This window comes from Streptomyces sp. NPDC051563 (assembly GCF_044454225.1).
Classification (GTDB): Bacteria; Actinomycetota; Actinomycetes; order Streptomycetales; family Streptomycetaceae; genus Streptomyces.
Map to the genome: position 1 here is coordinate 1 of NZ_JBITDL010000008.1, position 114962 is coordinate 114962.

95 protein-coding genes and 6 pseudogenes are annotated in these 114962 nt (G+C 71.2%); 50 read left to right on the forward strand and 51 right to left on the reverse strand.

The genetic code is table 11. The annotated features are described in order from the left end of the window. Window positions 1–360, forward strand: a 360-nt coding sequence (locus ACIA8F_RS11520; RefSeq protein ID WP_399378088.1) for an acyl-CoA thioesterase, incomplete at its 5' end; no start/stop codon positions are given. 478 nt (window positions 361–838) lie between these two features. Here the strand turns inward: ACIA8F_RS11520 and ACIA8F_RS11525 are convergent. Beyond that, window positions 839–2182: a hypothetical protein gene (locus ACIA8F_RS11525; RefSeq protein WP_399378089.1), complete on the reverse strand. Its 1344-nt coding sequence runs from the start codon at window positions 2180–2182 to the stop codon at window positions 839–841. Window positions 2183–2302: 120 nt separating this feature from the next. Between ACIA8F_RS11525 and ACIA8F_RS11530 the strand changes: the two genes are divergently transcribed. The 6 genes from ACIA8F_RS11530 (at window position 2303) to ACIA8F_RS11555 (ending at window position 9813) form a co-directional block, all read left to right on the forward strand. After that, window positions 2303–2689, forward strand: a complete 387-nt coding sequence (locus ACIA8F_RS11530) for a hypothetical protein (protein ID WP_399378090.1) — start codon at window positions 2303–2305, stop codon at window positions 2687–2689. Between the two features lie 339 nt (window positions 2690–3028). After that, on the forward strand, window positions 3029–4282 hold the full coding sequence (gene fxlM, locus ACIA8F_RS11535) for a methyltransferase, FxLD system (protein WP_399378091.1): 1254 nt from the start codon (window positions 3029–3031) through the stop codon (window positions 4280–4282). Between the two features lie 2 nt (window positions 4283–4284). Continuing rightward, on the forward strand, window positions 4285–4461 hold the full coding sequence (locus ACIA8F_RS11540) for an FxLD family lanthipeptide (protein WP_399378092.1): 177 nt from the start codon (window positions 4285–4287) through the stop codon (window positions 4459–4461). Between the two features lie 185 nt (window positions 4462–4646). After that, a complete protein-coding gene (locus ACIA8F_RS11545; protein ID WP_399378093.1) occupies window positions 4647–7577 on the forward strand; it encodes a lantibiotic dehydratase in 2931 nt (976 codons plus the stop codon). After that, window positions 7574–8752 (forward strand): lanthionine synthetase C family protein, encoded by a 1179-nt coding sequence (locus tag ACIA8F_RS11550; RefSeq protein WP_399378094.1) that lies wholly within the window; start codon window positions 7574–7576, stop codon window positions 8750–8752. Before ACIA8F_RS11545 ends, ACIA8F_RS11550 begins: the two co-directional genes overlap by 4 nt. A gap of 83 nt (window positions 8753–8835) precedes the next feature. Next, window positions 8836–9813, forward strand: a complete 978-nt coding sequence (locus ACIA8F_RS11555; RefSeq protein ID WP_399378095.1) for a thiopeptide-type bacteriocin biosynthesis protein — start codon at window positions 8836–8838, stop codon at window positions 9811–9813. Between the two features lie 100 nt (window positions 9814–9913). Here the strand turns inward: ACIA8F_RS11555 and ACIA8F_RS11560 are convergent. Next, window positions 9914–10213: pseudogene (locus tag ACIA8F_RS11560) on the reverse strand (transposase); the annotation flags it as partial. Between the two features lie 419 nt (window positions 10214–10632). On the opposite strand from ACIA8F_RS11560, the gene ACIA8F_RS11565 reads away from it, so the two are divergent. Then, window positions 10633–11895, forward strand: coding sequence for an IS110 family transposase (locus tag ACIA8F_RS11565; protein WP_399378096.1), 1263 nt, complete (start codon window positions 10633–10635; stop codon window positions 11893–11895). 20 nt (window positions 11896–11915) lie between these two features. On the opposite strand, the pseudogene ACIA8F_RS11570 reads toward ACIA8F_RS11565, so the two are convergent. Continuing rightward, a pseudogene (locus tag ACIA8F_RS11570) lies at window positions 11916–12619 on the reverse strand (transposase); the annotation flags it as partial. A 133-nt stretch (window positions 12620–12752) separates the two neighbouring features. Further along, window positions 12753–13523, reverse strand: a pseudogene (locus ACIA8F_RS11575) (transposase). A 421-nt stretch (window positions 13524–13944) separates the two neighbouring features. Between ACIA8F_RS11575 and ACIA8F_RS11580 the strand changes: the two are divergent. Then, window positions 13945–14100 (forward strand): helix-turn-helix domain-containing protein, encoded by a 156-nt coding sequence (locus ACIA8F_RS11580; protein ID WP_399378097.1) that lies wholly within the window; start codon window positions 13945–13947, stop codon window positions 14098–14100. A 49-nt stretch (window positions 14101–14149) separates the two neighbouring features. Next, window positions 14150–15433, forward strand: a complete 1284-nt coding sequence (locus ACIA8F_RS11585; RefSeq protein ID WP_399378098.1) for a tyrosine-type recombinase/integrase — start codon at window positions 14150–14152, stop codon at window positions 15431–15433. A gap of 83 nt (window positions 15434–15516) precedes the next feature. On the opposite strand, the gene ACIA8F_RS11590 is transcribed toward ACIA8F_RS11585, so the two are convergent. The 3 genes from ACIA8F_RS11590 to ACIA8F_RS11600 all read right to left on the reverse strand — a co-directional run bounded on the left by ACIA8F_RS11590 (window position 15517) and on the right by ACIA8F_RS11600 (window position 18517). Beyond that, on the reverse strand, window positions 15517–17178 hold the full coding sequence (locus ACIA8F_RS11590) for a hypothetical protein (protein ID WP_399378099.1): 1662 nt from the start codon (window positions 17176–17178) through the stop codon (window positions 15517–15519). A 486-nt stretch (window positions 17179–17664) separates the two neighbouring features. Then, window positions 17665–17811 (reverse strand): hypothetical protein, encoded by a 147-nt coding sequence (locus tag ACIA8F_RS11595; protein WP_399378296.1) that lies wholly within the window; start codon window positions 17809–17811, stop codon window positions 17665–17667. A gap of 274 nt (window positions 17812–18085) precedes the next feature. Next, complete coding sequence (locus tag ACIA8F_RS11600) at window positions 18086–18517, reverse strand: NUDIX hydrolase (protein ID WP_399378100.1); 432 nt, start codon at window positions 18515–18517, stop codon at window positions 18086–18088. Window positions 18518–19136: 619 nt separating this feature from the next. Between ACIA8F_RS11600 and ACIA8F_RS11605 the strand changes: the two genes are divergently transcribed. From ACIA8F_RS11605 to ACIA8F_RS11625, 5 genes and pseudogenes are all read left to right on the forward strand, one after another. After that, window positions 19137–20033 carry an endonuclease/exonuclease/phosphatase family protein gene (locus ACIA8F_RS11605; RefSeq protein ID WP_399378286.1) on the forward strand — a complete coding sequence of 299 codons (897 nt, stop codon included), beginning with the start codon at window positions 19137–19139 and terminating at the stop codon, window positions 20031–20033. Window positions 20034–20077: 44 nt separating this feature from the next. Continuing rightward, window positions 20078–20875: a two-component system response regulator CseB gene (cseB, locus tag ACIA8F_RS11610; protein WP_399378101.1), complete on the forward strand. Its 798-nt coding sequence runs from the start codon at window positions 20078–20080 to the stop codon at window positions 20873–20875. 15 nt (window positions 20876–20890) lie between these two features. Beyond that, complete coding sequence (locus tag ACIA8F_RS11615; RefSeq protein ID WP_399378102.1) at window positions 20891–22141, forward strand: sensor histidine kinase; 1251 nt, start codon at window positions 20891–20893, stop codon at window positions 22139–22141. 123 nt (window positions 22142–22264) lie between these two features. After that, window positions 22265–23236, forward strand: coding sequence for a D-alanyl-D-alanine carboxypeptidase family protein (locus ACIA8F_RS11620; protein WP_399378103.1), 972 nt, complete (start codon window positions 22265–22267; stop codon window positions 23234–23236). A 254-nt stretch (window positions 23237–23490) separates the two neighbouring features. After that, window positions 23491–23778 (forward strand): annotated as a pseudogene (locus ACIA8F_RS11625) (GNAT family N-acetyltransferase); the annotation flags it as partial. Here the strand turns inward: ACIA8F_RS11625 and ACIA8F_RS11630 are convergent. The 6 genes and pseudogenes from ACIA8F_RS11630 to ACIA8F_RS11655 form a co-directional block, all read right to left on the reverse strand. Next, a complete protein-coding gene (locus ACIA8F_RS11630) occupies window positions 23742–24674 on the reverse strand; it encodes a 5'-nucleotidase (protein ID WP_399378104.1) in 933 nt (310 codons plus the stop codon). The pseudogene ACIA8F_RS11625 and the gene ACIA8F_RS11630 overlap by 37 nt on opposite strands. Before the next feature lie 157 nt (window positions 24675–24831). Next, a pseudogene (locus ACIA8F_RS11635) lies at window positions 24832–25610 on the reverse strand (MATE family efflux transporter); the annotation flags it as partial. A 111-nt stretch (window positions 25611–25721) separates the two neighbouring features. After that, the gene (locus ACIA8F_RS11640) at window positions 25722–25862 is read right to left on the reverse strand and encodes a hypothetical protein (RefSeq protein ID WP_399378297.1); all 141 of its coding nucleotides are present in this window, start codon (window positions 25860–25862) and stop codon (window positions 25722–25724) included. After that, window positions 25802–26200, reverse strand: coding sequence for a BlaI/MecI/CopY family transcriptional regulator (locus ACIA8F_RS11645; RefSeq protein ID WP_399378105.1), 399 nt, complete (start codon window positions 26198–26200; stop codon window positions 25802–25804). Before ACIA8F_RS11645 ends, ACIA8F_RS11640 begins: the two co-directional genes overlap by 61 nt. Further along, a complete protein-coding gene (locus ACIA8F_RS11650; RefSeq protein ID WP_399378106.1) occupies window positions 26113–27108 on the reverse strand; it encodes a M56 family metallopeptidase in 996 nt (331 codons plus the stop codon). Before ACIA8F_RS11650 ends, ACIA8F_RS11645 begins: the two co-directional genes overlap by 88 nt. Next, on the reverse strand, window positions 27105–27482 hold the full coding sequence (locus ACIA8F_RS11655) for a BlaI/MecI/CopY family transcriptional regulator (protein ID WP_399378107.1): 378 nt from the start codon (window positions 27480–27482) through the stop codon (window positions 27105–27107). Before ACIA8F_RS11655 ends, ACIA8F_RS11650 begins: the two co-directional genes overlap by 4 nt. Window positions 27483–27604: 122 nt before the next feature. Between ACIA8F_RS11655 and ACIA8F_RS11660 the strand changes: the two genes are divergently transcribed. From ACIA8F_RS11660 to ACIA8F_RS11675, 4 genes and pseudogenes are all read left to right on the forward strand, one after another. Beyond that, complete coding sequence (locus ACIA8F_RS11660) at window positions 27605–28288, forward strand: DedA family protein (protein WP_399378108.1); 684 nt, start codon at window positions 27605–27607, stop codon at window positions 28286–28288. Continuing rightward, window positions 28285–28893, forward strand: coding sequence for a phosphatase PAP2 family protein (locus tag ACIA8F_RS11665; RefSeq protein ID WP_399378109.1), 609 nt, complete (start codon window positions 28285–28287; stop codon window positions 28891–28893). Before ACIA8F_RS11660 ends, ACIA8F_RS11665 begins: the two co-directional genes overlap by 4 nt. Then, the gene (locus ACIA8F_RS11670) at window positions 28890–29564 is read left to right on the forward strand and encodes a phosphatase PAP2 family protein (protein ID WP_399378111.1); all 675 of its coding nucleotides are present in this window, start codon (window positions 28890–28892) and stop codon (window positions 29562–29564) included. Before ACIA8F_RS11665 ends, ACIA8F_RS11670 begins: the two co-directional genes overlap by 4 nt. Window positions 29565–29658: 94 nt before the next feature. After that, a pseudogene (locus tag ACIA8F_RS11675) lies at window positions 29659–29883 on the forward strand (peptidase M75); the annotation flags it as partial. A 34-nt stretch (window positions 29884–29917) separates the two neighbouring features. Here the strand turns inward: ACIA8F_RS11675 and ACIA8F_RS11680 are convergent. Next, the gene (locus ACIA8F_RS11680; RefSeq protein WP_399378112.1) at window positions 29918–30718 is read right to left on the reverse strand and encodes an alpha/beta fold hydrolase; all 801 of its coding nucleotides are present in this window, start codon (window positions 30716–30718) and stop codon (window positions 29918–29920) included. 164 nt (window positions 30719–30882) lie between these two features. On the opposite strand from ACIA8F_RS11680, the gene ACIA8F_RS11685 reads away from it, so the two are divergent. Then, entirely contained in the window at window positions 30883–31581 is a 699-nt protein-coding gene (locus tag ACIA8F_RS11685; protein WP_399378113.1) for a GntR family transcriptional regulator, read from the forward strand. Between the two features lie 53 nt (window positions 31582–31634). Here the strand turns inward: ACIA8F_RS11685 and ACIA8F_RS11690 are convergent, their stop codons facing one another. The 3 genes from ACIA8F_RS11690 to ACIA8F_RS11700 form a co-directional block, all read right to left on the reverse strand. Next, window positions 31635–33146 carry a leucyl aminopeptidase family protein gene (locus tag ACIA8F_RS11690; RefSeq protein ID WP_399378114.1) on the reverse strand — a complete coding sequence of 504 codons (1512 nt, stop codon included), beginning with the start codon at window positions 33144–33146 and terminating at the stop codon, window positions 31635–31637. Window positions 33147–33158: 12 nt separating this feature from the next. Then, window positions 33159–34466 (reverse strand): alpha-hydroxy-acid oxidizing protein, encoded by a 1308-nt coding sequence (locus tag ACIA8F_RS11695; protein ID WP_399378115.1) that lies wholly within the window; start codon window positions 34464–34466, stop codon window positions 33159–33161. An 86-nt stretch (window positions 34467–34552) separates the two neighbouring features. Beyond that, window positions 34553–35896, reverse strand: coding sequence for a serine hydrolase domain-containing protein (locus tag ACIA8F_RS11700; protein WP_399378116.1), 1344 nt, complete (start codon window positions 35894–35896; stop codon window positions 34553–34555). Window positions 35897–36174: 278 nt separating this feature from the next. Here ACIA8F_RS11700 and ACIA8F_RS11705 point away from each other — a divergent pair, with 278 nt between their 5' ends. Beyond that, a complete protein-coding gene (locus ACIA8F_RS11705; RefSeq protein WP_399378117.1) occupies window positions 36175–37680 on the forward strand; it encodes a cryptochrome/photolyase family protein in 1506 nt (501 codons plus the stop codon). Window positions 37681–37727: 47 nt separating this feature from the next. Here ACIA8F_RS11705 and ACIA8F_RS11710 read toward each other — a convergent pair whose 3' ends face one another. The 7 genes from ACIA8F_RS11710 to ACIA8F_RS11740 all read right to left on the reverse strand — a co-directional run bounded on the left by ACIA8F_RS11710 (window position 37728) and on the right by ACIA8F_RS11740 (window position 47236). After that, window positions 37728–38339, reverse strand: coding sequence for a UBP-type zinc finger domain-containing protein (locus tag ACIA8F_RS11710; protein WP_399378118.1), 612 nt, complete (start codon window positions 38337–38339; stop codon window positions 37728–37730). Further along, on the reverse strand, window positions 38294–39280 hold the full coding sequence (locus tag ACIA8F_RS11715; protein ID WP_399378119.1) for an ABC transporter substrate-binding protein: 987 nt from the start codon (window positions 39278–39280) through the stop codon (window positions 38294–38296). The genes ACIA8F_RS11710 and ACIA8F_RS11715 overlap by 46 nt, the downstream gene beginning before the upstream one ends. A gap of 1 nt (window position 39281) precedes the next feature. Continuing rightward, window positions 39282–41342, reverse strand: a complete 2061-nt coding sequence (locus tag ACIA8F_RS11720) for an ABC transporter permease subunit (protein ID WP_399378120.1) — start codon at window positions 41340–41342, stop codon at window positions 39282–39284. A 52-nt stretch (window positions 41343–41394) separates the two neighbouring features. Then, on the reverse strand, window positions 41395–42483 hold the full coding sequence (locus tag ACIA8F_RS11725; protein WP_399378121.1) for a glycine betaine/L-proline ABC transporter ATP-binding protein: 1089 nt from the start codon (window positions 42481–42483) through the stop codon (window positions 41395–41397). Further along, the gene (locus ACIA8F_RS11730; RefSeq protein WP_399378122.1) at window positions 42480–44069 is read right to left on the reverse strand and encodes a GMC family oxidoreductase; all 1590 of its coding nucleotides are present in this window, start codon (window positions 44067–44069) and stop codon (window positions 42480–42482) included. The genes ACIA8F_RS11725 and ACIA8F_RS11730 overlap by 4 nt, the downstream gene beginning before the upstream one ends. Window positions 44070–44084: 15 nt before the next feature. After that, the gene (locus tag ACIA8F_RS11735) at window positions 44085–45569 is read right to left on the reverse strand and encodes an aldehyde dehydrogenase family protein (protein ID WP_399378123.1); all 1485 of its coding nucleotides are present in this window, start codon (window positions 45567–45569) and stop codon (window positions 44085–44087) included. A 95-nt stretch (window positions 45570–45664) separates the two neighbouring features. Beyond that, the gene (locus tag ACIA8F_RS11740) at window positions 45665–47236 is read right to left on the reverse strand and encodes an MFS transporter (RefSeq protein ID WP_399378124.1); all 1572 of its coding nucleotides are present in this window, start codon (window positions 47234–47236) and stop codon (window positions 45665–45667) included. A gap of 102 nt (window positions 47237–47338) precedes the next feature. Here ACIA8F_RS11740 and ACIA8F_RS11745 point away from each other — a divergent pair, with 102 nt between their 5' ends. After that, the gene (locus tag ACIA8F_RS11745; protein ID WP_399378125.1) at window positions 47339–48208 is read left to right on the forward strand and encodes a helix-turn-helix transcriptional regulator; all 870 of its coding nucleotides are present in this window, start codon (window positions 47339–47341) and stop codon (window positions 48206–48208) included. Here the strand turns inward: ACIA8F_RS11745 and ACIA8F_RS11750 are convergent. The 4 genes from ACIA8F_RS11750 to ACIA8F_RS11765 form a co-directional block, all read right to left on the reverse strand. After that, window positions 48172–49275 carry an alpha/beta hydrolase gene (locus ACIA8F_RS11750; RefSeq protein ID WP_399378126.1) on the reverse strand — a complete coding sequence of 368 codons (1104 nt, stop codon included), beginning with the start codon at window positions 49273–49275 and terminating at the stop codon, window positions 48172–48174. The genes ACIA8F_RS11745 and ACIA8F_RS11750 overlap by 37 nt on opposite strands. A 61-nt stretch (window positions 49276–49336) precedes the next feature. Next, window positions 49337–50521, reverse strand: a complete 1185-nt coding sequence (locus ACIA8F_RS11755; RefSeq protein ID WP_399378127.1) for a serine hydrolase domain-containing protein — start codon at window positions 50519–50521, stop codon at window positions 49337–49339. 106 nt (window positions 50522–50627) lie between these two features. After that, on the reverse strand, window positions 50628–51098 hold the full coding sequence (locus ACIA8F_RS11760; protein ID WP_399378128.1) for an RICIN domain-containing protein: 471 nt from the start codon (window positions 51096–51098) through the stop codon (window positions 50628–50630). A gap of 143 nt (window positions 51099–51241) precedes the next feature. Beyond that, on the reverse strand, window positions 51242–52843 hold the full coding sequence (locus tag ACIA8F_RS11765; protein WP_399378129.1) for a hypothetical protein: 1602 nt from the start codon (window positions 52841–52843) through the stop codon (window positions 51242–51244). Between the two features lie 358 nt (window positions 52844–53201). On the opposite strand from ACIA8F_RS11765, the gene ACIA8F_RS11770 reads away from it, so the two are divergent. The 6 genes from ACIA8F_RS11770 (at window position 53202) to ACIA8F_RS11795 (ending at window position 62043) form a co-directional block, all read left to right on the forward strand. Then, window positions 53202–54188, forward strand: coding sequence for an alpha/beta hydrolase (locus ACIA8F_RS11770; RefSeq protein WP_399378130.1), 987 nt, complete (start codon window positions 53202–53204; stop codon window positions 54186–54188). A gap of 38 nt (window positions 54189–54226) precedes the next feature. Then, window positions 54227–55768: a peptidoglycan DD-metalloendopeptidase family protein gene (locus ACIA8F_RS11775; protein WP_399378287.1), complete on the forward strand. Its 1542-nt coding sequence runs from the start codon at window positions 54227–54229 to the stop codon at window positions 55766–55768. Window positions 55769–55779: 11 nt separating this feature from the next. Further along, window positions 55780–57252 carry a hypothetical protein gene (locus tag ACIA8F_RS11780; RefSeq protein ID WP_399378132.1) on the forward strand — a complete coding sequence of 491 codons (1473 nt, stop codon included), beginning with the start codon at window positions 55780–55782 and terminating at the stop codon, window positions 57250–57252. Between the two features lie 43 nt (window positions 57253–57295). Beyond that, a complete protein-coding gene (locus ACIA8F_RS11785) occupies window positions 57296–59323 on the forward strand; it encodes a family 43 glycosylhydrolase (RefSeq protein WP_399378133.1) in 2028 nt (675 codons plus the stop codon). A gap of 474 nt (window positions 59324–59797) precedes the next feature. Further along, entirely contained in the window at window positions 59798–60607 is an 810-nt protein-coding gene (locus ACIA8F_RS11790) for a serine/threonine protein kinase (protein ID WP_399378134.1), read from the forward strand. Beyond that, the gene (locus tag ACIA8F_RS11795) at window positions 60604–62043 is read left to right on the forward strand and encodes a serine/threonine-protein kinase (RefSeq protein ID WP_399378135.1); all 1440 of its coding nucleotides are present in this window, start codon (window positions 60604–60606) and stop codon (window positions 62041–62043) included. Before ACIA8F_RS11790 ends, ACIA8F_RS11795 begins: the two co-directional genes overlap by 4 nt. Here the strand turns inward: ACIA8F_RS11795 and ACIA8F_RS11800 are convergent. Further along, the gene (locus ACIA8F_RS11800; protein ID WP_399378136.1) at window positions 62010–62348 is read right to left on the reverse strand and encodes a hypothetical protein; all 339 of its coding nucleotides are present in this window, start codon (window positions 62346–62348) and stop codon (window positions 62010–62012) included. The two genes, ACIA8F_RS11795 and ACIA8F_RS11800, sit on opposite strands and share 34 nt — an antisense overlap. Before the next feature lie 564 nt (window positions 62349–62912). Between ACIA8F_RS11800 and ACIA8F_RS11805 the strand changes: the two genes are divergently transcribed. The 3 genes from ACIA8F_RS11805 to ACIA8F_RS11815 all read left to right on the forward strand — a co-directional run bounded on the left by ACIA8F_RS11805 (window position 62913) and on the right by ACIA8F_RS11815 (window position 68336). Then, the gene (locus ACIA8F_RS11805) at window positions 62913–63950 is read left to right on the forward strand and encodes a lyase (RefSeq protein WP_399378137.1); all 1038 of its coding nucleotides are present in this window, start codon (window positions 62913–62915) and stop codon (window positions 63948–63950) included. A 14-nt stretch (window positions 63951–63964) separates the two neighbouring features. After that, window positions 63965–65368, forward strand: coding sequence for a cytochrome P450 (locus ACIA8F_RS11810; protein WP_399378138.1), 1404 nt, complete (start codon window positions 63965–63967; stop codon window positions 65366–65368). A 70-nt stretch (window positions 65369–65438) separates the two neighbouring features. Next, window positions 65439–68336: an ATP-binding protein gene (locus ACIA8F_RS11815; protein ID WP_399378139.1), complete on the forward strand. Its 2898-nt coding sequence runs from the start codon at window positions 65439–65441 to the stop codon at window positions 68334–68336. Window positions 68337–68398: 62 nt separating this feature from the next. Here ACIA8F_RS11815 and ACIA8F_RS11820 read toward each other — a convergent pair whose 3' ends face one another. Beyond that, the gene (locus ACIA8F_RS11820) at window positions 68399–68896 is read right to left on the reverse strand and encodes a nucleoside 2-deoxyribosyltransferase domain-containing protein (RefSeq protein WP_399378140.1); all 498 of its coding nucleotides are present in this window, start codon (window positions 68894–68896) and stop codon (window positions 68399–68401) included. A gap of 296 nt (window positions 68897–69192) precedes the next feature. Between ACIA8F_RS11820 and ACIA8F_RS11825 the strand changes: the two genes are divergently transcribed. Further along, a complete protein-coding gene (locus ACIA8F_RS11825) occupies window positions 69193–70734 on the forward strand; it encodes an adenosine deaminase (protein ID WP_399378141.1) in 1542 nt (513 codons plus the stop codon). 28 nt (window positions 70735–70762) lie between these two features. Here the strand turns inward: ACIA8F_RS11825 and ACIA8F_RS11830 are convergent, their stop codons facing one another. The 3 genes from ACIA8F_RS11830 to ACIA8F_RS11840 all read right to left on the reverse strand — a co-directional run bounded on the left by ACIA8F_RS11830 (window position 70763) and on the right by ACIA8F_RS11840 (window position 74857). After that, window positions 70763–71950, reverse strand: a complete 1188-nt coding sequence (locus tag ACIA8F_RS11830) for a homoserine O-acetyltransferase (protein ID WP_399378288.1) — start codon at window positions 71948–71950, stop codon at window positions 70763–70765. After that, window positions 71947–73308, reverse strand: coding sequence for a bifunctional o-acetylhomoserine/o-acetylserine sulfhydrylase (locus ACIA8F_RS11835; RefSeq protein WP_399378142.1), 1362 nt, complete (start codon window positions 73306–73308; stop codon window positions 71947–71949). The genes ACIA8F_RS11830 and ACIA8F_RS11835 overlap by 4 nt, the downstream gene beginning before the upstream one ends. A gap of 529 nt (window positions 73309–73837) precedes the next feature. Then, window positions 73838–74857, reverse strand: coding sequence for a LacI family DNA-binding transcriptional regulator (locus ACIA8F_RS11840; RefSeq protein WP_399378143.1), 1020 nt, complete (start codon window positions 74855–74857; stop codon window positions 73838–73840). Between the two features lie 151 nt (window positions 74858–75008). Between ACIA8F_RS11840 and rhaI the strand changes: the two genes are divergently transcribed. The 6 genes from rhaI to ACIA8F_RS11870 all read left to right on the forward strand — a co-directional run bounded on the left by rhaI (window position 75009) and on the right by ACIA8F_RS11870 (window position 84304). Next, window positions 75009–76175 (forward strand): L-rhamnose isomerase, encoded by a 1167-nt coding sequence (gene rhaI, locus ACIA8F_RS11845; RefSeq protein WP_399378144.1) that lies wholly within the window; start codon window positions 75009–75011, stop codon window positions 76173–76175. A gap of 86 nt (window positions 76176–76261) precedes the next feature. After that, window positions 76262–78301 carry a bifunctional aldolase/short-chain dehydrogenase gene (locus ACIA8F_RS11850; RefSeq protein ID WP_399378145.1) on the forward strand — a complete coding sequence of 680 codons (2040 nt, stop codon included), beginning with the start codon at window positions 76262–76264 and terminating at the stop codon, window positions 78299–78301. A gap of 7 nt (window positions 78302–78308) precedes the next feature. Continuing rightward, window positions 78309–79781 carry a rhamnulokinase family protein gene (locus ACIA8F_RS11855; RefSeq protein WP_399378146.1) on the forward strand — a complete coding sequence of 491 codons (1473 nt, stop codon included), beginning with the start codon at window positions 78309–78311 and terminating at the stop codon, window positions 79779–79781. Between the two features lie 397 nt (window positions 79782–80178). Next, complete coding sequence (locus tag ACIA8F_RS11860) at window positions 80179–83406, forward strand: discoidin domain-containing protein (RefSeq protein WP_399378147.1); 3228 nt, start codon at window positions 80179–80181, stop codon at window positions 83404–83406. Then, on the forward strand, window positions 83403–83729 hold the full coding sequence (locus ACIA8F_RS11865; RefSeq protein WP_399378148.1) for an L-rhamnose mutarotase: 327 nt from the start codon (window positions 83403–83405) through the stop codon (window positions 83727–83729). The genes ACIA8F_RS11860 and ACIA8F_RS11865 overlap by 4 nt, the downstream gene beginning before the upstream one ends. 101 nt (window positions 83730–83830) lie before the next feature. Next, entirely contained in the window at window positions 83831–84304 is a 474-nt protein-coding gene (locus ACIA8F_RS11870; RefSeq protein WP_399378149.1) for an ATP-binding protein, read from the forward strand. Between the two features lie 36 nt (window positions 84305–84340). On the opposite strand, the gene ACIA8F_RS11875 is transcribed toward ACIA8F_RS11870, so the two are convergent. The 5 genes from ACIA8F_RS11875 to ACIA8F_RS11895 all read right to left on the reverse strand — a co-directional run bounded on the left by ACIA8F_RS11875 (window position 84341) and on the right by ACIA8F_RS11895 (window position 88594). Further along, window positions 84341–85570 carry a PP2C family protein-serine/threonine phosphatase gene (locus ACIA8F_RS11875; RefSeq protein WP_399378150.1) on the reverse strand — a complete coding sequence of 410 codons (1230 nt, stop codon included), beginning with the start codon at window positions 85568–85570 and terminating at the stop codon, window positions 84341–84343. Window positions 85571–85935: 365 nt separating this feature from the next. Beyond that, window positions 85936–86250, reverse strand: coding sequence for an SCO5918 family protein (locus ACIA8F_RS11880; RefSeq protein ID WP_399378151.1), 315 nt, complete (start codon window positions 86248–86250; stop codon window positions 85936–85938). A gap of 67 nt (window positions 86251–86317) precedes the next feature. Beyond that, window positions 86318–86500 (reverse strand): hypothetical protein, encoded by a 183-nt coding sequence (locus ACIA8F_RS11885; RefSeq protein WP_399378152.1) that lies wholly within the window; start codon window positions 86498–86500, stop codon window positions 86318–86320. Window positions 86501–86547: 47 nt separating this feature from the next. Continuing rightward, window positions 86548–88068 carry a DEAD/DEAH box helicase gene (locus ACIA8F_RS11890; RefSeq protein WP_399378153.1) on the reverse strand — a complete coding sequence of 507 codons (1521 nt, stop codon included), beginning with the start codon at window positions 88066–88068 and terminating at the stop codon, window positions 86548–86550. Window positions 88069–88390: 322 nt separating this feature from the next. Further along, window positions 88391–88594 carry a cold-shock protein gene (locus ACIA8F_RS11895; protein WP_112446604.1) on the reverse strand — a complete coding sequence of 68 codons (204 nt, stop codon included), beginning with the start codon at window positions 88592–88594 and terminating at the stop codon, window positions 88391–88393. A gap of 588 nt (window positions 88595–89182) precedes the next feature. Here ACIA8F_RS11895 and proP point away from each other — a divergent pair. Both proP and ACIA8F_RS11905 read left to right on the forward strand, forming a co-directional pair. After that, window positions 89183–90700, forward strand: coding sequence for a glycine betaine/L-proline transporter ProP (proP, locus tag ACIA8F_RS11900; RefSeq protein WP_399378289.1), 1518 nt, complete (start codon window positions 89183–89185; stop codon window positions 90698–90700). Between the two features lie 124 nt (window positions 90701–90824). Further along, window positions 90825–92042 (forward strand): aromatic acid exporter family protein, encoded by a 1218-nt coding sequence (locus ACIA8F_RS11905; RefSeq protein ID WP_399378154.1) that lies wholly within the window; start codon window positions 90825–90827, stop codon window positions 92040–92042. An 87-nt stretch (window positions 92043–92129) separates the two neighbouring features. Here ACIA8F_RS11905 and ACIA8F_RS11910 read toward each other — a convergent pair whose 3' ends face one another. Next, a complete protein-coding gene (locus ACIA8F_RS11910) occupies window positions 92130–93584 on the reverse strand; it encodes a catalase (RefSeq protein WP_399378155.1) in 1455 nt (484 codons plus the stop codon). Window positions 93585–93877: 293 nt separating this feature from the next. Between ACIA8F_RS11910 and ACIA8F_RS11915 the strand changes: the two genes are divergently transcribed. Beyond that, window positions 93878–94687: a polysaccharide deacetylase family protein gene (locus ACIA8F_RS11915; RefSeq protein ID WP_399378156.1), complete on the forward strand. Its 810-nt coding sequence runs from the start codon at window positions 93878–93880 to the stop codon at window positions 94685–94687. Window positions 94688–94729: 42 nt separating this feature from the next. Here ACIA8F_RS11915 and ACIA8F_RS11920 read toward each other — a convergent pair whose 3' ends face one another. Further along, complete coding sequence (locus ACIA8F_RS11920; protein WP_399378157.1) at window positions 94730–95842, reverse strand: AI-2E family transporter; 1113 nt, start codon at window positions 95840–95842, stop codon at window positions 94730–94732. Window positions 95843–95989: 147 nt separating this feature from the next. Next, a complete protein-coding gene (locus ACIA8F_RS11925) occupies window positions 95990–97132 on the reverse strand; it encodes a PucR family transcriptional regulator (RefSeq protein WP_399378158.1) in 1143 nt (380 codons plus the stop codon). Window positions 97133–97263: 131 nt separating this feature from the next. Between ACIA8F_RS11925 and ACIA8F_RS11930 the strand changes: the two genes are divergently transcribed. The 3 genes from ACIA8F_RS11930 to ACIA8F_RS11940 all read left to right on the forward strand — a co-directional run bounded on the left by ACIA8F_RS11930 (window position 97264) and on the right by ACIA8F_RS11940 (window position 100755). Then, complete coding sequence (locus ACIA8F_RS11930) at window positions 97264–98274, forward strand: ferredoxin reductase (protein ID WP_399378290.1); 1011 nt, start codon at window positions 97264–97266, stop codon at window positions 98272–98274. 7 nt (window positions 98275–98281) lie between these two features. After that, entirely contained in the window at window positions 98282–99400 is a 1119-nt protein-coding gene (locus tag ACIA8F_RS11935) for a fatty acid desaturase family protein (RefSeq protein WP_399378159.1), read from the forward strand. Window positions 99401–99516: 116 nt separating this feature from the next. Then, window positions 99517–100755 carry a D-alanyl-D-alanine carboxypeptidase family protein gene (locus tag ACIA8F_RS11940; protein WP_399378160.1) on the forward strand — a complete coding sequence of 413 codons (1239 nt, stop codon included), beginning with the start codon at window positions 99517–99519 and terminating at the stop codon, window positions 100753–100755. 13 nt (window positions 100756–100768) lie between these two features. On the opposite strand, the gene ACIA8F_RS11945 is transcribed toward ACIA8F_RS11940, so the two are convergent. Further along, window positions 100769–101650 carry an SDR family oxidoreductase gene (locus ACIA8F_RS11945; protein ID WP_399378161.1) on the reverse strand — a complete coding sequence of 294 codons (882 nt, stop codon included), beginning with the start codon at window positions 101648–101650 and terminating at the stop codon, window positions 100769–100771. A gap of 82 nt (window positions 101651–101732) precedes the next feature. Here ACIA8F_RS11945 and ACIA8F_RS11950 point away from each other — a divergent pair, with 82 nt between their 5' ends. Next, entirely contained in the window at window positions 101733–102320 is a 588-nt protein-coding gene (locus tag ACIA8F_RS11950) for a TetR/AcrR family transcriptional regulator (RefSeq protein WP_399378162.1), read from the forward strand. Between the two features lie 123 nt (window positions 102321–102443). On the opposite strand, the gene ACIA8F_RS11955 is transcribed toward ACIA8F_RS11950, so the two are convergent. Further along, window positions 102444–103055: a hypothetical protein gene (locus ACIA8F_RS11955; RefSeq protein WP_399378163.1), complete on the reverse strand. Its 612-nt coding sequence runs from the start codon at window positions 103053–103055 to the stop codon at window positions 102444–102446. 87 nt (window positions 103056–103142) lie between these two features. Then, a complete protein-coding gene (locus ACIA8F_RS11960) occupies window positions 103143–105197 on the reverse strand; it encodes an RICIN domain-containing protein (RefSeq protein WP_399378164.1) in 2055 nt (684 codons plus the stop codon). A gap of 478 nt (window positions 105198–105675) precedes the next feature. Here ACIA8F_RS11960 and pgm point away from each other — a divergent pair, with 478 nt between their 5' ends. Genes pgm through ACIA8F_RS11975 form a run of 3 tightly spaced genes read left to right on the forward strand, consistent with a single transcriptional unit; the run spans window position 105676 to window position 109035 of the window. Continuing rightward, on the forward strand, window positions 105676–107316 hold the full coding sequence (gene pgm / locus ACIA8F_RS11965) for a phosphoglucomutase (alpha-D-glucose-1,6-bisphosphate-dependent) (RefSeq protein ID WP_399378165.1): 1641 nt from the start codon (window positions 105676–105678) through the stop codon (window positions 107314–107316). Between the two features lies 1 nt (window position 107317). Next, entirely contained in the window at window positions 107318–107881 is a 564-nt protein-coding gene (locus ACIA8F_RS11970; protein WP_399378166.1) for a hypothetical protein, read from the forward strand. A 26-nt stretch (window positions 107882–107907) separates the two neighbouring features. Next, entirely contained in the window at window positions 107908–109035 is a 1128-nt protein-coding gene (locus tag ACIA8F_RS11975) for a hypothetical protein (RefSeq protein WP_399378167.1), read from the forward strand. A gap of 34 nt (window positions 109036–109069) precedes the next feature. On the opposite strand, the gene ACIA8F_RS11980 is transcribed toward ACIA8F_RS11975, so the two are convergent. The 3 genes from ACIA8F_RS11980 to rpmG are packed head-to-tail and all read right to left on the reverse strand — an operon-like array spanning window position 109070 to window position 110680. Beyond that, window positions 109070–110212, reverse strand: a complete 1143-nt coding sequence (locus ACIA8F_RS11980) for a CobW family GTP-binding protein (protein ID WP_399378168.1) — start codon at window positions 110210–110212, stop codon at window positions 109070–109072. Beyond that, entirely contained in the window at window positions 110209–110457 is a 249-nt protein-coding gene (locus ACIA8F_RS11985; RefSeq protein ID WP_399378169.1) for a type B 50S ribosomal protein L31, read from the reverse strand. The genes ACIA8F_RS11980 and ACIA8F_RS11985 overlap by 4 nt, the downstream gene beginning before the upstream one ends. Window positions 110458–110515: 58 nt before the next feature. Beyond that, complete coding sequence (rpmG, locus tag ACIA8F_RS11990) at window positions 110516–110680, reverse strand: 50S ribosomal protein L33 (RefSeq protein WP_385670584.1); 165 nt, start codon at window positions 110678–110680, stop codon at window positions 110516–110518. Between the two features lie 68 nt (window positions 110681–110748). On the opposite strand from rpmG, the gene rpmB reads away from it, so the two are divergent. Together rpmB and rpsN are read left to right on the forward strand one after the other, a co-directional pair. Then, entirely contained in the window at window positions 110749–110985 is a 237-nt protein-coding gene (gene rpmB / locus ACIA8F_RS11995) for a 50S ribosomal protein L28 (RefSeq protein WP_399378170.1), read from the forward strand. Next, window positions 110985–111290 carry a 30S ribosomal protein S14 gene (rpsN, locus tag ACIA8F_RS12000; RefSeq protein ID WP_399378171.1) on the forward strand — a complete coding sequence of 102 codons (306 nt, stop codon included), beginning with the start codon at window positions 110985–110987 and terminating at the stop codon, window positions 111288–111290. The genes rpmB and rpsN overlap by 1 nt, the downstream gene beginning before the upstream one ends. A gap of 60 nt (window positions 111291–111350) precedes the next feature. On the opposite strand, the gene ACIA8F_RS12005 is transcribed toward rpsN, so the two are convergent. The 4 genes from ACIA8F_RS12005 to ACIA8F_RS12020 form a co-directional block, all read right to left on the reverse strand. Further along, entirely contained in the window at window positions 111351–112073 is a 723-nt protein-coding gene (locus ACIA8F_RS12005) for an alpha/beta fold hydrolase (protein WP_399378291.1), read from the reverse strand. A gap of 5 nt (window positions 112074–112078) precedes the next feature. Next, window positions 112079–113368: a class I SAM-dependent methyltransferase gene (locus ACIA8F_RS12010; protein ID WP_399378172.1), complete on the reverse strand. Its 1290-nt coding sequence runs from the start codon at window positions 113366–113368 to the stop codon at window positions 112079–112081. Then, on the reverse strand, window positions 113365–113523 hold the full coding sequence (locus tag ACIA8F_RS12015; protein ID WP_399378173.1) for a hypothetical protein: 159 nt from the start codon (window positions 113521–113523) through the stop codon (window positions 113365–113367). The genes ACIA8F_RS12010 and ACIA8F_RS12015 overlap by 4 nt, the downstream gene beginning before the upstream one ends. Before the next feature lie 193 nt (window positions 113524–113716). Continuing rightward, on the reverse strand, window positions 113717–114961 hold the full coding sequence (locus ACIA8F_RS12020) for an NAD(P)/FAD-dependent oxidoreductase (protein ID WP_399378174.1): 1245 nt from the start codon (window positions 114959–114961) through the stop codon (window positions 113717–113719). Window position 114962: the final 1 nt, after the last annotated feature.

Genomic DNA, 114962 nt, shown 5'->3' on the forward strand with positions numbered 1-114962 from the left:
TCCAGGCCTTCGACATCGCCTTCGACGGACGCCTCACCAACAACCGAATCTGAGCCTACAAACCAACCCAGTTACACCGAAAACTTTACAGACCCCCTGAGCAAGAACTTCTTCCTCTCGGAGCAGTGGATGAAGTTCTCCAAGCCGCTTGTCTACAGCAAGGAGCTGGTGGAGATTGAGGTGTGGGTGACAAGCTTGAAGGGCGTCTCCTTCGAACTCGCCTATGAGATTAAGGACAGTGGAGGCGTGTACGTGTCAGCAACCTCCAAGATGGCTGGCTTCGACTCAGTTGCCGGACGCGTTCGTCGCTTTGATGACGACGAACGAGCTGTCCTTGGCAGCTTCCTGGACGGGTCGTAGGGCTGGGTTGAGATACAGGACGCTGCGGCGGCCACGGCCCCACGACACGGTTCTTCGCGCCGCCGAGCGCGACCACGAGCGCTGCGCATTGGAAGCTGCCGTCGGCATTTCCAGCGCCGAGTGCGGGGCCATCGCGCGAGGGAGGGCCGCCAGCAGCACCGCTGCGCACATACCGGTGACGGCCTGGAATGCGACCAGGAGTTGGACGGCCGCCGGTCGCTCCGCAACGACAATCAGCCAGCCCGCGGTAGGTGATCTCCGCCGGCGGAGGCGGTGTGCCGGTCGGTCTGCTGTCCGCTTGGGACTGAGCGGGGGTGGCAAGTCGCCCACCAGTGGGTCAGGGAATGCTCGCCGTTGACGGGGGTCTCGGAATAGCCCTCTGGTCATGTCGGCCATCCGTTCCATCAGGCGACGCAGGATGCCTCTCGGCGTGGCGTTGACTGGGGCCTCCCACGGGAGGCCCCATGCTTGCTTCCGGCTACCCCTTCATGGCGCCCACCAGGGCCGCTCGCTCGGTCAGCGTGCGGACAGCCTGGATCTTTGCGTGGGGTTTCAACCTACGTCGCATCGTGTCGAAGTGCTCGTCTCCCCTCGACGAGGAGAGATGCTCGTACTCGTCCAGGAACCTGTTCCAAGAGTCGCACGCAGCCTCCACGTGTCCGTAGGAGTGCTGGCGTTGCGCGAGGACTGCATAGGAGTGGAGGCGGCCTTGCCGCTGTCCTGACGGCTGAATGCGGATGGATTCCTTCAGTGCACGGATGGATCCGGAAAGGTCACCCGTTTCGTTGAGTACGTGCGCTTCGTGAAAGAGGAGGGCGGTCCGGTCATACCCGCCGACGGAGTCTTTGCCGTCGTCAGCCCTCGCCAGAGCATCGCCGGCTTCCTTCAGTCGGTTGAAGGCCTGCCGCTGGTCTCCGACCATTGCGGCCCCGTGGGCCTGTTGGCCTCTCAGGAAGGCTGTCAGGCGCGGTCCGGCAACCGGTGCTGCCTCGGCTGCCGAGTCGGCCAGCTCCAGCGCTCGCCGTCCGTAGCCGAGGTTCGAGGCCTGCAGCGACATCCCGCGGAGCGTCCGGCAGTACGTGACGTGGTCTTCCGCCTCACCGGCCAGTTTGAGGGCGGACACGTAGTACTGCTGGCCCAGGCTATGGGCCCGTTCGTACATGGCCATCCAGCCGGTGAGATAGGTCAGGTCGGAGGCAGCCGCGAGCATGTCGCGTCGCACCTCGTCGGAGGCTTGCGCCTTCAGCCATGGGCCGACTGAGTTCACCAGGAAGGCCGCAGCCATCGGGCGGGCATGCCCCGCGCCCAGCTCATCGAGGATGTCAGCTATCCGGTCGGTCATCGTTCGCACGATGGCAACCTGGCCGGTTCCGATCCTCGTAGTGGCTTTGCCCGGCAGTACCGGAGCAGGCTCAGCAGCCACGGCCAGGTCAGGGAACAGGGGAACGATCAACGCAGCGGAGAAGATTCCGGCGGCGAGAATGCCGCGCCGGGACGGGTCCATATCGGCCTTTCCGAGGTCTACGAGTTCCCCCACAGTGTCCTGGGCTGTCGCAGACCGCGGTGGCGTGAGACCAGCCTCGGAGAAGGTGACAGGGCGGCACAGTTTCCGGGCGAAGGCCTCGATGATCAACGCTCTGACCTGTGAACGAGGCTGATGGCCAGCGATCCACTGGGAGACAGCCGGCTGGCCGTAGGTGAGGCTCAACCCGGCCTCGGCGCCAAGCCGGTTGATGATGCTTGCGAACTGAGACCGGGACCAATTCGCCTGGTCAAGGAGCGAGGGCAAGCCCGCGTTGGGCGTGCGTGAGCGTTCCGCCATGTGCAACTCCCGACATTGCATGGCTTGCATACTCTGCTGACCTCTCCACGGTACTCGCGGAGCGTGCTGGTGCGGTTACCTCTTCACAGACCCGAGCAGGCTGTGACGAGGGAGGCCCAGGTGACCACGGTTGCCCCCGATCAGAATGAACAGACCGACATCGAGCATGACTTGTGCTCCGACGACCTTCCGGTTGATCTGGAGACGATCCGCCAGACCATCACCCTGGCGAAGGCCCTCGGGCTGCTCGCGCCCCGGGCGGAGATCGACGAACTCGCCCTGCACATGCGGGCCCACTTGGCGCTGCTCCTAGCCGAGGACATCGGCGATGAGTCCCAGCTCCGTGAGTTCTACCGGCGCGGGTACCGGCTTCTGGAGAGCGCCCGCCGGGTGACCGGGGCGACAGCGAACTTCGTGGCGTGGGAACACCTGCAGCGGGTTACGTCGACCACCGAGAGCTGTGCCCGCCTGTGGGAGATTCGCCATCAGCACCCGGGCGCCGCATGAGCGCGGTTGAGGATCGGCCGAAACTGCCCGCGGGAGAGCCGCGGTGATCCGCAGCGCGGCCGGACCGACCGAGCACCGCCAGGCAGGGTTCCGGCCGATCTCCTGGGGCCGTTGGCCCCGCGGTGCATACCTCGGCCGTGTGGACGGTGTCCCGACCAGAGGGACCACACACCGTTCCACGGCGCCTGGCTGTTCTCCGCGTACGACGCCCCGGCCGGCACCCCCATAGGGGCGGTCAGCTCGGGGGTCCGCAGGGTCAAGCACGACTAGAAGCATCACCTCATCCGGAGCGCGAAGTTCGTCCGGATGCGCCAGGACTGAACGACAGGGAGCCAGCACGTGACCGAGACCGTCGAAGAATCCACCACGTCCGCCGAAGAGCTGCGTACCGCGATGACGGACCAGCTCGTCAGGGCGGGCACGATCCGCAGCAAGGAGGTCGAGGCCGCGTTTCTGGCCGTTGCCCGTCACGACTTCGCTCCGGACGCGCCCCTCGTTGAGGCGTACGCCGCGCACGAGGCCGTGCGCACGAAGAGGGACGAGTACGGCATCGCCATCAGCTCCGTCTCGGCCCCCGACATCCAGGCGATGATGCTGGAGCAGGCACAGGCTCAGGTGGGGATGAGGGTCGGTGAGGTCGGCTCGGGGGGATACAACGCGGCCCTGCTGGCAGAGATCGTTGGTCCGGAAGGATCGGTCGTCACCATCGACATCGACTCCTACGTCACCGACCGGGCGCGCACCCTGCTGGATGCGACCGGCTACGGCCGGGTGGAGGTGTTCCTCGCCGACGCAGAGCACGGCCTGCCCGACCACGGGACGGTGGACCGGCTGATGGTCACCGTCGGCGCCTGGGACATCCCCCCTGCGTGGACCGATCAGCTTGCAGAGGACGGGCGGTTGATCGTGCCGCTGCGGATGCGCGGCCTGACCCGCTCGGTCGCCTTCGACCGTGACGGCGACCGGCTCGTCTCCCGGTCAGCGGAGGTGTGCGGGTTCGTCACCATGCAGGGCGAGGGAGAGCACGCGGAGCGGCTGTTGCTGATTCGGGGCAAGGAGATCGCCCTCCGTTTCGATGACGGCTGGCCGGCCGACCCTGAAGCCCTGAACGGGGTGTTCGACACCGAGCGAGTGGAGAAGTGGGCGGGGGTCAGCGTCGCGCGTACCGAGCCGTTCACCGGCCTGCAGATGTGGCTGGCGACCGCCCTGGACGGCTTCTGTCTGATGGCCGTGGACGCCGAACTGGACACCGGCCTCGTCGGTCCGCAGAACAAGCAGTCCAACCTCGCACTCCTCGACGGCGACTCCTTTTCCTACCTGGTCATCCGCCGGGACGGGGACCGGGCCGAGTTCGGTGTGCACGGCTACGGCCCGCACGCCGAGGAGGTGGCCGAGGCCCTTGCGGAGCAGATCCGGACGTGGGACCGCGACCACCGGCGGGACGAGCCGGTGATCTACGCCTACCCGATCAGCACCCCCGAGACCGACCTGCCCGCCGGGCGGGTTATCACCAAGCGGCACCGCCGCATCATCATCTCCTGGCCCCACGAGGGTCAGGCCGACCACCGCACCACCGACGACAAGGAGAACTGATCATGACCCACCAGATCGAACAGGCCACCACCAACCTCGGCGACTTCAGCCTCGACCTGCGCGTGGTCGAGTCCGCCGCCCCGATCGCGAACCTCCTGCGTGCCACCGACGACGGCTGCGGGTCTTCCTGCGGTGGTTCCAACACCGCGTGCACCTCCTTCACCGGCGACCCCTCCTGACCGGGACCGTCGCGAGGGGGCCGAGCCTTCACCGCCGGCCGCGGTGAACCACGGCACCTGATCTATCCCGCCGCCGGGCACACGGTCGTGTGCCCGGCGGCGCCACGACCACACCAGGACGGCGAAGGGGGCATGGGGCTATGGCGGGTCGAGGACGGCTGTACCGGGCTACGGAGGTTGTGCTGGTGCGGGCCACCACCCACCCCGGGCACGGGGTTCCGGCGGTGGACGTGGACCTGTCCGGGCCAGGTGGAGTCCAGCGGGGCCGGGCTTGGCTGGCGGCTGTCCGCGCCCACGAGCAGGGCCGCCAGGCGTTGGAGGAGGCGAGCCCGGTCCTAGCCACGCAGACCACCGCTGTTCTGGCTTCCCCCGACCCGGACGGGCGGGAAGTACGACGGCTGGTGCACTCCACGGCTGCCTACTTGCTGCGCTGGCGCGGCCGGGCGACCCCGTTCGGGCGCTTCGCTGGGATCGCTCCCGTTCGCATCGGCCCCGACCCGCGGGCGGACTGGGGAGAGGAGCATCGGGTGGTGCTGCGGCCGGATGCTGACTGGCTCGGTGCCGTGGCCGACCAGCTTGCAGCCCGACCGGGGGTGCTGGAGGGGCTGTTCGTGGCGGTGAACCCGGCCGCCGCCGTCCGGGGAGGGCGCATCGTTGCCCCAGGCCGGGCACCCGCCGAGGGCCTGGCACCACTGGAGGTGTCCGTGGCGGCCACCGGGCCCATCCGGACCGCGCTGGACGCCGCCCGCGTCCCGGCCGTTTTCGCGGACGTCGCCAATGCCGTCGCCGCCGCCTTCCCTCATGCCGACACGACCACGGTCCATGCGCTCCTCTCGCAATTGGTGGACAGCGGTGTCCTGCTGTCCTCCTTGGACGCGGTGGCCACCGACCCCGAACCCATCGCCGTCCTGCGGGCGGCGTCTGGCGGCCCAACCGTCTACAGCGGACCGCTTCCGGCGCCCACGGAGGAGGTCACCGGAAGCATCCCGCCAGCGTGGCCGGACACTGTCCTCACTGCCCAGATCACGATCCCCGCCGACGTGCTGTCCGAGGCGGAGAAGGCCGCCTCCACCTTGCTGCGGCTCTCCCCGTACCCGTTCGGCGCCCCGGCCTGGCGCGACTACCACCAGCGGTTCCGGCAGACGTACGGTCACGGTGCGGCGGTGCCATTGGCTGACCTGGTCGCCGACTCCGGGCTCGGGTTGCCGTCCGGCTACCTCGGCGCCGCCTGCCCATCGCCGGCACGGACGCTGTCCGCCCGCGACGAGACGTTCCTCGCTCTCGCCCAGCAGGCCGCCCTCGACCGGGCCCGCGAAGTCGTCCTCACCGAGGAACTGCTCGCATCGCTCGGCTTGGTCGAGGCCGCCGATCTGATGCCGCCGCCGTGTGTGGAGCTGGCCTTCCACCTCCAGGCCGACAGCGCCGAGGATGTGCGGCGGGGGCGGTTCGAGGTGTGGGCGACGTCCGCCGCCCGCCCGTCCTCATCCATGGCCGGACGCTTCACCGACCTACTGCCGGAGGACGACCGCGACGCGTGGATGGCCGCGCTGGCAGGTCCGAGCGGACCGCTGCCTGCGCAGCTGCTGTTCCCGGCACGTAGGCGCCGTAGCGGCAATGTGGTCCGCACCCCGGTCGCGACCGGCCACACCATCGCCCTCGACTGGCCCGACCCCGGCGGTATCCCACTCGCCGACCTCGCCGTCACCTGCGACGCTCGGCACCTGTACCTGATCCGGTCCTCCACCGGCCAGGTGGTGGAGCCGCGCGTGCTTCACGCACTGGAGCCGACCGTACTGACGCCGCCCCTGGCCCGGTTCATCGCCGAACTCGCCGGGGCCAGGCGCACCGCATGGCGACTGCCCGACTGGGGTGCCGCCTCCCGCCTTCCCTACCTGCCCCGGCTGCGGCACGGCCGCGCGGTCCTGGCCCCGGCACGGTGGCTCCTGGATGCCGCCGCTCTGCCTGGCCCGGCCGCCGCATCCGCTGCCTGGGAGGATGCGCTCGACCAGTGGCGGACTCGCCGCGACGTCCCGTCCTCCGTGGTTCTCGTCGAAGCCGAGATGCGTCTGCCCCTCGACCTTGACGTGCCCCTGCACCGGGATCTGTTGCGCGCCCGACTGGCTGGGACGGGGGAGTTGACGTTGCGGGAATCACCTGAGCCGGCAAGCAGGCCCACCGCACGTTCCGCAGGCGGATTCATGGGCCGTGCCCACGAATTCCTGACCGTCCTGCACGCCTCTGAACCAGCCCCGATACCGCGGCGCTGGTCCACCGTTGCGGCCGCGGCCCCAGAACAGCCTGGTCTATCCCGCGCGCTGTGCGTCCGCCTGCACGGGCACCCGGGGAGGCAAGACGAGATCCTCACCGAGCACCTGCCCCGGCTACTGGCCGGCTGGAATCCGGTGCCCCGCTGGTGGTTCACCCGACATCACGACAGCAGCCACCCCGAACTCGACCGCCCCCTGACCTTCACCATGCAGGTCGACGAGCTCGGGTTCGGACCGACAGCCGCCCGCCTCGGCGACTGGGCTGACGGACTACGCTGCCAGGGCCTGGCCTCCCGGCTCGATCTGGTCGCCCACCAGAGCCAGGACGGCCGGTACGGGTATGGGCCCGCTCGCGCGGCCGCCGAGAAGGTGTTCGCGGCCGACAGTGCCGCTGCCGTCGCCCAGATCACGTACGCCGCCCACACCGGCATCCCCGCCGAGGCGCTCACCGCCGCATCCCTTACCGACCTCGCCACCGCCTACGCCCCCACGCTGGGCGAAGGCTGGGCCTGGCTGTCAGACAACCTGCCGCGCGAGTCCGGGCCCGTGGACGCCACCCTGGTTCGGCAGTCACTCGCGCTGGCCGACCCCGACGCGTTCCGCCACGAAGCCGCCGCCCGCCCGCTGGTGGTCGCGTGGACTGCCCGCGCCGACGCCCTGGCCACCTACCGCCGGGTTCTGGCCGATCAGCGCGAAGACCCCCTGGCCGTCCTCCGGTCGCTCCTCCACCTCCACCACGTTCGCGCCCTCGGCGGCGGGCCCGGCCCTGAGTCCCTCACCATCCGCCTCGCCCGCACCGCCGCCCTCGCTCGCACCCATCGCACCGACCGTCGCAGGGGTCGCTCGTGAACGCCACCGTCCTCGCGGCCCGGTACGGCCGCCGCCTACAGACCCCCGACCCGGCCGCAGACCCGGTGCTGGGTCAGTCCCTCAGCCAGGGACCGGCCGGGATCGCGCTGTGGCACGTGGAGAACGCACGGTGCGGGGCCGGGTCGTGGGAACCGGTCAAGGCGTGGCTGGCGGCAGCGACCCGCACCGACGTGACGGCTGCCGACTCCGCCTGCCTCTCCTACGGGGCGCCGGCGCTCGCGTTCGTCATGCACGCCGCCGGGGCCGACGGCACCGCCCGCGACCGTCTCGACGCCGCGACCGCCACCCTGGCCCACCGCCGTGTGGCCGCCGCCTGGGCCCGTATCCGGTCCGGCGCCCTCCCGGCCATGGCCGAGTACGACCTCCTGCACGGCCTGACCGGAATCGGCGTCCACCTCCTCCACCACACCCCCGGTGATGACGCGCTTGCCGCCGTCCTCGGTTACCTCGTCGCGCTCACCTGCCCTGTAACCGTGCACGGCGAACAGATGCCGGGCTGGTGGTGCATCCATGACCCGGCCCGCCGCTACACGCCGGGCGGGCACGCGAACTTCGGGATGGCCCACGGCATCACCGGTCCTCTCGCCCTCCTTGCCCAAGCGACACTCCGAGGAATCTCCGTGGACGGCCAGACGGACGCCATCGCCACTTTGACGGCCTGGTTCGACCGGTGGCGTCAGGAGGGTGAGGGCGGCCCGTGGTGGCCGGAGACGATCACACGCACCGAAATGGCTACCGGCCGCCCGCACAGCACAGGCCCCGGGCGCCCATCGTGGTGCTACGGCATCCCGGGAATCTCGCGGGCCCTTCAACTCGCCGCCCTGGCCACCGCCGACACCGTCCGCCAGGAGGCGGCCGAGAATGCGCTGGCCGCATGCCTCGCCGACGCTCGCCAGATCGGCCGGATCACCGACACGGGCCTGTGCCACGGCACCGCTGGACTGTTCCAGACCGTCTGGAGGACCGCCCAGTACGCCCGCACGCCCGACCTGTCCGTCGCCGTCGATGAGCTCGCCACCGTCCTCGAGGGTCAGGCGGCCGAGCCCGACCCCGGGCTCCTCGAAGGCGCCGCCGGACAGGCCCTCGCCCTGGCCACGGCCGCCCGCGGCCGACCGCCCGCTTCCGGCTGGGACGCCTACCTCCTCATCAACTGACCCCGGCCGCAGCAAGTGAGGACAGCATTCGCGTCGCCGGCCACGTGTGTCTCGTCACCCTTCGCGGAGAGGAACCACCCCAGATGACCACCCCTCACGTCCCTCAGCAGACCGAACAAGCCGTTCTGGCAGTGCTGCGCGGGCAGTCCATCGCCGCAGCCGCCGCCCACGCCGGGATCGACGCCGAAGAACTCCACGACGCAGCCGCCCTCTACCGGGCAGCCGGACAAGCCGCTCTCGCCGAGCAGGCCTCCCGACGCGACTGGCACCAGTCCCGAATCGAGTTCGCGGACTTCGACCGGGCCGAGGACGTCGCCGCCAACCACCTCGTCCCCCACCTGCGTCTCCTGGAGGACTCCGGGCTCCTCGCCGCCTGGTGGTTCATCCGCAAGGCGCCCTGCTGGCGGCTGAGGCTCCTACCCGCCGCCGATACTGATCCCGGCCACCTCCACGCGGCCCTGTCCGAGGTCCTCGGAACCCTCGTTCACTCCGCCGAAGTCGTGCGCTGGTGGCCGACCGTGTACGAGCCGGAGGTTGCGGCCTTCGGTGGACTCGAAGGCATCGACATCGCCCACAAGCTCTTCCACGCCGACTCCCGCCACTTTCTCGACCGCACCCGGCGTGTATCGGGCCTGGGGCGGCGTGAGACGTCGCTTCTCCTGGTCACGGCCCTCCTGCGGGCGGCTGGGCTCGACTGGTACGAACAGGGCGACGTGTGGGACCGGGTCTCCCGTCTACGCACTCTGCCCGTCGACGTCACCTCCGACAACCTGGCCCAGACCTCTGCAGGGATACACCGCCTCCTGGCCCTCGCCACCCGACCGTTGACGGCCGCTGGAGGGTCGATGGAGGCCATCACCCCGTGGCTCGTCGCCTTCGAAGAGGCAGGGAAGGGCATCGGTCATGCTGCACAGATCGGCATCCTCCAGCGTGGCCCCCGCAACGTCCTGGCCCACCATGTGATCTTCCACTGGAACCGACACGGCCTGTCCGCCCGCACTCAGGCAGTCCTCGCCCACGCTGCCCGCGCCGCGATCCTGGCTCCCACCGCGAACACCTGACCAGCGGCAGGTGCGGAACAGTCACCTCGATACCTCAGCAGGCCAGGCTGACCCACGGCGTCGTGGCAGGTATGCGACTAGGGCGCGTATTTGGTCGTGATCAAGGGCCGGTCCGGGTGAGGTCCTTGATCCAGATCATTGAGGCGCGCAGGTGGAGGCCGGCGAGGTAGCTCTCGGGCGTTTTGTCGTATCGAGTGGCGATGCCTCGCCAGGCCTTCAGCTTGTTGATCAGGCGCTCGACGGTGTTCCGCTCCTTGTAGAGGTCGGCGTCGTGGGTGACCGGCCGACCACCTCTGCGGCCTTTGTTCTTCCGGTTGGATGCCTGATCCTTCTTCTCCGGGATGACTGCCTTGATACGGCGTTTACGCAGGTAGGCGCGGTTGCCGCGGGACGAGTAGGCCTAATGGGAGGCGAAGGCCAGCGGGTGTTGGCCCTCGTGGACGCGAGTCGAGCCTTTGAGTATGCCCGGGCCTCGAGCCCTGTTGACAAGACGAGGCCGGCTCGCGCCCAACACTCCGGGCAGGAGTGCTCGGAACCAGGTGCGGTTCGTTCGGCATGAGCCTCGAAGAGGTCCTGTTTCTGCGGGGCAGCCCGCTGACGGTTCTCGGGCGCTTGGCTGTTCGTAGTCCGAGCCGGTTGCGCGGATCACCTCTCAGCTCTGCCTTGAGCTTTCAGCTCTGACACGGACCGAGGGCCGCGTGACTCGTTGGGGTTGCGAACGGCTGGTGGGATGACGTGCCTTGAGCACTTCCATTAGGGAGCACGCGCACCCTGCACAGGCTCTGACCTGGGAAGAGACTCGTCACGAAGGAGGGCCGGATGACAATCACCGGGTTACCGACGCCAGTGTTCTGTGGGGTCGACTGGGCCGAAGATCACCACGACATCGCGGTGGTCGATGCGGGTGGGCAGCAGCTCGCAAAGATGCGGATCGGCGACGATGCCACGGGGTTTGCCCAGCTCATGGCTCTGCTAGCCGAGCACGGTGACAGCGAGGGCAGCCCGATTCCGGTGGCGATCGAGACGTCACGCGGACTGCTTGTCTCGTGTCTGCGTGCCACCGGCCGGCCCGTCTTCTCGATCAATCCGTTGGCGGTCGCCCGCTACCGGGATCGACATTCCGTCGCTCGCAAGAAGTCGGACGCCGTCGACGCCGCGGCCCTGGCCAACATCCTGCGAACCGACATGGCCGCCCACCGGTCACTTCCGGCGGACTCCGAGCTCGTCCAAGCCATCGCCGTGCTCGCCCGGGCCCAGCAGGACGCCGTCTGGGCCCGCGGCCAGGCCAACAACAAGCTTCGCTCCCAGCTCAGAGAGTTCTATCCGGCGATCCTCAACGCCTTCGCCCAGCACAAGCAGGGACTGTGCGCAAGGGAAGCCCGCAGCATCCTGGCCGCAGCACCAACCCCTACATCGGCTGCGAAGCTGACTCGGCGACGCCTGCAATCGCTGCTCAAGCAGGCCGGCCGCGTCCGCGGCATCCAGGCCGAAGCCGAAAGGCTCCACGAGGTCTTCAAGCGCGACTACCTCCACCAGCTCCCGCAGGTCGAAGCGGCTCTCGGCCATCAGACTTCCGCTCTGCTCAGGCAGCTGAACACCGCCTGCGACAACGCCGCCCAGCTCGAAGAAGCCGTCACCCGGGCCTTCGAAGAACATCCGGACGCAGCGGTCATCCGCAGCTTTCCGGGTCTCGCCGCACTGACCGGCGCCCGGGTCCTGGCGGAGATCGGCGACGACCGCACCCGCTTCGCCACCGCCGGATCCCTCAAGGCCTACGCCGGTAGCGCCCCCGTCACCAGAGCCAGCGGCAAGAGCTGCAAAGTCATGAACCGGAAGGTCAAGAACCAGAGACTCGCCGCAGTCGGCTACGTCTGGGCCTTCAACTCTCTGACCAGGTCGCCAGGCGCCAGAGCCCACTACGACCGCCGAAGAGCAGCCGGCGACCGCCACGTCGCAGCACAGCGGAACCTCTTCAATCGGTTCATGGGCATGTTGTTCCACTGTCTTCAGAACGGTCAGGGCTACGACGAAGCAGTCGCGTTCCCGCTGGCCTCAGCCGGACTCAGAGCGACGGCGGCTTGACGCTTATCCGCGTGGGATGTCTTGTCTCCGGCGACCGCGCCGGGCCTGGTGCGGGGACGGCCGACGGGCCCGCGGACCCGTACCTTCTTGAGCACGGGGATGAACTGCGGGCTGTCCGCGGCCTGCCCTGCGGTCAGGATCAGGGCCAGGGGCCGAGACCTGCGGTCGGCAGCCAGGTGGATCTTGCTGGTCTGTCCGCCTCGTGAGCGCCCGAGCAAAGCAGCTTTCAAACGGAGCTTGCGCCGTCGCCGGACGCGCCGCCGTTCGGCCCGGCCGGGATCAGCGACGTCGCCGTGTCCGTCTTGTTCCGCCGCGCCGCCCCCTTTTGGCGGGCCGCCTCCGCCTCGACGGCAGCCTTTTCCAGAGCGTCCAAAACGTCCTCCTCCATGCGTATCCCGGCCGCGTCGTGATGGGCACGGACAGTCGTGGAGTCCACGCTGACCAGCGACATATCCACCCGGCCCCGCCCGGCCGCCTCGGCTATCACCCCCTCCAGCAGCGCATCGAAAACCCCGGCGTCCCGCCACTGCCTGAACCTGTTGTGCACGGTGGACCAGGCGCCGAACCGCTCCGGCATCTCCCGCCACTGCCCTCCCGAGCGGAACTTCCAGATCACGCCCTCGAACTGCTGCCGCAGCCGCTCGGGATACGGGCCGTACTCACCGACCGGCAGATACGGCTCGACGAACCCCCACTCGTCGTCCGTCAGTTGCACACGCGTCATATGTATCGGCCTACCGGATCTGCCCTCACAGCGAGGCCAGATTCGGCAAACCGATCACGACTCAATACAGGCCCTAAAGGGTGTCGCCGAAGGTCCGTCTCAGGCAGGTCGGAGTGGTGGTTGACCTGCTGTTTCATCCCGCCAGGGCGAGGTTGTGCATGGTGGCGACGGCCTGGACTGCGTGGTGGAGGCCGTCTCCCTTCTGGCGGCAGTCGCGGAGGATCTTTCAGCTCTTCATGCGGGCGAAGGTGTGTTCGACGCGGGCGCGGACGCCTCGGTGTTCGGCGTTGTCCTCTTCCTGGCTTCGCAGGAGCGGGCGTCCGGCTCGTCTACGGCGCGGGACGATCAGTTCGGTGCCCAGGTAGGCGCCGTCCGCGATGACCGTCGTCCCAGCCGCCGCGGCTGGCAGGTCCGACTCGCGACAGACACGGGCGTCGGCCTTGTTGCCCGGCGCCGGGCGGGAAGACGCGATGACCAGGCGGCTGTCCGCGTCGATGATTACCTGCACGTTCGCGGAGAAGCGGTAGTTGCGGGACGACGCCGCGTCGGTGCTGCCGCGGACGGGGATCAAGGTTGCGTCCACGATCCAGAACCGGTCCACGTCGGCGACCGGCCGCGGGGCCGGCTCCAGCGCCAGCAGCGGCCGCAGGAGCTGGATGACTCGGCAGACGGTGGCCGAAGAGACCCCGAACAACGGGCCGAGCTGCCGCATCGTGAGGTTCGTCCGGTAGTACACAGCCCCCAGCAGCACCCGGTCCGCCAGTGGCAGCCACCACGGGCGGCCGCCACCGGGCCCGTTCCCGCCCCGCTCCCGCACCACCTTCACCAGCTTCACGAACCAGTCCATCCGCGAGCCCGTGAAGGTCTCCACCCACACCGGCTTAGCCCGCAACACCCCACCCATACAGGGAAAATGCCCAACACTGGACCCTCTGCAACACCCTTTAGAGCCACCGGCCAGGAATTTTCGACTCCTTGAGGGATGGCGTGGTATCGGATCGGCCCAGGCAGTGGTAATTCACCTTCCTGGAGCGACCGGTTGTGTGTAGTTCGCTCATGGCGGACATGCTGGCTGGCTAGACCTGTGGCGAGCTCGATGCAATCCATGTGAATGTACTGACCTGCCGAAAAGAGGGCGAGGTTGGGTCTTCGTCTCGATGTCGCACACGTTAGGAGGTTGGGGTGTCGGGTTGTGTTTGTATCAGGTGATCCGAGACTTCGGAAATCCCGGATAGGCCGGATAATTGGGTTCTGTCTGCACCAGCTATGGGTGTGTCGAACTGGGGAAGGGACGTTTCTTGGCGCGCGGAGGGAGCTACGTGTTGATGACACCAGCTGAGGTAGCTGACTGGTTGAAGGTCAGTGAGGTGACGGTTAAGAACAAGTACAGGGCGTGGGGTCTGAGGCCGCAGAAGGTAGGGCGCCTCCTGCGTTTTCGTGAGCGTGATGTCGTGGACTACCTCGACCGGCGGTACGGATAGATGATGGCTCTCCACTTGATGTGGACTTAAGTAAGGCGGGCTAGCTAGTTTGGCTGCGGTTTTTCAGAAGTGCAAGGAGCAGGTACGGGATAAGAACTATCCCTGTGAGGGTGTCCGCTGCGGCCACCCCTGGACCGTCAGATATAGAGAGCCCGGTGGTCGTAGCGGTCGCCAGCGTCAGGAATCCTTTGAGAAGAAGGGAGTGGCAGAAGCGTTCGCGGCGAAGATTGAACGGGAAAAGGATCTTGGCACCTATATAGAGCCGCTCGGATTCATGACGCCGCTCGTCGAGGTATACCGGGAGTTCATCGCCTCAGGCGAGCGTGTCAATGGCACCCGCTATCAGTACGAGACCAGCCTTCGTCTACACGTCAGGCCCTACTTCCAGGGCAAGCCGATCGGAGCGGTCAAGCCGAAGGACCTCACTGCCTGGCTCCGATGGATGGTCGAGGATCGGGGCTACGAACTGAGTACGGCGGTGAACCGCTACGAGACCCTCAGTGGGGTGTTCAGCTTCGCCGTCGCCAACGACTACATCGTCAAGAACCCCTGTCGTCATGTCCAAGCCGGCCGCAGGAGGGCGAAGCGGAGGATCAAGAAGACGATCCACCTGCCTACGCTGGAAGAGATCACGGCCATCGCCGCGCACCTGCCCGGGCCGTACCATCTCCTGGTGTGGTTGATGGCTGGGTGTGGCCTACGTATAGGCGAGGCCAGTGCGGTGTGCCTGCAGCAGATCGACTTCGACGCCGGAGTCCTATACGTCGACAGGCAGATAACGCAGGACGGAGAGAACGAGAAGCCAAAGACCCGCCGGCAGAAGGCTGCCACGAAGGGGCGGGGGCGAGCTCACTGCATCCGTCACTTGAAATGGCGTGACCAGGATGAAGGGCGCGCCGTCCCGATCCCGACAAGCATCGTGGTGAAGATCCGGCAGCACGTCGAGCACCATGGGACCTTTCGGGTCGCGACCGGCCTGAACCGGATCGAGGGTGACTACCTGTTCTCGAACGTGGGTGGCACCAACATCCTCATGTACTCGCTCGTGGACCGGCTCTGGCGGTCGGCTAAGGCTGCTGCCGGCATCACCAGGAAGATCACTCCCCACTGGCTCCGGCACTTCTTCGCTTCGGCTGGACTGTCCAAGGGTGTCCCGGTGACCGACATGGCCGAATGGCTCGGACACCGAGATCCCAAGATCACGTACCAGACCTACGCTCACGTGATGCCGGACGCTCCGCAGCGCTTGCGCACGGTCATGGACTCGGTGTTCGCCCTCGAATCGGAGCTGACCCTCCCCCTGTCGTTCGAGGCACTCGCCGAAGCCGCCTAATAGCGACGGGTGTCCCAGACCCGATTCGCCTGCCTGAACACTCGAGGAAATCGACTGCGTGCTCCTACCCCCTGTTGGGTTCTTCAGTGCTGCGTTTCGGGACTGGGTAGGTCGGTTCCCAGGTAGCGTTGGGCGGGTCGGGTCCTGTCGACCTTGAGCCGTACGGTTGCGTGGCCCTCACTTGCAAGCGCCTGCCGGGCTTCGCGTACGTTGAGGACCCTCTCGATCGTCATCAGCTCGATGCCCGGCCCCAGGTCGATCTGGTGCTCCCCAAACGTGACGACCATGGCCTGGTACTTCGCGGCGAAGGCAAGATTTCCCCTGGACACCTGGTCAAGGGATTCGGGTCGATCGACACCGAGGGAGACGACGGTGTTGGGCATGTCGACCTTCTCTCCGCGTAGCAGGGAGATTGCATTCCGTGCGTCGTGCGCGTCCTTCAAGTTGTAGTCCGGCGGAGTAGCGAAGAACTGGCCTGTCATCCGTTGCAGGGTGGCCAGGTAGTCGAAGGCGTCAGCCCAGGTCTCTGCTTCGTCCGTGTCCCAGCTGTCGGGCATGGCGGAGTGGGTGATGGGGGCTGTCAGTTGAGTGACGGTGGGGCCGTGGATCGTCAGCTCCATCGACTGCCCCGGATTGGCGCGACTGATGAAGCGGAGGACTGGCACCATCTCCTGGGGCAGGGAGATTTCCGGCGGTGCGAAGGAGAGAGTCTGGCTCCATGCCTCTCTGCGCCGGTCATAGCGCATCTGTATCCGGATGAAGCCCGTGATGTCCTGCCCGAAGAGGCTGCCTCCGTCGACGCCGGCCATGCGCCGAGTGAATTCCACTGGTAGAGACGCCGTGAGGACCCCTGCCGGCGTCCGGATCGTCAGCTGTCCTCGCATCGCCGGGCTTAATGTCTCCCGGTGCGCGGCGATCTTCAGTGATGCGAGAGGGAAGGAGCCGCTGATGCCCAGCTCGGATGGTGCGTCGACGGTGAGTTCTTCCAGGTTGGCTGCGGCCAACTCGACCTCGCCGCCGAAGCGTATGGCTTCTTCGAACTGCTGCCGCCGCTGTTCATCCTGTGGTTCGTTGCGCCGGAACGAAACTCTGCCTGTGAAGCGGATCGGCCTCTGACCCTGGGCGGCGTCCGACTTGGGCAGGAGGTGGATGGCCGTCTCGCCGTCTGGCCCCAGAACTGTGCGGATGGCGTAGGCGGGGGAGATTTCCTGCGCTCTCAGCTGGAGGGCCCGATAGCGTGCGGCGAGATCAGGAATTCCGCGCAGGAGTGTGTCGCGTTCCGCGCGCGCTTCGGCAATCCGGTCGAGGATGTAGTCACCAGACTCCTGCAGGGCGTACCGGATCAGGTCCTGGTGGGCAGCGAACTGCTGATTGAGCCAGTTCAGCCCCCGCCAGTCACGCACGAAGGGGAACTCCTCGCGGAGGCCGTCGAACCAGGCGAGCTCACCGGGGTTCGGACTGATCGGAACGAGTAGGTCCCAGTGGTCGGGCTGGTGTCGTGCCGTGGAGATCAGCGATCGCACGACCTGCTGTCTGCGGCCCGACGTCATCCGCCCCGTGAACGACTTCGCCTCGTAGTTGATGAGTTCGCCGGTCTCGGCGTACTCGAGGAGGTCTCGGCCGCCGTCTCCGCCTGATCCGTCGACTTCCTGCGCTCGTGGGCGCAGCCTCAATAGCAGCATGGTCACCAGAGCCTCCGATGCCTTCGGATTCTCCGCCAGCTTTTCCCACGGCACGCCTACCATCCACCCACGGTACGGGCACGGGCACTGGCGCTATAGACCTTCGCCCGAACGCAGGTTACCGGCCAGGCGGTATGAGGTCCCGGCCCGGCTGGTTACGCCTGTCCGGGGTTGCTTCCTCGGTCTCGAAGGTGCGGAATCCGCGGCGGTGGTAGTTGGACAGGGCATTCGGATTGTCGGCCGATGAGGTGTGCAGCCATACCCGGCGTAGGTCCGGTCACAGTTCCCAACCCTGCTCGACCGCGAGCGTCAGTCGTCGCTTCGCGGGCGGTGACGAGCCGGCCCGGTCTGATGCCGGCCCTGGGCATGGCCCGCCGCCCGGACCTGGAGGCCGTAGGTGGAGGCGCCCCTGGGAACCTCAGGCCCACGCGGGGACGTTACAGAACGTGACGGAGGCGGGTTCGTCAGGTTCCTCGCCCGGGCATCAGTGCGGTGCCGGAGGAAAGATGGAATGGAGGACTCTGAATCCCGTGCTGGTTCGGTACTGACTCATACGTCCTGTGCGAGGGAAACCTGCAGGTGGTAGCTCTGACCGGATGAGTGGTCGTACCACTCGATGGTGGTCCCGATGAGGCTCGCGGCGACGATCCGCCGGATTTCGGATGGCGCCTTCGGGGCGGCTGCGGTGGAGGCCATGTGAACCACTTCCAGGGGTCTGCGCGGACGTCGGGTGTGGGCACAACGTAGAAGTCCGCAGGTCGGCGGCATATGTGGCGTGCCATCACAATCAACCCCACCTGAGTGTGCAGCGACACCATACGAACCGAACCGATCCCCTCGGCCTCCTCCGGAAGTTCATTGGCTGCGAAGGACGGGGGTGGTCGCCGCTGCGCCTGCGGCTCCTGCAATCGTGCCTTCGGGCCTGACAGGAGAGCGTGATCCGTGCATGGAGTGTGCCTGGTTGACGTGGTCAAGATCGAAGGGCAGCATCCAGGTGTTGCCGGACCGGCGCGAAGAGTCCGTACGGGATGTACTGCGGGATCTCCGACAGGGTCACCCACGCAACCTCAGCGATTTCGTCAGGGTCCGCCACGTGCGCGGCCCCGCCGGCCACCTTGCAGGCTGTGTAGGACACGTGCCGACCGGTGAGGGGATGGATCCGCTCGCCCAGTCGAACAATGGGGACCACGTCCAGGCCGGCTTCCTCCTTCGTCTCGCGGACGGCGGCTTCGTCGCATGACTCGCCCGGTTCGACTTTGCCCGCCGGGAATTGCCACAAGAGTCGACCCTCTGCAACTCGTCGTCGTACGAGCAGTACTCGACCCTCATGAACCACAACGGCCCCGGCAACCCGAGGCTGAGGTGGAGCATTGCCATGGAGTGACGTCTCTCGATCACTCACGGCAGCCGCCGTCGCCAGGGGCGGGAGGCTGTGAGAGTCGGCCGGCGTATCCGATCCGTTTGGTGGGCAGCAAGGGGTGCGGAACGGAGCAGGAGGGGCAAAGAGCCTTCGGGAGGGTCGCCATGTCACCACGATGGCCCCGTTGGTCCCGGCGCGGCAGGGAGCGCACGAGCGCGTACCGTGGCACGTGTGTGAGCAGCTTCCTGCCGCCTATCTTGATGATTGAGGCCGCGCCCCGATGATCCCAGGCTGAGGGCGCCGGTGCCCGGCCTGCCGGGACCCATGCTGGCTGTGGTGACAGTTCGGCAGGTCCGCCGGGTGTCGCGATATGACGCCCGAGCCGGTATTCGAGCGCGATGTTGAAGCCGGCGCGGATGTGCCGATACCTACCTGAAACACGGCCGTGCGGTGCTCGAAGCGGGGCCCTGATCGGCTGGAAGCGTCCCGGCGCGAATCTGTGGCGGTACCCGATCCCCGGTGTACGTGATGCCGGGAGGCCGTTGTCGTGCTGAGCACTTCGAACCGTACCGGGCCCACCGTCGAGGTGGGGTCCGACGCCGGGCCACAGGGCGCCGAAGGGGCTCGTGGGCACCGTAGCGCCAGGGGCCGACGAGGGTGGCTGGTGGCCGCTGCCGCGCTGTGCGGGGCCCTGGTCATGGCGCTGCATGCCCACGTCCCGAACGGGTTCGGGAACCTGGGCAGTTTGTTCCAGACGTTCCTGCCCTGGGCCGGGCTGAGCGTCCCCGCGCTGCTGGCGCTGGCGGCGGTGAGACGTTCACGGCTCGCGGCGGTCGCCGTACTGGCGCCCGCGGTCGTCTGGGTCTCTCTCTTCGGCGTAATGCTCACCGACAAGCGCGCCGCGGGAGGGGACCTCACCGTGGTCAGCCACAACGTCGACGAGGAGAACCCCGACCCCCCGCGCACCGCGCGGGCCCTCGCCGGGTCGGGCGCGGACGTGCTCGCGCTGCAGGAGCTGTCCACGAAGGCGACGCCCGTGTACGAGCGCGAGCTGGCCGGCCGCTACCCGTACCACTCGGTGCACCTGGGCGTCGGGCTGTGGAGCAAGTACCCGCTGCACGGCGTGGAGCCGGTCCCGATCATGCCCTGGACGCGCGCCGTACGGGCCACGGTCGACACCCCGAGCGGGCCCGTCGCCGTGTTCGCCGCCCACCTCGCCTCGGTACGGGTGACCCCGAGCGCCGGTTTCACCACCGCGCGCCGCAACGAGTCGGCCGGGAAGCTGGCCGAGGCCGTACGGGCCGAGGTGCTGCCCCGGGTCGTCGTGATGGGCGACTTCAACGGGACGGCCGAGGACTCGGCACTGGGCCCGGTGACCGCACCGCTCCGCTCGGCGCAGGGGGAGGCTGGGGCCGGCTTCGGATTCACCTGGCCCGCCTCGTTCCCGATCGTCCGTATCGACCAGATCCTGGTGAAGGGGGTGAGCCCGGTCTCCTCGTGGACCCTGCCGGCCACCGGTAGCGACCACCTGCCCGTCGCTGCCTCCGTCCGGCTGTGACCGGGGCCGCACGGTCCACGCACTGACTACGATGGCCGGAATGTATGTCCATGTATGAGCAAGTAGGTGGCGTGTTGGAAACCCGGGTCCCAGTCCCCGTCCCAGTCCCCGTCCCCGTCAACGTACTCGTCGTCGAGGACGACGCCACCATCCGCCGCGCCGTCCAGCTGTCCCTGGAGCGCTACGGCTACCAGGTCGCGGTGGCCGCGGACGGACTCGGCGGCCTGGAGGCGTTCCGGGCCGGCGGGCACGATCTGCTGATCCTGGATGTGATGCTGCCGGAACTGGACGGCATCGGGCTGTGCCGCCGGATCCGCGAGGAGAGCCTGGTCCCGGTCCTGATGATGTCCGCGCGCGGTGACGCCCTCGACGTGGTCGCCGGGCTGGAAGCGGGCGCCGACGACTACGTCGTCAAACCCGTCGACACCTCCGTCCTCGTCGCCCGCATCCGTACGCTGCTGCGCCGTGCGACCTTCCGGCCGGCCGAGCCCGAGGCGGGTTCGGCGGAGTCGCAGGCCCCCTCCGCCGACGCCCCATCTCCCGCGAAGGCCGCCCGGGTACTGGCCTTCGGCGACCTGACCGTTGACACGCTCGGCCTGGAGGTGCGCCGGGGCGGGCGGGCCGTCCCGCTGACCCCCACCGAGCTGCGCCTGCTGTTGGAGTTCGCCGCGGCTCCCGGCGCCGTGCTGGACCGCCGCAGGCTGCTGCGCGACGTCTGGGACTACGGCTGGGAGGGCGACACCCGGGTCGTGGACCTGTGCGTTCTGCGGCTGCGCAAGAAGATCGGCGCCGACCGGATCGAGACCGTCCGCGGCTTCGGCTACAAGCTCGTCCGCACCTGAGGGGCCGGTCGGCACATGGCATTCCTCAACCCGCGCGCCCTGCGCTGGAAGATCGCCGCCCTGACCGCGGCCGCCTGCTGCGCCGTGGCCGCGGTGATCGGCGTACTCGTCCACCAGGCGATGGCCGAACGCGGCGAGCGCACCGGCAACGACCGCATCGCAGCCCGGATGGCCGCCGCGGAACGCGAGTACACCCGCACGGGCACGGCGCCGCTCGACGTCGAGGTCCTGACACCGGGGCAACTCGCCGAGCCGCTCGCGAAGGCGCTGGCCGCCAAGGACAAGAACGGGCTGTACGCGACCTGGTACGACCGCAAACCCCCCAACTGGTACTGGCTGTGGGCAGCCATGCCCGTCGAGGGTGATCGGGTGCTGGTCGCACGGACGGACATGAGCGCCGAGGTGCGCGGTCTCCAGCTCCTGGACCGCAGCATCGTCAAGGCAGTGCTGGCCGCCCTCCTGGTCGTCGTGCCGCTCGCCGCCCTGGCCACCGAGCCGATGAACCGCAGGCTGCGCCGTGGCTCCCGTACCGCCCGGGCCATCGCCGCCGGCGACCTCGACGCCCGGATCGGCCCCGGCGGCCGGGCCCGGGACGAGATCACCGAGATGTCGGCCGCCATGGACGAGATGGCCGCGGCCCTGCAGCTGAAACTTGAGGGCGAGCGGCGTTTCACGGCGGACGTCGCGCACGAACTGCGCACCCCGCTGATGGGCCTCTCCACCGCCGCCGGGCTCCTTCCGGAGGACGACGAGGCGGCCGGACTCGTACGCGACCGGGCCCGGGCCCTGAACGGGCTGGTCGAGGACCTCCTGGAGATCTCCCGGCTCGACGCCGGGGCCGAACAGGCCCGGACCGACGCGGTGCCGCTGGGCGAGCTGGTCGCCGATGTCGTCCGCCGGACGCAGACGCCGACCGTCGTCACGGTCGGGGCCGCCCCCGTCGTCGAGACCGACCCGCGCAGGGTGGAACGGATCGTGGTCAACCTCGTGACCAACGCGCACCGCCACGGAGCGGCCCCCGTCGAGGTCACCGTCACGGGCGCACGGATGGCCGTAAGGGACCACGGCCCGGGGTTTCCCGCCGAGCTGCTCGACGAGGGCCCGCAGCGTTTTCGTACGGGATCGGCCGAGCGGGGTCGCGGGCACGGTCTCGGGCTCACCATCGCGCTCGGGCAAGCCGGCGTCCTCGGGGCCCGCCTGACGTTCGCGAACGCCCCGGACGGGGGCGCGGTCGCCACCCTCGACCTGGCTCCCGGACCGGACTGAGACAGAACCGCAACAGGACCTCATGGCGACGGAAGCAGGGGCGCACCGGTCCGGAAGCACGACTCCTCGAAGGTGAACTCGGGTGCGGGAACCGCACTCGTTTCCTTCTGGAGGTGCCCCCCCATGTCCGCCACCCGCCGCCGCTCCGGCTTGCGCAGGTCGCTCACCCTCTCGCTGTCCGCCGCCGTCCTGGTGACCGGTGCGGGCACCTGGTACGCCTTCGACGGCGACGAACACCCCAGCCCGGAGGCTGCCTTCGGCACCTCCCTGGCCAGGTCGATGGACCTGCCGTGGCCGATGGAAGGCCAGGCGAGCGCCGAGGTCGAGGGAATCGGCGGCCTCGGCACCAAGGGCGAGCAGACGCCGGTACCGATCGCCAGCGTTACCAAGGTCATGACCGCCTACGTGATCCTGGCCGGCCACCCGATGCCCGGCGACGCCCCCGGCGCACAAGTGATCGCCGATCAGCGGGCGGCCGACGAGTCCTACTCCTCGACCGAGTCGACCGCCCCCGTTGTGGCGGGGCGCGCATACACGCAGCGCCAGCTCCTGGAACTCATGATGCTGCCCTCCGGCAACAACGTCGCCAGGCTTCTGGCCCGCTGGGACGCGGGCGGCCAGGAAGAGTTCGCCCAGAAGATGAACAAGGCCGCCGCGGCACTCGGCATGGACCGCACCACCTACACCGGGGCGTCCGGCATCGAGTCCAGCACGACGAGCACGGCGGCCGATCAGCTGAAGCTGGCCCGCGCAGTCATGAAGAACGAGGCCTTCCGTCAGATCGTGGCCACGCCCACGGTCACGGCCCCCGGTGTCGGCGTGCAGATACACAACAGCAACAAGCTCCTCGGGCAGGACGGGGTCATCGGCTTGAAGACCGGCTCCTCCACCCCGGCCGGCGGCAACCTCATGTGGGCCGCCACCCAGGAGGTGGCGGGCGTCCCCCGCCTCATCCTCGGAGTCGTCCTCCACCAGCGGGCCGACACCAACCCCACCGCCGGCATGGCCGCAGCCTTCGACTCCAGCCGCGCCCTGATCACCGCCATCCGCGCAGCCCTCCCGCAGGCCCTCGCCGCACAGACCCCGCAGACCTGACCTACCACTCGATGGTGGTCCCGACCCAAGTGTGCCGCACCACCCACACGGCCCGAACCGATCCCCCTCGCCCCCACCGGGAGTCTGCGGTGTAGGGCGGTTGCGTGCCGGAGGCCCGCTGCTTCGGGATACCGGCACCTTCGTATTCGGGTGCCCGCGTGGAAGATATTCGGTGTTCTGCGCGCCCCGTGAGGACACAAGATGGTGCGCATGACTTTGGCCACGCCTGTACTGCACACCGATCGCCTGCGACTACGGAAGCCGCGCACGCCGTGCTGGAGTGGGCATTCGACACGCTGGACCTGAACCGAGTTCAGGCCGAGGCCGATACGCGCAACGTGGCATCTGCCCGGGTCCTGGAGAAGATCGGCTTCGTGCGTGAAGGGACGTTGCGGGAGGACTGCGTGGTGAACGGCGAGGTCTCCGACTCGTGGGTGTTCGGTTTGCTCAGGCGAGAGTGGCGGCCGACGGCCTTGACGAAAGGAACCCTTGGCGTGACGTCCTCTCAGGAGGAAGCATTGGCGACTCCGAAGGGCACGTGAACGCTGGGTGTGGCTGGTGCCGTTCCGTTCAGGTGGGCGATCTGGTCGTCGAAGAAGAGATGCGGATCGAGCGCGCGCATGACGGCGGCCTTGTCGATGCCGCCCAGGAAGAAGGCGTCGTTGACCCGAAGTCCCCACTGCTTGAGACTCCGCACGGCACGTTCATGGGAAGGGGCGTCCCGGGCGGTGACCAGGGAGACTCGCAGGCGGGGCCGGTAGGTGGGATCGGCAAGGCGCGTTTCCTCTTCGAGGCGCTGGATTCGATTGATTCCGGCGAGGAAATTCCTCAAGGGGCCGGGGTCGTGCGCAGTGGTCGCGTTGCGGGCTTCATGCGCGCGGAATCCGTCGATGCCCTCGATTCGGAAGATCCGCTCGGAAGCATCACCCGCCAGTACGCCGTCGAAGTCGAAGGCGATGCGGAGGTCCTGGTCGGCATCGTCATCGACGCGTTCCGTACGGAGCACATGTCCGGCCGGCAGTCCGTCGGCCATCGCTTCACGCACGTCGGAGCCGTTGGCTGACAGGAACAAGGACATGTTCAGCGCCGGCATGAAACGGTGTGCTGATCGGCCTTGTTGGAACACGGCCCGACTGATGTGGAGGTCGTGAGCCGCGATGGAGCGCATGACGCGGAGCCCGGTGTCCGGGTCGTTGCGCGACAGGATGATGACCTCGGCCAACGGGTCGCGGTGATCCACGTGGCTGTTCAGCGACAGCAGGCGCCGGATGAAGGGGAAGGCCACGCCCTTTTCCAGGATGTCGTCGGCATGGGTCCCCTGGTAGGCGCGGTAGGCGTCCTCACCCTGCTCCCGGAACACCGCATCGCCCTCGGTGAGGTCGAACAGGGCGCTGGAGGCGATCCCCACGACCAGGCGGTCGGACAGGTCGTACTTCATCGCGCCCCCTGCTGGAACACACGCATCATCGAAGGGGATATCGCCGTTTCGAATATGCCGAAAACATGTGCGGCTACACGGGCGAGAAATCATGCCCAGGCTGCGATCACAGCGTGGACAAGCGTGGACAAGCGTGGACAAACGTGTGACGGAGAACGACGCCGACGGCCACCTGGAAGACGATGTAGACGAGCTGGTTGACGGCGGTGTGGGCGGCGAGCGCGTCGGCCCCGAAGGAGCCGGCCATCAGGGCGGTGAGGGAGAAGACGCCGGCCTCGGAGCCGTAGGTCGCCGCGATCGGGACGCCCAGGCCGATCAGGCGCTTGATCACGACGGGGTCGGCCCGGGTGATGTTCAGGGAGAGCAGCGGTGCGAGCTCCTTGTCCTTCTTCGCGGAGGCGTAGAGCGCCAGGAAGGTGAGGAGGTAGACGCTGGAGGTGGCGATGCCGATGCCGGTCAGGCCGAGCTGGGGCAGGCCGAAGGAGCCGCGGACGAGAGCCCAGTTCAGCCCCGCGTTGACGGCTACGGAGGCGATCGTGATCTGCAGGAGGGCTTGGGGCCGTCGCATGCCTACGGTGAACTGGTGGACGGCCTGGAACCAGAGGCAGGGGAGCAGACCGGGGCGAGTGCGTAGAGCATGGTCTTGGTGAGATCGACGACGGCTGCTTCCTGTCCGAGCCAGGAAAGGGCCTGTCCGATGAGGACCATGAGGATGGCGCCCACGAGGCCGGCGAGGGTTGCCACTGCGAGGGCGGCCCGGACGATCGCCCGTATCTCCTCGTGTGCTGACGAAGGCCCTTCTTCGGAGACCGCTGTGTCCGTGGTGCTCTGGTCCTGGTCGTTGCCGGTGTGCTGTTCGGCGCGGGCGGCTGCGGCGGCTATCTGGTTGCCGACGGAGGTCACGAGGCCGACGCCCATGGTGCGCAGCTGGTTGAAGGAGGGGCGCGCACGCCTCCCGCGGTGGCAGGAGCGAGGCCAGCCGCCGCGCGGCGGCGGTCGCACCCCACGGCAGTACGAAGGCCGGCGCCACCACGGCCAGCACCAAGGTCACGCGCCGTCCTCGGACTCCAGGAGCAGGCGCCGCAGTGCCTCCTCATCGTCTCCGGACAGTGAGGACACGAACTGCTTCAGCACCACGTCGCGCTGCGGCTCCCGCTCCGGCTCCCGCCGCAGGCGACTGGCCGCCAACCCCAGGCATCATCCGCAGCCGCGTAGGCGAAGCCCCGACCCGCGCGGGATCGCACGAGCGTCCCCTTCTCGTGCAGGCGATACAGGATCGTCGTGACCGTCGTCCTGGCCAGGTCCCGCCCGAGCGCGGCATTGATCTGCAGCGGCGTCAACGGCTCGGCGGCCTGCCACAAGATCGCCAGCACGTCCGCGACGAGCTCCCCGTGCGGGCGCCGCGCTTCCCGGCCGTCCCAGCCCAAGACCCTGCGTGTCAGCGGGTTTCGCCCTGGGCCACTTCGATGCCGTCGTGGAGGTTGTCGGCTGCTTGGAGGGATGCGCCGGCGGAGAGCGCCAGGCATGCCACCAGCACCAGCGCCGCGGCCCGCCGGGCGAGATGCCGGGCCATTCTGTCCTCGGCGCCGTGGCCGAGGAGGGCGGCGACGCGGCGGGGCACGGGCCCGGCGGTCGCCGAGAGGGCCGAGGCGGGACGCGTACGGACCGCCGCGGCGGAGGAGCGGGTGGCGAGAGCGGCCCGGCCGATGGCCCGGGCGGTCAGGCGCCGGCTGCCGACGGCGCCGGCCGCGGCTTCGTCGGCGCTGCGTTCCAGCGCGTAGGCCAGCGGCTCGCGCAGGGTCCGCAGTGCGGGGTGGCACAGGCCGGCCAGGTCGACCACGGCGGTGAAGAGGTGGTGGCGCTCCCGGAGGTGGGCACGCTCGTGGGCGAGCAGGACTTCACGCTCGGGCGCCGAGAGTGCGCGGAGCATGCCGGTCGTCACGACGATGCGGCCGGGGGTTCCGGGGAGTGCGTAGGCGTCGGGGTGCTCGTCCGGCAGGACGACCAGTTCGCCGTCCGCCTCGGCGGCGAGCCTGCCGGCGTGGCGGAGCTGGGTCCAGCGCCGGCGTACGCCGCGCACCAGCCGGGCCGTGCACCAGACGAGCAGGGCCGCGGCGGTGACGGCGGTCGCGATGACGGAGTCGGGTGATCCGCTGCTCAGCGGAGTGAGCAGGTCGCCCAGCGCGGCGACGACGTGGAGGTGGGTCGCACCGGGGACGATCAGCAGGGCCAGCGCGCAGGTGCTCGCGGCCGCGAGACCGGCCGCGGTCGCCGTCAGCAGCCACATGGCCTGCCGCGGCGGCAGGTTCGAGGCCAGCCGCTTGCCCGCCGGTGAGACCAGGAACGGAACGAGGAGGGGGATCCAGGCGGTGTGGAGCACGAAGATCACGTCGATCACGCCGGTCACATCGATCACGTCCGTCACGCCGGTCACGTCGCGTCGCCTTCCCCGTCGAGCAGGGCGCGCAGCAGGCGCTCGTCCTCGGTGCTCAGCTGGGAGACGAAGCGGCTCAATACCGCCTCGCGGTCTTCGTCCTTCGCGAGTTCGGCGTGCATGCGCCGGGCGGTGAGCCCGGAGGCGTCCTCGGTGGGGGCGTAGGCAAAGCCGCGGCCGGACCGCGATCGGCTCACGGTCCCCTTCTCGTACAAGCGGGACAGGGTCGTCGTCACGGTCGTACGGGCGAGTGACCCGCCCAATATCTCCTGGACCTGGCCCGGGGACAGCGGGCCGTCCGCAGCCCAGAGCGCCGCCAGTACGCAGGCCTCGAGCTCGCCGGCGGGGCGTCGCTCCGCGTTCCTGTCGCCCATGAGTGCGTTCCTCCACACATCAATCGTCTACAGTGCTGTAGACCGTCTACGGAACTGTAGTCGCCAGCGGGCAGGGTGTCGCCATGGAGCCTGCCCCTCTCATCCAAGGGGAGCCGTCCGTCATGACCTGGCCCGATCTCGCCGCGGCATCGCAGGCGCTCAGTCCGCAGGCCGTCAACCTACTGGATGCCGGTTCCCTCCTCTCGGCCTTCGGCGCCCTCGGCGTCGCGGTCGTGCTGTTCGCCGAGACGGGCCTGCTCGTCGGCTTCTTCCTCCCCGGCGACTCGCTCCTCTTCACCGCCGGCCTGCTCTGCGTGCCGGGCAACCACGGTCCGGTCCATCTCTCGCTCCCGCAGGTGCTGTGCGCGGCCGTGGCCGGCGCCCTGCTCGGGGCCCAGGCCGGCTACCTCCTCGGGCGGCGCGGCGGACGCACCCTGCTGGCGCGCAGCCGCAGCCGCAAACTCCACGAGGGCGCCGCGAAGGCCGAGGAGCTCCTCGACCGGTACGGACATGCCAAGGCCATCGTCCTGGCCCGCTTCGTGCCGATCGTGCGCACCGTCCTGAACCCGATGGCGGGGGCGCTCAACGTCCCGGCCCGCGTCTTCACGCTCTGGCAGGTGACCGGCGGGCTGATCTGGACGGTGGGTCTGGTGCTGGCCGGCTACGCACTCGGCTCCTCCGTACCCAACGTCGACCGCTACCTTCTCCCGATCGTCGCCCTCGTCGTACTGATCTCCCTCGCCCCGCTCGCCGTGGAAGTCATCCGCCGGCGGGGCGGCCGCACTTCGAACGGAAGCTCGCATTGAGCCTGCTCGCCCTGGACGGCCCCGCCGTCGGCGGAAACCTGTACACCTGGCTCACCGACCTGGCCCAGCAGGCCCCCGGCTGGCTCGACGGCCTGGTCACCGCTTGGTCGACGTACGGCCTCGCCCTGTTCGCCCTGCTGATGCTGGTCGCCTGGTGGCGCGCCCGGGCGGCAGCCGATCCGGCCAGGACCGCCATGGTGCTGGCGGCGCCCCTGGTCGTGGTCATCGCCTTCCTCGCCGACACCGGCATCAAATCGGTCTTCCGGGAGCAGCGCCCCTGCCAGACCCTGCACACGGTGACGCTGGAGGCCTGCCCGCCGCTGGGCGACTGGTCGTTCCCGAGCAACCACGCCGCCATCGCCGCCGCCGCTGCCGCCGCCCTCTGGGCCGCCGACCGCCGTGTCGCGGCGATCGCGGTGCCGGCCGCACTCCTGATGGCGTTCTCGCGGGTCTGGGTGGGTGCCCACTACCCCCACGACGTCGTACTCGGCCTGGTCGTCGGGGCAGTCATCGCCTGGCTGCTGACCCGTGCCGCACGCCGTGCGGCCCCCCTCGTGCAGCGGATGGGTGCCACGCCGCTACGCCCCCTGGTCGCCGCACGGTGAGGGTCCCCGCCACATCACGGGCCACTCGCTGGGGCCTGGCCGCAGTCCTGTGCGCGGGCCTGTTCGCCGTACTGACCGTGCTCGTCGCGGCCCGCCACGGCAGCCCGTACGCGGTCGACGAGGGCGTGCACCACTGGTCGGTACGGCATCGTCCCGCCGTTGCGGTCGCCCTCGCGCGCGGCGTCACCGCGACCGGGACCGGCCCCTTCCCGTACCTGTGCGCCGTGACCGCCGGACTCGTCGCGGGTTGGGGCCGGGGCGCCAGGGGCCGGCTGCTGACGGCCGCGGGCGCGCTCGGATTCCTGGTGCTGGCGCAGGGTGTGCGCTACGCCGTCCTGAACGGTGTGGCCCGGCCGCGTCCGCCGGTCGCCGAGTGGGAGACGCACGCGTCCGGGTTTTCCTTCCCCTCCGGCCACACCGCCACCTCGGCGCTCGTCGCGGGTCTGCTGGCCTGGGCGGTATGGCGCGCGGCCTCGCCGGCCGCGGCCCGGCTCTGGTGGGCCCTGTTCGCCTGCTGGGCCGTCGCGGTCGGTCTGACCCGCGTCTACCTCGGCGTGCACTGGCCCACCGACGTCCTCGGCGGCTGGCTCTACGCCCTCACCTGGCTCGCCGGGGCCATGGCCGTGGTCGTCGGGATCGAGCCAAGGCCGGAAGCCACGAGCGGGCGTTGAGCGCTCTGAGGCCTGCCGCGGCTTTGCCGTCCCGCCCTGCCCGGGAGCACCCGTGTCTTCATCCGCCCGCTCGGCGCTTCTCGCGGCCGCCTGTCTCGCGACAGATGACCGCATCGTCGCCGAGCGCGAGAACATCGGCCCGGGCACCAAGGCCGCCATCACCACCGAACTCAAGTCGGGCGACTACGAGTTCGCGTGCCGGCCCGGCATGAAGGGCGACGGGATCCGCACCAAGGTCAAGGCCACGGGCAGCGGCGGCGAGACGCGCAGCCCCGAACTGGACGCCGCCGTCGCGGCCTACCGCGGCACGTGTGAGGCCGGGTTGCTGCCGGGTGCCGGATGGTGAGGCTGGTTCAGGGGCCCGTCGGTGGCTCCGTGCGGGTGACCAACTCACGAACGGTGGCCAGGGTTTCGTCGGGGTGGTCGAGGTGCACGCTGTGCGTCGCTCCGGGCCAGCTCACGAGCGGGGCGTCGAAGGCCTGCGCGAGCCGTGCGTGGGCGCGCCGGACGTGGCTTCGCGGTGCGCGGTCGGCGGTGACGACCACGGCGGGGATGCGCGGGAGGTCGGATTCGCGCAGGTTCCGGGACAGGTGTGTGATGCCTCGGACGGCCCGGGCCAGGGTGGGGACGTCGAGGCGGGCGGTGCGTGCCAGGGCGGCCGCGCAATCGGGCCGCAGCGTGCTGCGGCGGGCGACCCGGGCCGCGGCGGCCCGCACCATCGCGGAGAGCAAGGAGCGCACGCCGGGTACGGCTGCGGCTCCCGCGAGGATGCGCGTGGTGCGTTCCAGCCTCGCGCACGTGCGCGGGTCGTTGACGGGTGTGGGATCGAGCAGGACCAGGCCGGCGACGTTGTGGGGGTGGTCGCGGGCGAGGAGGACGGCCACGGCGCCGCCGAGGCTCTGGCCCACGGCCACGACCGGACCGCAGCCCAGGCGGTCGATGAGGCCGCTCAGGTGTGAGGCCGCGTCGGCGAGCGCGCCGTCGGCGGGGGAGGTGCCGGTGCCCGGGCGGTCGTAGACGATCACCTGGCAGCCGGGATCGGCGGTGAGGCCCTCGATCAGGCCCGGGAAGAAGCCGTCGCCGGATTCGGCTCCGCCGGGCAGGAGGAGGACAGGGCGTCCCACCCCGTGCAGCCGGACGTTGTTGATCTCCATGGGGCTCCTCGACGTCGGACGCGCGACAACGGTGGGGAAGGGAGGAGGCGAGACGCGCCAGCGCTGCATTGCGCATCAATGTGTAGGGGATTGTTCCACAATCACGAGGTGTAGTGTGGTCGGTCGACCGGCAGTGAGTCGGTCACGTCGGACAAAGGGGAGCCATGGCCGGCCCATCCGCCCGTACGGCCGGTGCGCAGGCGGCGCCCGAGCGGATCGCCGGGGCATTGCGCGGTGAACTGCTCGACGGGGCCCATCCGGTCGGCACGCGCTTTCGCGAGGAGGAGCTGGCGGAGCGCTTCGACGTCGGGCGGCACACGATCCGTACGGCGCTGCGGCTGCTGGTGGAGCGGGGCCTGCTCGTGCACGAACGCCACCGGGGGGCCGTCGTCGCCCCCTTGAGCAAGCAGCGGATCGACGAGGTCTTCGACTACCGCAAGGTGCTCGAACTCGGCGCGCTGCGGATGGTGTTGGAAGCGGACGCGGACCTGGGGCAGGTCCTCGTGGAAGTGGAGCGACTGGAGGCCCTCGCCGCGCGGCCCTCGCCGGGGCCCTCGTGGCGCGAACTCACCAGCGTGCACAGTGCCGTTCACCGGGCCATCGTCGCGGCAGCCGGTAACAAGCACGTGCTGGAGAGCTATCAGCGCTGCGAGGACGAGGTCCGGCTGCTCCTCACCTTCGTCAGGCCGGACTTCGATGCCGTGAGCCTCGCCGCGATCCACCGCGACCTGATCGAGAAGCTCCGGCTGGGCGGGCAGGCCGCGGCCGACGCCCTGATCGAGGACATCGACTGCACGGGCCGGGCGGCGTTGCTCGCCACGCTGCGCCGCGCCGAGGAGGGTGCGCGCCTCCTCGGGCGCTGAGCGGCGGTCGCCGCCGCAGGCCCGTGGGGTCGGGGTCGGTCGGATCCGCCGGATCACAGGCGGTCCACCAGCTCGATGAGGGTGCGCACGCCGTAGCCGGTACCCCCGGCGGGGACGCCGTCGTAGGGCTCGCCCATGTTGTAGGCGGGACCCGCCAGGTCGACGTGCAGATAGGGCACGCCGGCCGGTGCGAAGTGCCGCAGGAACTCCGCGGCCACCATCGACTGCCCCTGCGGCGTGCCCACGTTGGACAGGTCGGCGATGTGCGAGCGCAGGGATTCGGCCAGGTAGGGCAGGTGGGGCAGCCGCCACGCGCTTTCCCCTGCCGCAGCCGCGGAGTCGAGCAGCTGGGCGCTGAGCCGGTCGTCGGCAGAGTGGACGGCGGCGGTGCGGGGGCCCAGGCTCATGATCGCCGAACCGGTCAGGGTGGCGACGGTGAGGAGCGCCGCAGCGTTCCCGGCGTCGGCGATGCTCATCGCGTCGGCCAGTGCCAGGCGTCCTTCGGCGTCGGTGTTGGTCACCTCGACGCTCGTTCCCGCGTGCATGCGTAGGACGTCGCCGGTGAGGTACGACGTCGCCGACATCAGGTTCTCGGCGAGAGCGATCCAGGCCACCACGGTACGTCCGCGCGGTCGGCGGCCGGCGTGGAACACCGCGCCCGCGCAGGCGGCCGCCCCACCCATGTCGAGCTTCATGTGTTCCAGCCAGGTGGTCTTGAGGTTGACGCCCCCGGCGTCGTACGTGAGCCCCTTGCCGATCAGGACCAGGGGAGGGCCCCCGTTGGTGCCGCGGGCGGTGAGGCGCACGAGCCGGGCGGGTTCGGCCGAGCCCTGACCGACCCCGACGAGGCCGCCGGCGCCCAAGGCGGCCAGCTCCTCGGTGGTCCACACCCGTGCCTCGACCCCGGAGCTGCCGGCCTCTTCGAGCAGGAGCGCGGTACTGGCCTCCGGGCGCTTGTGCCCACCGGGCAGGTTGACCCAGTCCCGGGCGAAGCACACCGAGCGCAGCCGCGACGACAGCTCCGCGAGCTCGTCCTCGCCGGGCAGCCGGGCGCAGCTGACGAGGAGTTCGGCGGGGCGCGGCCGGTCGCTGTACCGGTCGAAGCGGTAGGTCGCCAGGGCTGCGGCCTCGACGAGCAGGGTGTCCCACGCACCGCCCGCACACACGGCGACGCGGCCGCCGGTCAGGCCGGCCACCCCGGCCGCGAGCGCGTGCCGCCGTTCGCGCAGGGTGACGCGCAGCGCGCCCGGATCACCGCCCGCCGGGCCGGTCTCCCGGCCGCCTTCCGGGCCCGTTCCGACCACGAGCACCGCACCGAAGGGGGTGCCGGGCAGGTTGACGAACCGCTGTGCGGCCCACGCGGGGCGAAACCCGCCGCGCTCCAACGCCGCCCGCAGCGCGCCCCCGGAGGCCCGGTCGATCGCCAGCGCGTCCTCGGCGAGCGCGAGCACTCCGGAGGCATCGGTCCCGGCGGTCACCACGACGACGTCGGCGTCCAGTTCGGCCAAGGGCGATGAGGTGGGGGTGAGCTCGGCGCACTGTTCCGGAGCCAGGGTGCGGGGCATGGATGGCCGTCCTTACTGGTGCGTACCGCACCGGAGGTGGTGGCGGGGTCCGAGTGACACGTGCGCGGGCACGAGGTGGTCCGGGGACGGGGCGCCGAGGAGGCAGAGGCTCCGCCGGGTCTCGGCGGCGAGGATCTCCAGCGCGCGGTCCACGCCGCGTTCGCCGCCGGCCATGAGCCCGTAGAGGTAGCCGCGGCCCACGAGCACCGCCGTGGCGCCCAGGGCCACCGCGGCGACGACGTCCGCGCCGCGGAGCACCCCTGAGTCGAGGAAGACCTCGGCCTCGTCCCCGACGGCGGCGACGCACGCGGGGAGCAGGGCGAGGGGGAGCGGGGCCTGGTCGAGCTGGCGGCCACCGTGGTGGGAGACGACGATGCCGTCCGCGCCCGCGTCGACCACCGCGCGGGCGTCGTCGACGTGCTGGATTCCCTTCACCACCAGCTTCCCGTCCCACTGGGAGCGCAGCCAGTCCAGGTCGTCCAGCGTCACCGAAGGGTCGAACATGTGGTTGACGAGATCGGCGACCGTGCCCTTCCAGTTCCGCAGGGAGGCGAACTCGAGGGGCCCGGTGGTGAGCAGGTTGATCCACCACGCGGGGTGGCGAGCCATGTCGGCCAGGGTGCGCGCGCCGAGCATCGGCGGAATGGTCATCCCGTTGCGCACGTCCCGCAGGCGCGCTCCGGCCACGGGGGTGTCGACGGTGAGCACCAGCGTGTCGTACCCGGCCGCACGGGCGCGGTCGATCAGATCCCGGCTCGCGGCCCGGTCGCGCCACAGGTAGAGCTGGAACCAGCGCCGTGCGTCCGGCGCGGCGGCCGCCACGTCCTCGATCGAGGTGGTCCCCATCGTGGACAGCGTGTACGGAACTCCGGCCCGGGCGGCGGCCCGGATGACTGCGGCCTCGCCCGCGTGGTGCATCATCCGGGTGAACCCGGTGGGCGCGAGCACCAAGGGCAGGGCCGAGGCCGTGCCGAGGATCCGCCGGCCGGTGGTCACCTCGGACACGTCGTGCAACACCCGGGGGCGGAATTCGAGCGCCCGGAATGCGTTCCGCGCCGTCCTGAGCGACACCTCCTCCTCGGCGGCTCCGTCGACGTAGTCGAACACCGAGCGCGGTGTCCGCTGCCGGGCGATGGTCCGCAGGTCCGCGAGGGTGTGGGCCCGTCCCAGTCGGCGGCGCGTCGGATTCACCTCGGGCAGGTGCGGGTTGAGCAGCGGGGCGATGTCCGACCAGCGCGGCAGACGCCGGCGAACGGGTGGTGCGGGGGTGGCGGCGCGGGCGGCCGGGGGCGGGTACGTCCGGGGTGCAGGTGCGGGCACGACGATCTCTCATCTCGCTTCTTCGTAGCGCGGTGCGGTGCGGTGCGGTGCGGGGCGGTGCGGTCGGACGACGGGAGAAGTCCCGGTCACGCCCCACACCGCGGCGCGGCGCGTCCGCTGTGCAGGTAGAGCGCCCGTCCTTCGGGGTCGGCGCCGGCCAGTACGTAGACCTCGTGGCGGCCCGCGCGCTCCTCGACCGCGATCAGACGGTCCTCGTCCAGCCGCACCAGGCGGGCCGTCCGGCCGTCGCCGAACAGCAGCCGGGACTCGGCCGTCCGCGGGATGACGGTGAGCGAGGCGGAGCCGTCGTCGTGCACGGCGAGATCGAGGTCGACCAGCGCGTCACGGTAGGAGCCCGCAGCACGATGGGCATCGATCGGTGCCGGGTCCGAGGGGACCCGGGGCGGCTCGGGCAGGTGCACACCGGCGAGTTCGCGCAGGAGGTGAGCCCCCACCGCCCTGAAGAGGGCGGGAGCGTTGCCGCCGTTGGTGAGCACCACGACGGCCACACCGGCCTCCGGGACGACCCGCAGGAACGCGTACTGCCCGATCGTGCCGCCGTCGTGCCCGATGACCGAACCGCCGGGGCACTCCCAGAGCATCCACCCCAGCCCCCAGCGATCGCCCAGAGCGGCCAGCTTCGGCACGGGCACCTGGGGCTCGCGCATGGCGTCGAAGGCCGGGTCGGTCAGGTGCATCCGTACGAACCCGAGCAGGCTGCGCGCCGACATCGCCAGCGTGGCGCCGGCGGGCGCGGCGGAAGCCGGGAGCCCGTACACGGGTGCGGGGCGGACCTCCGGCCCGATGTGGCCGATGGCCGCGAGCTGCAGGACGGCCTCACCCGCATGGGTGGAGACATGGGTGAGGCCGAGGGGCGCGATCAAGTGGCGGCGCAGCGCGGCGCCGTAGGGCTCGCCGCGCAGGACTTCGACGATCCTGCCGAGCAGGACGAAACCGCTGTTGCAGTACGAGAACCGCTCGCCGGGAGGGAAAAGCTGAACGGCGTCGCCCAGCGTGCCGACGTAGCGCCCGACCGCGTCGTCGTTCGTCCCGGTGTCGGTGAAGCGGTCGCCCTCGAGGCCGCAGGTGTGGGACAGCAGATGCCGGGTGGTGATGGCGGCGCAGGCGCCTTCGTCGGCGGCGGCGAAGTCCGGCAGATACTCCCGTACGGGCCGGTCGAGATCGAGGAGCCCCTCGTTCACCAACTGCTGCACCAGGGTGGCCGTCCAGACCTTGGTGATCGATCCGATCTGGAAGACCGCCTCGTCGGTCGCGGGGACCCCGGTGGCCTTGTTCACCACACCGGCGGCCGCACCGACGACCTCGCCGTCCACCAGCACGGCGACCTGGGCGCCGGGTACGTCGTGCAGGGCGATCAGGTCCGCCAGGTTCGCGGTGATCCAGTCCTTCGCGGTGCGGGCTTGCGACACGACTGCCTTCCCTTCGGAGGTTCTGGCCCACGCGGGCGCCACGGGTCGAGCAGACGAGATGTGAGCCCGCCCGCCTCTTTGTCGCGCAATCATCGTACGGATTGTGGAACAAAAGCGAGGGGGTGAGAGGCGTGAGTTTGCGGGACCCACGGGGAGAGCGCCGAGCCCACTGGTGTTCGGGCGCGAGGCGGCCACGGTGTCGGGGTGCCCTGGTGCGGATCGGTGGCGTCGGTCGCGTCGTTCGCCGTCGGCCCGGTCCGAGTTGGTTGGATGCGAGCATGAGTTCAGTGCACTGGTTGTTCGGAGACCAGCTCGGCCCGCACTTCACCGCCACCGCCGGCGGCGGGACCCCGAGGAACGTCCGGTGGCTGCTGATCGAATCCCGCGCCGTGCTGCGGCGGCGCCGGTTCCACCGGGCCAAGGCCCATCTCGTGCTCAGTGCCATGCGCCACCGGGCCGCGGACCTGGGTGAGCGAGCTCAATACGTCACGGCGGAGACCTACCGGGAAGGGCTGATGCAGGCCGTCGGTGACGCACCGGTCTCCGTCCACCACCCCACGTCCCGTGCCGCCCTCGCCCTGGTGACCTCGCTCCCGCAGGTCACCGTCCACCCGGCCCGCGGCTTTCTGGTCGGACACCGGGAGTTCGCCGACTGGGCCGCGCGGCAGCAGGGGCGGCGGCTCCTGCAGGAGAACCTCTACCAGCACACCCGACGCGCCCACGACATCCTCATGGAAGGAGACGGGCCGGCGGGCGGGCGGTGGAACCTGGACCACGACAACCGCGAGCCACCGCCGCGAGGCCGGACCACGCTCGGTGCGTCACCGCCGTACCGGCCCCGGGAGGACGAGATCGACGAGGGAGTCCGGCGGGACCTGGACCGCTGGGAGCGGGAGGAGGGCATCACCTTCGTGGGGCGCGACGGCCCCCGCCTCTTCCCCGCGAGCCGCCGCGAGGCACTGGCCGCGCTCGACCACTTCGTCACCCACCGGCTCGCAGACTTCGGCGCGCACGAGGACGCCATGCTGGCCGCCGACCCCGTGATGAGCCACAGTCTGCTGTCCTCCTCCCTCAACCTCGGCCTCCTCGACCCGTGGGAGTGCGTGAGCCGGGCGGAGGAGGCCTTCAGGGCCGGTCTGGTACCGCTCAACAGCGCCGAGGGCTTCATCCGGCAGGTATGCGGCTGGCGCGAGTACGTGTGGAACCTCTACTGGCACCTCGGCGAGGACTACCGGCACCGCAACGAACTGCGCCACACCACATCGGTCCCGGCATGGTTCGCCGAGCTGGATGCGGACGCGGTGGAGGCCCGCTGCCTGTCCACGGTGCTGGCGCAGGTTCGGGATACGGGGTGGACGCACCACATCCCCCGCCTGATGGTCCTCGGCAGCCACGCCCTGCAGCGGGGCTGGGATCCCGCTGAGGTGACGGACTGGTTCCACCGGTGCTTCGTGGACGGCTACGACTGGGTGATGCTGCCCAATGTGGTGGGGATGTCCCAGTACGCGGACGGCGGGCTGATGACCACCAAGCCCTACACCTCGGGCGGTGCCTACATCCACCGGATGAGCGACCTGTGCGGGGGCTGCCGGTACAGGCCCACGGACCGCACTGGTGAACGGGCCTGTCCCTTCACCGTCGGCTACTGGTCCTTCCTGGATCGGCATCGCGCAAGGCTGGAGGACAATCCCCGCATGGCCCGAGCCGTGAAGGGCCTGGACCGGCTCGGCGACGTCGAGCAGGTGATCCGGGCCCACCGCGCCGCCGGCAACACACCCCCCTGAGCCGATCTGGTCGTCGGCCGGCACAGCTCAGGGGGGACCGGCCACCGCTATCCCCCGGGCACGTGGACGAGGAAGACCTCGTCCACGAAACACCACGCCCAGGCCTCGTCGGGATCCATGGACAGGACCACGGGGTGCCCCGTCTGCGCATGATGCGCGTACGCGTGGCGCCCTCGCGAAGTGTCGCAGCACCCCACGTGCCCGCACGTCGCACACCACCGCAGCCGGGCCCAAGTCCACCCGCGTTCGCGGCACTCCGCGCACGCCCCCACAGGTATCGCCGGTCGACCGGGCAGCGCGGCGAGGTGGGAACACGTACGTTCTTCGAGACGGCCGCCGTCAGGCGATACCGCCCATGAGGAGAGCTCCCGTCGCGGACTCTCGCGATCGGCGCCGATGTCATCCACCTCGTTTCCTTTCCGCGGCCCACGGGGGGACACAGGCCGGCTGAGTGCGTTCTCCGCTGCGGGTGCTGAATCAGATGCCCTGTTCGGGGTAAACCCGCAGGTGGTAGCTCTGATCGGGTGGGTTGTCGTACCACTCGATGGTAGTCCCGATGGGACTGGCGGCGGCGATCCGCCGGATTCCGGGGGGAGGGTGCGGGGGCGGTCGGTCACTCCACCCAGGGCTTCCAGGCGTTCTCGTTGTGTTCCACCCACTTCTTCGCCGCCTCCTGGGGCGACAGCTTCTCCTCGGCGATCATCAGGGACACCTCGTTCTGCTGCGCCTTGGTCCAGTGGAACTTCTTCAGGAAGGCGGCAGCCTTTCCGCCCGACTCCGCGAAGCGCGTGTTCAGGTACTTCTGCAGCGGTGTGTTCGGGTAGGCGCAGGCCACCTTCTGTGCATCGTCCGCGCAGCCCTCGGTGTACTCAGGGAGCTTGACCTCGGTCATCGGGACCCGTTCGAAGAGCCATTGCGGCTCGTACCAGTAGGTCAGGAAGGGCTTGTGCTCCTTGGCGAACTGCTTGATCTGGGTGATCTGGGCCGCCTCGGAGCCGGCGAAGACCACTTCGAAGTCCAGGCCCAGGTTCTTCACCAGGGCCTTGTCGTTCGTGACGTACGACGGCGAACCGTCCATCAGCTGGCCCTTGCCGCGGCTCTCGGGGGTGCGCAGCTGATCGGCGTACTTGTCGAGGTTCTTCCAGTCGGTGACGTCGGGGTGGGCCTCGGCGAAGTACGTGGGGACGAACCAGCCGATGTGGCCCGTCACGCCCAGGTCCCCGCCGGGGGTGATGGTCTTCTTGCCCTCGACGTACCGCTTCTCCTGCTCGGGGTGGCCCCAGTCCTCCAGGATCGCGTCGACGCGGCCCTGGCTGAGGGCGTCCCAGGCGGGGACCTCGTCGACCTGGACGGTGTCCACGCGGTAGCCCAGCTCGTGTTCGAGGAGGTAGGAGGCGACGGCGGTGTTCGCCTGGGCGCCGACCCAGGACTGGACGGAGAGGGTGACGGTCTTCGCGCCCTGTGCGGCGGCGTACGGGGACGACTGGCGGGTCATGTCGGCGGCCCCGCAGCCGGTGAGGACGGCGAGTCCGGTCGCGGCGGCGAGGACGGCCGCGCCGCTTCGGCGGCGCGGGTTGCGCCCGGGAGTTGCGTCGCGCATGTCAGGCCTCCTTCACGGGCTGGGTGACGCGGTCGAGGAGCAGGCCGAGGCAGACGATCGCGGCGCCGGCGACCAGGCCGGTGGCCAGGTCGCCCTGGGCGAGGCCGAGGACGACGTCGTAGCCGAGCGCGCCGCCTCCGACGAGGCCGCCGATGATGACGACGGCGAGGACCAGGACCACGGCCTGGTTGACGGCCAGCAGCAGCGCCGGCCGGGCCAGGGGCAGTTGGACCTGCCGGAGCAGCTGCGAGCGGGTCGCGCCGAGCGAGCGGGCGGATTCGACGACGGTCGGGTCCACCTCGCGCAGGCCCTGGACGGTGATCCGGACGACGGCCGGCAGCGCGTACACGACGGCGGCCGCGGCGGCCGGTGCGCGGCCGACTCCGAACAGCGCGACCACGGGGATGAGGTAGACGAACTGCGGAAGGGTCTGGCACACGTCCAGGACGGGCCGCAGCAGCCGCTCGGCGCGGGCGCTGCGGGCGGCCCCGACGGCGATCGCGAAGCCCAGTACGAGGGTGACCGCCACGGCGGCCAGGACCTGGGAGAGCGTGTCCAGGGACGTTTCCCATACGCCGAGCACCCCGACGGCGCCCAGGGCGAGGACCGCGGTGAGCGCGGTGCGCCAGGTGCCCGCGAGCAGGGCGAGAGCGGCCGCCACGAGCAGGAGCAGCCACCAGGGGGCGGCCTGGAGTCCACTGCGCAGCGGGTCGAGCATCCAGCCTGTGAAGCGGGCGGCCCAGTCGGCGGTGCCGCCGACGACGGGGACGCCGGAGTAGAGGTGATCGGTCATCCAGGCGACGGCCGAGTTCACCGGGGCGGCGAGGGAGACGGTCCAGGACTCGGGCCACAGGGTGCTGCCGGCGATGCGCCCGGCGACGGTCGCGGCGACCGCCGCGAGAAGGGTGAGGAAGCGGCCGTACCAGCCCGAGAACACCCGGCGCAACAGGTTCCGTTCGCCGACGGGCACGGTCGCGCCGATCCGGCGGCCCGCGGCATCGGCGGTACGGTCCAGCACCACGGCGAGCAGCACGATCGGGATGCCCGCGGCCAGGGCGGCTCCGACGTCCACGGAGGCGAGGGCCTGGTAGACGCGGTCGCCGAGGCCGCCCGCGCCGATCACGGAGGCGATGACGGCCATGGACAGGCCCGTCATGATGGCCTGGTTGACGCCGAGCAGGAGCTGCCGGCGCGCGAGCGGGAGGCGGGCGGTCAGCAGCCGCTGGCGTCCCGTGGCGCCGAGCGAGGCGGCGGCCTCCATGACCCCGGCGTCGGCCTCGCGCAGGCCGAGGGCGGTGAGGCGGGCCATGGGCGGGGCGGCGTAGACCACGGTGGCGAGGACGGCGGCGGGCACGCCGATGCCAAAGACCAGCACCATCGGCAGCAGGTACGCGAAGGCCGGCAGGATCTGCATGGTGTCGAGTACGGGGCGCAGGGCGCGGTCGGCGCGCGGGGAGAGCCCCGCGGCGAGGCCCAGCAGCGCGCCGAGTACGACGGAGGCGGCCACGGCGACGGCCATCAGCGCGAGGGTCTGCATGGTCGGCACCCACATGCCGAGCAGTCCGCAGGCGGCGAAGGCGGCGGCGCAGGTCAGGGCGAGCCGGATGCCGGCGAGGCGCCAGGCGACCAGGGCGGCCAGGGCGGTGACCCCGGTCCAGCCGGCGGCGAGCAGGAGCACGTACACGGCGCGGACGGACACCACGACGACATTGCTGACGTGGCCGAAGAAGTAGAGGAACAGCGGGTGGGTGTCGCGGTGGTCGATGATCCAGTCGCCGGCACGGCCGAGCGGGCCGGACAGATCGACGGCCAGGGCCGCGGGCCAGCTGCCGGCGCCCGGGAAGGCCACGGCCAGCGGGATCAGCAGGGCGACGGCGACGCCCATCGGGAGGAGGATCCGGCGGCGCCCGGCACGGCCGGGCACTGCTCTGCGGGGGCGGTTCTGCTGCGTGGACGTGGCGCGTGAGTGACGCGGGCCGGCGGGCCGTTCGGAGGACTGCGGGGCTTCCGAAGGGGCGTCGGCGCGGGCGTCGGCCGGGGTGCGGGTCGGGGTCGCGCTCATGCGCACCACCTCCGGGCATCGGGGACGGGGGGCGCGGTGCGGGCGGGGCGGGTCATGCCGCCACCCCCCGTCCGGTGGCGGCCGGGAGCCCGGCGACGACGGCGAGCAGCCCCGCGTCGTCCACGATGCCCAGGCAGCGGCCGCGGTCGACCACGCGGGCCGGGCCGCCGCTGCGGGCGACGGCCTCGATGGCCTCGACCACGGTGGTGGCGGGGCTCAGCGCGGGGCCCTGGTCGGCCTCGCCGGCGGTGGCGGGGCGCATCGCGGTGCGGACGGTGAGCACCTGTTCGCGCGGGACGTCGCGGACGAAGTCCCGTACGTAGTCGTCGGCGGGCGAGCCGACGATCTCCTCGGGCGTGCCGAGCTGCACGATGCGGCCGTCGCGCATCAGGGCGATCCGGTCTCCCAGGCGCAGGGCCTCGGCGAGGTCGTGGGTGATGAACACCATGGTGCGGCCCTCTTCGTGGTGGAGCCGGGCGACCTCCTCCTGCATCTCGCGGCGGATGAGGGGGTCGAGTGCGCTGAACGGCTCGTCGAACAGGAGCACTTCGGGGTCCGCGGCGAGGGCGCGGGCCAGGCCGACGCGCTGTTGCTGGCCGCCGGAGAGCTGGCCGGGGCGACGCTCCTCCAGCCCTTCGAGCCCGACCTTGGCGACGAGTTCGGCGGCCTTGGCCCGTCGGTCGCCGCGGCCGACGCCCTGGATCTCCAGTCCGTACGCCACGTTGTCGAGGACGGTGCGGTGCGGGAGCAGGCCGAAGTGCTGGAAGACCATGGCGGTGCGGTGGCGGCGCAGGGCGCGCAGCCGGGTGGCGTCCATGGCGAGGACGTCCTCGCCGTCGATGGAGAGGCTTCCGGCGGTGGGTTCGATGAGCCGGGTGAGGCAGCGCACGAGGGTGGACTTGCCGGAGCCCGACAGGCCCATCACGACGAAGACCTCGCCCTTGCGGACGTCGAAGGTGACGTCGCGGACGGCGGCGGTGCATCCGGTGCGCTCGCGCAGCTCGGCGGCGGACAGGTCGGCGTCGGCGGAGCCAGGGACCTTCGCGGCCGCCTTGTCGGGGCCGAAGACCTTCCACAGGCCGTCCACGGCGAAGACGGGGGGCGCGGCGGGCGTGGCAGGGGTGGCAGGGTTCGTGTTCACCGGTTGCCCCCTTCGCGGGCCAGTAGTTCGGCTGCCTTCTCGCCGACCATGAGCACTCCGATCATCGGGTTGACGGCGGGCATCGTGGGGAAGACGGAGGCGTCCGCGATGCGGATGCCTTCGAGCCCGCGGATCCTCAGCTCCGGGTCCACGACGGCGCCCGGGTCGTCGGCGGCGCCCATCCGGCAGGTGCCGGCCGGATGGTAGACGGTGTGCGCGACGGAGCGGGCGTAGGCGCTCAGCTCCTCGTCGCCGGTGATCTCCGGGCCGGGGCACACTTCGCGCTTGAGCCAGCCGGCGAGCGGCTGGGTCGCGGCTATCTCGCGGGCGAGCCTGATGCCGTCCACCAGGGTCCGGCCGTCGTAGTCGTCCTCGTCCGTGAAGTAGCGGAAGTCCAGGGCCGGTTTCACCTCGGGGTCCGCGCTCGTCAGGTAAAGGCGGCCGCGGCTGCGGGGCTTGGGGATGTTGGGGGTCATCGACACGCCGTGCGCGGGCCGTTCGTAGCCGAGGCGCTCGGGGTTGTCGGTGAAGGGGACCTGGTAGAAGTGGAACATCAGGTCGGGTCCGGCGGATTCGGGGTCGCGCCGGACGAACAGCCCCGCGTCGCTGTCCATCGCGGAGTTCTCCGGTATCGGGCCGTCGGTCTCCCAGACGATCACCGACTCGGGGTGGTCGAGCAGGTTCTCGCCCACGCCGGGCAGGTCGTGCACCGGGGCGATGCCGAGGGCTTCCAGGTCCGCGCGCGGCCCGATGCCGGAGTGGAGCAGCAGCCGGGGGGTGTCCACCGCGCCGGCGCACACCAGGACTTCGCGGCGGGCGGTCACCAGGGACTCCGTACCGTCCGAGGCGCGTACGCGGACCCCGCGCGCCCGGGTGCCGTCGAGTTCCAGGCGGTGGGCCCAGGTCTCCAGGAGGATCGTGAGGTTGGGGCGCTGGTCCATGACGGGGTGGAGGTAGGCCACCGACGCGGAGGAGCGTTTGTTGTCCTCGGGGTGGTAGGCGAGGTCGAAGAAGCCGGCGCCCTCGTGGAAGGGCTTGCGGTTGAAGCCCTCGACGCGCGGGACGCCCAGGGCGCTCTGCGCGGAGTCGACGAAGTCGCGCGCGATGGCGTTGCGGTCCTTCTCGTCCACCGGGACGATGTTGTTGAGGAGCCGGTCGAAGTACGGGTCCATGGCGGCCGCGTGCCAGCCCTCGGCTCCGGCCCGCGCCCACTCGTCCCAGTCGGACGGGAGCGGCTTGAACGCGATGAGGGTGTTGTGCGAGGAGCAGCCGCCGAGGACGCGGGCACGGCTGTGGCGGATGTGCGAGTTGCCGCGGGGCTGCTCGGTGGTGGGGTAGTCGTAGTCGAGCTCGCCGCCGAGCAGGCCCATCCAGCGGCGCAGGGTGAGGACTTCGGGGCGGTCGACGTCGCTGGGGCCGCCCTCGATGACGGCGACGGTGACGGCCGGGTCCTCGGTGAGCCGGGAGGCGATCACGGAGCCGGCGGTACCGCCGCCGACGACGACGTAGTCGTACTCCTGCTCCTGCTCCTGCTCCGTGGGGACGGGACGGTGCGTGGGGACGGGACGGTGCGTGGGGGTGGTCATGGGTGCGCTCCTCCTTCAGCCCGCGAACCAGCGCACGGGGCGCGGGGCGAGGTTCTGGTACACGTGCTTGGACTCGCGGTACTCGGCCAGTCCCGACGGGCCCAGTTCGCGTCCGATGCCGGACTTGCCGAAGCCGCCCCACTCCGCCTGCGGGAGGTAGGGATGGAAGTCGTTGATCCAGACGGTGCCGTGGCGCAGCCGGCCGGCCACGCGGCGGCCGCGGCCCGGGTCGGATGTCCACACCGCGCCCGCGAGCCCGTACTCGGTGTCGTTGGCGAGCGCGACGGCTTCGGCCTCGGTACGGAAGGTCTCGACGGTCAGGACTGGCCCGAAGACCTCCTCCCGTACGACGCGCATCCCGCGGTGGCAGCGGTCCAGGACCGTGGGCCGGTAGAAGTAGCCCGGCCCGTCGGGGCGTTCGCCCCCGGAGCGGAGTACGGCTCCCTCGGCGAGGGCGGAGGCCACGTACTCCTCGGTGCGTTCGCGTTGGGCCGCGGACACCAGCGGCCCGCATTCCACGCCCGGGTCGGTGCCCCGACCGAGGCGGATCCGGTCCGCCCGGCGGGCCAGCTCGGCGACGAAGCGCTCGGCGACGCCCTCCTCGACGATGAGCCGTGAGCCGGCGGAGCAGACCTGGCCGCTGTGCATGAAGGCGGCGTTGAGGGCCTGGTCGACGGCGGTGTCGAAGCCTTCCTCGGTGGCGCAGGCGTCGGCGAAGACGACGTTGGGGTTCTTGCCGCCGAGTTCGAGCGCGACCTTCTTCACGGAGTCCGCGGCCGCGCGCATCACCTTCGTACCGCTGGTGAGTCCGCCGGTGAAGGAGACGAGGTCGACGTCGGGGTGGGCGGCGAGGCGCGCGCCGACGGGGTCGCCGGGGCCGGTGACCAGATTCGCGACGCCGGCCGGGAGGCCGGCCTCCGCCAGCAGGCCGATGAGGGCGACCGTGGACAGCGGGGTGATCTCGCTGGGCTTGAGCACGAAGGTGTTGCCCGCGGCGAGGGCGGGAGCGATCTTCCAGGAAGCCTGGAGGAGGGGGTAGTTCCACGGGGTGATCAAGGCGCAGACCCCGACGGGCTCGTGGACGACGACGCTGTGGACGTCGGGGGTGCCTGCGTCGATCACGCGGCCCGCGCTCTCTCCGGCGACGAGGTCGGCGAAATAGCGGAAGGCGTCGGCGACGCAGTCCACGTCCACGCGGCCCTCTTCCAGGGTCTTGCCCGCGTCGCGGCTCTCCAGCAGACCGAGGCTTTCGCGGTCGCGGTGCAGCAGGTCGGCGGTGCGGCGCAGCAGGGCGGCGCGCTGCAGGACGGGGGTCCGGGGCCACTCCCCGCCGTCGAAGGCCGCACGGGCGGCGCCGACGGCCGCGTCGGTGTCCGCGGTGCCGCCCTCGGCGACGACGGCGAGGACCGTGGCGTCCGCCGGGTCGAGGATCTCCCGGGTGGCTCCTGATGCCGCGGAACGCCAGGTCCCGTCGATGTGGATGGTCGTCTGCTCGGACACGACTCGCTTTACCTCCGATTCCACCGCCGCGGCTCACCCGCGGCGGTACTGCTCGTTCCCCGGTGCCCCGGTTCGTGGAAGCCATGTCCCATTCGTCACTGGAAGTGACGGGGGTCACGCCCCGTCACTCCGGGGACGTTCGGTATGTAGCGGGCGATATCGGGCGCATCGAGGGTCGCCGGGACGGCCGTCGCGGGCACGCCGCGGAAGGGCGGCTTGGGGAGCCAGCGCAGGGCGCCGGCTCCGAGTGCGGCGTGCATCAGCGCGGCCACCACCACGACGGCGTGCAGTCCGGTGACGAAGGCGGTCTTCGCGTCCAGGGCCGCCGCCGGTACGAGGGACGGGAGCCGGAGGGTTTCGTCGAGGGTGGGGGCGAGATCCGGGCCCTGAAGGCGGAAGAGCAGCGCGGCGAGCGAGCCGAGGAGCGCGATGCCGAGCGCGTTGCCGATCTCGTTGCTGGTCTCGGCGATCGCGCCGGCCGAACCCGCCCGCTCGGCGGGGACCGCCCCGACCGCGGTGTCGGCGACGACGCTGAAGGAGATGCCGTATCCGACGCCGGCCAGCGCGGTCGAAGCGACGTACCAGCCGATCCCGCCCGTGACCGTGGTGGGAAGAAGCAGCAGCAGGCCGCCCCCGATGGAGAAGTGGCAGGCGACGAGCACGGCCCGCTTGCCGATGCGTTCGACGACGCCGGGCGTGACGATGCAGGCGATCGTGAGGACCGCCGCGCCCGGCAGCGCCAGAAGTGCCGCGTGCAGGACGCGCAGGTCCAGTACGGACTGGAGGTAGATGCCGGACAGGAACGCCGTCGCCGACCACGCGGCCAGGGGCAGCAGCCCCGTGATGATCGCGAGGGTGAAGACGCGGTCGCGGAAGAGGGAGAAGTCGATCAGGGGGTGCGCGAGGCACTTCTGGCGCAGGCCGAAGAACGCGAGCACCATGCTGCCGAGGAGCATCGCCGCGATCGCCGGTGCCGACATGCCGTCCGCGGCCAGGTGCTTGATCCCGTAGATCGTGAGCAGCAGGCCTCCGGCGGAGGTCACGACGCTGAGCGCGTCGATCCGCTTCCCACCGCCCTCCCGGACCTCGCGGAGCAGGACGGGCGCGAACACCAGGAACACGAGGATGACGGGGAGGTTGACGAGGAACACCGAGCCCCACCAGAACTGCCCCAGGAGGGTGCCGCCGACGATCGGGCCGATGGCGAACCCGGCCGCGAAGGCGGCGGCGAAGATGCCGATGGCCCGGGCCCGGCGCCGGGGGTCGGGGAAGAGCTCGCTCAGCACGGCCAGTGCCGAGGGCAGCAGGGTCGCGCCGGCCACCCCCATGAGGGCCCGGCAGCCGATCAGGAGTTCCGGGGTCGGTGCGAACGCGGCCCCGGCGGATCCGAGCCCGAACACGGTGGCGCCGGTCATCAGGAGCTTGAGCCGGCCGTAGCGGTCACCGATGCTGCCGAAGGCGACCAACAGGGAGCCGACAGCGAAGCCGTAGACGTCCAGCGTCCACAGTGCCTGGTCGGCGGTGGGCGAAAGGGCCTGGCTGATCCTCGGCATCGCCAGGAACAGGATCGATCCGTCCATGGAGACCAGGAGGACCGGGCCGAGGACCGTCGCGAGCCCGAGCCAGGCCCGCAGGCCGGGTGCGTCGTGAGCATGCTGTGCAGTCATGTCACCGACGGTCGGGCACGCCGAGGCCGCCAGCCATCCCCGTGCCGTGGGTACACCTGGCAGGTACACCCACGCAGGCCGCCGACGTCCTAGTCTTGGGCCGTGGAGAGCCTCGGAACGTTCCTGAAGAGCCGCCGTGACCGGGTCACTCCGGCCGCGATCGGTCTGCGGACCTACGGCACCTCCCGCCGGGTCCCGGGTCTCAGGCGCGAGGAGCTCGCCCAGCTCGCCGGCGTGAGCGCGGGGTACTACACCCGCCTGGAGCAGGGACTTGCCGATACGGCCTCCGGGCAGGTGCTCGACGCGCTCGCCCGGGTGCTCCTGCTCGACCCGGTGGAGACCCTCCACTTGCACAATCTTGCCCGGCAGTCCGTGAAGCCCGGGCTGTGCGAGCCGCCCCGCGAGGAGCCCCACCGGCGCGTCCTGTCGCTCCTGGAGTCGCTCGGCGAGGCCACTCCCGCAGTCGTCCTCGGCCGGCGGGGAGACGTACTCGCCTGGAACCGCACGGGACACGCGCTCGTCGCCGAGCACATCCCCTACGAGGCTCCGCAGGCCCCGGAGCGGCGGCCGTCGGTCCCGCGGATGTTCTTCCTCGATCCCCACACCCGCGGCATGTACCGCAACTGGACCGAGCTCGCCCGTGTCCACGTCGCCTACCTGCGGCTCACTGCGGGCCGGTACCCCACCGATGCCCGGCTCGCCGGGCTCATAGGAGAACTGGTGATGCACAGCCCGGACTTCGCCACGATGTGGGCCGCCGGTGAGGTCTCCGACTGCACGGTCGGGGCCATGAACCTGCGGCACCCGACCGTCGGTGCGGTGAACGTGGACTACCAGGTGTGGCTCCAGCCCGACAGCCTCGACCACCGGGTCGAGATCTACACTCCCAACGACCCGGCCTCCGCGGACGCGCTTCAGGTCCTGAACCAGCAGAGTTACCGGGCGAAGTCGTTCGCGAGGCGGGGGATGTAGTCGGCCAGGGCCGGGGCCCAGCAGGCGTAGGTGTGGTCGCCCTTGCAGCCGGGGGACAGGGCGGAGCCGTTGCCGTAGTTGACGAAGCGGTTCGGGATGCCCAACTGGTCCAGGCGGTTCGCGACGTTGGCGGAGGCGACCGCCGTCTTGCCGTCGATCAGACCCTGGTTGCCGGTGTAGAGGGTGACCCCGGTGTCGGCGAGCTTGCCCAGATTGGCGAGGGAGGCGGGGTTGACCTCGTTCCAGATCCGGTCGTTGAAGATCGCGTACGGCGAGCCGAAGATCGCGTCGCTGTCCACGACCGGTCCGTAGCCGGTGCAGTCGCCGGTACCCGAGGTGGTGGAGGCGCACCAGGCGCCGGTCAGGTTGAGCTCCGTGGCCAGCACCGCGGCACGGACCTCCCACAGGCCGAAGTCGATGCCCCCGGACAGGGAGGCGACGCGCCCGAACAGGTCGGGGCGGGCCTGGGCGTAGTGCAGGGCACCGAAGCCGCCCATGGACAGGCCGACGACCGCGCGGTGGCCGCGGTCGGGCAGGGTCCGCAGGTTGGCGTCGATGAAGGGGACCACCTGCAGGAGGTGGAAGGTCTCCCAGTTGGCGGCGCCCTCGGCGGTGTTCTGCATGTGCCAGTTCGCGTACCAGCCCTTCAGGCCTCCGTCCGGTACGACGGTGATCATCCGGTCGTCCCGCAGGGCCGGGGCCGCGGCGGCGTCGTTGACGTTGCCGCCGCCGCCGTGCAGGAAGTACGTCACCGGCCAGCGCTTGCCCGGCTCGGCGTAGTAGCCGCTCGGCAGGAAGACGCGTACCTTGTGCCGGCCCGAGAGCTGCGGCGTGGTGACGGTGAGGGTGAAGTCGGTCCCGGAGCGCACCTCGGTGGCTCCGGCGACCTGGGTCAGCCCCTGCCCGTCGGTGAAGGCCGGGATCGTGGGGGCGTCGGCGACGCCGGCGGCGTGGGCCGCGGACCCGGTCAGGGCGGTCGCCGCGACCGTCGCCACGGCGGCGGCGGTCAGCGCGGTGGCCCGTATCGCGCCGCGGAAGCCGGCCGCGGCGGTGAGCAGGGGTCGCACAGTGGTTCTCCGTTCTGTGAGGCTGGTCTTGTGGCGGGGCAGGGGCAGGGGCAGGGCAGGGTCAGGCTCCGGACGGCGTCTCGCACAGGGCGCTGGTCAGGGTCTTGTACATCTGCGCGCCCGGGATGTTCGTGGCGAGATGCGCGTTGGTCATGACGGAGGCGTGCCGCCCGTCCTCGGTCACGAGCGTCTGCGAGTAGTAGCCGGGGACGGCTCCGTCATGTCCCCAGGCCGTGCCGCCGCAGGGCAGGGCGAACTTCAGCATCCCGAGGCCGTAGCCGTTCCCCGAGCCGGGCTGCCCGAGCTCGAAGGTCTTCTCCATCTCGGCGAGGTTCGCGGGCGAGATCGCCGTGCCGTCGACGATCGCCTGGTAGAGGGCGGTCATGTCCCGCAGCGTGGAGATGACAGCGCCGGAGGCGTAGAAGGTGGACGGTTCGAACGTCGTCCCGTCCAGCCAGAAGAAGAAGGAGCCGATCCGGGTACCCCGGTAGCCGTGGATCGCCGGGCTCGGCACGGCGCGGTCCGTGGGGGCGGGGAAGCGGGTGTGGGCCAGGCCGAGCGGCTGGATCACCTGCTGGGTGACGGCCTGGTGGATGGGCAGGCCGGTGATCTTCTCGATCAGCATGCCGAGGATCTCGTAGTTGGTGTTCGAGTACTGGAAGGCGGCGCCCGGCTGCGAGGCCGGGGCGAACCGCAGCCCGTCCTTCACCAGGGCCGCGAGCGTGTACGAGCCGTCCGGGCGGGCCTGTGCGAGCGGGAGGCCGTTCACCGGTATGCCGCTGGTGTGCTGGAGGAGGTGTCGGATGGTGATCCGGTTCCCGTCGTAGCCGTTGACGGAGACCACACCGGGCAGGTGCTGCTCGATGGGGTCGTCGAGGCCGATCCCGTTCGCCTCCGTGAGCTTCAGTACGGCGATGGCGGTGAAGGTCTTCGACTGGCTCCCGACGCGGTAGTACTCGTCCGGGCCGATCGGATCGTTGGTGTTGACGGTGCCCGTGCCGGTGGAGAGGTTCCACGAGGCGTCGCGGGTCCCCGCGTACACGCCCGCCCCGGGACCGCCGCCCGCCTTCAGCTCGTTCAGGGCCGCGAGCGTGGCGGAGTGGTCCGCGGCCGCCCGGGCCGGCGTCCGTGCCTGGGTCTGCGCCTGGCTCTGTGCCTGGGCCTCTGCGGCCGTGGGCACCGCCAGCAGCGCAGCGGCCACACCGAGGGCGAGGGAGAACCGTAACGCGGTCGGCTTCAACTTCATCGAACCTGCTCCTCGTGGAGGGAATCGTCTGCCGGAACTGCCGGAACTGCCGGAACTGCCCGAACTGCCGGAAGGGCAGTGGCTTCGCCGTGCGCCGCCATCGGGATCAGGACCAGCTCTGGTACGGGAGGTTGTTGCACGCCCAGGTACGGAAGCCCAGGGAGCTGTCGTCGATGCAGCGCGAGGTGCTCTGGTTCTGGAAGCGGACCGTGCCGTCGCCCCACGCCTGGACCCACCAGCTCTGCTCAGGGCTGGAGTTGCAGACCGCGGTGCGGAAGCCGCTGTTGGAGTCCTCGATGCAGCGGCCGGTGTTGATGTTCGTCAACTGGCGCGTTCCGTCGCCCCAGACGCGCACGCTCCACTGCTGCGGATTCGAGCCGTTGCAGCTCCAGGTGCGGAAGCCGTTGCTGGTGTCGTCCATGCACCGGCCCGTGGCCTGGTTCTGGAACGACTGGACGGCGTCGTACGTCCCCGCCTGGCGGGCAGGGCCGGAAGTGGCGGCCAGGGCCCCGGTCGCCGGGGTGAGGGAGGCGAGGGCAAGGGCCCCGCCGAGCAGAAACGTTGTCGTGACGCGCATGTGATCCGTCGTCTCCTTCGTGTCCGTGGGACTGGCTGGGCCACAAACTAGGAGTCGGGCGAGGAGGCTGGGCACCCGGAAGCATCCGGAGTGACAGCGGGCCGGAGTTCGAGGCGATGCCCCGGACCCGCCGCCCACCCCTGTCACTTGATGGCGGGGCCGGGGCCGTTGAGCCACGCCCACTGGGCCCAGTCGGAGAAGCCGGTCTGCCAGGTGTGGTAGACGCCCGCGTGGCTGGTCCCGAAGACCTCGATGCGGCCGTCGGCGTTGGTGGCGGCGGTGATGTCCGTGCCGCCGGTGCCGATGGTGACCCAGTCGTGGAAGGGGGCGTTGATCCCGGTCTGCCAGGCGTGGACGGCGATCTCACCGCTGATCGCGAAGACCTCCACCCGACCGTCGGCGGTGCGCTCGCTGGTGAGTTTCGAGTTCCCCGGGCCGCCGGTTCTTACCCAGCCCGACCAGGAGGTCGGGCTTTCCTGGTAGCGGTGGAAGACGGCCTCCGGTCCGGAGGCGAACACCTCAAGGCGCCCGTCGGCATTGTGGTCCACCGTCAGGTCGTGGCCGCCGCCTCCGAAATGCTCCCATGCGGACCAAGCACCGTTGGGGGCCAGCTGGTACTGGTGCTCGAACACGGTGCCGTTGAGAGCGAAGACCTCAAGGCGGCCCTCGGGGGACCTCTCCATTTCCAGACGGGCGTCGACGGGGCCGCCACCGGTGGATTCCCAGCCCGACCAGCCGGAGTTCGGCGCGGTCTGGTAGCGGTGGTACACGCCCTTCGGGCCGGAAGCGAAGACCTCGATACGGCCGTCGGCATTCGCTCCGGCGGCGATGTACCGACCACCCGTGCCGAAATTCTGCCAACCGGACCAGCCCCCGGAGGGGCCGCTCTGATAGATGTGCTCTGCCACGTCGCCGTTGATCGCCAGCAGCTCCAGCCGTCCGTCGGCGTTGGGCGCGATCGCCATCTGCGCGTTTCGCGGACCGCCGAGCGGCCGCCAGACCGACCAGCCGCCGTTCGCCTCGGTCTGCCAGGCGTGGTACACCCCGTCAGCTCCGGCCGCGAAGGTCTCCAGCCGCCCGTCGGCCGACCGTGCCGACACCACACGGCCCGTCTCGGCCGGGCTGACGGCGTGCTGGGACGGAGCCTCGGCAACCCTCTTGTAGCGGTACGGCCTGGCGGTGAACCGGCCACCGCTCGTGGTGTAGTTGATCGGCCTCTCGTATCTGACGGACCCCGCCCCGCCCATCTCCTCCATGGTGAAGAAGCGCGTGTGCTCGTGGTTGGCCCAGCCGGCGAAGAGCACGACATGTCCCGCGTCGCCGCCGGTTCCCGGCCCGAGCGTGCCGACGGCGTCACCGGGCTCCAGATCCTCCCAGGCGATCGGGTCCAGGACCTCGGGCAGGGTGACCGTACTGGGGGACCAGGACAAGTGCAGTGCCATGGAGACGAAGCCCGAGCAGTCGGTGCGGTAGTGCCTGCCGTCCAGGTCCGGGTGGGAGTCGTCCTGGTTGTAGTAGACGTTCAGATCCACCCAGTACTGGGCGCGGAGAAGGATCTCGTCGCGGGTGATCGGGCCGTCCACGTCCGACTGGATGCGCCGGGCGGAGCGGAGGCCGATGCCGTTTCCGGCGGCACTGGCCCCGGATCCCGTCGCGAGGACGGTGGCACCGGCGAGGGATATCGCAGCCGAAAGCCCACCGGCGGTCCTGAGAAGCGCTCTGCGGGAGGGATGATGTGTGCTCACAACGGGCTCCTGGTCGGTAGCGGTACGAGACACTAGGCGGTGCCCGCGAAGTGGTGCCGGGTCACCGTGTGATGGCTGATCGCTGATGGCGCTGAAAGCTACCGAGAGGGACATGGCCCGGGGATCCGGAGATTTCCGGATGGCCGCCCGCGGCCCCTCCCGCTAGGGCTCGCGATGCTTTGCCCGTCAGGCCCGTTCAGCGGCATCACACGGACACCCCCTAGAGGACATGAGCCCGTTCTGTCAGTCCGTAAGGTTCCGGGTACTCCTCCCGGGCGGGGATCCCCTAGCTTCCAAACCGCCGGTGCCGCTGGGACGGCAGCCGGATCCCCAGCCAGCTCGCCCACAGGAGGCCACCTTGACCACGCAGGACCCCACCCGCAGGAGCATCCTCAAGTCCGCAGGCGGCCTCGCCACCGCGGTGGCCCTGGGCGCCGGCGGCGTCCTCGCGTCGGCGTCGGCGGCCTCGGCGGTCGGTGACGGCCCCGACCTGCACATCACGGACCGCAACGAGCAGGATCACCGGATGTGGTACTACCGGTTCCAGACCTCCGCCATCGGCGGCTGGACCCCGGCCGTCAACGTGCTGCTCCCCGACGGCTACCACACCAGCGGGCGCCGCTATCCCGTCCTCTACCTGCTCCACGGCGGCCTGGAGGACTTCATCACCTTCGACCGGTTCCACGACATCCGGGGTCTGACGGCCTGGAAGGACCTCATCGTCGTGATGCCCGACGGCGGGCGCGCCGGCTGGTACTCCAACGCGCTGACTTCCAACATCGGCGCCCGGAACTGGGAGTACTTCCACATCGGGCAGCTGATCCCGTGGATCGACGCGAACTTCCGCACCTACGCGGAGTACGACGGCCGCGCCGTCTCCGGGTTCTCCATGGGCGGCTTCGGCGCCCTGAAGTACGCGGCCAAGTACTACGGCCACTTCGCCTCGGTCAGCGCCCACTCCGGCCCGGCCAACCTGCGCGGGGGCAACGGTGACCTGGTGACCCACTGGGCCAACGCCTCCTCCGCCGCCGTGGAACTGAACGGCGGCAGCATCTATGGCGTGCCCTTCTGGGACCAGGCCCGGGTCAGCGCGGACAACCCGTGCGAGCGCATCGAGAGCTACCGGAACAAGCGGGTCTTCCTGGTCGCCGGCACCAGCCCCCAGGACATCCAGGGTTACGCGAACGAGACCCTGGTGCTCGCCACCCAGCGGGAGTTCAAGTGGAACCTCGACCGCGCGGGCATCCCCTACGAGCAGCACGAGGTGGAGGGCGGCCACTGGGTTCGCCGGAACCTGCTGCAGGACGACATCAACGGCGTCATCGACCGCCTGCGCAAGGCGTGACGGGGGGACCTCGCGTGATGTCCGTGCTTTCCCGGAGAATGCCCGGGCAGCGGCGGCCCGGGCGGGTGCTCGGGCTGCTTCTCGCGCTGGCCGTGGTCCTCGCACCGGGGCTCGCCGCCGCCCCACCAGCCGGAGCGCAGAGCGCTTCCTCCCCGGTCCCGGCCCGGGCCGCCGGTTTCACCGCGTCCTGCCCGGCCGCCGGCGAGATCACCCAGTACTACAGCTGGGAGCACAACGGCATCGACATCGCCAACGACCGCGGCACCCCGATCTACGCGGTCGGCGACGGCGAGGTCACCATCTCGGGATACGAACCCGGCTACGGGCAGTGGATCCGCATCCTGCACCCCGACGGCACCATCACCGAGTACGGCCACATGTACCAGCGGGATGTCCAGGAGGGCGACCGTGTGAGCGCCGGGCAGCAGATCGCGCTGATGGGCAGCGAAGGCCAGTCCACCGGCCCTCATCTCCACCTTCGGGTCTGGGGGAACGCGGGCGCGTCCGTACGCGTCGACCCGATTCCCTACCTGGCGGAACGCGGCATCGCCATGTCCTGCACACCCGGCAGTCATCCTGGTCCCGGGCCGTTGGTGTATCCGGCGGAGTCGGGCCGTGTGGTCTCGGCCCGGTCAGTGGACGGGCGTCTCGAGGTGTTCGCGGCGGCGGCCGACGGTGTGCACCATGCGTGGCAGGAGAACGTCAACGGTGCTTGGTCCGCGTGGGAGTTCATCGCGGGCCCGAAGGGTGCGGAGCTGGCGATCGGCCCGAATGCCGATGGTCGGCTCGAGGTGTTCGCTATCAACGGCCAGATTCTCCAGCACCGTTACCAAAGTCAGCCGTCGGCTGGTTGGTCGGGCTGGGAGAACTTCGGTGAGGGCGGCCGTGACATCGCCGTGGGTGCCAATGGTGATGGTCGGCTCGAGGTCTTCGCCTCCGGTCCGGAGAACGTGTTCCATCGCTACCAGACGGCCGCCAACGGTGGCTGGTCGGGCTGGGAAGGGACCGGCAGTGGTCCGGGGGCGAGCCGTATCGAGCTGGCGAAGGCGGCGGACGGTCGCCTTGAGGTGTTCGCCCTGAACGACGAGGTCTTCCGGCACCTCTACCAGGAGTCCGTGAACGGCGGTTGGTCCTCCTGGGAGGACTTCGGCATCGGCGGTCATGACCTGACGGTCGACCACAATCTCGACGGCCGCATCGAGGTGTTCGCCTCGGGGCCCGTCGGCGTCTTCCACCGCTACCAGACCGGCCCCGCCAGTTGGTCGGGCTGGGAGGAGACCGGCGGTCTCGCGAACGCGCAGCTGACCAGTCAGCGCACGGTGGACGGACGGGTGGAGGTGTTCGCCCTCAACGCCGGCGAGGCCCAGCACATGTGGCAGACCGGGGTGAACGCCCCCTACCACCAGTGGGAGTCCTTCGGGGGTGGCGGTACGGAGATCACTGCCGTGGCCAACGCCGACGGCCGGATCGAGGTCTTCGGGACCAATCCCACCGGGGTCTACCACCGCTGGCAGACCGACCATTCCACCTGGTCCCAGTGGGGCTGGCTCAAGGACACCGCCGGACCGGCAATCAACTGAGGAGAAGGCAGATGAGGGCCATACCGCGCGCTCGAAGAGCGCCCCACCGCGTCATTCTGTCCGCGTTCGCCTCCCTGTGCGTGGCGGCGGGAATCATGGCCGGCGCCCCGCAGCTGGCCTCCGCCGCCGCCGGGAGCGACCTGTGCGCGGAGGTCGGGTACCAGGCGGGCTTCCGGGGCGAGAGCCTGGTGACCGCCGTCGCCGTCGCTCTGGCGGAGTCCAGCTGCAATCCGCGGGCGTACAACGTCACGAACAACACGCCCCCGTCCACCGACCGCGGTCTCTGGCAGATCAACGACTACTGGCACGCCGAAGTCGGCGACGCCTGTGCCTACGACGCGCAGTGCAATGCGAACGAGACCTTCCGGATATCGTCCGGGGGCACGGACTGGAACCCTTGGTCCACCTACAACCAGAACCACCACCTGCGGCACATGGACACGGCGCGCGCTGCCGTGGACCGTCTTGGCCACCCCGGGCCCGGTCCGGCGCCGTTGGTGTATCCGGCGGAGTCGGGTCGTGTGGTGTCGGCCCGGTCGGTGGACGGGCGTCTCGAGGTGTTCGCGGCGGCGGCCGATGGTGTGCATCATGCGTGGCAGGAGAGCATCAACGGTGCTTGGTCTGCGTGGGAGTTCATTGCCGGGCCGAAGGGTGCGGAGCTGGCGATCGGCCCGAATGCGGACGGCCGGCTCGAGGTGTTCGCGATCAACGGCCAGATTCTGCAGCACCGTTACCAGAACCAACCCTCGGGTGGTTGGTCGGGCTGGGAGAACTTCGGTGAGGGCGGCCGTGACATCGCGGTGGGGTCCAATGGTGATGGGCGGCTCGAGGTCTTCGCTTCCGGTCCGGAGAACGTGTTCCACCGGTACCAGACGGCCGCCAACGGTGGGTGGTCGGGCTGGGAGGGGACCGGCAGTGGTCCGGGGGCGAGTCGTATCGAGCTGGCGAAGGCGGCAGACGGCCGGCTTGAGGTGTTCGCCCTGAACAATGAGGTCTTCCGGCATCTGTATCAGATGGCCGTGAACGGTGGTTGGTCTTCCTGGGAGGACTTCGGCCTCGGCGGTCATGACCTGACGGTCGATCACAATCTTGACGGTCGGCTTGAGGTGTTCGCCTCGGGGCCCGTCGGTGTCTTCCATCGGTACCAGACCGGTCCCGCCAGTTGGTCGGGCTGGGAGGAGACCGGTGGTCTCGCGAACGCGCAGCTGACGAGTCAGCGCGCCGTGGACGGGCGGGTGGAAGTGTTCGCCCTCAACGGCAGTGATGCCCAGCACATGTGGCAGACGGGGGTGAACAGCCCGTACCACGCGTGGGAGTCCTTCGGGGGTGGTGGTACGGAGATCACTGCCGTGGCCAACGCCGACGGTCGGATCGAGGTCTTCGGGACCAATCCCACCGGGGTCTACCACCGCTGGCAGACCGGCTTCTCCGACTGGTCCCAGTGGGGCTGGCTCAAGGACACCGCCGGACCGGCGATCAACTGACAGCAGACGTTCACACGTTCAGACGTTCCTCTGGAGCCTTCTCGTGCAGCCGTTCAGCAGGCGCCACCTGCTGCGCGCGGTCGGAGCGGGAGCCCTCGTGCTCCCGCTCTCGGGCCGTGCCGCAGCAGCGACCTCCGTCCCGGGCGCGGCGTCCCAGTGGGTGGGCGCCGGTTCCTTCACTCACGTCTACGACCCCTCCACGCCGGGCCGGCGCCGCTACCTCAACGACCACAGCCTGATCCGGGCGAACGGCCGGTGGCACCTGTTCGGCATCGTCGGGAACAGCGCGGCGCCCGGCGAGGCACCGGACAGTGCCGCGGAGATCTCCTTCGCTCACGCCTCGGCGCCCGCCCCGTACGGCCCCTGGACCCCCCATGCCGACGCGCTGACCGTCGACACGGGCTACCACGGCGAGGAGCACCTGTGGGCGCCGCACGTCATCGAGGCCGGCGGCAGGTTCTGGATGTTCTACGCGGGCGGCGGCGCCGGCGGCGCCGCGATCAGCCTCGCCACGTCGGACGATCTGTTCACCTGGACGCGCGAGCCGTCCGGCCCGCTGTTCCGCGGGATCGCGGCCCGCGACCCGATGGTGCTGCGGGCCGGCGGCGAGTGGGTCATGTACTACACGGAACTCTCCGGCCCGGGCGGCCGGCACATCGTGGCCCACAGGCGCTCCGCCGACCTGCTGCACTGGAGCGAGCCGGGCGTCGCATTCGCCGACGCGACCACGGACGCGACCGTCTCGGTCACCGAGTCGCCGTACGTCGTCGAACGGGACGGCTGGTACTACCTGTTCATCGGCCCGAGGGGCGGCTACGAGGGTACGGACGTACTGGTGTCCCGGGATCCCTTCCACTTCGACCTCGCGGGGTACGCCGGCCACGTGGCCGGCCACGCCGTGGAGGTGATCGCCGACGGGGAGGCCTGGTACGCCTGCGCCGCGGGCTGGTTCCGCCAGGGGCTGCACGTGGCGCCCCTCCGATGGCGGGACACACCACCGCCGTGGCAGAGCCCGGACAACCCGGTGGCCGGACTCGACGCCGCCGGCCGCCTCACGGTGTTCGCGCTCGACGACTCCGACCACTCGATGCTCCGGCGCGTCCAGCTCGACCCGGACACCGACACCTGGTCGCCGTGGGAGACGTTCGGCGGGCCGGCCGGGGCGGTGCCCACGCTCGGGCGCAACACCGGCGGCGCGCTCGAGGTGTTCTCGCTCGCCCCGGAGGGAGCCAACCTCCACCACCGGGCCCAGCGGCCGGACGGCGGCTGGTACGACTGGGAGGAGTTCGGCGGGCCGGCCGGCGCCGCTCCCGCCGTCGCCCGCGACGCCGCGGGCCGCCTGGAGGTGTTCGCCCTGAGCCCCGGAGGCGCGTCCGTCGCCCGGCGGCGGCAAGCGGCACCGGGGTCCCGGGCCTGGGACCCGTGGGAGGCGGGCTTCGGCGGCGCCGCGGGCGCGCCACCGGTGGTCGCGGCCAATGCCGACGGCCGGCTCGAGGTCTTCGCCCTCGCTCCCGGCGGCAACGGCATCGTCCACCGATGGCAGGTGACCCCGGGTGGCGCCTGGACCCCCGCGTGGCAGCGCTTCGGCACCGCGTCCGGCGCCGTGTCGTGCGTGGCCCGGGACGGCAGCGGCCGGCTCACCGTCGCCGCGATCGGACCGTCGGGCGTGGGAACCTTCAGCCGGCGGCAGTCCGTTCCGAGCGGAGGCTGGGACGAATGGCTGCCGATGTTCGGCTGGAGCGCCGCCGCCCCGGCGTTCGCGGTCAACGCCGACGGCCGCCTCGAGGCGTACTCGCTGACGCCCGGTGGCGCACGGCTCGGCCACCGCTGGCAGACCGTCCCCGGTGGAAGCTGGGATTCCGGGCGGGAGTTCGGGGAGCCCGATGCCAGGCTCGCCGCCACGCCCGCCGTCGCCTCCGATCGCACCGGGCGCACGCACGTTTTTGCCGTCACCGGCGAAGGCAGGATCCGCACCCGGGTCCAGGACCGGCCGAGCGGCGGGTGGCGGCCGTGGACGGCCTTCGGCGACCGGACGGTCGCGCCCCTCGTCCCGGGCCGTCCCGCATTCTGAACCCGGAGTGCGGATCGCGCCACGTGAAGGGGGCGAAAGGGCGGTTCCGCGAGGCCGTGGCTCCCCGGGCGCGGTGACCTTCCCCACCTCGGCAGGTCCCGTACGCGATGTCCGCGACCAGGGGCGCAAGGGCCGATCCCGCACGCCCGACCGCGGTGGCCGCAGGCCGCGCTCGCTCGCCGCGGGACGCCAACTTCCCCCGAACCGCTCGCCAGAGAGTCGAAAACGACCCCAAACCGCCGTCGCCGCACGAGGGCCGGAGTGACCGGGGACACACGGGGAGCCGTCCGTGAGGAGAGGGCCGCCGAGCCTCGCGGCACGGGGCTCGGTGCGTCTCCCGGGGCTGCTTCTGCGGGCTGTCCGACCCGGCGGGCCGTCCCTGCCGAAGTGGCTGAACTGCGCCGATGAACTCGCTTGAGAGATGAGTATTGTTCCACTCGTCGGTCCGGTACGACGCGTGGAACGGGGGGAGCGGTGAGCGGGGTAGTCGTCCATCTGCCGCAGGGATGCAGTGGCGCCGACGGCGGCGAACCGTACGGCGAAGCGGTGACATTACGCCTCGGACCGGGTGAAGTCGCCCGCTTCGGACGCGGATCCGCGAAGGTCCCCGTGGAGCTCCGCCTCGCCGACGCGGCGATCTCACGGCTCGCCGGGGAGATCCACGTGACCGACGACCACTGGCAGTTGACGAACCACAGCACCACCCACAGCTACCTCGTGGAGAACCCGGAGGGCGCGGGGGAGTACCTGAGGGTGCCGCCCCGCCGGGTCGGGGCACCCGTCCCGTTCGAGTTCTCGCGCGTCGTGCTGCCCACCCGCAGCGACGTCCCCGTCTCCTTCCAGGTGTTCGCTCCGGATCACGTCTACCTCGACCCGGAGGCCATGGGCGCCCCGTGGGGCCGCCTCACGGTGACCGCCTACTCGCTGGACGAGACGGCCACCTACTTCCTCGTCCTCCTCGCGCTCTGCGAACCGCGCCTGCGCGACCAGTCCCGCGTCGCGGTCCCCACCACGCCCCAGATCGTCGAACGGCTCAGGGGCCACGTCGCCTGCGCCACCCTGACCGCGCGGGCGGTCAGCTCGCACATCGACTACCTCGCCGAGGAGAAGCTGCGCATCGGAGCATCGGACCCGCGAGAAGCCGGCAAGGGCGACCGCCGCAACGGCAAGCGCGAGGAGATCGTCGGGCTCGCGCTGCGGTTCGGGCTCGTACGCGAAGAGCACCTGACGCTGCTGCCACCCCTGACGGGGGCGGGCGGGCGGGAGCGGCAGACCGCGCGATGACGACGCCCCACACCCTGCGCGACATCACGGAATGCGACGGTACGGACCTGCTCCCGCCCGGCCACCGGGTGCGGGGCTGGACGATCACCGACCTGATCGGGGCCGGAGGCTGGTCCACGGTCTACGCCGCGCAGCCCGCCGACAGGTACCCGGACCGGACCGGCCGGGCCCCCGCGCACCCCTCCGCGGCACGCGCCGACATCGCGCTGAAAATCATGCCGACCGCCGGGTACGCCCCGCGCCAGACGCGCAGGATCGTGGAGTCCGCCTGCCGGGAGGTCGAACTGGGACGCAGGGCCGGGCACGCCCGGCTGATCCGCCTCCTGGACTCCTTCGTCCTCGAGGCACCGGACCGCCCCGCCCTGGACGGCGCGATCGTGCTCGTCATGGAGCGGGCCGCGGGCAGCCTGCGGGAACTCCTCGACGCCGGGGTGGCCGAGGCCGACCGACCCGGCCTGATCGCAGGGATCTGCGAGGGGCTCGCCCACCTCCACGGGTCGGGCTGGGTCCACGGCGACCTCAAGCCGGAGAACGTCCTGCTGGACGACAGCCGCAGCGTGAAGCTCTCTGACTTCGGCCTCGCCACCCAGGTGACGGGAACGCACGGGTACGCGCCCCCCATGGGCACCTTGGACTACCTTCCGCCCGAGCGATGGCGGGCACGCCTCGGGGATCTGGGCGTGAAGGTCCGGCCGAGTGCGGACATCTGGGCCCTGGGCATCATCATCCACGAGGTGTTCGGCTCCGGCGCCTCCCCCTTCTCCGGCGCCACGCCCATGGCGCGCGGCGCCGCCGTCCAGGAGTATGGCGAAGGGCGCGCGCCGCTGCGCATGGACCAGGCCGTGCCACCGTTCTGGCGCGAGCTCGCCGCCGACTGCCTGGCCCCGACCCACGCGGCGCGTGCCCCGCACACCGCCGCGAGCCTGCTCGCCCGCATCACCGCCGAACGGTCGGCGCGCAGGAGGAGCCCGGGACGGCTGTGGGGCCGGGCCCGCGCCGCGATCCTCACCACCGCGTTCTGCGGGATCGCCGGTGCGACCCTGTGGTCGGACGCGGCACGGGCGGGCTCCTCCGCGGCGGCCGGCCCGGGGGGTGAGGCGGGCGGCACGATCCGGGTGTTCAATGCGGAGAAGGGCTGCCAGGAGCGGGCCGAGCGGGACCCGCAGTGCAGTCTGGGCATGGCGATCGACCCGATGGGCCCGTACACCGCGGACAACGTCGTACCGTCCCGGGTGTGGCACGGCGACGTCCTCGAGGTCGACTGCCAGTTGCCCGACGGCCGGGCCGTCATCGACGAGGCGGACCTGCAGTCCACCCGCTGGTTCCACGTCCGCCTCCCGTCCGGCTCCACACCCCCCACGGCGTGGCTTCCCGCCGTCCGCACGAGGGACCGCCCGGCAGTTCAGGGCTGCCCGCACCCTGCGGCCGGGCGCTGAGGACCGGTCCGTTCCGGATCCCGTGCCGGGGGTGCGCCGGGGCGCCGGTTGCGGGTGCGGGCGTTCTCCACGACCGCCCAGCCCTTGCCGCCGTCGAGGGTCGCGAACTCGACCAGGTGGTGGTCGAGGTGTCCAGTGATCATCACGGCCATGAGGGAGAGGTACTCTCCCCGGAGGTCGGGGGTGAGCCCGTCGTCCTGCGGCCCTCCCAGGAGGACCTGCTGTTCCTCGGCCAGGAGCGTGCACGTGGTCTGGACGGCTCGGACGAGCGTCTCGAACCGCTCCCCGCCCAACCGTGCGCGCAAGAGCTCCAGATGGGATCCGAGGGCGTCTGCCTCCCGGCCGGCTCCCGACCCACCGGGATCCGCCTGCCCTCCAGGCCCTCCGGGCACTCCAGGGTCCGGCGGATGATGCTCGGTCATGCTTCCGCCCTTCCCCCAGCGGCCGTTGCCCTGCGCAGTGTAGACAGGGGCCCGCGCTCCGACGGCGCTCTTCGGCCACCCGGCCGACCTCGGCCGCCTTCTCTGCGGCACCCCCGGCCCCGGTGTCCCCGAAGGCAATCGACTATGCCAGTCGCACATTCAAAGGAATACGATATCGGCAATTCCGGGATGGATGACCCGAGTTCACTCTCTCCACGTTGACAGCGTGCTGCGTCTTGAGGATAAATAAGTTCACAGGTGGCCTGATGTGGTCGGCAGGTAGGCCGGATCAGGCCACTGAGTGACCGGTTCATTCCGCCCGTCACCTGGTGTGGCCGTGGCGATTTCGCAGTGGAGGGGCGTTTGGGTCGCGGGTGTGTCGCGGGTGTACGGCGTGGTCGTGTAATGAGCGGGTATTGACGAATCCGATTCTTCCGTGGGGGATCAATGGCCCAGCTCAGTTCCTTTTCCGTCCCCGATTTCCACCTCCCGTTCGGAAACTCCAAGCATCCCGGTGCCGCCCGTGCGAACGCCGAGGCGACCTCGTGGGTCCTGCAACACGAGCTCGTGACCGCCGCGGCCGAGCAGTTCTCGGGCATCGGCGTGGGTCACCTCGCCGGCCGGGTGAGCGGTGACGTCCCCTACGAGCGGGTCCTCCTGCTCGCCGAGTGGATGGCCTGGTCGTTCGTCCTGGACGACCAGCACGACCACCTCATCAGGACCGGAGAGGTCGCGGCCTGGCGGCCCGTCACCGATGCGATCACCGGCTATCTGCGGACGGGGTGCCTCGAGAAGTCGGCGGCGGGCCGAAATCCGCTGGTGACGGGATTCGTCGACCTGTGCGACCGGATCCTGGCCGGCATGTCCGCGGGGACCGCGGCCCGGTACCGCACCCATGTCCCCCTCATGCTGCACTCCTTGGACCAGGAGGCGGGCAACCGCGCCGCCGCGAGGGGCCCGGGGGTCCAGGAGTACGTCCTCATGCGCCGCCACAGTTCCCAGATCCTTCCGATGATGGACATGGTGGAGGCCGGCCTCGGGATCGACCTCCCGCAGCACGTCCACGATCTCCCCGAGTTCCAGGCCCTCACCGCGAGCGTGCTCGACGTCATCTCATGGGGCAACGACGTGTTCTCCCTGCCGAAGGAGCACGCCTGCGGGGACACCAACAACCTCGTCTCCCTCATCTCCTTCTGGGATAAGTGCTCACTCCCCGACGCCGTCCAGGCGGTCGAGGGGCGCATCCAGGAGCGCATCGAGCAATACCTGACCGAGCAGAAACGACTGATTCAGGCCGTCCACGCGCTCCCCGGCACGGAACCGTCGCTCGTCGACGCGGTCACCCGCTGCGTGCGCAGTTACGAGGACTGGATGATCGGCGCCGATCTGTGGCAGCGTTACGAGTGCACGCGGTACAGCGACGAACGGTTCGCGGCCGGACAGGAGTCTGCGTACACCCGCCCGGATCTTGTCTCCGCGGCGTGACGGAAAGTCAGTTCATGGCAACTGAAACGCATTCCGGTCCCGAGGTCCATGCTCCGGTCGCCCCAGGGCGGTTACCGCTCCTGGGGCACGCGCTGCAACTGTGGCGCAGGCCCATCGCGTTCCTGGAGTCGCTCCGGGAACACGGCGACATCGTACGGCTCGACATCGGCACCTGGCCCGTCCACGTGCTCACCAGCCCGGAGCACGTCCACTCCGTACTGGTCCAGCAGGCCCACGAGTTCGGCCGGGGGAGGATCTTCGACAGGCTCCGCCCGGTGTTCGGCAACGGGATCGTGACCACCGACGGCGACTTCCACCGCAAGCAGCGCCGGATGATGCAACCCGCCTTCCACCGCAACCACATCGCCGAGTACGCCGAGGTGATGTGCCGGCAGGCGGAGGCGATGTCCGCGTCGTGGACCGCCGGTCGTGAGATCTCCGTGGTCACGGAGGCGCGCGGGTACGCGATGTCCTCGGTCGCCGAGATGATCTTCTCGGGGGACCTGAGCCGTCCCGCCGTCGACGAGGTGCACCGCTCGCTGCCCATCGTCCTGGAGGGCATGCTCGTGCGGGCGGTCATGCCCAAGTCCCTCGACCGGCTTCCGATTCCGTACAACAGGCGGTTCGACGGCGCGGCCGCCCGGCTGCGCCGGATCATCGACGAGGTGATCGAGCAGTACCGCGCCGAGGAGCCGGCCGAGCGGGGCGACCGCCACGACCTGCTCTCCATGCTGCTGGCGGGCGTGGACTCCGAGACGGGCTCGACGATGGCTGCAGAGCAGGTGCGGGACGAGGTCATCGCCATCATGCTCGCCGGCACCGAAACCTCTGCGACCACCCTGTCCTGGATCTTCCACGAGCTCGGCCGGCACCCCGAGGTGGAGGCGCGCGTCCACGCCGAGGTCGACGCGGTGGTGGGGTCCCGGCCCGTGCGTCCCGAAGACATACCCGCGCTCACCTACACGCACGACGTCTTCCAGGAGGCCCTGCGCCTGCATTCCCCCCTGCTCTTCACCCGCAGGGCCCTGGCCCCCCTCACCCTGGGCGGAATATCGATCCCGGCCGGCGCGGAACTGGCCTACAGCCCTTACGCGTTGCACCGGGACCCCGCGCTCTTTCCCGACCCCGGCGTCTTCGACCCGGACCGCTGGCAGAAGGGGGCGAAGGAGCGGGCCCGTACGCACAGTTATGTCCCGTTCGGGGCCGGCCAGCACAAGTGCATCGGCGATTCCTTCGCCGTGGCGGAGATCGTGACCGCGGTGGCGACCGTCGCCTCGCGATGGCACCTGAAGCCCGCCCCGGGCAGCATCGTGCGCGAACTTCCCGCAGGGATCCCGCAGCCCAGCGAACTGCCGATGATTCCTGTGGCGCGGAAGGTACACCACTCTTCTCATACGAGTGACGAGATCCCGCAATAGTGTGCTGAAACCGCATCAACACCTCATCCGGCCCGTACACTCTGCCGCACGTGCTGGAGGGGGCAAAGGGATGACGCAGGTCACGGAACCGAGAAGCTGGAACGCTCAGCCCCTGCTGGAGCGGGAGGCGGAAGTCCTCGCGATCCAACGCGCGGTGGACGTGCTCTGCGGCATCCCGGGAAACTCGGCCAACCGCAGCGGGGGCGTCCTGACCTTCGCCGGATCGGCGGGCATAGGCAAGACCACTTTGCTGAACGAGGCCCGCCGCCATGCCGCCGACCGCTCCTGCACCGTACTCTTCGCACGCGGCGGCGAGCAGGAGCGGCAGGTTCCGTTCCACGTGATGCGCCAGCTCATCCAGCCGGCCCTCGCCGCGATGAGCGAGGACGAACGGCGCGACGCGCTCGGCAACTGGTACGGCATCATCGCCCCCGCGCTCGGACTGACCGCCGCCCCGAAGGGTCCGACGGGGCCCGACCCGCAGGGCGTGCGCGACGGACTCGACTGGGTGGTCACGCATTTAGCGGTACGCAACGCCCCCGTCGTCCTGATCGTCGACGACGCGCACTGGGCGGACGCGGAGTCCCTCAGCTGGCTCACCTCCTTCGCGGCCCGCGCCGAGGAACTGGCCATGCTGATCATGGTGGCCTGCCGGCCCGACGAGATCCCCGCCGACGCCGGCGCGCTGCGCGCCCTCATGGGACGCCAGGGGATGCGCCCGCACGAGCTGGCTCCCCTGACCACGAGCGCCGTCGCGCGCATCGTGCGCGACGCCCTCGGTGAGAACGCGGACGACGTGTTCTGCCGCGAATGCTGGGCGATCACCGCCGGAAATCCCTTCGAAGTGGTCGAGCTCGTCATGAAGGGCCGCGACCGGGGGCTGAAGCCGTACCAGGGCAACATCCCCCAACTGCGCGACCTGGCCTCCGCGGTCAAGGGCAGCGGCCTGATCGACCGGCTCGAACAGCTCGGCCCGTCCACCGTCCGGCTCGCGTGGGCCGCCGCCGTGCTCGGCACGGCGGTCCCCGTCGGCATCGTCGGCGGTGTGGCCGCCCTCGGAGAGGCGCAGGCCGCCGAGGCCATCGACAAACTGCGGTCCGCACGCATCCTGACCGTCCTCGCGGGCGTACGGCGCAAGGAGGTCGTGGAGTTCTTCCACCCGCTCATCGCCACCGCCGTGTACCGCTCGATCCCGCCGGGTGTACGCGTGGCCATGCACGGGATGGCCGCCCAGGCCGTGATCGACGACGGGCAGGGTTCCGCGGCCGCCGCCCGCCACCTGCTGGAGATGCACCCCGAGGGCGACCCGTGGGTCGTACAGCAACTGCGCCAGGCCGCGCGCGAGAGCTTCTCCGCGGGCGCTCCCGATGCCGCGCGCCGCTACCTGGCACGTGCCCTGCGCGAGCCCCCGGAGGTCGAGGACCGCGCCGAGGTCCTGTTCGAACTCGGATCCGCCAACCTCCTGCACGATCCCGCGACGACGATCAACCAGCTCAGGGCCGCATTGGAGGAGCCCAAGACCGACCAGGCCCTGCGCGAGGCCATCACGTACCGGCTCGCCCAGGCGCTCGGCCACACGGGCCAGCTGGGTCTGGCGGCGGGGCTCCTCGCGGACGAGGCCCGGCGTGCCACGAGCTCCCGTACACGGCTGCGCATGCAGGCCGAGCAGTTCAAATGGAACTCCGTCCGCTTCGACGAGGAGAACTCGCCCGCCCGCTCCCGGCTCCTCGCCCAGTTCGCCAAGCGGCTCACCGGACGGGGGCTGCCCGAGCGGCACATCCTCGGCCTGCGGGCCTGGGACGCGGCGATGCGCGGCGAGCCCGCCTCCACCGCACTGGAGTACGCGGAGCAGGCGCTCGACGGGGGCATGAGCTGGACCGACCAGGACTTCGGCTTCGAGGTGCCCGCCGTCCTTGCGGTCACGCTCATGTACTGCGACCAGCCCGGCCGGGCCGAGGACCTCTTCAACACCGCGATCCTCGAGTTCGAGGGGAAGGGCTGGCGCGGCGCCCACCTGTCGTTCGTCTACACCCTGCTCGGCTACGTCCGCTACCGGCGCGGGCAGCTCGCCGAGGCCGAGGACTTCGTACGCAACGGCCTGCAGATCGCCGACCGCGTCGGCACCGGCATCCCGGCGCAGTGGTACGCGATCGGCACCCTCATCGAGACCCTGCTCGCCCGGGGGAACACCGCCGAGGCCCAGCGCATCGCCAAGGCGTACAAGCTGGCGGACGGATTCCCCCAGGCCGTGGTCTATCCCGATCCGCAGGCCGTGTGGGGCAAACTGCTCCTGGCCCAGGGCCGGATCGAGGAGGCGGAGCACCATCTCACCGCGGCCGGCCGGCGCCTGGACCTGCGCGGAACGCGCAATCCCTCGTGGAGCCCCTGGCAGTTGGACCTGGCGCTCGCGCAGGCAACGCACGCGCCCGAGCAGGCACGGGCCACGGCGGCCGAAGCGGTCGCACGGGCCCGCGCGTTCGGGACGTCCAGCGTGATCGGACACGCCCTGCGCGTCGCGGCCGCGGCCACGGACCCGTCCCAGGCGGCGGGCCTGCTGCAGGAGGCGGTGGAGCACCTCGAACAGTCTCCGGCCGCCTGCGAACTCGCGCACGCGCTCATCGACCACGGCATGGCCCTGCACGCCATCGGCGACCCGCACATGGCGGCCCAGCAGACTTACCGGGGAATGGAGTTGGCCGCCGATTGCGGCGCGGACGGGCTCGTCAGCAGGGCCAGGACCCAGCTGGCCTCGGCCGGCCTGCGGCCTCGGCGTCTGCACGCCTCCGAGCAGGACACCCTGACCGTGGCCGAGCTCGAGGCCGCCCGCCACGCTGCGGCGGGGATGGACAACAGGGCCATCGCCGCGGCGATGCGGAGCAACGCCCAAGCGGTGTCGGAGCTGTTGTCCGCGGTCTTCACGAAACTGGGCACCGACCGGCTCGGACTGCACCGCGCACTCGGAGCCTGACCGAACGGCCGGCCCGGCGCAGAGCCCGGGCCGGCGCCGGCCCGCCGGGTCCTCGTGGCCGCCTACCGGGGGCCGGCCGTGACCACGGTGAGCGCGGCGGCCACCGTGTCGTACAGGGTCTCCGACACCGGCACGCCGTGGAGGCGGGCGACGTAGATCAGGTAGCGGTTGCGCTCGGGGTTGGGGCAATCGGGTGGGCAGCCGAGGACCGCCCTGCCCGTGGTGACGTCGAGGCCGAACTCGACGTTGGTGGTGAAGCCGGGCAGGGACGCGAGATCCCGGGGGATCCAGAAGAGGATCGCGTCCGCGCGCCGGCGCGCTTCGGTCTCCCAGCCGACCTGATCATCGTAGTGAGCGGCCCGGAAGCGACCCCTGGATTCCGGTGTGAGGACGGTCAGTTGCTGCTGTCCGGTCCATTGGGCGGCGAGCTCGCCGATGGCGTCGGGCCGCCAGGAGGGCGCGGGGCTGTCGGAACGCGGCGTGGGGCCGGCGAGGAAGACGGTGGGCCCGGTGGCCGGCAGGGGTTCGCGGGCGTAGACGAGGTGCGGGGGCAAGGTCATCGGTCTTCTCCGGTTCACTCATGGACCTCAGGCAGGGGCAGGCGGTCGGCACGGGTGCGGGGGCACCACGCGCACGTGAAGGTGAAAGCACGTGAAGGTGAAAGACGGTCTGTTCACCCTCCTACCCCGCGAGGCGAGGATCCCGACAGCCTGATGCCCGGCGGACACCCCGCCCGGTGCCTTCGGCTGCGGTCCCGGCAGGAGGAACGATCCTGTGGGGGGCCTGTCGGGTGACACCCGGAGGTGTTCGGCAAGCCGAGCCTTCGTGAGGTGGCGCGGTTCACCACGATGTGGCGGTGATTCCTTCCCACTTGATCGGGGCGTTCTCCGCCCTGGCTCTGCTCGCAGGCACTCCCGCGTACGCAGCGTCCGCCTCCCCGCCCGAAGCGCGTCCGGCCCCCGAAGCGCGTCCGGCCCCTGCCCCGCAGCGGCCGGAGGACTTCTTCGCCGGCCTTCCCAAGGGAGGCGACCTGCACAACCACCTGTCCGGTGCGGTCAGCACCGAGTTCCTGATCGAACTCGCCGCCGGGGACGGCCTGTGCATCACCACCGACACCACCACCGCGCTCCCGCCGCCGTGCGGACCGGGGACTCGCCCCGCCGCGGACGCCGTCACCGACGGGGCGTTCCGCGGGCAGGTGATCCGCGCCTGGTCGATGCAGGACTTTCCGGCAGACGGCAACGGCCACGACCATTTCTTCGCCACCTTCGGCAAGTTCGGCGAGGTCACTTGGCGCCATCCCGGCCGGATGCTCGCGGAGGTGGCCAACACCGCCGCACGGCAGAACCAGTTCTACCTGGAGACCATGATCTCCCCGGCGTCGGACCGGGCCCGCACTCTCGCCGACCGGGTCGGCTACGACGCCGACCTCGACCGCATGCACGACGAGCTCCTCGCGGGCGGGGGACTCGACGCGGTCGTCCGCCAGGCCCGAGCCGACGCCGACGCCACCGACGCGGAGTTCAAGGCAGCCGCGCACTGTGACACCCCGCGGCCCGACAGGGCCTGCTCGCTGCCGTACCGGTGGATCTCCCAGGTCGCCCGGCTCGGCAGCCCCGAGCGGGTGTTCACGCAGATGGCGCTCGGCATGCGGCTGGCGGAGCGGGACCCGCGCTTCGTCGCAGTGAACCTCGTACAGCCGGAGGACGGCGAGGTCGCGCTGCGCGACTACCGCCTCCACATGCGGATGCTGAACTACCTCAAGACCCAGTACCCGAAGGCGCACATCACCCTGCACGCGGGCGAGCTCGTACCGGGCCTGGTCAAGCCGGAGGACCTCACCTTCCACATCCGCGAAGCGGCCCAGACGGGGCGCGCCGAGCGGATCGGACACGGTGTGTCCGTCCTGCACGAGGACCGCTGGGAATCCCTCATGCGCTACATGGCCGAGCACCGCATCGCGGTCGAGGTCCCCTTCCACAGCAACGAGCAGATCCTGCGCGTCTCCGGTGACGCGCACCCGTTCGCGACGTACCGGCGTCACGGTGTGCCGGTCGTCCTCGCCACGGACGACCCGGGCGTCTCCCGCATCGAGATCACCGACGAGTACCGTCGTGCCGCCGAGATGTACGGTCTGGGCTACCCCGAACTGAGGGACCTGGCCCGTGCGTCCCTGGAACACTCCTTCCTGCCCGGCCGCGGCCTGTGGAACCGCAACCTCCGCGCCGGCTACAAGCCGACCGGACCCTGTGCCGGGGAACGCCAGGGCAACGACCGCCCGGGCGACCGCTGCGCCGGGTTCCTGGCCCGCGACCTGAAGGCCCGGGTCGAGTGGCGGCAGGAAGCGGCCTTCCACCGCTTCGAGGCCACCCGCGCCGGCTCGGACCGACCCGCCTGACGCACTCGCCGGCCGGGCCTTCGGCCCGTCAGCCCGCGGGGCGGGTGCGTGGATCCGGGGTGCCGTCCAGGAGCTCCCGTACCAGAGCGCCGACCTGCTCCGTCTCCAACAGGAACCCGTCGTGCCCGTACGGGGAGCGGATGATGCGGATCCCGTCCGCGGACGGGATCCCGGCCGCCAGTTCCTCCTGCTGTACGAGCGGGTAGAGGCGGTCGGCGTCCACCCCGGCCACCACCGTACGGGCCCGTTCCCGGCCGAGGGCCGCCCGCCGGCCTGCCCGGCCCCGCCCGATGTCGTGGGTGTTCATGGCCTCGGCCAGGGTGACGTAGCTGGCCGCGTCGAACCGCCGGGGGAGCTTGACGGCCTGGTGGTCGAGATAGGACTCGACGCGGTACCGGCCGCCGAGCCAGGGCTGCTCGCCCTCTTGGGCCTCGTGGCCGAAGCGGGTCTGCAGTTCCCCGGCCGACCGGTAGGTGATGTGCGCGATGCGGCGCGCGAGGCCCAGCCCGGTGTGCGGCCCCTGCCCGGGCCCGGCGTCGTGGTAGTCACCGCCCTGCCAGTGGGGATCGGCTCGGATGGCGTGGATCTGGGCGGTGGCCCACGCGATCTGGTCCGCGCTCGCCGCCGCGGGACAGGCGAGCAGCAACAGCGCGGCCACCCGCCCCGGTTCACCGACGGCCCACTCCAACGCCCGCATCCCGCCCATGGATCCACCGATCACCAGGGCCCAGCGCCCGATGCCGAGCGCGTCCGCGAGTCCGGCCTCGGCCCGCACCTGGTCACGCTGGGTCAGGCGGGGGAAGGAACCGCCCCACGGGCGCCCGCCCGGGCCCGGGGAGGCGGGCCCGGTGCTTCCCTGGCAGCCGCCCATGACGTTGGGCGCCACCACGAACCAGCGGTCGGTGTCGAGCGCCCGGCCCGGGCCGACCAGCGCGTCCCACCAGCCGGAGGTCGGGTGACCGGGCCCGGCGGCGCCCGCGACATGGCTGTCGCCGGTCAGCGCGTGCAGGACGAGGACCGCGTTCGAACGGTCGGGCGCCGGCCGGCCCCAGGTCTCGAACGCCAGCCGTACTCCCGGCAGCACCCCGCCCGCCTCCAGCGCCAAGGGCCGCGTGCGCCGGTGCCACTGGCGGCGGCCCGGCGGCTCCCCCTCCCGCCACGCACCGGTGGCAGGAGGGAGGGGCGCGGTGTCCGGGGCCGCTGTGGCGGGGTTCAGGACGCTTCCTTCGAGGCGCGGAAGCCGGCCTCCAGATCGGCCTTCAGGTCGGCGAGGTTCTCGATGCCGACGGACAGGCGCACCAGCCCCGGGGTGGTGCCGGTGGCCGCGAGCTGCTCCTCGTCGAGCTGGCTGTGGGTGGTGGAGGCGGGGTGGATGACGAGGCTGCGCACGTCGCCGATGTTCGCGAGGTGGCTGAACAGTTCCAGCCCGTCCACGAACCGCCGGCCCGCCTCGACACCGCCCCGCAGTTCGAACGAGAGCACGGCCCCGGTGCCGCGCGGCAGGTAGCGGCGCGCAGCCTCGTACCAGCGGCTGGACGGCAGGCCGGGGTAGTGCACCACCGAGACCTCGTCGCGCTGTTCGAGCCACTGCGCCAGCTCCTGGGCGTTCGACGAGTGCCGCTCCAGCCGCAGGCTCAGCGTCTCCACGCCCTGTAGGAGCAGGAAGGCGGAATGCGGCGCGATGGCGGGGCCCAGGTCGCGCAGCAGCTGCACGCGCAGCTTGACCGCGTACGCGCCCGGTCCGAGGGCGGGCCAGTAGCGCAGCCCGTGGTAGCTGGGATCGGGCTCGGTGAAGTCGGGGAAGCGCTCGGGGCGCGCGCCGAAGTCGAAGGTGCCCGCGTCGACGACCACGCCGCCGAGGGTGGTGCCGTGTCCGCCGAGGAACTTGGTCGCCGAGTGGACGACGACGTCCGCGCCGTGCTCGATGGGGCGCAGCAGGTACGGAGTGGGCACGGTGTTGTCGACGATGAGCGGCAGGCCCGCCGCGTGCGCGACCTCGGCGACGCCCCGGACGTCGAGGACGTTGCCGCGCGGGTTGCCGAGGGTCTCCGCGAACAGGGCCTTGGTCCGCGGTCGTACGGCGGCCCGCCAGGCGCCGAGGTCGTCGGGGTCGTCGACGAACGAGACCTTGATGCCGAACTTCGGCAGGGTGTGGCGGAACAGGTTGTACGTGCCGCCGTAGAGCGAGGCGCTGGAGACGATGTGGTCGCCGGCGGAAGCCAGGTTGAGGATCGCGAGGGTCTCCGCGGCCTGCCCGGAGGCGAGGGCGACGGCTGCGACCCCGCCTTCGAGGGCGGCGACGCGCTGCTCGAGTGCGTCCTGGGTGGGGTTGTGGATGCGGGTGTAGATGTTCCCGGGTTCGGCGAGGGAGAAGAGGTCGGAGGCGTGCTGGGTGTCGCGGAAGACGAACGAGGTGGTCTGGTAGATCGGGACCGCGCGGGCGCCGGTGGTCGGATCGGGAGCGGAACCGGCGTGCAGCTGCTTGGTCTCGAAGGACCAGGCCGGCGTCGCGGCCCCCGCGGGCTCGCTCTCGGGGGTGTGACCTGCGGTGACGGCGTCGATGGGCTGGCTCATGGGTCTCCTCGGAGGTGCGGACGAACGGTGGGGAGGCGGGGATGCCGCCCTGCGCGAAGGAGGACGCGGCACCTTGTGCCGGGGCGCCGGGAAGCCTTCGAGGGCGGCGCGCCGGCGGTCACCGTGGTACCGGGCCCCGGCACCGGACGGTTCCCGGACGACAGCAGCCGAGTCCGGGCAGGACGGGACCGCGTACGACGGGTACGTGGGGTGAAGGGAAGCGCGGGTCTGTGCCGCGCGGCGCAGCGTCAGCCGGTGACGGGACAACCCGTGGTCGTGACACGCACGTAGTCGACGTGGCGACGGGTCACGAGTACGGTCATGGGCCCAGGTAACCACAGGCGGGGCGGGGCGCACCAGGTCTTTCGGCCAAACCGGCGAGATACCGGGCCGAGCCGACGGAGACCGAGGTCGGCTGCGAGAGCCCGCCCAAGTCCCCGCCCTCGCCTACGAGTCCGGCGTGGCCGCCCCCGCCGCGCCGTCGAGGTGCCGTGCCGACGGCCGTCGCGCCGGTACGGCGACGCCGAGCTCAGCCGGGCAGCGGGACGGTCAGCGTCGAACGCCGCACCACCAGCTCCGGCTCGAACACGACCTGGCGGTGCCGGTGGGCCGCGCCGCCGGGGCCGGTCTCCTCGGTGAGCATCTCGGCCGCCGTCCGCCCCATCGCCGCCGCGGGCCGGCGCACCGAGGTCAGCGGCACCGCGGCCGCCGCGGCGAACTCGATGTCGTCGTAGCCGACGATCGCGAGGTCCTCCGGTACCCGCAGGCCCGCCGCGAACGCGGCCTGCAGCATCCCGAGGGCCAGCAGATCGTTCGCGCAGAACACCGCGGTCGGTCTCGGCAGCATGCCCAGCAGGCGGGCGCCGGCGTCGCGGCCCGCCGCCACGTCCAGCCCGTCCACCTCCAGGTCCAGCAGGACGGCGTCGCGGCCCGCCAGCGCCCGCAGCGCGCCGCTGCGACGGTCGGCTACCTGCTGCAGCCGGTGGCGGCCCCCCGCGAAAGCGATCCGGCGGTGGCCGCTCGCCAGCAGGTGCCCGGCCGCCAGGGCGCCGCCCCCGACGTCGTCCACCGACACCGAGCAGGCCTCCAGCCCCGGGGCCATCCGGTCCACCAGCACGAAGGGCACGCCGCCGCGACGGAGCGCCGCCGCTCCCGACCCCTCCGCGTCGGCCGGTGTCAGCAGCACCCCGCGCACCCGCTGCTCCGCGAAGAGGGCGAGGTGGTCCGCCTCGTCGGCGAGCCGCTGGGCGCTGTTGCAGACCATCACGACCAGGCCCGCCGCGCGCGCCGCCTCTTCGGCCCCGCGCGCCACGGAGACGAAGAACGGGTTGCCCAGGTCGAGGACCAGCAGACCGATGACCCGGCTGCTGCCGGAGCGCAGCTGGCGGGCCGACTCGCTTCGCACATAGCCGAGTTGACCGATCGCAGCCCGGACCTTGGCCAGGGTCTCCTCGCCGACCGTCTCCGGCCGGTTGATCACGTTGGAGACCGTGCCGACCGACACGCCGGCCGCCCGTGCCACGTCCTTGATGCTCGCCGCGCCGCCCATGTCCCACCATTGAAAGGTTTCACCGGCTCCGACGGCCGGCCCTGAGATCAGGCTAAGACATCACAACTACGCTGCTCCGTCGGTGCCTTGACGCCTCCCGCGGTGCCACCTACCGTCGTTCTGAAACGATTCACATCGTGGAGGTGCTCCGGTGGCCGACCTATCCGCCGTGAAGGACGCCCTTCGGGCCCAGTGCATCGAGACGCCCTCGTGGGGCTACGGGAACTCGGGAACCCGCTTCAAGGTCTTCGCCCAGGCAGGCGTTCCCCGCGACCCGTTCGAGAAGCTCGCCGACGCGGCCCAGGTGCACGCCGCCACCGGTGTCGCCCCGAAGGTCTCGCTGCACATTCCCTGGGACCGGGTCGAGGACTACGGTGCGCTGTCCGCCCACGCCCGTGAGCTCGGGCTGGAGATCGGCGCGATCAACGCGAACGTCTTCCAGGACGACGACTACAAGCTCGGCTCGGTCGCCCATCCGGACCCGCGGGTACGCCGCAAGGCTCTCGACCACCTGCTGGAATGCGTCGACATCATGGACGCCACCGGCTCGCGCGACCTCAAGCTGTGGTTCGCCGACGGAACCAACTACCCGGGCCAGGACGATATTTCGGCCCGGCAGCAACGTCTGTCCGAGGCCCTGTCCGAGGTGTACGCACGGCTCGGCGAAGACCAGCGGATCCTGCTGGAGTACAAACTCTTCGAGCCCGCCTTCTACGCCACCGACGTCCCGGACTGGGGCACCGCGTACGCGCACTGCCTGCGGCTCGGGCCCAGGGCCGCGGTGGTCGTCGACACCGGGCACCACGCCCCCGGCACCAACATCGAGTTCATCGTCGCGTTCCTGCTGCGCGAGGGCAAGCTCGGCGGCTTCGACTTCAACTCCCGCTTCTACGCGGACGACGACCTGATGGTCGGCGCCGCCGACCCGTTCCAGCTGTTCCGGATCCTGCACGAGGTCACCGGGAACGGAGGCTTCGCCCCCGAGGCCGGCGTCGCGTTCATGCTCGACCAGTGCCACAACATCGAGGCGAAGATCCCCGCGATCATCCGCTCGGTGATGAACGTCCAGGAGGCCACGGCCAAGGCCCTGTTGGTCGACCGCCCGGCCCTGTCGGCCGCTCAGAACGCGGGTGATGTACTCGGAGCCAACGAGGTGCTGATGGACGCCTACGCCACCGACGTCCGTCCGCTGCTGGCCGAGGTCCGTGCCGAGTCCGGACGAGACCCGAACCCGGTCGCGGCCTACCGGGCCGGCGGCTGGGCCGAGAAGATCGTCGCCGAGCGGGTGGGCGGCGACCAGGCCGGCTGGGGGGCCTGACCCCGCGGCCGCGCGGGCCGGCCCGCACCCTCCTCGCGCACCCCCACGAGAGCGCCCCGCCACCCGAGAAGGAAGCCGCTCCCGCCATGGCCCAGCACCCCGTCGTCGCCGCCCTCCTCGCCCGTTCCCGCCGGCTGGGATCGGATCCGCGCAACACCAACTACACCGGAGGCAACACCTCTGCCAAGGGCGCCGCCACCGACCCCGTCACCGGGAAGCCCGTCGACCTGATGTGGGTGAAGGGCTCCGGCGGCGACCTCGGAACCCTCACCGAGGGGGGGCTGGCCGTGCTGCGACTGGACCGCCTGCGCGCCCTCGCCGACACCTACCCGGGCGTGGAACGGGAGGACGAGATGGTCGCCGCGTTCGCGTACTGCCTGCACGGCGAGGGCGGCGCGGCTCCGTCCATCGACACCGCCATGCACGGCCTGGTCGACGCCGCGCACGTCGACCACCTGCACCCCGACTCCGGCATCGCGCTCGCCACCGCCGCCGACGGCGAAAGGCTCACCGCCGCCTGCTTCGGCGACGCGGTGCCGTGGCTGCCCTGGCGCCGACCCGGCTTCCAGCTCGGCCTGGACATCGCCGAGCTCCGGCGGACCCACCCGCGGGCCGTCGGCTGCGTCCTCGGCGGTCACGGCATCACCGCCTGGGGCGCCACCAGCGAGGAGTGCGAGGCCAACGCCCTGTACATCATCCGCACGGCCGAGGCCTTCCTGGCCCGCCACGGCAAGGCCGAGCCGTTCGGCCCGCGGCTGGACGGCCATCAAGCCCTGCCGGAGGCCGAACGCCGCCGGCGCGCCGCTTCGCTCGCCCCCGTCATCCGCGCTCTGGCCTCCACCGACCGCCCGCAGGTCGGCCACTTCACCGACGCCGCGCCCGTGCTGGAGTTCCTCGCCCGCGCCGAGCATCCCCGCCTGGCCGCCCTGGGCACCTCCTGCCCCGACCACTTCCTGCGCACCAAGATCGCCCCGATGCTGCTCGACCTGCCCGCCAGCGCCCCCCTGGACGAGACGATCGCCCGCCTGGGGAAGCTGCACACCGACTATCGGGCCGGCTACCGGGCCTACTACGAGCGGTACGCCACCGCGGACTCGCCCCCCATGCGCGGCGCCGACCCGGCCGTCGTCCTGGTCCCGGGCGTCGGCATGTTCTCCTTCGGCAGGGACAAGCAGACCGCGCGCGTGGCCGCCGAGTTCTACCTCAACGCGATCAACGTGATGCGCGGCGCGGAGGCGGTCTCCCGCTACGCCCCGATCGAGGAGCGCGAGAAGTTCGCCATCGAGTACTGGGCACTGGAAGAGGCGAAGCTGCGTCGGATGCCCGCGCCCAAACCGCTGGCCACTCGCGTCGCCCTGATCACCGGCGCGGGCTCCGGCATCGGCAGGGCCATCGCCCACCGCCTGGCCGCCGAAGGCGCCTGCGTCGTCGTCGCCGACGTCAACACCGCCACCGCCCGGGCCGTCGCCGACGAACTCGGCGGCCCGGACCGGGCCGTGGCCGTCACCGTCGACGTCACCTCCGAGGAGCAGATCGCCGAGGCCTTCCGCACCGCGGTACTCGCCTTCGGCGGTGTCGACCTGGTGGTCAACAACGCGGGCATCTCCATCTCCAAGCCGCTGCTGGAGACCACCGCCGAGGACTGGGACCGGCAGCACGCGATCATGGCCCGCGGCTCGTTCCTCGTCTCCCGGGAGGCCGCCCGCACCATGATCCGGCAGGGTATGGGCGGCGACCTCGTCTACATCGCCTCGAAGAACGCGGTCTTCGCGGGCCCCAACAACATCGCGTACTCCGCCACCAAGGCCGACCAGGCCCACCAAGTTCGTCTCCTGGCAGCCGAGTTGGGCGAACACGGAATCCGCGTCAACGGCGTCAACCCGGACGGCGTGGTCCGCGGCTCGGGCATCTTCGCCGGCGGCTGGGGTGCCCAGCGCGCCGCCACCTACGGCATCGCGGAGGAACAGCTGGGCGCGTTCTACGCCCAGCGCACCCTCCTCAAGCGCGAGGTGCTGCCCGAGCACGTCGCCGCCGCCGTCTTCGCCCTCACCGGCGGCGACCTCGCCCACACCACCGGCCTCCACATCCCCGTCGACGCCGGCGTCGCCGCGGCCTTCCTGCGCTGAGGCGGCCGTGACGCCCCGGACCCCGGACACCCCGGCCGCCTTCGCCGCGGCGGACCTCGGCGCCACCAGCGGACGGGTGCTCGTCGGCACCGTCGGCCGTGACCGCCTCGACCTCGCCGAGACCCACCGCTTCGACAACACTCCCGTCCAGCTCCCGGACGGGTTGCACTGGAACGCCCTCGGCCTGTACCAGGGCGTTCTGGACGGCCTCCGCGAGGCCGCCGCGCGCTGGGACCTCGCCTCCGTCGGCATCGACAGCTGGGCCGTCGACTACGGGCTCCTCGACGCAGACGGCGCGCTCCTCGGCAACCCGTTCCACTACCGCGACCCGCGCGGCGCCGCCGCCGTCCAGGCCGTCTGGTGCCGCCTCCCGGCCCGTGAGCTGTACCGGATTACCGGCCTTCAGCACCTGCCGTTCAACACGGTCTTCCAGCTCGCCGCCGAGAAGCACCTCGACCGGGCCCGCACCCTGCTCCTGCTGCCCGACCTGATCACCCACTGGCTCACCGGAACCGTCGGCGCAGAAGTCACCAACGCCTCCACCACGGGCCTGTACGACGCCCGCACCGGCGCCTGGTCCGCCCCGGTCCTCACCGCGCTCGGCCTGGATCCGGCCCTCCTGCCCGCACTGCGCCGCCCCGGCGACCACGCCGGCACCGTCCTTTCGCACGTCGCCGCCGCCACCGGCCTGCGCCCCGGCACCCCCGTGGTCGCGGTCGCCTCCCACGACACCGCCTCGGCGGTCGCCGCCGTCCCCGCCGACACGGAGGAGTTCGCCTACATCTCCTGCGGCACCTGGTCGCTCGTCGGCCTCGAACTCGACGCCCCCGTTCTCACCGACGCCTCCCGCGCCGCCAACTTCACCAACGAACTCGGCATCGACGGCACGGTCCGCTACCTCCGCAACGTCATGGGCCTGTGGCTCCTCAGCGAGAGCCAGCGCACCTGGCGCGCCCGTGGTGAGCGGCACCATCTGACCGAGCTGCTCGAACGCGCCGCCGCCGCGCGCCCGTTCGTGGCCCTCGTCGACCCCGGCGCCCCCGAGTTCCTCGCCCCCGGCGACCTGCCGGCCCGCCTCGTCGAGTGGTGCGCCCGCACCGGCCAGCACCTGCCCGAGGACCAGGGCGCCGTCGTCCGCTGCATCCTGGAGAGCCTGGCTCTGGCGCACCGTCACACCCTGTACCAGGCGGCTCAATTGACCGGTCGCACGATCCGCGCCGTGCACCTGGTCGGCGGCGGCAGTCGCAACGCCCTGCTGTGCCGGCTCACCGCGGACGCCACCGGCCTGCCCGTCATCGCCGGCCCCGCCGAGGCCACCGCCATCGGCAACATCCTCGTCCAGGCCCGCACCCACGGCCTGGTAGGGGACCGCGGTGCCATGCGCCGCCTGGTCGCCCGCACCCAGCGCCTGCGGCGCTACGAGCCCTCCGGAGACATCCGCGCGTGGGACGCCGCGGCCGCCCGTGTGGGGCTCGCCTGACCTGAGCCGCACGCATGGACGCACGCACGCGCGGACGCGGCACCACGTCCCCTCGTGCAGAGAGTGACGATCGGTCAAATATTGCCCAAGTTCCCATGGTTGTGGATCCGTCGATCTGGAAATACTCCCTTTACCGAAGGGAAACGTACTGGCCGTCAGGTGGCCGGGTGCACATATTCCCGATGCGATCGCGCGACCAGCGGCTGCCCTTCGTGTAATCCCCGACCTCGCCGTCCCTGCTGTGAGCTGCCCGCACGCCGTCACCAGGACTCCGAACAGCGAGGCCTCGCGTCGACCGAAAGACGCGCCGCAAAACAATTGCGGGCGGGCCGAACAGGTCTGAGAAAAAGGACTGTTCGGCCCTCGAAGCCACATTCTCAGAGCTCGGAGGGTTTCCATGCGCACGCGTCGCCGCAGATCCCTGCGTCTCCTGGTGTGCCTGGCGCTGTCACTGTCCGCAGTGCCGCCGGCCATCCTCGCCGCGTCTCAGGCCGGCGCTGCCGCCGGGCCGACCGTGTGGGTCCTGGACGCCACCGACCGGCCCTTCACCTCGACCACCCCGCCGGGCGGGGCGCCGACCGGGATCGAGCTGTACGCGGCCCGCAACGCCTACGAGGCGGCGCAGATCCTGGTGCGGTCCGGTTCCGCGCAGACCGGGGTGTCCGTCACCTCGGGGGCGCTGACGGGCCCCGGAGGCGCGGTCATTCCCGCCGCGAACGTCACCACGCGCTACGAGTACAACCACCCGAACATCCAGAAGGTCGGCAACGTCCAGAACCCGCCCGACGGTGGGACCGCCTACTACGACGCGCTGATGGACAACAGTCCGCAGTCGGTGTCGGCGAACACCACGTACGCCGCCTTCTACCAGGTCTACGTGCCGGCCGGTCAGGCGCCGGGCGTCTACACCGGCAGCGCCAGGGTGAACAGCAGCCTGGGCGCCGTCACGGTGCCGGTGTCGGTGACCGTGTACAGCGCCACGATCCCGCCGACCTCGAAGTCCACGTTCAAGATGAACAACTGGTTCTCCTCGGCGGGCTGGGACTACGCCGGTACCGAGGCGTCGATCCCGAACGAGTACGGCGTGCAGATGTACGACGCCAACTGGTGGACCGTCGAGGCGAACATCGCGGCGAACATGGCGCGGCACCGGAACAACGTGATCTACGCCGACCCGGTGGCCCTGCTGATCCCGGACACCACCGTCGACGCCGCGGGCCGCTTCACCTTCGGCTGGTCCACCTTCGACCGGTTCGTCAACCTCTTCGTCAGCGCCGGGGCGATGCAGTACCTCTACACCCCGACCCTGCTGGAGCCGCCCGCCTCCGGTCCGCACCTCGACACCCTGGTGCCGGCCAACGGCGTCAGCGGCGCGGTCAAGCACGCCCTCTGCCAGCCCAACTCCGCGCCGGCCAACGGCTGCCCGGACACCAACAACTGGTTGAACCAGTTCTTCCCGGCGCTGAAGGCGCACCTGGACGCCAAGGGCTGGACGGACACGTTCTACATGAGCGCCCTGGACGAGCCCACGACCACCCAACAGGCCACGGCTGCCAACTGGCTCTACACCCTCTACGAGCGGTACTTCCCGAACCCGCGCACCAACGAGGCGCAGCTGACCACCTTCACCGGGGACGCGGCCCATCTGTCGACGCAGACCCCGCTCTCGTCGACCTACGACGCGAACGTCGCGCTCTACCAGAGCTACCGGATCGGCGGCAAGGACCTGTGGCTGTACAGCTGCATCCTCCCGCAGGGCTCGTACATGAACCGCTTCACCAGCAACCACCTCAGCGGGACCCGGCTCATCCCCTGGCTGACCTGGAAGATCGGCGGCGAGGGTTACCTGCACTGGGGCTGGAACTACTGGCACGACGGCTTCAGCGAGCCGTACCCGGCCGCCGACACCTTCAACACCGGCCAGACCGGAGACAGCTGGCTGGTCTACCCGAACAAGGCCGCCTACGGCATCTACGACAGCCTCCGCAGCGAGGCCCAGACCGCGGGCCTGCAGGACTTCGAACTGCTGCAGCAGCTGGCCGCGGTCAAGCCGCAGGCTGCACGCACCCTGGCCGAGACGCTGATCACCAACCCGGCGGCGTACGACCCCTCCGGATGGAGCGTCGAGGGCCGGCACAAGCAGCTCCTCGACGAGCTGGCGTCTGAATCCGATGATCTGGCGCTGCCGTTCACGGACGACTTCGGCGGCGGCGACCACTTCTGGACCCACACCCGCGGCACCTGGTCGACCAGCGGCGCCCGGTACGCGCAGTCCGACGCGTCGGCGAACTGGGGATACGTCTCCTACCTGCGCGGCCGGGGCTACACCGACGTCTCGGTCGGCGTGGACCTGCAGATCACCGGAGTGAGCTCGTCCGGCGGAAGCACCAACTGGGCCGGTCTGATGATGCGTTCGGCCAACGGCACGGACCTGGACTCCGGCTACCTGATCGCCCAGCGGGACAACGGCCAGGTGTTCGTCTACCGCAGCGGCACAAGGATCGGCCAGGCGTCCGTGCCCGGCTACGTACCGGGACAGCGCACCCGCCTGCGCGTCGTGGCACGCGGAAACACGCTGAAGGTCTACTCCGGGACCGGGCAGGCGCCGGTGCTGACCGTCAGCGACGCGGCGTTCACCGCGGGCGACGTGGGTCTGGTCACCGGCGGCGCCAGCGCGAACTTCTGGAACGCCCGGATCGTGCCGACCTCCCTCGCCCCGGCGGAGAGCGCCGCCGTCACCGCCTCCAGCTCGTACGAGGCCGACGGGTGGGGAATCCGCTCGGCGGTCGACGGGCAGCGCCCGTCGGCGCCGAACGCCGCGGGATGGAGCAGCTCCGGCAGCAGTGCCACCAACCACACCGAGTGGATGCGGCTGGACCTGGGCGCGACCCGGCCGGTGAGCCGGGTGGACCTCTACCCGCGCAGCGACGGAGCCAACGCCGGTCAGGGCTTCCCGGTCGACTTCACCGTCCAGACCTCCACCGACGGCACGAACTGGACCACGGTCACCACCCGGACCGGGTACCCGAGGCCCGGCGCCACGGCGCAGACCTTCCCGTTCGCGACGGTCGGCGCGCGCTACGTGAAGGTGACCGGGACCAACCTGAGCAGGGATCAGTTCGGTGACTACCGGATGCAGTTCGCCGAGATCGAGGCCGTCGGCGGAGATCTGGCACCGGGCCGCACGGCGACCACCTCCAGCTCCGTCGAGTACCCCAACGAGGGCTGGCTGACCGCGAACCTCACCAACGGGACCCATCACACCGACCTGTGGAACTCCTCGGGCTGGAGCAGCGCGGGGTCCGCCACCCCGAACACCACGCAGTGGGCGCGGGTGGACCTCGGCGGCCCGTCAAGGATCGGCCAGGTCACGTTGTACCCCCGTGACGACATACCGAACACCGGGCGCGGCTTCCCGTCGGCCTTCACCGTCCAGGTCTCGGCCGACGGTACGAACTGGACCACCGTCGTATCGAGGAGCTCGTACCCGCGCCCCGGAGCCGGCGGCCTCTCCTTCACCTTCGCCGCCACCACCGCGCGGTACGTGAAGGTCACCGGCACCACGCTCACCGCCGACCAGTTCGGCGTGTACTACATGCAGCTGGCGGGGATCGGTGTCTCATGACGAAGCACCGGATCTGCTTCCTGCTCCAGGTGAAGGCCGAACTGGGCGACGAGTACCGCGAGCGCCACGCCCAGGTCTGGCCGGAGATGCTCGATGCCCTCCGGGCCGCCGGCTGGACCAACTACTCCCTGTTCCTCCGACCGGACGGCCTGCTCGTGGGCTACCTGGAGACCGAGGACTTCGACCGGGCCCGCGAGGCGATGTCCGCCACCGAGGTGAACGCCCGCTGGCAGGCCGAGATGTCCCGCTACTTCGAGCACCTGGACGGCACGCCGGCCGACCAGGCGATGGCACCGCTGACGGAGGTGTTCCACCTGGACTGAGAGTCCGACGACGCATTCATCTCGTGATCTTGTGTAGGGCCGCAGTTTCGGGGTATCCGGCTCGAAGCAGCCGTCCGGCTTGCTCGGGATGAAGGTGGCGAATGGCTGCTGTGGTGCTCCAAGACGAGTGTGAGTTGCTGGGCAGCCGCCCGATCGTGTCGGCCATGGCGCTGGACGGCAGTGAACCGATCGCCGGGGCCAGGCGTGCCGCCCGCGGTTTCATGACCGACGTGCAGGCCGTTCACGGGCTTCCGGTGTCGGACCGTGCCATGAGCCTGGTCGAGCTGGTGGTCAGCGAGCTGGTGACCAACAGCTACAAGTACGCGCCCGGGCCGTGTCTGCTGGAGCTCGAGGTGAGCGCCGGCGTCGTGGAGATCAGCGTGTGGGACACCGCCGCGCAGCTGCCCGCGGTGAGCTCGGCTGATCCGAGCCGGATCGGGCAGCACGGCCTGGAGATCGCGATGGCGGTGTGCCGGAGTTTCGAGGTACGGCGCGAGCCCGTGGGCAAGCGGGTGAAGGTCACGATCGGGCTGGCCGACGACCCGGGCGGGGCGCCGGCCGGACAGCTTCTGTGATCATGCCGGTCGGGCCTGTCACCGGTGCCGGGCGGGTCACGTACGTGCCGGTGGTGAGGCGTCGGTGAGATCGGCGCCGTGGGCGGCGTCGCGCTCGGAGTGGTGGACGCCGTGCCAGTCCAGGCACATGACCGTCGCGTCGTCGTCGAGGTGCCCGTCGGCGGCGTCGACGACCGCTTTGATGAGGGTGCGGGCGGCTTCGCGGGGATGCAGCTCGCGGGTCCGGACGACGAGCTCCGCGAGGCCGAGGTTCTCGGCGTGCCGCTCCAGCATGCCGTCGGTGAGCATGATCAGCCGGTCACCGGGCCGCAGATCCAGGCTCTGCACACGGTAGGTGTTGGGCTCGGACGGACGGATGTTGAGGCCGAACGCCCGGTCGACCCGCGGAACGAACTCCTCGACCTTTCCCGCGCGCATGCGCAGCGGCCAAGGGTGTCCGGCATTGACGAACTCGGTACTGCCGTCGAGGAGACTGATGCGCAGCAGCTGGCCGGTGACGAAGCCGCTGCGGGCGTGTTCGCGCATGGCCCGGTCGGCTTGGCGGGCTTGTTCGGCGAGGTCGGCGCCTTCCCGCCGGGCCCGTCGCAGGGCGCCCACCACCAGGGTGGCGAGCAGTGCGGCGTCCACGTCGTGGCCCATGGCGTCGGTCACCGACAGCTGGACGGTGTCACGGTCGATGACGTAGTCGAAGGTGTCGCCTCCGACATGCTCGGCGGGCTCCAGGGCGCCGGCGACCGCGAACTGCGCGGCCTCGCACGCCAGGGAGGCGGGAAGCAGACGGTGCTGGATCTCGGCGGCCAGGTTCAGCGGCTTGGTGCGCCGGCCCCACTGGTACACATCGGTGTGGGACCGGTTCGCGATGACGATGTAGGCCAGCGCGTGCGCGGTCTCGCCGATCTCCCGCATCGCGTCGGGGCCCGGCTCGGCGGGCAGGAACAGTTCGAGGAGTCCGATGGCGTCGCCGCGGTTGGTGACCGGGGCGACCACACGGACGTCCTGACCCTCGCCCCGGCGTTCGACCTGCGGCTGCTGGGTGCGGATGACGTCCTCGTACAGGGTGCCGCGCAGCAGGATCCGCCGGGGCGGCTCGTCGGTGTCGATGCTGTCGGCGGTTCCCAGACGTACGACGGAACTGCCCGTGAAGTCGGTGATCAGGAACGACACGGCCGCCGCCTGAAGGTGCTCCTTGAGCATGCGCGCGACCACGTCCAGCGACTCCACCGGAGCGGCGGCCTCCGCAGCCTCCAGCGCCCCCGCCAGGGTCATCGGCTCACCGCGGCGGCTCGCGCTCGCGGCAGGGCGGGACGTCCGCCCGCCGCCCGGCTCTCCTGCGGTCACAGTGGCCCCTCCAGTTCAATGCCGCCCGGGGATTTCGTCCCGGATGCACGATCCGCGCCGAGGCGGCACCGGACAGGCCCCCATTGCACCACGAGGGCCGCGGGGCCCGTCCCAACGACAGGGTGATCGGCCCGACCGGAGACGGGCCGGCCGGAGACGGGCCGACCGGAGACGGGCCGGCACCGTGATCCTCACGCTTCCGCCGACCGTACGTACGCGGAAGGGCCCGAGCGGCGCGTGCCGGTCGGGCCCCTCTTCGCTGTGCGGGTGGCGGCGTGCGCCGGGCTCAGCGGTCAGGCGGTCACGGGGGTGCCGAGCATCGCGGAGGCCCGCTGGAGCGGGCTGAGCACGCGCGTGGCCAGGGCGGGCCGGGGAAGGGCGCCGCGGCAGGTGAAGCCGAGCTGGGTCATCGCCCGGAGGACTTCGCCGGCACTGAAGTCGCGGCGGTCCTGGCGGGTGATCACCTGCCCGACCTGCTTGACGGGGTAGGTGCGGCGGCCGATGATCACGGAGTCGCCGGTGACCTCTTCGGGCTTGATGCCCTTCATCGTCTCCAGGACGCCGCTCTTGGTCAGGTCGAACGGGAAGCGGGCGATGACACAGCGCATGTTGCCTCACAAGGCGAAGAGGGGAACGGTCCGACCACGGTGAGGTGGCCGACCGCGGTGAGGTGGTTCAGCGGGCGAGGGCGAGGATGCCCGGAGCGCTGCCTTGTCCATCGACGACGGGCAGGGCGGTGACCTTGCGGTAGCCCCTCGCGTGCTCGGCCCCGGCCCCGGCCGCCTCCATGGCGTGGTCCACCGTGCCGTGCGCCGGTTCGGCGTTCGTGGAGCGGCGCTGCATCTGGACCAGGGTCAAGAGGTTCCTCCTGCAGAGATGGGTCAGTGTGCGGATCACGTGGCTTCTCAGGCGGCCGCGTCGAATGCGACCTGACGCGCGTTCGCGCGCCGTGCGGCGGAGGCGGGCCCGCGCCGGCCACGGGAGGCCGTGCTGCGCTTGGGCCGCTCGGACACGGGTGCGGTGATGGTGACGGGGATGCCGGAGGGTGCCTGGGCGCCGGTGATCCGGGTGAGGACCTCGTCGCCGGAGCGGACCTGGGTGGTCTGCGGGGTGATGCCCGCGGCCTGCATGAGGCGGGTCATGTCGCGGCGCTGGTTGGGGGTGACCAGGGTGACGACGCTGCCGGACTCGCCGGCGCGGGCGGTGCGGCCGCCGCGGTGGAGGTAGTCCTTGGGGTCGGTCGGCGGGTCCACGTTGACGACGAGGTCGAGGTTGTCTACGTGGATGCCGCGGGCGGCGACGTTCGTGGCGACCAGGACGGTGACGTGTCCGGTCTTGAACTGGGCCAGGGTCCGGGTCCGTTGCGGCTGGGACTTGCCGCCGTGCAGGGCGGCGGCGCGGACGCCGTTGTCGAGGAGGTCCTGGGTGAGGCGGTCCACGGCGTGCTTGGTGTCGAGGAACATGATCACGCGGCCGTCGCGGGCGGCGATCTCCGTCGTCGTCCGCTGCTTGTCGGCGCCGTGCACGTGCAGGACGTGGTGTTCCATCGTGGTCACCGCGCCCTGCGAGGGGTCGACGGAGTGCACGACGGGGTCGGTCAGGTAGCGGCGCACCAGCAGGTCGACGTTGCGGTCCAGGGTGGCGGAGAACAGCATCCGCTGGCCCTCGGGACGCACCTGGTCCAGGAGCGCGGTGACCTGGGGCATGAAGCCCATGTCGGCCATCTGGTCGGCCTCGTCGAGGACGGTGATGGCGACCTGGTTCAGCCGGCAGTCACCCCGGTCGATGAGGTCCTTGAGCCGGCCCGGGGTGGCGACGACCACTTCGGCTCCGGCGCGCAGCGCCTGTGCCTGCCGGTAGATGGGCATGCCGCCGACGACGGTGGCCAGGCGCAGCTTGACCGCCCGGGCGTAGGGGGTGAGGGCTGCCGTGACCTGCTGGGCGAGCTCACGGGTGGGTACGAGGACCAGTGCGAGCGGCTGACCCGACTCGGCCTGCTGCCCGGCGGTGCGGGCCAGCAGGGCGAGGCCGAATGCCAGGGTCTTGCCGGAGCCGGTGCGGCCGCGGCCCAGGACGTCGCGGCCCGCGAGGGTGTTGGGGAGTGTGGCGGCCTGGATCGGGAACGGGGTGGCCATGCCCTCGCGGGTGAGCGTGGCGAGCAGCTGGGACGGCATCGCCAGGTCGGCGAAGGCCTCGACGGCGGGCAGCGCGGGGGTGATCGTCTTCGGCGGGGCGAATTCGCCCTGGATCGCGGCGGGCCGGCGACCGTAGCCGCCCGAGCGGCTCGGGGCTCCGGAGCGGCTCGGGGCCGATGAGCCGAAGCGGCTGCCCCGGCCCGAACCGGAGCCCGAGCCGGTGCCGAAAGCGGGGCCGCCGGTGCGGCTGCGGGTACGGGAGGAGCGCTCGTTCGTACGGGTGGGGTTCATGCGGAACCTTCCTTGATACGGCACGTATCAAGGAATTCCCGCAGCGTAGGAGCGGCGCAGGGAATTGCGAGAACGGGCCGAATGGAAATGCGGAAGCAGATCTGGCGGACAGGAAATCTGTACGGGCTCAGACGCTGAAAAGGGTGGCGCCATACGGGCGCGACAAACCAGAAACAATCCACTCGGGTTCGGCTCCGAGAGAGCCGGTCGGCCGAGTGTCTCCATGATCGATACCGCGGGTGAACCCACCGCGGGAAATGCGTGCAGCTGGGGCCCGCACCCCGAGGGATGCGGGCCCCAGCTGCACCATGCGTGTCAGTGCTTAGGCGGGAACGATGTTCTCGGCCGTCGGGCCCTTCTGGCCCTGCGCGATGTCGAAGGTGACCTTCTGGCCCTCGTTCAGCTCGCGGAAGCCCTGGGCGGCGATGTTCGAGTAGTGGGCGAACACGTCAGGACCGCCACCGTCCTGCTCGATGAAGCCGAAGCCCTTTTCCGCGTTGAACCACTTGACGGTACCAGCAGCCATGTCATATCTCCTTTGGGGCAATACATCGGCGACTGCACTGTGCGGACGCCGTGTCGCCGCGATGATGCCCCGCCCGGCAAAAGACCGGGAAATACAAAGCGCTTCCAGCGGAACGGATTCCGACTGGAGGCGCTTGAAGTTCTTGGGTACCAAAACTGCAACCGAGATCGACAGTAGCACGCTGCAGCGGACCTTGTGTGGTGCATATTTCCGTCGGCCGCGTTGCGGGAGAAACTCTCCCCGCTGGATCCGTTAAATTCTCAGGTCGCGGTGGCAGATATTGATTCCCGCCGGGCGCAGCGTTTTGACCGCGGCAGAGCCCGGCCGCGTGCCCGTGGGGGAGGGCCGCCCCGGGAACCGCCGGCGCACCCTCGGCCCGATGGCGGCTCGCGCCCTTCACTCCGGCGGGCCCTCCCGACGGGCGCCCCCGCGACGGGGCGCACAGAATCGAAGACCGGTGACGAGGCGGGAACGGCGACCAGCCAGGAGGCCCAGCGCATGGCAGGACCGGCAGGCGGATCCGGATCCGGGCCCGGGCCCGGACCGGGCAACAGGCCGCCCCGCAGCGGCCACCCGGCGACCGACCGGATGCTCCGCACCCTTCTGCGGCGCCGGAAGAAGACCCTCAGCAGCGAGGACGTGACCGTCGCCGACCGGCCGCAGGTCCGGCGCGCCGTCACGGCTGCCGCCCTGGGCAACACCATGGAGTGGTTCGACTTCGGCGTGTACGCCTACCTCGCGGGAACGATGGGCAAGGTCTTCTTCCCGTCCAGCTCTCCCGGAGCCCAGGTCGTCTCCACGTTCGCCACGTTCGCCGCGGCGTTCCTCGTCCGTCCGCTCGGCGGTCTGGTCTTCGGACCCCTCGGCGACCGCATCGGCCGGCAGAAGGTACTGGCCGCCACCATGATCATGATGGCGGCCAGTACCTTCGCGGTCGGCTTCCTGCCCACGTACGCCTCGGTCGGCTTCCTCGCCCCGCTGCTCCTCCTCCTGTGCCGCCTCGTCCAGGGCTTCTCGACCGGCGGCGAGTACGCGGGCGCCACCACGTACATCGCCGAGTACGCCCCGGACCGGCGGCGCGGCTTCCTCGGCAGCTGGCTCGACTTCGGCACCTTCGTGGGCTACGCGCTGGGTTCGGGCCTGGTCACGGTCCTGACCCTGACCCTCGGCACGGACGGCCTGGAGCACTGGGGCTGGCGCATCCCCTTCTTCGTGGCAGGCCCCCTCGGCCTGATCGGCCTCTACATGCGCCTCAAGCTGGAGGAGACCCCCGCCTTCAAGAAGGAGGCCGCCTACGCGGCGGCGGAGGCCGGGGACGACGCGGACCCCGCCGAGGCTGCCCGCGAGTCCGGCAAGGGACGCATCAAGGAGATCTTCACCCAGCACTGGCAGGCCGTCCTCATCTGCATGGGACTGGTGCTCCTCTACAACGTCACCAACTACATGGTGACCTCGTACCTGCCGACCTACATGACCGTCACCCTGGGCGAGAACGACACGACCGCCCAGCTCCTCGTGCTGGCCACCATGCTGCTCGTGGTGCTCACCATCACCGCGGTGGGACACACCTCGGACCGCTGGGGCCGCAGACCGGTGTTCCTCACCGGCAGCATCGCCCTGGTCGTGCTCGCCGTACCGGCGTTCCTGCTCATCCGCGAGGGCGGCATCCTGCTGCCCGCCATCGGCTGCGCCATCCTGGGCCTGCTGCTCGTCTGCTTCGCCGGCACGGCGGCCTCCACGCTCCCGGCGCTCTTTCCCACCCGCCTGCGGTACGGGGCCCTGTCCATCGCGTTCAACATCTCCGTCTCGCTGTTCGGCGGCACGACCCCGCTGTTCACCTCGGCGCTCGTCGAGGCCACGGGCAACGACATGGTCCCGGCCTACTACCTGATGGTCGCCGGGGTGATCGGATTCGTCTCGACGCTCTTCCTGCACGAGACGGCGGGCAAACCCCTGCGCGGCTCCGGACCCATGGTCGAGACGTCGGGCGAGGCGGAGCGCCTCGTGGCACACAGTCGCACCGCGGCCGGACGCCAGGCCCGGGACGTCTGGATCCGGCTGCGGCACCCCTGGGCCCACCGGCCCCCCGACGACCGTGACCGGTAGGGGCGGTCGCGGGCCCGCCGTGACCGACGGGGCGCCCCCGGCTCCGGTAAAGGGCCGGTGAAGGGCCGGGGACGGACGTCCGCTCCGCGGTGATGTTTCCCGGATGCGGGGGCAGGGGCCGTACATGTCAGACGCACTCGCCCCCATTCTGAAACTCGTCCGACGGCACCGGGAGCCCGCCGTCGTCCAGGCCGTCCGCTCGACCGCGGCGGCCGTCGTCTCCTACGTCGTCGCCCTGCGCCTGAGCAGCGAACCGGCGCCCCTCACCGCGCCGCTGACGGCGCTGCTCGTGGTTCAGGTGACGCTCTACTCGACGCTCACCACCGGCGTCCGGCGCGTCAACGCCGTCGTCGCCGGGGTCCTGATAGCGATCGGGTTCAGCGCCCTGGTCGGTCTGACCTGGTGGAGCCTCGGTCTGATCATCCTCGCCTCGCTCGTCGTGGGACGTGTCGTGCGGGCGGGGGAGTTCGTCCCCGAAGTGGCCATCAGCGCCATGCTCGTCCTCGGGGTGACCCAGGTCGCGGACACCGCCTGGGACCGGGTCCTGGAGACCCTGATCGGCGCCGCGGTGGGCCTGGGCTTCAACATCCTGTTCGTACCGCCCGTCTGGATCCGGCCGGCCAGTGACGCGATCACCGACCTCGCCGCCCGCATCGGGACACTGCTCGTGCACATCGGCAGCGAGTCCGGGGACGCCACCACGGTGGAGAAGGCGGCGGCCCGGCTGCACGAGGCCCGCCGGCTCGACGGCGACATCTCCGAGGTCGACGCCGCCCTGCGGCAGGCCGAGGACAGCCTGCGCCTGAACCCCCGCGTGCGCGAAGGCGTCCTCTTCCGCCTCGTCCTGCGCACCGGCCTCGACACCCTGGAGATCTGCGCGGTGGTGTTGCGCGTGTCCTGCCGTACGCTCACCGACCTCGCCAAGGCGCGAGGCGACGAACCGGCCTTCCCCCCACCGGTGGCCGCCGCGCTGCGGGACCTGTACGGGCACACCGCCGCGGCCGTCGAGTCCTTCGCGCAACTGATCACGGCCCAGGTGACCTCCAACGCCGAGGAGGCCGAGGGCAGGCTCATCGAGGAGCTCGACACCGCCCGGACCAGCCGCGGCCGGCTGGCCGCCCTGCTGCCCGGCCAGATCGACCGCCATCCCGCCGAATGGCAGCTCTACGGTGCGCTCCTTGCCGAGGCCGATCGCGTCCTGGACGAACTGAGCGTCGAGAAGCGCTCCGAGCGCCTCCTGGAGGAGCTGGACCGCCACGCCCACGACCGCCGTGCCCGCCACCCCCGGCTGGACCGGCTCCGGACCCGGCTCCGCCGCCGCAAGGCCGTCGTCAACGGCTGACCGCACCGGACGCCGCCACACACGGCCGAGGGCCCGAACCCCACGGGGTTCGGGCCCTCGGCCGTGTGCGGCGCGGAAGGGTGCTGCTCAGAAGTGTGCGGCGATCTTGTCGCCGACGCCCTGGTCGATGGAGCGCCAGTACTGCAGGGCCCGTTCCAAGACGGGCTTGCTGACGCCGTCCGCCAGGTGTCCGGCGACGTTGGACACGAGCCGCTCGCGCGCCGCGTCGTCCATCACCTCGCGCACCAGCGTGCCCGGCTGGCCCCAGTCGTCGTCCTGGCTGCGCAGCGCGTACGCCTCCCGGACCATCTCGCCCGCCGAGGCCCAGCCCGCGGGCTCGCCGAAGCGGGCGGTGTCGGCGGCCGGGCCGCCGTAGGAGTTGGGCGCGTACGGGCGGGCCGCGTTCGAGGCCTCGAAGCGCATCGCACCGTCCTTCGCGTACGAGGACACCAGCGAGCGCGCCCGGTTCGGGGGCAGCTGGGTGTAGTTCGGGCCGACCCGGTAGCGGTGCGCGTCGGGGTAGGAGAAGAGCCGCCCGAGGAGCATCTTGTCCGGCGACGGTCCGATGCCCGGCACCAGGTTCGAGGGCTCGAAGGCGGCCTGCTCGATGTGGACGAAGTAGTCGTCGGGGTTCTTGTCGAGGGTCATCCGCCCGACCTCGATCAGCGGGTAGTCCGCGTGCGGCCACACCTTGGTCAGGTCGAACGGGTTGAACCGGTAGCCGGGTGCGTCCTCGAAGGGCATCACCTGCACGAACAGCGTCCAGCTCGGGGGCTCGCCGCCGGCGATCGCGTCGGTGAGGTCGCGGCGGTGGTAGTCGGGGTCCTCCCCGGCGATCCGGTCGGCGTCGGCCTGGGTGAGGAAGTCGATGCCCTGGTCCGTGTGGAAGTGGTACTTCACCCAGTGCTTCTCGCCGGCGCCGTTGACCCACAGGAAGGTGTGGGAGCCGTAGCCGTTCATGTGCCGGTAGCTCTTGGGGATGCCGCGGTCGCCCATCAGCAGCGTGACCTGGTGCGCGGACTCGGGCGACAGGGTCCAGAAGTCCCACTGCATGTCGTGGTCGCGCAGCCCGTTGTCGGGGCGGCGCTTCTGCGAACGGATGAAGTCCTGGAACTTGCTCGGGTCGCGCACGAAGAAGACCGGGGTGTTGTTGCCGACCAGGTCGTAGTTCCCGTGCTCGGTGTAGAACTTCAGCGCGAATCCGCGCGGGTCCCGCCAGGTGTCCGGGGAGCCCTGCTCTCCCGCGACGGTCGAGAAGCGGGCCAGCATCTCCGTGCGGCGCCCGGGCTGGAAGACGTCGGCCTTGGTGAAGGCGCTGACGTCGTTCGTCACCTGGAAGACGCCGTACGCCCCGGCGCCCTTCGCGTGCACCACCCGTTCGGGTACCCGTTCGCGGTTGAACTGGGCCATCTTCTCGATCAGGTAGTGGTCCTGGAGGAGGATCGGGCCGTCCGATCCCACGGTGAGGGAATGCTCGTCGCTCTCCACCGGGATTCCGACGTTGTTCGTCGTGTACGGGGTCTGCTGCGCGTCCTGCGTCACGGGGCGTCCTCCCCAGAGGTTCGATGATCTCCTTCCGGCGAGCGCCGGAAAGTCTCCCCCCGCCTACCCAGTCAACGCCGACCATGCGTCCCCGGCAACGCGAGCCGCGCGCGGGCGCCGCACGAGGCCCTACGTCCCGCCCGTGCCGGGTCCCCGGATGGGCCGATCGGGGGAGGACGGTGCCGGTGCGCACGGCCTAGCCTGGACCGGCAGCCAGTGCTGTGACCCGGTGAACCTTTCCGGTCACAGCACTAGGGGAGACCGGGGGGCCGAGTCCGAAGGAAGAGCGCTCCATGGGCATCACCCGCAGTTCCGCAAGCCGTCTCCGGGCGGGATCCGCCGTGGCGGCCGCCGCCGCCATCGTGCTGTCGGCGGCCGCCGGCACACCTGCCTTCGCGGCGCCGGCCGGCCGGGCCGCCCCGGCCGACGGGCCCGCGGTGACTTCGGCCGGGGACCGGTCATCCGCCGTGGGCGGCCACGGCCCGGCCGGGGTTCCGCTCGGGATCTCCCGGCTGGCGCAGGGCCCGGGTCACGACATCGCCATCACCATCGACGACGGTCCGGACCCGCGCTGGACGCCCCAGGTCCTCGAGGTGCTGCGGCAGAACCAGGTCAAGGCCACCTTCTGCATGATCGGAACCCGCGCGCAGCAGTATCCCGGCCTGGTGCGCGCCGTCGCCGCCGAGGGGCACAGCCTCTGCGACCACTCGGTCGACCACGACGTGACCATGGACCACAAGCCCGTCGCCTACCAGCGGCAGCAGATCCTCGACGGCAAGTCCATGATCGAGCGGGCCGTGCCGGGGGTCGCCGTCCGCTACTACCGTGCTCCCGGCGGCGCCTTCACCCCCGACAGCCGTGCGATAGCGGCCGGGAGCGGGATGCGGCCGCTGGGCTGGAGCGTGGACCCCAAGGACTGGAGCAGGCCGGGCCTGCCGGCGATCGTCGCCACGGTGGAGGGAAACCTGCCCGCCCAGCCGACGGTGCTCTTCCACGACGGGGGCGGCGACCGCAGCGAGACGGTCGCCGCGCTCAAGGAGTACCTGCCGTGGCTCAAGGCGCAGGGCTACACCTTCACCTTTCCGCAGCTCACCACCCCGTAGACCCGCGGCCCCGCTCGACTCGGCTGCGCAGGCCGGTCCGGCTCAGGCCGGGGTGGCGCCGGTGGGGGCCCGGCCGGCCTCCGGCTCGGCGGTGGGCTCGACGAGCTGCTCGCGCAGGTACCTCCACACGACCCCGATCAGCGCCGCGGCCGGAACCGCCAGCAGGCTGCCGACCACTCCGGCCAGACTGCCGCCCAGGGTCACCGCCAGCAGGACCACCGCCGCGTGCAGCCCGAGACCGCGGCTCTGGATCATCGGCTGGAAGACGTTCCCCTCCAGCTGCTGCACCACGATGATGATGACCAGCACGATCAGTGCGTCCGTCAGACCGTTCGAGACCAGTGCGATGAGTACGGCGACCAGGCCGGCGAACAAGGCACCCACGATCGGCACGAACGCGGACACGAAGGTCAGTACCGCCAGCGGCAGTACCAGGGGAACCCCGACGATCCACAGCCCCAGCCCGATGAAGACGGCGTCGAGCAGACCGACGAAGGCCTGGGAGCGCACGAACGAACCGAGGGTCTCCCAGCCGCGCTCGGCGACGACGGGCACGTCCGTGGCGAGCCGGCCGGGGAGCTGTCGGGTGAGCCAGGGCAGGAACCGCGGGCCGTCCTTGAGGAAGAAGAACATCAGGAAGAGCGCCAGGACGGCGGTGACCAGACCGTTGAAGACCGTGCTCACACCCGTGACGACCGTGGACACCGTGGTGCCGACGCTGTGCTGTACCCGGTCGACGGCGCTGTCGAACGCCGCCGTGATCTGGGCGTCGCCGATGTTCAGCGGCGGCCCGGCAGCCCACCCGCGCAGCTGCTGGATCCCCTTGACCACGCCGTCGCCCAGCTCTCCGGACTGCGACGCCACCGGCACGGCGATCAGGGCCACGACCCCTGCGGCGACCACGAGGAACAGCACGGTCACCGAGGACGCGGCCACGGCGGGCGGCCACCCGCGCCGGCGCAGGAACGCGACCAGGGGCCACGTCAGCGTGGTGAGCAGCAGGGCCACGACCAGGGGCCAGATCACCGACCACATCCGGCCCAGAAGCCACAAGGCCACAGCCGTCATGACGAAGACCAGGAGCAACTCGGCACAGACCCGAGCGGACGCACGTAGTGCGGACGCCGTCTTTCGCGAACTCAGCGTGTCAGACATGGGCTCACCCTAGGGAACGCGAGCACGCACCCGGTCGCGGCCCCGCCTCTCGGAACCTGCTCGCGGGCGCGGACGCGGGCGCGGGCGCTGCCATCAGGCGCGGACGCGGGCGTCGGGCGTCGTGGGCGTGGACGGTAGAGCTGCGCGTCAGCCGACGCCCCGAGGACCGACCGCCAGCGTCAGTTCGAGGACCCGCTGCGGCGATGCGAGATCCGGGAACAGCTCCCGCAGCTGCGCCATCCGGTACCGGACCGTCTGGGGATGGACGAACAACGCCGCCGCCACGTCGTCCCGCCTGCCCTGGTGCAGGAGCCACGCCCGCAACGTCTCCTCCAGCCGCCGTCCGGTCGCGGCGGGCAAGGTCCGCAACGGTGCGAGGGCTCGGGCCCGCAGGTCTGCGAACGCGTCCGCGTCGGCGCTCAGCACCAGCTCGGGCAGGTGGTCCTCGGTGTCGCGGATGTCAGAGGAGAGGGAGCGCGCGCGTACGGCTCGTGCGTATGAGGCGGACGCGCGGGTCCACGGCCGGGCCGGGCCGACGACGGCGGTGCGGTCGGTCAGCTGCCGCAGGAGATGCGGTCGGTCGGCATCGGGCACGAGCAGCACACCGGTGGCATCCGGCAGATCGTCGAGGACGAGGGTGTTCGGGTCGAGCGTGCGGTAGGCGGGCCGGGCCTGGGCGGCGGGCAGCAGGACCGCGGTCAGGGAAACCGGAGGCTGCCACCCGGCCCGTTGGACGGAGGCCAGCAGCAGGTCCGTGCTCGCGCTGGCGAGGAGGTCACGCGCCAGGTGTTCCAGGTGCCGCTCGTGGGCCCGGCCCCGGGCGGCCAGTTCGTCGGCGTGGCCCGCGGCGCTCGCTGCCGAGAGCTCGTCGATGTACGCGAAGGTCAGCTCCGCGAACTTGGCGACCTCGGCGGCGGGCAGACCTGCGGGCACGGCGCCCGCTGCCAGGCCTCGCCAGGCCACCCGGGCGCCGACGCGGTAGGCGCTGAGCAGGGCGTCCATCGAACGGCCGTCGCGCACTTCGCCGCGGCCCAGCTCGTAAGCCGCGTCGTCGCCGTCGCCGCCCGTCGCGTTCCCGCTGGCGAGGTCCAGGTAGTGCCCCAGGGCGGTGCGGACGGAGCGGCGGATGGTGGCGCCCATGCGGCCCGACAGGGCGTTGGCGTAGGACGGGACCTCGTCGATGATCGCCTGGACGACCTCGTCGGCGGTGGTCTTCAGCACGGCCCGAAGTGCTGTGACCGTCGTCTCATCCAGGGCCAGTTCGGTGGCCCTCCGGATGGCATGGCTCATGTTTTGTTCCTAGCGAACAATTTGGTCGATCAGATTCACGTCCTTCGGATAGGACTTTACGCCCTGCGGCGTATCAAGCTGGGGCCATGACGAGTGCAGCCCTCCGCAGTAGGGCGTGGAAACTGCTGGAGATGGTCACGACGCCGCTGCTGCCGTCGGACTACCTCGACCTGGTCAGCCCGTTGCGTGCGGGCGCCGACCTGCGGGGGCGCATCGAGGCCGTGCACCCCGAGACGGGGGACGCCGCGACCATCGTGATCAGGCCGGGACGGGGCTGGCGCGGCCACACGGCCGGTCAGTACGTGCGGATCGGGGTCGACGTCGACGGGGTGCGCCTGTGGCGTGCCTACTCGGTGACCTCGCCGACCCACCGCGAGGACGGCCGCGTCACGATCACCGTGAAGGCGATCCCGGACGGCAAGGTCAGCAACCACCTGGTCCGCAAGGCGAAACCGGGCACGCTGATCCAGCTCGACCAGCCGACCGGCGACTTCGTGCTGCCGCAGGCCAAGCCCGCCAAAGTGCTGTACCTGACGGCCGGCAGCGGCATCACGCCCGTGATGGGCATGCTGCGCGACACCGCGTTCGACGACGTCGTCATGATCCACTGCGCGCCGCAGCCGCAAGACGTGATCTTCCGCAGCGAACTGCACGACCTGGTCGCGGCCGGGAAGCTGCGCCTCACCGAGGTGCACACCGACACGGACGGCATCCTCGACATCGCCCGCCTCGACGCACTCGTGCCCGACTGGGCCGAGCGCGAGACCTGGGCCTGCGGGCCCGCGGGCCTGCTCGACGCCGCCGAAGAGCACTGGGCCGCGCACGGCATCCAGGAGCGCCTGCACACCGAACGCTTCCGCCCCGGGATCGTCGTCGCCGGTGACGGCGGCGAGGTCACCTTCAGCGCCACCGGCAAGACCGTCGACGCGGACGGCGCCACGCCGTTGCTGGACGTCGGCGAGGAGGCGGGCGTGCTCATGCCCTCCGGGTGCCGCATGGGCATCTGCTTCGGCTGCGTCACGCCGCTCAAGTCGGGCGCCGTACGCGACCTGCGCACCGGCGAGATCACCGAGGCCGAGCCGGGCGTCCTCATCCAGACCTGTGTGTCCGCCGCGGCGGGCCCTTGCGACATCGAACGGTAGGAGCACCTTGACCGCCATCGACCCCACCGCCCACCTGACCGCGGACCAGATCGAACAGCTGGGGCGCGAGCTGGACGCGATCCGCGACGAGGTGATCGCCGACCGCGGGGAGAAGGACGCCGCGTACATCCGCAAGGTCATCTCGGCGCAGCGCAAGCTGGAGCTGGTCAGCAGGGGCGTGCTGCTGTTCTCGATCTTCCCGCCCGCGTGGCTGATCGGCACAGCCGGCCTGTCCGTGGCGAAGATCATGGACAACATGGAGATCGGCCACAACATCCTGCACGGCCAGTGGGACTGGATGCGGGATCCGAAGATCCACTCCACCACCTGGGAATGGGATCACGTCTCCCCGTCCGAGCAGTGGAAGCACTCGCACAACGAGCTGCACCACACGTACACCAACGTGATCGGCAAGGACAACGACCTCGGCTACGGCATCATGCGCGTCGACGAGGACCAGCGGTGGCACCCGTTCCACCTCGGCCAGCCGCTGTGGAACTTCCTGAACGCCTGCTTCTTCGAGTACGGCATCGCGGCGTACGACCTGGAGCTCGGCAAGAACCTGAGCAAGCGCCGCCGCAAGAACCCGGAGTTCCGCGCGCGGGCCAGGGCCGTGGGCCGCAAGATCCGCAAGCAGGTGCTCAAGGACTACGTGATCCACCCGCTGCTGTCGGGCCCGTCGTTCCTCCCCACGCTCGCCGCCACCTTCACCGCGAACCTGGTCCGCAACATCTGGACCCACTCGGTGATCATGTGCGGGCACTTCCCCGAGGGCGTGCAGGTCTTCGAGCGCCGGTCGATCAGGGGCGAGACGCGCGGCCAGTGGTACCTGCGCCAGATGATGGGCTCGGCGAACATCAGCGGCAGCAAGGCCATGCACTTCATGACCGGCAACCTGTCGCACCAGATCGAGCACCACCTGTTCCCGGACCTGCCGAGCAACCGGTACGCCGAGGTCGCGGTGAAGGTGCGCGCGCTGTTCGAGAAGTACGAGCTGGAGTACGTCACCGGGCCGCTGCCCAAGCAGGTGTTCTCCGCGTGGCACAAGGTCTTCCGGCTGTCGCTGCCGAACAAGAAGCCCAAGGCCAAGACGCCGGACCGCGAGCGGGAGCTCGTCGCGGCCTGATTCCCGGCACCGGTTCAGGTCTTTCCCACGGATGGTGCCCCCTGCGGAGAGGTGCTGATGGGCCGGTCGGCCCACGGTGCGCTGCGCAGGTGCCGCGCCGCTCCTAGCCTGACTGAATGTTCATCAGTTCACGTGTCCGCAGGCTCCTTCCCGGCACGGCCGTTCTCGCCGGTGTCGGCATCGTCCTCGCACCGGGTCTCGGCGGGGTGGGCCGAGCCGACCCGGTGCCTCCCCGGCCCGCCGCCCTGCCGGCGGCGTCCCTGTTGCACAGCCCCGGAACCCACGTGCGGTCGGGCAAAGGGGCTCCCGAGCTGCCCGATCACATCTCCGCCCTGTCCTGGCTCGTGGCCGACGCCGGAACGGGCGAGGTCCTCGCCGCCCACGATGCCCACCGGTCCTTGCCGCCGGCGAGCACCCTCAAGACGCTCTTCGCCCTCACGGCCCTGCCCCGGCTGCAAGGTGCCGGGGTGCACACCGTGACGGAGGCCGAGCTCGAGAACGTGGGCGAGGGCAGCAGCACCGTCGGCCTCGACCCCGGCCGCACCTATCGGGTCGCCGACCTGTGGAGGGGCGTCTTCCTCAGCTCCGGAAACGACGCCGTCCACGTCCTGGCCGCGATGAACGGCGGCTGGGAGGAAACGGCGGCGCAGATGCGGGCCAAGGCCCGCGCCGTGGGAGCCCTGGACACCCGCGTCGTGTCGCCGGACGGCTACGACGCCGAGGGACAGGTCTCCTCCGCCTTCGACCTCGCCCTCTTCGGCCGCGCGGGGCTCAAGGACCCCGCCTTCTCCCGGTACGCGGCCCAGGCCGACGCCCCGTTCCCCGGCGATACCGACAGCGCCGGGAAGCCCGTCTGGACGTACGGCATCGAGAACACCAACCGGCTGCTCACCGGCGAGGACGGCGTCGGGCGCTACCCCGGCATCCTCGGCATCAAGAACGGCTACACCTCGAATGCCGGATACACCCTCGTATCGGCGGCCCGCCGCGATGGCCGCACCCTGCTGGTGACCGTCATGAACCCCCAGGAGGGCGGCGGGTCCGCCGTCTACGAGGAGGCCCGCGCGCTGCTCGACTGGGGATTCGCCGCCGCAGGGCACGTGGACCCGGTGGGGAGCCTTCAGCCTTCCCCTCCGCCCGCCCCGGCATACGCCGCTCCCGTCGTCCTGGCCACCGCCGGCACGGACTCCGCGGACGGCGCCGGATACGGCTGGCCCGTAGCCCTGGTCTTCGCCGCCCTCGCCGCGCTGGGCGGCGCCGGGGGAGTCGTGTACCGCCTCCGGCACCGGGCCCGTACCGTCGCCCTGGGCCCGAGTCCTACGGAGCCGCACGGGCAGCAGGCGGACGAGGTGTGAGCGCGGTCCTGCTCTAGGCCTGGATGTTCTCCAGGTCCTGGAGCAGGCTCGGGCGGGTCGGTTCCCAGCCGAGTGCCGTGCGGGTCCGGGCGCCGGACGAGGGCTGGTCGGTGGCGAAGACCGGGCCGAGGGGCCCGAAGGCTTCCTCGGGCAGCGACGTGACCGGCAGGCCGAGGCGTCGGCCGATGACGGCGGCGATGTCGGCCACGGCGTCGCCCTCGTCGGCGACGGCGTGCCAGGAGGTTCCGGCCGGGGCCTTCTCCAGTGCGAGGCGGAACAGGACGGCGGCGTCGAGGGCGTGCACGGCCGGCCAGCGCTGGCTGCCGTCGCCGGGGTAGCCCGCGACGCCGGTGCGGCGGGCGGCCTCGGTGAGGATTCCGGCGAAACCGCCCGTGCCCTGGTGGTGGACGGTACGCGGCAGGCGCACGGCCGAGCTGCGCACGCCCTGCGCCGCGAGGCCGAGCACGCGGGCCGCCGACCGGCTGCGTCCGGCGGTGGGCCCGTCGGTCGGCAACGGGTCGTTCTCGGTCGAGGCGCGGCCGGGCGTGTTCGGGGTTCCCGACACGACCACCAGCGGCTTGTCCGTGCCGATGAGGGCGTCGCCGAGCGTCGTGAGCGCCGCAGCCTCCTCGGTGACGGCGCGGGTGATGGCTTCCCGGGAGCTGAAGTCGTTGCTGAAAGCGAGGTGGATGACGCCGTCCGCTTGCTCCGCACCCGCGCGCAGTACGTCAAGGTCGGTGATCTGGCCGCGGAGCACTTGGGCTCCGGCGGCTTCGGCCTTTGCGCTCGAGGCTTCGTTGCGGGCGAGGGCTGTGACGGTGTGGCCGTGGGAGAGCAGTTCGGCGACGACGGCGGAGCCGATCAGGCCCGTTCCGCCGGTGATGAAGACATGCATGAGGACTCCAGCCAGTGATGCGACAGGTGTCCCATCACTGTACGCCCGATGCGACAGGTGTCGCATCGCCTAGACTCGCCGTATGCCGAGATGGAAACCCAATGCCCGCCAGCGCCTGGTCATGGCGGCGCTGAGCCTGTTCGCCGAGCAGGGCTTCGACGCCACGACGGTGGCGCAGATCGCCGAGCGCGCGGAGCTCACCCGCAGCACGTTCTTCCGTCACTTCGGCGACAAGCGGGAGATCCTCACCGCGGGCCAGGACGTCCTCAGCCGCCTCCTGGCCGAGGGCATCGCATCCGCCCCGGCGGACGTGACGCCGATGGCCGCGGTGGCGGCGGGCCTGGAGCGGGCCGCGGGGGAGATGACCTCCTTCAACCGGGAGGTCGGACCGCTCCTGCACGCCGCGATCGAGGCCAACGAAGAGCTGCGGGAACGCGACGCGCTCAAGAGCGTCGGCCTGGCCGCGGTGATGGCCGAGGCACTGAACGCGCGGGGCGTCGGCGGACCGACCGCGCAGGTGGCCGCCGAACTCGGAGTCCTCGCCTTCAAGGCCGGCTTCGCCCGCTGGACCGCCCCCGGCCCCGACCCGGACCAAGACCCCGGCGACCTTGCGACGTACACGCGCGCGGCACTCGACGAACTGCGCGCGGCTGCCACCGAGCTGCGCTGACGGCGGAGGTCCCCTTCACCCTCGTGACCTGGTGAACCTTTCCGGTCGCAGCACTTAGCCGGGGATCCCCCCTGACTCCGGCCGGGCCGCCGGCGGCTTCGCGGCTTCCCTAGATGAGTCGGTCTATCCGCGCGCCCGTCTGCGGCGCAGGAGGATGCCGACGGCCGCCCCGGCCAGTGCCGTTGCCGCCACTCCCGCCGTGGTCCACCAGACGGCGGCACCCGGGCCGGGTTCCGCCGGGGCCTCGGAAGCCGTGGCGGGAGCCGGAGTCGGGGTCGGCATCGGCGTCGGGGGCTGTGCCTGCGTCCCGGTCGGGGCTGCGGGGCGGGGGCCGGGGGTGCCCGTGGGCGGGGCCGGGTCCACCACCGGTACGCCGACTTCGAGTGCGCCGTGCCCGAGGGCGGGGAAGCCCACGTCCACGCTGACCTTCCAGGCGCCGGGCGGCAGGGACTCGGCCGTGGTCCAGCCGGCCGGGGCCGCGGCGGGATCGCGCACCAGGAGCCAGGGCCCCAGCGTGCGGGAACCGTCGGCGCCGACCGCGTTCACGGTGGCGGCGACCGCCTCCTCGACGGCGTCGCCGTCGTTCTCCCAGGTGAGGTCCACGGTGACGTGGCCCTCCCGCTGCCCGGTGACCACCACCTTCACGGTGTCGCCGTGGGCGTGCGCCACGGCCGGGGACAGCAGGATCAGGCCGACGGCGGTTAGGACGGCCTGGAAAGCGATTCGTATGCGCATCGTGGCGTGCTCCGAGTGGGGTGAGGGGCCGGCGGACGGCCGCGCGACACGGCCGTCCGCCGGAGGGACTTCAGTGGGCCGTCGGGGTCAGCCGGCCTTCTGCACGGTCCAGACCTGGGGGGCCCGGCCGTCCGCGCGCTGGAGGTCGAGCAGCCAGTTCCCGTAGTAGGGACGGCTGCTCACGGTCAGCGCGAAGCCGCCGCTCGGATCGGTGACGCTCACCCCGCCACCGCGGGCGGTCAGCTTCCAGCTCTGCGCACCGGCGCGGCCGCAGGGCTGCTGCGCGACCCACATGCCCGCGGCGGGAGTGCCGCCCGGCTGCAGGCACTTGCCGGAGACCGCCGAGCGGATGCGGACCAGTCCGCCGCCCGCGTCGTCGAAGTACCACTGCTGCTGCGCGTACCCGTTGGAGCGCGCCCCGACGAGCACGGTGCCGTCGGCGCTGCGCCCGCCCCACACCTCGGCGGCCATGCCCGTGCTGCCGTTCCCGAGCAGGTACCGGGTCCCGGGGGTGGTCGCTCCGCCGCCGGTGCCCTTCGTACGGAAGGACGCGGCCTTGCCCGCCCCGCTGTCCCGGCCGGCGCCGTCGCGGACGGAGACGGCGACGGTGTAGGAGGTGTCGGGCCGGAGGTTGTAGACGCGCAGCACCGGGGACTGGACCCAGCCCAGGTGCTTTCCGTTCAGCAGGACCTGGTACCAGGCTGCTCCCTCGACCTTGGGCCAGCTCACGACGGCGGAGTCCGACTGGATCTGACCGACGGCCACGGCCGGTCCGCCCGTGGGCTTCTTGGTCGGGCCGGGCGTCGGCTTCTTGGTCGGCGAGGGGCTCGGATTCGGGCCGGGGTCGGTGCCGCCGCCCTTGTTCTTCATCAGGAACTGGTTGTCGGCGATGTTCCAGTGCGTGGCAAGGTAGCTGCCGGCCTTGGGGCTGGTGTGGAAGTAGTCGTCGTGGTTGCAGTCCAGGATGTTCTCGGAGGCCTGGTTGGTGCAGACGTTGCGCATCTGCGGGTAGTACGGGGTGTCCGAGTAGCACATGACGTCGAACTCGTCGGTGCAGTGCGCGCCGCGGCTGGTGTTCGGGGCGCTGTTGTTGACCGCGCCCAGGTTGTGGCCGAGTTCGTGCGCCGCGGTGTGGCCGCCCCAGCAGCCGGAGTCCGTACGGCCGTAGGAGGGGCCGAAGTTGCTCAGGTTGGCCTGGCCGGGCCGCTCGTCGCCGTTGAAGGTGCCTATGCCGCAGTAGACCTGGCTGTCCGCGAAGATCATGTACTTGCGGTCGCGGCGGTCGAGGCCCTTGCCGGCGAGGGCGGCGTTGGTCGCGCTGAACTCGGCGAGGGCGGAGTCCGGGAGCTCGATGTTGAGCACGGTCGGGGTGCAGTCGGCCGCCGTGACGTAGCGGATGTGCCGGATGCCTCCGGTCTCCTGGGCGCTGGCGGAGTAGATGAGGTCGGCGTCGGCCGCCCACTTGCGGAACGAGGCCACGTAAGCGGAGTAGCGGTCACGGCCGGGGCCGTGCACGTACACGACCTGGACGCGGTTGCCCGTGCTGCCGTCGCCGTCGCACGGGACGGTCTGGCCCGCGGGGCCGGCGGCGACGGCAGCGACGGACTGGCCGGCGGCGGAGGGGGCGGGCGCGGCGGATGTGCCGGCCGCGCGGTCGGCGTCGGCCGCAGGCGCGTCCTGAGGACGCCCGCCGCCTTCGCTCGCCGCCGGGTCGTCGGAGGCCGGTCGGGCCGGGTCGGCCGCCGGCGCCGAGGCCTTGACCGCGGGCGCCGTGTCCTTCGCTATGTCGACGCCCTTGGGCGGGGCGTCCGGGCCGTGGGTGCAGAGTCCGGCGCCGGTCCGGTAGACGCCGGCGCACCGGTCGCCCTTCGGGGCGGGGGCGAGCCCGTCGTAGACCATGCCGCGCGCGTTCTCGTTGGCGGGTGCGGCTGCGAGGGGTTGGGGCTCCTGGTCCCGGGCGGGCGCGGCGGCCGGTGCGGTGGCCTCCGTGCCGGCCTGCACGGACACGGCCTGGGCGTCGTCGCCCAGTCCGGAGTAGGAGATGCCGGCGGCGATCACCGCGGCCGAGGCCATGGCGGCGGTGAGGATCAGCAACCGCCTCGGCTTGCGGCGGTGTTCGGGCCGTCTGCGTCGTACTGTCATGAGCACCTCAAGTAAAGGTCGGATGAGTGGGTGCGCGGAAGCCTGCCAGACGAATGCGGCGGAGAATTCGGACAAAGAGGAGCGCGGTTCGAGAAATCGTTCCGTTACCTGTCCGTCAGATCTGATGAACCCTCAAAGACTAATGAAATAAGGGAAGTTACGCGCGTCATGCGGTATTGGTCCAGGCCTTATCGGGGGCGGTAGTTATCAAATCGAGATAATAAGTGGATGCTTATTGACGTGAATTCAGTCAAGGATTCACCTAATTGCTACCTTTCGAATTCCCTCGGTCACGACCCGTGAGGAAGGTGCGGTCCGCTCCCCGCTGACGGAACGTCCGGGCTCACACCGCCCGGCCTGCGGGGCCGCCGTTCCCGTCGGCGCGGGGCGCGACGACGGCCATGTGCGCGCCCCGGCGGGCCGGGCCGGGCAGAATGGGTGCCGGACACAACGGTCGGCCGTGCGGAGGAGCGGGTAGATGCAAGATGTGCGAGCGGGGCAGGTTGCCGGGCCCGAGGACCTCATTGATGTGGCCCGCCTGGTCACGGCGTACTACGCACTGCACCCCGACCCGGCCGAGCCGGGGCAACGGGTCGCGTTCGGCACCTCGGGACACCGCGGTTCCTCCCTTGCGGCGGCCTTCAACGAGGAGCACATCGCCGCCACCAGCCAGGCCATCTGCGAGTACCGCGCCGCGCAGGGCACCGACGGCCCGCTCTTCCTCGGCGCCGACACCCACGCCCTGTCCGAGCCCGCCCGCGTCACGGCGCTGGAGGTGTTCGCGGCCAACGATGTGACCGTCCTCATCGACCAGGCCGACGGCTACACGCCCACCCCGGCGGTGTCGCACGCCATCCTCACCCACAACCGCAACCGCACCACCGGCCTCGCCGACGGCGTGGTGGTCACTCCCTCGCACAACCCGCCCGCCGACGGCGGCTTCAAGTACAACCCGCCGAGCGGCGGCCCGGCCGGCTCCGAGGCGACCTCCTGGATCCAGGACCGGGCCAACGAGATCATCGTCGGCGGGCTCAAGGACGTACGGCGCATTCCGTACGCCCGCGCACTCACCGCACCCGGCACCGGCCGGTACGACTTCCTCGGCACCTACGTCGCCGACCTGCCCAACGTGCTGGACCTGGAGGCGATCCGGACCGCCGGCGTGCGGATCGGCGCCGATCCGCTGGGCGGCGCCTCGGTCGCCTACTGGGGCCGCATCGCCGAACAGCACGCGCTCGACCTGACGGTGGTCAACCCGCTGACCGATCCCACCTGGCGTTTCATGACGCTCGACTGGGACGGCAAGATCCGCATGGACTGCTCCTCGCCGTACGCCATGGCCTCGCTCATCGGACAGCGCGACCGCTACGACATCGCCACCGGCAACGACGCCGACGCCGACCGGCACGGCATCGTCACGCCGGACGCGGGCCTGATGAACCCCAACCACTATCTGGCCGTGGCGATTTCGTACCTGTTCTCGCACCGGGAGCGGTGGCCCGCGGGCGCCGGGATCGGCAAGACCCTCGTGTCGTCGAGCATGATCGACCGGGTGGCACAGGACGTGGGCCGGCCGCTGGTCGAAGTCCCCGTCGGATTCAAGTGGTTCGTGGACGGCCTGTCCGACGGCACGCTCGGCTTCGGCGGCGAGGAGTCGGCGGGGGCGTCCTTCCTGCGCCGGGACGGTTCGGTGTGGACGACCGACAAGGACGGCATCGTCCTGGCCCTGCTCGCCTCGGAGATCACGGCGGTGACGGGCAAGACCCCGTCGCAGCACTATGCCGGGCTCACCGACCGCTTCGGCGCCCCGGCCTACGCGCGTGTCGACGCCCCGGCCTCACGGGAGGAGAAGGCGCTGCTGGCCAAGCTGTCCCCGCACCAGATCACCGCCGACACCCTCGCCGGAGAACCGGTCACCTCGGTCCTCACCGCGGCGCCCGGCAACGGCGCCGCCCTCGGCGGCATCAAGGTCTCCACCGCCAACGCCTGGTTCGCGGCGCGGCCTTCGGGCACCGAGGACGTCTACAAGATCTACGGGGAGTCCTTCCTCGGGCAGGATCATCTGAGCCAGGTCCAGGAGGAGGCCAGGTCCGTGGTCCTGGCAGCGCTGGGCGGCTGACGTGGACGATGCCGTACTGACGGCGCTCGTCGCCGCGGGGGCCGCGATAGGCGGCGGAGCACTGACGGGCGTGTTCACCCTCGCCGCCGCCAAGCGCCAGGCGACGGCCGCCTGGGCTGCGGGGGAGCGGCAGGCTTCCGCCGCCTGGGAGGCCGGTCGGCAACAGGCGGCCGCCGCCTGGGACGCGGGCCATCTCCAGGCCACCGCCCAGCTCGACGTGGCCCGCCGCACGCTCACCGAACAGACGCTGGCCAACCAGCGGGCCGTGCGGCGGGCCGCGTACGTCACGTTCCTCGGCCGCACCGACAGCGCCCAACTGGCGCTGGCGGCCTGGCAGAACGCCATCGGAACGGCGGACGAGTCCCCGGGGCGCCGGGAGTACGACTCGGCGATGGGCGCGGTGGGCGAGGCGCTCAATGTCGTACGTCTGGAAGGGCCGGACCCCGTGACGACGGCGGCGGAGACCCTGCGCAGCTCCCTCGCCGCCACCGCCCCCGGACTCCAGCACCCCGTGGCACAAGAGGCGTTTCTCGATGCGGCCCGGGTGGCACTGACCCCTGTGTAGCGCGAGCCGGGCCGATAAGATCCGAGGTGCCGGAGGGGGACCCGGCCGCCGCGGACGCCGTCGCCGCCCGCGCGGCCGCGGCGGGTCAGACGCTGGCCTGGCGGACGCTCGGCCGGATGCGCGCGGCCGACGGCCCGTCGGCGGCCGCTGCGTTCGAGCAGGCGGTGACGGCCGGAGACGGGTGGGGGCACATCGGCCTCGCGCAGGTCTCCGAACGGGCCGGCGACCTCGCCGGCGCGGTGGGGCACGCCGCCCGGGCGGCCGACGCGGGCGTCACCGAGGCCTGGCCGCACCTGGTACGGCTGCACTGGTTGCTCGGCGACCCCAGGGCAGCCGTGGAGGCGGCCACCGGCGGTGCGGACGCGGGAAACCCCGAAGGCTGGTCGCAGCTGGCCCGACTCCGCCAGGGGGCGGGCGACACGGGGGGAGCGGCCGCCGCTCATCGCGAGGCGGTCGCCCTGGGCGTCGGCGCGGCCTGGCGGGAACTGGCCCTGCTCGCCGATGCGGAGGGCGACGGCACGGCCGCGGAGGAGGCCGCCGCTCAGGCGGCCCGTACCGGCGATCCGGAGGCCTGGACCGCACTGGCCGAGGCCCGCTCGGAGCGGGGCCAGGCCGATGGGGCCGCCCGCGCGGCGGCGGAGGCGGCCCGCGCCGGTGACGCGGAGGCCTGGATCACGCTGGCGCGGCACCGGGAACGCGCCGGGAATGCGGCGGGAGCGGAGCTGGCCGCGGAGCTGGCCGCCGACCGGGGAGCACCCGCCGCCTGGGCCGCGCTGTCCAGGATGCGGGAGCGGGCGGGGAACCGGGAGGAGTCCCGGCGAGCGGTGCTGCGGGCCGCGGCCCTCGGTGCCTCCGACGCCTGGACCCTGCTGGGCCGCGTGCGCGAGGAACTGGGCGACCCGGCCGCGGCCGAGCGCTCCTACCTCCGTGGCTGCAAGGCCGGTGACACGGAGGCGTACTCCGCGCTCGGCGCCCTCTACCTGGAACAGGGAAGGTCCCAGGAGGCCTGCGCCGCCTACCGCTCGGCCGTGGACGCGGGACTCCCCGACGCCTGGGAAGGGCTGCTGTCGGCATTGGCGTCCCAGGCACCCCGCGCGGCTTCGGCACGGGAGGCGGCCCGACTGCGCACGACGGGCCTTCCGGCGGAGGGGTGAACGCCCCGAGCACGACCGGGCGGCGCGCGGCCGGTCAGGAGGCGGGGTCGAGGAGGGAATCGAAGGCGGCCGGCAGCCTCCGCCATGCTTCGGGCCCCGAGCCGTACTCGGCCTCCGTCAGCAGACAGGACTCCAGGAGGCGGGCGAGGTTGTCGCGGTCGAGCCCGGGGGAGGTGAAGACGAGGTGCTGGCAGCAGTCGCCGTGCTCGGGATGCCAGTCGAGCGAGGCGGCCGCCCTGCGCATCGGTGGCACCAGCTCCCAGGCGGCGTCCGGCAGGGAGGCGAGCCAGGGGCCGGCGTTCTCCACGCACAGGGCGCCGCCCGCGGCCTCCCAGGAGAGCAGCGTGTCGGGGCGGTCGGCGAGCCAGAAGCGGCCACGGCTCCGGGCAGCCGCGCAGCAGAGGTCTTCCAGGGCCTCGTAGAGCCGTCCGGGGTGGAACGGCCGGCGGCTGTGCCAGACGAAGGTGCCGACTCCCGCCTCCTGCGCATCCTGCGGGAGCAGGGCACACGCCGGGTGCTGGGCGGCGGCCGCCGTTTCCACGTCGAAGCCGGCGAAGGCCAGCCGGGCCAGCTCGGCGGACCGGGCCGGCACCCGGCGGGCGGTCGGATGGAGCTGGGCCAGGAGGGCGTGGTCCTCGTCGGTGGCGTCCTCGCTGTCGACGAGGGCCAGTACGGGGGCGTACTCCAGCTGGCGTGCCCAGGTGTCCCCGACCGTCCGCCGGTCCGAGGCGGCCGCGGCCAGGCCCACGTCGGCCAGGTCGTCGCCGTTGACCAGGCAGGAGAGAACGAGCGCGGGGTCCACCGCGGTGATCACACCCGTGAGGTCGAGTACGCCGCCACCGTGCCGGACGACGACCTCGGCCATCGCCCTCGGCTCTACGGAGTCCCACAGTTCGACGACGGCGAGCCGGGTCGGTCCGCTGCCGGCCAGCCGCTCCAGCTCCGGGACCAGGTCCTCGCGGAGCGCACAGCAGGCGCAGTCGTTGACCAGGGGCGCCTCGCCGCGGGACAGCTCGCCCGAGGCGTCGCGCACCAGGCGCATCACGGTGCCCGAGGGCGCCGTGGCCAGGTCGTGATGGAGCGCGACGCTGCCGGGGACGGAGCGGAGCAGCCGTTCGACGACCTCCTTGCGGGCGTCGGCGTGGAGCCCGCCGACGATGACGACGGGCAGGCTCACTCGGCGCTCCCGTAGCGGCGCTGGAAGCGCTCGACGCGGCCCGCGGTGTCCAGGACGCGAGCGGTGCCGGTGTAGAAGGGGTGGCTCTGCGAGGAGATCTCGACGTCGATGACGGGGTAGGTGTGGCCGTCCTCCCACTCGACCGTCTTGTCGCTGGTGGCGGTCGAGCGGGTGAGGAAGGCGAAGTCGGCGGCCTTGTCGCGGAAGACGACGGGGCCGTAGGCGGGGTGGATTCCGGGCTTCACGGCGATGTCCTTCAGACAGTGGTGGTGGGCGTGGTGGTCGTGCGCGTGGCCGTGGGGGTCAGCGCTCCTCGCGGAAGTCGACGTGCCGGCGCAGCACCGGGTCGAACTTGCGCAGCACCATCCGGTCGGGATCGTTCCGCCGGTTCTTGCGGGTGACGTAGGTGTAGCCGGTCCCCGCGGTGGAGCGGAGCTTGACGATCGGGCGTACTTCGTTGCGTGCCATGGCGCTAGTATATGGGAACGATTCTCATTTTCAATACGGTCCCTCGTGATCGAGAGGAAGGCACCCCCGTGTCCGCACACTGCCAACTGACCGGCTCCCGGCCGGGCTTCGGCAACGCCATCTCCCACTCGCACCGGCGCACCTCCCGCCGCTTCGACCCCAACATCCAGACCAAGCGCTACTGGCTACCCGGCGAGGCACGCCATGTCCGCCTCAGGCTGAGCGCGAAGGCGATCAAGACCGTGGACGCGATCGGCGTCGAGGCCGCGGTGGCACGGATCCGCGCCCGGGGGGTGAAGGTCTGATGGCCAAGAAGAGCAAGATCGCGCGGAACGAGCAGCGCAAGGCCGTCGTCCATCGGTACGCGGCCCGGCGGGCCGAGCTGAAGGAGATCATCCGGCGGCCCTCCTCGACGGAGCCCGACCGGGAAGCGGCCGCAGCCGAGCTGCGCACACATCCGCGCAACGCCAGCGCGACCAGGGTCCGCAACAGGGACGCCGTCGACGGGCGCCCCCGCGGGTACCTCCGGAAGTTCGGCCTGTCCCGGGTACGGCTGAGGGAGCAGGCCCATGCGGGCCTGCTCCCCGGGGTCACCAAGTCGTCCTGGTAGCACCTGCGCGGAGGCGGCGGGCGAACTCCGTTCCCGGGGCCGCCCGCTCGCCCGCGGGCTTCACCAGGGCGGTGCGGCCGGGAGGTCCCGGGCCGGGCGGGGGCTTCCGGTCCAGCGACCCGCCGACGCGAGCGCGGAGTCCGCGAGGACCGCGCGGGCGGCTTCGGCGGTGATGCGGTGCCAGCGGCGGGCGTCGCGGATCATCGAATGGCCGCCACGGGGCATGGCGATGCCCAGGACCCGGGCTCCGGCGGACTGGGCCCGCGTCAGGTGGGACCACGTACCGGCCGCACTGGTGACCCGGTCGGCCTCGTCGTGCAGGGCGATGACGGTGCGGCCGTGCAGCTGGGCGGCGGGCTCGCCGGGCGGGCACCACGGCGCCAGCGCGATCACTCCCCTGACCTGGGGGTCCGCCGCCGCGCGCAGCGCCGCGCGGCCCCCCATGGAGTGCCCGACGAGGACGACGGGAACGGGACCGGTGAGCGCACGCAGTTCGGCCAGTGCCCGCCGAACGTCGGCGACCGGGTGCGCGTTCGGCCCGTTCCATCCGCGGTACCGGTAGCGGACGTGGGCGACGAGGACCTCGTCGTGGAACGTGTCGCGCAGCAGTGCCGCGCCGAAGGGCCGCATCCGCAGTCCGGGCAGGTTGAGGGGCGGTGGCGGCCCAAGGGCGTCCGCGCGGCCCCCGTGCAGGAGGAGGACCGCCGCCGTGGCTTCCTGCGGCAGGCGGTGACGGAAGACCGGGATCAGGGCCGCCGTGGTGTCCGGCGGCGTGTGGCCCACGAGGTTCACGGCCGGCCGTCGCGGGCGTACCCGGCTCCCGGAGGGGTGGCGGGCATGCCCGAGGTCCCCTCCCGGGTGGGCCGGACGGCGAGAAACTGGTCGACCCCCATGCGGCGTTCGGAGAAGGCGAGGGATGCCCCGGCCAGGTACAGGCGCCACACCCGGCCGGTGGTCTCCCCGACGAGGGCCTCGATGTCGCCCCACCGTTCCTCGATGGTGGCGCGCCAGGCGTCGACGGTGGTCGCGTAGTGCTCGCGGAGGGATTCGACCGAGCGGACCTCCAGTCCGGCCGATTCCAGCAGGTCCGCGGTCCGGCCCAGGGGGCGCATGTGCATGTCCGGAGCGATGTACGTCTCGATGAAGGCACCGCCGCCGGGCGCATGCGCCCCGCGGGACATCTGCTGGATGAGGAGGCGGCCTTCGGGGCGCAGCGCCCCGTGCAGCATCGAGGCGAACAGCGGGTACTCCGCGTCGCCGACGTGCTCGCCCATCTCCACGGCGGCGGCCGCGTCGTAGCCCCCGCCGTCGATGTGGCGCCAGTGCCGGAGCTGGACCTCGACCAGATCGGCCACGCCCTCGGCGACGGCTCGTGCGGTGACGAAGTCCCGCTGGGCGGCGGACAGGGTGACGGCCGTGACCCTCACCTTGTGCTCGCGGGCGGCATGGACGGTGAGCGAGCCCCAGCCGCAGCCGACGTCCAGGAGCCGGTCGCCCTCGCGGAGCCCGAGTTTGCCGCAGATCAGCTCCAGCTTGTCGGTCTGGGCCTCCGCCAGACCGTACGAGGCATCGGCGGGGCGCGTCCAGTAGGCGCAGGAGTACGCCATCGTCCGGTCGAGCAGCACGGCGTAGAACTCGTTGGACAGGTCGTAGTGGTGGCTGATGGCGGCGCGGTCCCGGGAGGTGCTGTGCAGGCGGCCGCCGAGCCGGGCGCGGCCGTGCGGGCGCCGGGGAGGCGGGCCCGCGACGCCCAGTCCCGCGGCGAGCGCGGTGGCCGCCGCGAGCGCGGCCGGACCAGGCCTGCGGATCCCTTGTTCGCGGACGGACCTGCCGGCCTGGCCGAGTGCCCGGGCGAGATCGCCCTCGACGTCGAGGTCCCCGGTGATGTACGCCTCGGCGAGGCCGAGTTCGCCGGGCTGCCACAGCAGACGGCGCAGGGCGTCGGGGGAGCGCAGGACGACCAGGGGCGCGTCGGCCGGCCCGGCCTCGCTGCCGTCCCAGGCACGCAGCCGTACCGGGAGGGGGCCGGTGAGGAAGTGGCCGAGGAGATCGGCGAGGCGGTCGGCGGCGGGCCTCATCGGGTGGTCCCTTCCGTGGGGAGGATCTGGCGGACGTCGAGCCGGCGGGAGCGGTGGCAGGCGCCCGGGCCGTGGAGGATCAGGACGGGACCGGGGGCGGTCCTGGGCGCGCGGTCGTGAGGGGCGGTCGTGGGGCGGCTCAGATTGCCGGTCACGCCTGCCCTCCGTTGTTCCACCACTACCACTACCGCTCCCGCCGCTCGACACGCCGCCGGGCACGGCGGCTTCAACCGTACTTCGCAGCGGACGGTGGCGTGGATTGGGTGCGCGTCGAGGGACGGGAGAGGGGGCACCCGCCCCCCAGGTGGGCAAGGGGGCGACCTGGGGGAGCGGGACGGAGCGTGCCCCTCAGCCGCGCAGGTCGGCGAGGACCTCACGGGCGGCACGGGTGCCGGAGGCGAGGGCGCCTTGGAGCGACCCGGTCGCCCGGTGGTCGCCGCAGACGTACCGGTGGGGTGCGAAGCGGGTGGTCCGGGAGAGCGGCAGCGGCGCGGGCATGGCCGGGAGCGCGTCGTGGACGGTCGTACGGTGGATCGGTTCCCACGTCTCGGTGTCCGCGGCGTACACCTCGGACAGGGCTGCGCGGATGGCCAGTTCCTCCGCGGGCCCGGGCGTTCCGAGAACCGACGTCGCCACCAGGGCGCGGCCGTCCCGGGAATAGCCGGAGTGAACCTCGGTGAGGACGCACGTGTTGAGGAAACGGCGCTCGGTGTCGATGAGCAGCGTGGGCTCCGCCAACGGCGTTCGCTCCGCGGCGTGGTACAGGGTCGTGACCGTCCTGCCGCGGGGTACGGGCAGTCCCGGAAGCAGCCGGGCGGCGGCAGCGTGTCCCGTGGCGACGACCACCGTGCGCGCGGGCAGCTCGCCCGAACCGGTCAACGTCACGCCGTCCGGAGTGAGCGCGGCGACAGGGGTGTTGGTGTGCAGTACGCCCTCGGGGAGGTGCGATGCCAGCTGGGCCGGTACGGCGCCGATGCCGCCGGCCGGAAGGCACACCGTGCCGCGCAGGAACGTCCGCCAGACGAGGTGGAAGAACCTCGCCGAGGTCTCGAGCCGGTCCTCGAGGAAGACGCCGGACAGGAACGGCCTGAAGAACGTCTCCACGAAGCGGGGCGAGAAACCGGCGGCGGACAGCGCGGCGAGCGTGGTGGCATCGGTACGGGCCCGCAGCCGCGCCGGGGGCGTCAGCACGTCGCGTGCGGACAGCACCGAGAGAGCCGCGAGGTCCCGGGCCGAGGCGAGCCGGCCCGGGAGGAGGTCACCGCTGTCCCGGAGGCGGCGGGTGGGGTCGGTGAACCGCCGCCGCCCTTCGGGGGTGTGCACCAGGACGCCGGGAGTGAACGCCCGCAGCCGCAGGGAAGGCAGGTCGAGGCGGCGCTTGACCTGGGGATAGGCGGTGTTGAGGATCTGGAACCCACGGTCGAGCGTGAATCCTTGGATCAGGTCCGTGCGCATCCGTCCGCCCACGGCGTCCGAGGCTTCGAGCACGCGGACCCGCAGACCCGCGGCGACGAGGTCGGTCGCACAGGCCAGCCCGGCTGCGCCCGCCCCCACGACGACCACGTCCGGACTCGGGCCGTCTGTCATCGACATC

Excerpts from the sequence above, each read along its gene's own strand:
- ACIA8F_RS11620 (WP_399378103.1), top strand. The coding sequence starts at position 22,265 with ATGTCCGCCACCCGCCGCCGCTCCGGCTTGCGCAGGTCGCTCACCCTC.
- ACIA8F_RS11945 (WP_399378161.1), bottom strand. The coding sequence starts at position 101,650 with ATGCATGTCTTCATCACCGGCGGAACGGGCCTGATCGGCTCCGCCGTC.
- ACIA8F_RS11905 (WP_399378154.1), top strand. The coding sequence starts at position 90,825 with ATGTCAGACGCACTCGCCCCCATTCTGAAACTCGTCCGACGGCACCGG.
- ACIA8F_RS11870 (WP_399378149.1), top strand. The coding sequence starts at position 83,831 with ATGGCTGCTGTGGTGCTCCAAGACGAGTGTGAGTTGCTGGGCAGCCGC.
- ACIA8F_RS11580 (WP_399378097.1), top strand. The coding sequence starts at position 13,945 with ATGACACCAGCTGAGGTAGCTGACTGGTTGAAGGTCAGTGAGGTGACG.
- ACIA8F_RS11840 (WP_399378143.1), bottom strand. The coding sequence starts at position 74,857 with ATGGGCGGCGCGGCGAGCATCAAGGACGTGGCACGGGCGGCCGGCGTG.
- ACIA8F_RS11660 (WP_399378108.1), top strand. The coding sequence starts at position 27,605 with ATGACCTGGCCCGATCTCGCCGCGGCATCGCAGGCGCTCAGTCCGCAG.
- ACIA8F_RS11565 (WP_399378096.1), top strand. The coding sequence starts at position 10,633 with ATGACAATCACCGGGTTACCGACGCCAGTGTTCTGTGGGGTCGACTGG.
- ACIA8F_RS11820 (WP_399378140.1), bottom strand. The coding sequence starts at position 68,896 with ATGACCTTGCCCCCGCACCTCGTCTACGCCCGCGAACCCCTGCCGGCC.
- ACIA8F_RS11615 (WP_399378102.1), top strand. The coding sequence starts at position 20,891 with ATGGCATTCCTCAACCCGCGCGCCCTGCGCTGGAAGATCGCCGCCCTG.
- ACIA8F_RS11865 (WP_399378148.1), top strand. The coding sequence starts at position 83,403 with ATGACGAAGCACCGGATCTGCTTCCTGCTCCAGGTGAAGGCCGAACTG.
- ACIA8F_RS11895 (WP_112446604.1), bottom strand. The coding sequence starts at position 88,594 with ATGGCTGCTGGTACCGTCAAGTGGTTCAACGCGGAAAAGGGCTTCGGC.
- ACIA8F_RS11925 (WP_399378158.1), bottom strand. The coding sequence starts at position 97,132 with ATGAGCCATGCCATCCGGAGGGCCACCGAACTGGCCCTGGATGAGACG.
- ACIA8F_RS11755 (WP_399378127.1), bottom strand. The coding sequence starts at position 50,521 with ATGAAGTTGAAGCCGACCGCGTTACGGTTCTCCCTCGCCCTCGGTGTG.
- ACIA8F_RS11915 (WP_399378156.1), top strand. The coding sequence starts at position 93,878 with ATGGGCATCACCCGCAGTTCCGCAAGCCGTCTCCGGGCGGGATCCGCC.
- ACIA8F_RS11835 (WP_399378142.1), bottom strand. The coding sequence starts at position 73,308 with ATGAGCCAGCCCATCGACGCCGTCACCGCAGGTCACACCCCCGAGAGC.
- ACIA8F_RS11795 (WP_399378135.1), top strand. The coding sequence starts at position 60,604 with ATGACGACGCCCCACACCCTGCGCGACATCACGGAATGCGACGGTACG.
- rpmG (WP_385670584.1), bottom strand. The coding sequence starts at position 110,680 with ATGGCACGCAACGAAGTACGCCCGATCGTCAAGCTCCGCTCCACCGCG.
- ACIA8F_RS11850 (WP_399378145.1), top strand. The coding sequence starts at position 76,262 with ATGGCCCAGCACCCCGTCGTCGCCGCCCTCCTCGCCCGTTCCCGCCGG.
- ACIA8F_RS11815 (WP_399378139.1), top strand. The coding sequence starts at position 65,439 with ATGACGCAGGTCACGGAACCGAGAAGCTGGAACGCTCAGCCCCTGCTG.
- ACIA8F_RS11630 (WP_399378104.1), bottom strand. The coding sequence starts at position 24,674 with ATGAAGTACGACCTGTCCGACCGCCTGGTCGTGGGGATCGCCTCCAGC.
- cseB (WP_399378101.1), top strand. The coding sequence starts at position 20,078 with ATGTCCATGTATGAGCAAGTAGGTGGCGTGTTGGAAACCCGGGTCCCA.
- ACIA8F_RS11680 (WP_399378112.1), bottom strand. The coding sequence starts at position 30,718 with ATGGAGATCAACAACGTCCGGCTGCACGGGGTGGGACGCCCTGTCCTC.
- ACIA8F_RS11805 (WP_399378137.1), top strand. The coding sequence starts at position 62,913 with ATGGCCCAGCTCAGTTCCTTTTCCGTCCCCGATTTCCACCTCCCGTTC.
- ACIA8F_RS11720 (WP_399378120.1), bottom strand. The coding sequence starts at position 41,342 with ATGAGCGCGACCCCGACCCGCACCCCGGCCGACGCCCGCGCCGACGCC.
- ACIA8F_RS11690 (WP_399378114.1), bottom strand. The coding sequence starts at position 33,146 with ATGCCCCGCACCCTGGCTCCGGAACAGTGCGCCGAGCTCACCCCCACC.
- ACIA8F_RS11890 (WP_399378153.1), bottom strand. The coding sequence starts at position 88,068 with ATGAACCCCACCCGTACGAACGAGCGCTCCTCCCGTACCCGCAGCCGC.
- proP (WP_399378289.1), top strand. The coding sequence starts at position 89,183 with ATGCTCCGCACCCTTCTGCGGCGCCGGAAGAAGACCCTCAGCAGCGAG.
- ACIA8F_RS11525 (WP_399378089.1), bottom strand. The coding sequence starts at position 2,182 with ATGGCGGAACGCTCACGCACGCCCAACGCGGGCTTGCCCTCGCTCCTT.
- ACIA8F_RS11730 (WP_399378122.1), bottom strand. The coding sequence starts at position 44,069 with ATGACCACCCCCACGCACCGTCCCGTCCCCACGCACCGTCCCGTCCCC.
- ACIA8F_RS11955 (WP_399378163.1), bottom strand. The coding sequence starts at position 103,055 with ATGCGCATACGAATCGCTTTCCAGGCCGTCCTAACCGCCGTCGGCCTG.
- ACIA8F_RS11540 (WP_399378092.1), top strand. The coding sequence starts at position 4,285 with ATGACCCACCAGATCGAACAGGCCACCACCAACCTCGGCGACTTCAGC.
- ACIA8F_RS11960 (WP_399378164.1), bottom strand. The coding sequence starts at position 105,197 with ATGACAGTACGACGCAGACGGCCCGAACACCGCCGCAAGCCGAGGCGG.
- ACIA8F_RS11930 (WP_399378290.1), top strand. The coding sequence starts at position 97,264 with ATGGTCACGACGCCGCTGCTGCCGTCGGACTACCTCGACCTGGTCAGC.
- ACIA8F_RS11810 (WP_399378138.1), top strand. The coding sequence starts at position 63,965 with ATGGCAACTGAAACGCATTCCGGTCCCGAGGTCCATGCTCCGGTCGCC.
- ACIA8F_RS11705 (WP_399378117.1), top strand. The coding sequence starts at position 36,175 with ATGAGTTCAGTGCACTGGTTGTTCGGAGACCAGCTCGGCCCGCACTTC.
- ACIA8F_RS11775 (WP_399378287.1), top strand. The coding sequence starts at position 54,227 with ATGCCCGGGCAGCGGCGGCCCGGGCGGGTGCTCGGGCTGCTTCTCGCG.
- ACIA8F_RS11875 (WP_399378150.1), bottom strand. The coding sequence starts at position 85,570 with ATGACCCTGGCGGGGGCGCTGGAGGCTGCGGAGGCCGCCGCTCCGGTG.
- ACIA8F_RS11740 (WP_399378124.1), bottom strand. The coding sequence starts at position 47,236 with ATGACTGCACAGCATGCTCACGACGCACCCGGCCTGCGGGCCTGGCTC.
- ACIA8F_RS11715 (WP_399378119.1), bottom strand. The coding sequence starts at position 39,280 with ATGCGCGACGCAACTCCCGGGCGCAACCCGCGCCGCCGAAGCGGCGCG.
- ACIA8F_RS11760 (WP_399378128.1), bottom strand. The coding sequence starts at position 51,098 with ATGCGCGTCACGACAACGTTTCTGCTCGGCGGGGCCCTTGCCCTCGCC.
- rpsN (WP_399378171.1), top strand. The coding sequence starts at position 110,985 with ATGGCCAAGAAGAGCAAGATCGCGCGGAACGAGCAGCGCAAGGCCGTC.
- ACIA8F_RS11950 (WP_399378162.1), top strand. The coding sequence starts at position 101,733 with ATGCCGAGATGGAAACCCAATGCCCGCCAGCGCCTGGTCATGGCGGCG.
- ACIA8F_RS11645 (WP_399378105.1), bottom strand. The coding sequence starts at position 26,200 with ATGCCTGGCGCTCTCCGCCGGCGCATCCCTCCAAGCAGCCGACAACCT.
- ACIA8F_RS11595 (WP_399378296.1), bottom strand. The coding sequence starts at position 17,811 with ATGGCCTCCACCGCAGCCGCCCCGAAGGCGCCATCCGAAATCCGGCGG.
- ACIA8F_RS12010 (WP_399378172.1), bottom strand. The coding sequence starts at position 113,368 with ATGAGGCCCGCCGCCGACCGCCTCGCCGATCTCCTCGGCCACTTCCTC.
- ACIA8F_RS11655 (WP_399378107.1), bottom strand. The coding sequence starts at position 27,482 with ATGGGCGACAGGAACGCGGAGCGACGCCCCGCCGGCGAGCTCGAGGCC.
- ACIA8F_RS11920 (WP_399378157.1), bottom strand. The coding sequence starts at position 95,842 with ATGTCTGACACGCTGAGTTCGCGAAAGACGGCGTCCGCACTACGTGCG.
- ACIA8F_RS11880 (WP_399378151.1), bottom strand. The coding sequence starts at position 86,250 with ATGCGCTGTGTCATCGCCCGCTTCCCGTTCGACCTGACCAAGAGCGGC.
- ACIA8F_RS11590 (WP_399378099.1), bottom strand. The coding sequence starts at position 17,178 with ATGGTAGGCGTGCCGTGGGAAAAGCTGGCGGAGAATCCGAAGGCATCG.
- ACIA8F_RS11940 (WP_399378160.1), top strand. The coding sequence starts at position 99,517 with ATGTTCATCAGTTCACGTGTCCGCAGGCTCCTTCCCGGCACGGCCGTT.
- ACIA8F_RS11685 (WP_399378113.1), top strand. The coding sequence starts at position 30,883 with ATGGCCGGCCCATCCGCCCGTACGGCCGGTGCGCAGGCGGCGCCCGAG.
- ACIA8F_RS12020 (WP_399378174.1), bottom strand. The coding sequence starts at position 114,961 with ATGTCGATGACAGACGGCCCGAGTCCGGACGTGGTCGTCGTGGGGGCG.
- ACIA8F_RS11555 (WP_399378095.1), top strand. The coding sequence starts at position 8,836 with ATGACCACCCCTCACGTCCCTCAGCAGACCGAACAAGCCGTTCTGGCA.
- ACIA8F_RS11860 (WP_399378147.1), top strand. The coding sequence starts at position 80,179 with ATGCGCACGCGTCGCCGCAGATCCCTGCGTCTCCTGGTGTGCCTGGCG.
- ACIA8F_RS11780 (WP_399378132.1), top strand. The coding sequence starts at position 55,780 with ATGAGGGCCATACCGCGCGCTCGAAGAGCGCCCCACCGCGTCATTCTG.
- pgm (WP_399378165.1), top strand. The coding sequence starts at position 105,676 with ATGCAAGATGTGCGAGCGGGGCAGGTTGCCGGGCCCGAGGACCTCATT.